This is a genomic window from Pseudomonas sp. P1_A1, assembly GCF_056406935.1.
Genome location: NZ_JBFTZE010000026.1, coordinates 1 through 83,601, shown reverse-complemented (window position 1 = coordinate 83,601; position 83,601 = coordinate 1). Strand labels below are relative to the sequence as shown.

Sequence of the window (83,601 nt, the reverse complement as noted above, 5' to 3'; positions counted from 1 at the left end):
AAGAGAGAAGGGCTATCTGCCATGAAGGATATGGTTATAAAAAATATTTTATAAATATTTTTTGGGAATTAGCTTAGTGATTTTAAATATTCAATTTAGGAATAAATAAATTATTATTTATTTCTTTTGATGTTGTGGCAGGAGGCGCACCTTAATGCCCTGCACATCCAGTGCGAATAGCCACTGTGCTGATGGAGTTGCCCGGTGAGGAGTTGCTGGCGCAATCACAAGTGATCGAAGAGTTGCCGGGAATGGAATTGAAAGTGTCCCTTGAAAGAACCACCGCTGCGCCGCTGCCCCGCGACGTTTTCCTCGAACGTTCGGCGACTGCTTGATAACGCTTGAGCAGTCGCCTTCGGGCTAAAGCGCCTTGCCGAAGCGGAATGAGGCGCCATAAGCCGAGCCAGGTAAATGGCTACTGCCATCTTCCCTTAACCTGGACCTGAAGGTACCGCTTTGCGGCTGGGTTCTGTAGAGACCGCGCTTCTGTAATTCGGGAATGATCAACTCCACGAAATCTTCGAGTGTGCCAGGGCTGATCAACGGATTGATCATGTAGCCACTGGTGCCGGAAATGCGTGCGTGTTCTTCGATCCGGTCGGCTACCTGTTGTGGAGTGCCCACCAGAATCAGGTCGCTGCCGCGGGTGACCTTGGCAAAACGTTGCTTCACATCCCCGGCGGTCAACGGCTTACCACTGCCATCGGGGTGCATGACATAGGACGTCAGCCCTTCGGTGTGGGTCGACAATGCATCGCTGTCGGCATAGCGACTGATATCGATACCTGTGTCGCCTGCATAACTGACCAGTTGCGCCTGAAGGTGGTAGTTGCTTTGCAACGCCTCATATTTGCGCTGGGCTTCAATTTCGGTTTTGGCGGTGACGATGCGCAATACAGTCAGGGACTTCACATCCTCACGCTGGCGACCGAGCGCCTGGGCCTTGGTCCATATGTCCTCCAGGCCCTGACGGATTTCCTGAGGGTTGGATTTGGCAATGAAGATCAGTTCAGCGTGCTTGGCGGCGAACTCGCGACCGCGACCCGACCAGCCGGCCTGGATCAGTAGCGGTGTGCGCTGCGGCGACGGTGAGGTGAGGTGCGGTCCGGCGACTCGATAGTGCTCGCCGACGTGGTTAATCGGCCGTACCCGATCACCCCGGGCATACAGCTGATGAGCTTTATCCGCGACCACCGCGTCATCGGCCCAACTGCCTTCCCACAGCTTGTACACCACATCGAGAAATTCTTCGGCGCGTTCGTAGCGGTCATCGTGTTTGATCATCTGTTCAAGGCCGAAGTTACGCGCGGCGCTGGACAGGTAAGAGGTCACGATGTTCCAGCCCACCCGGCCGTTGGTGAGGTGGTCCAGGGTGCTGAAGCGCCGAGCGTGGGTGAAGGGGTGTTCATAGCTGGTGGTGACCGTGACGCCGAACGCTAGGTTTTCGGTGACCGCGGCCAGGGCGGGAATGATCATCAGCGGGTCGTTGGCCGGAGCTTCTACGGCCCACTTCATCGCGGCATTGGCATTGCCGCCAAAGACGTCGTAGAAACCCAGCACGTCGCCGAAGAACAGCATGTCGAGGTTGGCTTGATCGGCGATGCGCGCCAGGTTCGACCAGTAGCCCAACGAGTTGATTGCCAGACGCTCGTCAGCCGGATGCGTCCAGAGGCTCGGCGCCCCTCCACATCCCACACTGGCTTGTTCGTAGAGTGCAAACAACAGAGGTTTTGGATCAGCCATCATGGCTCCTGAACAAATTTAAAGGGACGTTTCTGTATCAGCTCCAGCGCATAGATTGAAACGCACTATAAAAACAATATGTACTTCTTTAATGGAATAAGAGCCTTGTGTCAGGCTATATGGAACCTAAGCCTCAGGCGCCATCCTTACCGGGCTCGGCATTGATCAGAATGAATGGCTGCACTTCGAAATACCCTGCGATCTTTTGCTCTTGCTCTGCGCGCCCGAGGAGTCAGAACGCGTATTGCAGGCGGGTGTAGTAGTAACCGCCAGTGAAGCCGAAGGGTGAATAGCTGCCCCAGTTATCGCCGAACGAAGAGTTGCTTACGCCGATATGGTCGGGGTACTTGTCGAACAGGTTCTGTGCGCCGACGGCCACGGTCAGTTGTTTGTTGATCGCATACGCCACGTCGAGGTCGGTGATCCATTTGGCCGAATACTCGCGATCCAGGCTTGGATCGCTTGAGCTGTTGACCTCGGTGTAGGTGCCATAACGGGTCAGCCGCAGATTGACGTCGAAGTCGCTGATCGCCCAGTCGGCGGAGAAGATCATCTTGCTGCTGGGGGAGGTTTTGGTAATCAGCGCTCGCGATTGGCGTCCGAGCAACTGGAAGTTACTGCCCAGGGCAGTCAGTTGTGATGGTGTGTCGTTGACGCTGAGAATTTGCGTGTGGTTGTAGTTCAGCGCCGCGGTCCATCTCACCGAGCCGAACTGGTTCAGGTTCTGCCGGTAATTGCCGACCACATCGACCCCGGACGTTCGGGTGTTGGCGCCGTTGGTGAAGTACTGCGCGCCGGCGGTGGCGGGTACGCCGATGCTGTCGAGCAGGGCCGCGACGCCCGGTCCCTGGAAACGCTCGCTGAGCACCAGGCGATCGCGCAGGTTGATCACGTAGCCGTCCACGGTCAGGCTCAGGTCTTCGCTGGGAGTCAGGGCGAAACCGAGACTGAAGTTGGTCGAACGTTCGGGTTTCAACGACTCGGCCCCAAGGGCCTGGGCGCCGACCGAGTCCACAGGCAGAATCACGTAGTTGTAAGACTGGTAGACGCCATTGATGGTGTCGAACCCGGTCGAGCGCGCGGTGAATATCTGGTTGGCCAGCGACGGTGCGCGAAAGCCGTTGCTGATGGTGCCGCGCACCGAGAACACCGGGTTGAACTCATAACGGGTACTGAGTTTGCCACTGCGGGTGCCACCGACGCCTTCGTTGTAATGCTCGTAACGCGCGGCGACGCCGAGGTACCACTGTTCGACAGGGTAGAAACCCAGGTCGACGTAGCTGGCGACGCTGTTGCGGCTGACTTTCTGTGTGTCTTCAGGGGTGATGCCGTTGGTGACCTGAGCACCCGGGTCGGGGCGCTGCCCGGCGCGTGGATGGCCGGCGGGAAACACGTAGCCGCCATCGATATACGAGGCTTCGGAGCCGGCGCGGGTCTCATAGCTTTCACGCCGATGCTCGAAGCCGAAGGCAACATCCAGCGGCTTGGCCAGGCCGATTTCGTAGCTGTTTTTCAGGTCCAGGTTGCTGGTCAACTGGTCGGCGATGTAGATGCCGGAGGTGAACTTGTTCGGGGTGTTTTCACCCAGCGACGGGTTCTGGTTGTCGTAGGTACGTTGCTTGGCGTAGTTGCGCCCGTAGGTGCTGCTCAGGTCCCAGGCCCAGCCGCCGAAATCCTCGCCCTTGGCACCGAAGGCGGACTGAAAGTCGGTTTCGTTGATCAGCCAGTAAGGACTGTAACCGTCGGGATAGCCATTGGGGCCGGTGGTGATGGTGTTGCGCCCATTGGGCAAGCGGAAGTTCTGGCCGTCATTGTTCTCCCGGGTGGCCAGGGTCGAGAACGAATAAAGGGTGACGGCATCGTTCAGCGGCAGGTCGAGGTTGTAGGCGACATCGGCCAGTTGGCTGCGGGGCAAGCCGTAGCCTTTGTAGGTGTGGTGGCTGGCATCGGCCTCGCGCGGGTCGGGCGAACCGTCGGCCTGCGGATAGTAATGCGCACTGTAGCCATTGCTGCCGGCCTTGTTGTCGCGCTCCTGGTAGCGAGTGTCGAGCGAGACATTGAGCACACCGGCTTCGCCGACCTGAAAACCATAATTGAGCGCTTCCTGCGCGGTCCCGCGTTTACCATCGTAGCCTTGGCCGAGGGTGGTGTCGGAACTGCCGCCGGTGGTCTGCTTGAGGATGATGTTGATCACCCCGGAGATCGCATCCGAGCCGTACTGTGCCGCCGCGCCATCGCGCAGCACCTCGATGTGATCGATGGACGCCACCGGGATCAGGTCGAGATCGCTGGGCGCCGCGCCGCTGTTGATGCCGTTGATGTTCAGCGTGGCGCTGGTATGCCGGCGTTTGCCGTTGACCAGCACCAACACATGGGCCGCGGTCAGTCCCCGCAGGGTCGCCGAGCGAACCACGCCGCTGGCATCCCAACCAGCACGGTCGGGCAGGTTGAAGGAGGGGATGAATTTGCTCAGGGCCTCCAACAAACTCGGTTTGCCCACCGAACGCAATTGTTCTCCGGTTACCACATCGATCGGCGTCGGGCTGGTGGTGACGGTGCGTTCGACGGTGCCACGGTTACCCGTGACGACCACGGTGTCGAGGGTCGGTGAGGCGCTTTCGGCGGCCTCGATGTTGAATGAAGCCAGGCCGCAGGCAATCGACAGCGGCAGTAATAACGGACGGTAAGTCGGCGCCGTGCGGCGTGCTGGGCAGTTGAGCATCAACGTGGAACTCCGTGAATGTCGGATGATGGCCGTGTCACTTCTTGCGCGCGGCGACGGCTTCGATTTCGACCAGCCCGCCCGGCAACGGCAGGGCGACCACCTGCACGGCGGTGCGCGCCGGTTTGTTCGGTTGCGCGGTGCTGCCGAAGAACGGCGTATAGCCTTCCTGCAACCCGGCGAAATCGAGCTTGCCGCCCTTGGCCGGATCACCCACCAGGAACACCCGGAGTTGCACCACATCACCCAGGTCCAGGCCTTGGCTTTGCAGTACGCCTTTGAGCTTGTTGAGGATCGAGGTGGTCTGGGTTGCGGTGTCGCCATAGGCGGCGAAGGTATCCTTCGCTGCTTTTGGGTCATGCAGGTCGGCGAGCAGGCCACTGATGAACAGCAGGTCGGTTTGCGCCGGCACCGACACCGCCAGCGAAATCGGGAAGTTCGAGTTGGGCAGGGCGACGCGTTTGATCTCGTCGGCGTGGCTGCTGAGGGCGGTCGCGGTCATGAGGAGTCCTGTGAGCAAAGTCATGGTTTTCATCGGTCAGTCCTTTATTGGAGAAAGTCAGGCAGCAACGCCCGGTTGCTGGCGTTCGGCATGGCGGCCGATCAGGGAAACGATGCGTCGCGCCGAGTCGGCGGCGCTGTTCTGCCAGATGCCGACGCCACCATGGGCGAGGGCGTCGCTGGCCAGATACGTGCGGCCCTGGGGTTCGTTGAGGATCTGGTAAGCGCTCTCGCCGACCTCGTCATTGACGATCCACGGACCTTTGCTGAAGGGCACCTTGGCCCAGTTGATGGCCACCGGTTTTTGCAGTTTGGTGCTGTGTCCGGGGTGCAGCAGTTCGACCGCTTGCCGCGAGGAGGCGAACTGTTCGGCGAGGGATTTTTTGCTGAAGGCCTGGGCCGATTCGCTGGTGTTGTAGGCCGCGACCAGAATGCCCTGGGCACTGTTCAGCCGATCACTGGGGTACCACAAACCTTTGACTTCATGGTCCAGATACGACAATCCGCCGTAGATGTTGAAGTCGGTTTCCCAGAAGCGCGGTGACTGCCAGGCGACTTTGTTGGCCTGATCGCTTTGTGCGCTGAGAATCGCTTGCTTGAAGGGCGCACTGAAGTTGCTCGGTAGTTTGGCCAGCAACGGCAGGGGCACCGTGACGATGGCGTAATCGGCACTCAGCGTCTGGGCTGTGCCGGTCTTGCGGTTCCGGTAGGTGATGCGGCTGCCGTTTTCGGAGGTCTGAATATCGCTGACTTCGGCGTTGAAACGCACCGCATCCTTGAGCTTGTCGTAGAGCGCGTAGGGAATCCGGTCCATGCCGCCAACCGGTTGGAACATGGTCGAGGAAAACTCCGGGATTTCATCGAACACTAACGCACCCCAGAGCTTGGGGTTGAGCAGGGTCTGTAGCTCCAGCGGTGCACGGGTGATGCCGGTTTGATCGCCGGCACCGGGGATACGGGTGTAACCCGAGCGCACCGAACCTTTGTATTTGAAGTCGGCGTTGAGGTCGCCATAGACCTTGAGGAAGTTCAACAGTGCCTGACGGTCGTCGACGCTCAAGTCCTGGTCCAGGGCTTTGCGGCTGACGGTTCTCGCCAGCAGTTCCGATAGTTGCCCGCGAGTGTCGTTGACCGCCTGGCGCAATTGGAAGGCCGGTCGTTTCGGGTCCGGCAAGGCCAGTGCGTTGCGGCTGCTGTTGACCAGCACTTGCAGCTCCACGCCCAACTCGCGGCAGTAGCCGAGGATCGTTTGGTGATGGCTGGGAATGCGCGCGGGACCGGCGTTGAAAAAGTGCCCCTCATCGAAGTCGACGGTCTGGCTGACCCCGTCATCGAAATCGACTTTGGTGCCACGCCGCAGGGTCCAGTTGCGTCCGCCCACTCGCTCTCGGGCTTCGAGTATGGTCACGGTAAAGCCAGCCTTGCGCAGTTCATAGGCACTGACCAACCCGGAAATACCGGCGCCGACCACCACCACATGCTTGCCTTTGCCACTGCTGCCCAGTTGCAACGGGTTGAAGCTCGCCGCCACGGCCTGAGGTGTGAGCCCCAGCGCGCCGAGGGCGCCGACAGCAGCGGAATAGCCACCGACGGCGGCAATACGGGAAATCAGTTCTCTGCGGGTAAAAGCCATCGTGGTGCTCCTTGCGTTCAGGCGGTAAGGAATCCGGTGTTCGCGTTAGGGGTTAAAGGTCGTAGCGCACGGACAACAAGAGGGTTCGTGGGTCGTTGATGGAGTAGAAGCGGGCACCGCTGGAGGGCACGTAGCCGACCGATTGCGGGTAGGCGCGGTCGAGCAGGTTTTTCACCGCCAGCGTGGTGGTCCAGTGACCGTCGCCGGAGATGTAGCGGGTGTTGGCGTTCCAGAAGGTCTGCTGGGGGATTTCCTGGACGTCGTCGTTGAGCGCGTTGGCGTAGGACTTGGTCTGGAACTGGGCATCGGTGCCGGCCAGCCAGGTGCCGGGCAATCCGGCCGGGATGGTGTAGTTGATGCCGACGCTGGCGTTCCAGCGCGGCGAGAACACCAACTGTTTGCCGTTGGCATCGACACCGGCACCGCTGGCATTTTCAAAGTCGTCGTACTGGCTTTCCAGGTAGCCGACATTGGCGGTCAGTTGCAGGTCACGGGTCAGCGCGGTCAGGGTTTCCAGTTCTACGCCATAGGTGTGTGCCTGGCCGACGTTGGTCCTTAGGCTGACACCCAGCGCCGGGTCGTAGGCGTTGGTTTGCAAATCCTTGTAGTCGTTGTAGAACAGCGCGAGGTTGGCGCGCAGGCGCTGGTCGAAGAAGTCGCCCTTGAAGCCGGTTTCCCAGGTGGTCACGTCTTCCGGCGAGAACGCCTGCTCGGCGGCGGCCCGGGTCGGCGCGCGGTTGTCGTAGCCTCCGGCCTTGAACCCTTTGGCGACGTAGGCGTATTGATTGAGGTGCGGCGTCCAGGCGTATTCGAAGCCGAGTTTCGGGCTGGTGGACTGCCACGACTTGCTTGATTCTGCGGTGAAGTTGGTCCCGGTGATCTGCCGGTTGGTATTGATGGCGTAGTTGGTGTACTCGAAGTTTTTGTGCTCGCGGGTAAAGCGCAGGCCAGCGATCAGCGACAGCTGCGGCGTGATTTTGTAACTGCCCTGGCCGTACAACGCGTAGCTTTCAGTGTTGGTCGTGCTGTATTGGCCCTGGCCGATGACCCGGTTGCGTGCAACGGAATAGGTAAGGTTGTCGCGGTCCGCTTCGAACTTTTCGCGGTACAGGTACAGGCCGGTGCTGAAGCTGAATTTGTCGTAGTCGCCGTTGAGCTGGAATTCCTGGGTGGCGTAGTCCTGCCTGTAGGTGATCAGGTTTTGCTGGATCAGCGCCGCTTGGCCCGAGTTGTCGTAGTCCACCGGCTGGTTGAACGCCGAATAAGCGGTCACTGATTTGAAGTTCAGGTGGTCGTCAATGGCGTAGATAGCGCGCAGCACCGAGCTGCCTTGGTCGAGACGGTTCTTCGGGTCGAGGCTGCTGTAGCTCTTGAATTTGTCGAAGTGGCCGTTGGCATCAAACGGCGTGTAGCTAGTGGTGTCGCCACGGTCGAAGGTGCCGGCCAGGGTCAGTTGCACATCCCACGGCGAATCGATGGGGTTGAAGCGCAGCTTGCCGCGGTAGGACTGGATGTCGACGTTGTTCACATCCTCGCCACGGGTCGGGTTGGAGACGGTGCCGTCACGGGTCAGTCGAATCGCCGAAAAACTGCCGAACAGCGTGTTGTCCACCAGCGGACCACTGATCAGGAATCGGCCGTTCTGCGCGTTGTAATTGCCGGCGCCGAGCTCGAAGAAACCCCGGGTTTCCTGGGTCGGATCGCGGGTGATCACGCGGATCGCACCGGCGCTGCTGTTGCGCCCGTAGAGCGTGCCTTGCGGGCCACGCAACACTTCCACACGCTCGACGTCGTTGAAGTCGAGCATCGAGGAAATGGCCCGCGGGATGTACAGGTCATCGGCGTAGACCGCGACGGCGGATTCCTGGATCGGATCGGTTTCGCCGATGCCGCGTATCCCGTAGGTCTGGGCGCTGTAGGAGATCGACTGGCGGCTGAGGGTCAGGTTCGGCACTTGCCCGGAGAGGTCGCGGATGCTTTTGATCTGCTTGTCTTCAAGGGCTTTTTCGTCGAACGCGGAAATCGCCAGCGGGGTCTTTTGCAAGTCCTCGGTATGGTGTTCGGCGGTCACGGTGACCACGGGCAGGGCTCCCTCCCTGGCGGCTTCTTCGGCCTGGGCCGACAGTCCGAAAATCGCCAGCGACACGGCCAGCGGCAAACGGTTTGTACTGAAAATGTTGTGCATGGTGAGCCCCGGGTGTGTAAGTGCTGCGTTGGCGTCGTTATGTTTTTTCGGCAAAGCGTTGCCCGGGCCAGGGTCCGCAGGCCTTGGCGGTGGGGCGGCTTGAGCCGGTTTTCAGGTTTGGGTGTGGCGATTGACCGTGGGGTGGTGTCGGCCGGAAAAACGTACAGTTCCGTGGGCCTCCACCTGGTCAGGGGTCGGTGATGGTGGTAACAATATTTGTATAAATAGGCGCTGTAAAAGTCCGATTAGTTATAAGTTAATTATAAAAAACAGGAATTAAGTAGAAATATAAAATGCGTAAAACTGATGTAGTTTTTTGGCAGTTGAAACGCCATCGCGGGCAAGCCACGCTCCCACAGTTACTGCATAACCTGTGGGAGCGAGGCTTGCCCGCGATGAGGGTAGATCGGCTGGACTCAGTACCCGCGTTGTACGTTCGCCTGATTTTCCAACGCCAAACCGTTGAGATAACGCTCAAGATTGGCCAGGAAACTGTCAGCAATCTCATGCCGACTGTTGGTGGAAATCGCCGAGGTATGGGGTGACAAGCGCACCCGTGGATGGATGTACAACGGATGTCCGTCCGGCAGTGGCTCAGGCTCGGTGACATCCAGCGAAGCCAGGCCGATCGTTCCGCTGTCCAGTGCTTCAAGCAACGCCCCGTGATCCAGCAGACCACCACGGGCGATGTTGATCAGGTGCAGGCCGGGTTTGGCACTGGCGAGCACGGCGCGGTCGACGATATGCCGGGTCGCCTCGGTCAACGGCGCGGCCAACACCAGATGGTCGGAGCGGGCGAACAGTTCATGGATGTCGCGCACCGCCTGCACGCCTTCGACCTCGAACGGCGTCTGACTCTGCCGCAACGCCAGCACCTGGATACCCAATGCGTGGGCCTTGCCCGCCAGGCTGCGGCCGATGGCGCCGAAGCCGAGAATCCCCAGGGTGCTGCCCTTGAGCGGGGTCAGCGCGCTGAAGTTCCATTGCGAGTCGTGCACCCAAATCTCCGGCAGACGCTTGGCAGCGGCGAAGATCGCCGCCAGGGCGAATTCGGCGATGTTCTCGGCGGCGCTGCCCCGCGACGTGCTCACCGGCGGGCCGTTGAACAGCCATTGCGGATAGAAGTCGATGCCTGAAGACACCACCTGAATCCACCGCAGGCCATACGGCCAACCCGGTGGCGGCGTGTCCGGTGCCAGATAGCCGCGCACATTGATCGGCCGCGCCAGCAAGATGCTGACATCCGCCGGCAGGTCGCTGGGCACTCCGACCGGCACGCTGAGGACCTTGGCCCCCGGGTGTGTTTGCTCAAGGCGCTGGCGGATCACTTCGTTGAAGTCTTCATCCAGTTGGCTAGCGATAACGAGCTGGCTCATGGGCGCTCCTTTGGTTGGCGCTGAGCGAAGACCGCTTTACCGACGCCTTGTAGAACGGCGTCATTTTGAGGGGTGTGAACACGGCTGCACAGCACGTCGCGGTAATGCCGTTGCAGCGGATTGTGGCGTGACAGACCGGGATTGCCGGATGCCTCGATGGCCAGCTCGACGGCGCGGATGGCGTTGCCGGTGACCAGGTATTTCAGCTGCGCAGCATTGCTGGCCGGTGTGTGACCGTTCGCGGCAGCGTCAAGCAGGCTGCGGTTGGCGAACAGCAGGGTGTCGATGTGTCCGACGGCTTCCTGAAAGCGTGGCAGGGTCGAGAGCGCCGCCCCGAGGTTGGACGGCTTGCGTGTTTCCAGCCAGCCCACCAGCCAGTCGCGAGCTGCCTGGGCGACCCCGTCATAGACCGATGCCAGCAACACCGACATCCACAGGAATCCATCAGCATCGAGCTCGGGTTGTGGGGCACTCCAGCGACTGACGCTAACCGCGTAGTCCAGCGGCACCAGCACATTGTCGAACACCACTTCATGGCTGCAGGTGGCGCGCATGCCCAAGTGGTCCCAGTCTTCGATGATGCTGATGCCGGGGGTGTCCTTGTGCACCAGCCAGGCGCCGACCAGTGGGTCTTCATCGTTGCTGCGTGCCCAGACACTGAACCAGGTCAGGCCATGGCTGCCGGTGGAATAAATCTTTCTGCCGCTGATCCGCCAACCGGCGGCGGTGCGCCGGGCAATGGTCGCCGGCAGGCCACCGCGTGCTGGAGTGCCGAGATCGGGTTCGACCCGCAGGGCGTTGATCAATGCCCCCTGTTGGATCGCATCTTGCGCCACTTGCAGGCGCAGCGCTTCGGGCCAGTTTTTACTGTCCTGCAAGCGTGCGTGCTGGATGTACTGCATCACCAGGATCAGCGCCGTCGAGGGCTCACCTTTGGCAATTGCGCTGATTGCGTTGCGTGCCTGGGCCAGGCTCGCGCCACCGCCACCGAGTGCTTTGGGTACGGTCAGGGCGACCAGACCGTGCTCATGCAGCAGCTTGAAATTGTCATGGGGGAAGGCGCCGCTCTCGTCATAAACGTGGGCAGTGGCGCCGAGTTGTTGGCCGATGCTTTCCAGCAAAGCTTCGAAATTGGCCGCTTCGACCGATCGCAGTGGCGGAGCGTGTTGAGAAGAAAGACTCATAGGAATTCACTCATCAAAAGGTGAGAGCCGAAAGTGGTTCCACCGCCATCAACTGTGGTGTTTGGCGATTTGATTCATAACGGCAGCAGCTTGAAGTTCTTGTCCCACAACGGACTCACATCGAGCCGTTCGCTCAGCACGCCCGCATCGAAGAACAGGTCGGCGACTTCCTGTTGCGAGGCGATGGCCTGATCGTTCACTTCGATGATTTTGTAGGGTTGGCTGCGGCTGTTGTGCATGTCGAGAAACACCGCTTTGTCGACGCCCAGCAGTTGCGCCGATTTGGTCGCCCAGGGTTCGGGGTTGTTGTTGATCCATTCCAGTGTGCGCGCCTGTCGTTGCAGGTAATCCTGGATCGCTTGCTTGCGTAGCGGGTCTTCGAGTGCGGCGGGCCGGGCGGCGATCAAGTAGTTGCCGGACAGGTAACCCAGGGCGGTTTTCAATACCCGGGCGCCACTGCGGAATTTCGCCAACTGAATGAACACGCCGTAGATCACCCAGGCATCGAGCTGGCCACTCTGAAACGCCGTGAAACCGTCCTGCGGGGTGAGCGCCACCGCCGTGATGTCGTTCAGGGTCAGACCCTGCTCCTTCAGCGCCTTGATCAGAAAATAGTGCGAGGTGGTGGAGCGCACATAACCGACCCGCTTGCCGCGCAATTGGCCGACCGACTCGACTGTCGAGTCCTTGGGAATCAGGAACACCTGATTGTTCACATCGCCTTGCAGCACTGCGATCAATCGCGGCTGGCGATGGCTCTGGATCGAGAAGATCGGCGGGATCTCACTCATGTTGCCGAGGTCCAGGCTGCCCGAGGCCAGCGCTTCGACGATCAGGTTGCCACCCGCGAACTCCGAATATTCGACTTTGTAAGGCGTGGTGGCGGTGCCGGCGTCTTCGACGAAGTACGAGTCCTGGCCCCGGTAGGTGGCGACCCCCAGGGTCAGCTCCGAGAGGTTGGTGCTTTGGGCGAACGCGCGTGAGGCGAGTCCGAGCGACGACAACCCCAGCGCGCCGAGGGCGATGGAGCTGGCCGCCAGGAAGCCGCGCCGATTGAACTGTCCGTGAGTGTTCGGTTTCGTCATGGTCAGGCTCTCGTCAGATGGCCGCCAGCAGCGGGTTGAAGGATCCGCTCACTGCCGCGCGTTTTTCTTCAGCCTGCGCGTAACGGTTGACGGGCACTTGCAGGCCAAGGTTGTCGCGCAGGGTGTTGCCGCTGTACTCACTGCGAAACAGTCCGCGCTGTTGCAGCACCGGCACCACGAGTTCGGTGAAATACTGCAGACCGTCCGGCAGCAACGAATTGATGATGAAACCGTCGGCTGCACCGTCTTCAAACCACTTCTGAATGGCATCGGCGACTTGTTCGGGTGTACCGACGAAATCGCGCCGTGGCCGGGAGAAGCGCAGGGCCACTTCACGCAAGGTCAGGCCTTCGTCTTTGGCCAATTGTTTGATCCGGTCCGAACCACCTCTCTGGCTGTTGGAGCCCAGGTCGCCCAGCTCGGGGAACGGTGCGTCCAGCGGGTATTGGCTGAAGTCATGGTCATTGAACGGCCGGCCGAGCGCGACGATGGCATCTTCGATGCTCACCAGCTCCACCGCCTGTTGATAGCGGCTTTCAACTTCCGCTTCATCGCGGCCAACAATCGGACGGATGCCGGGCAGGATCGACAGCTTTTGTGCGTCGCGACCGAAGCCGTTGACGCGTTTTTTCAAGTCCTGGTAGTAGGCGCGCGCTTCGTCGAAGCCCTCGGGGCTGACGAAAATCGCATCGGAATTTTCGGCGGCGAAGTTACGGCCGTCCTCAGAAGTACCGGCCTGGAAAATCACCGGCTGACCTTGCTGCGAACGGGCGATGTTGAGCGGGCCTTTCACCGAGAAGAATTCACCCTTGTGTTCCAGGGCATGCAACTTGCCAGGGATGAAAAACTCACCGCTTTGTTTGTTGTAGGCGAAGGCGTCGTCCTCCCAGGAGTCCCACAAACCCTTGACCACCGCCACATGCTCCTTGGCGATGCGGTAGCGCACAGCGTGGGGCGGGTGCTCGGCCTTGCCGAAGTTGTCGGCGGTGCCGCTGAGCCACGACGTCACCACGTTCCACCCGGCGCGACCGCCGCTGATATGGTCCAAGGATGCAAACTGCCGGGCGACCTGGAACGGTTCGGTGTAGCTGACGGTGACGGTCGCCACCAAGCCGATGTGCCGGGTGGTCGCGGCCAGGGCCGAGAGGATGGTCAGCGGTTCGAAGCGGTTGAGGTAATGCGGGCTGGACTTCTCGTGGATGTGCAGGCTGTCGGCGATGAACACGAAGTCGAACTTCGCCGCTTCGGCCAATTGCGTTTGCTGTTTATAGAAGCCGAAATTCACACTGGCGTTGGCCAGAGCCTGCGGGTGGCGCCATTCGCCCCAGCCATGGCCGACGCCATGGACCATTGCACCGAGTTTCAGTTGACGTTGTTTGCTCATGGTTTCTACTCCTGAATCCGTCGCATCGTTAGCGCGATGCCTGGTTAAGTTGCGCACGCGGGGCGTTGAAGCTTTTATCGAAGCCTTGGGAGACATCGATGTGTTTAGTGAGAATGCCTTCCTGCTGATAGATATCCGCGGTGGTTTGCAGACCGCTGATGACCTGGTCGTCAATCGCTACCGGTTCTATGTGTGTGGCTTTGGCCACCGCCAGGTGCACCGCCAGCGGCAAGCCAGTGACTTGCGCCTGGGCGGCGGCAAACTCTTCGGGATGGGCGTTGGTCCAGCGGTAGGCACGATCGATGCGGGCAACGAAGTCGTCGAGTTGCTGGCGCTTGTCGGTGATGGCCTGGCGGGTGGCGGCCAGGTACAAGTGATTGGTCAGCAAGGTGTCGCCGCTGACCAGTACCTTGGCCTGACTTTGCGTGGTGGCAATGGTGGTGTAAGGGTCCCAGGTCGACCAAGCGTCGGCGCTGCCGTTATCCAGCAGAATGCGCGATTCGCTGGGCAGCAGGTAAATGAACTGCACGTCCTGGGTGCTCAGGCCGACATCGCGCAAAGCCTTGATCGCCAGGAAGTGACCGATGGAGCCGCGGGTGGTGACGATCCGCTTGCCCTTGAGGTCGCGGGCGTCGTTCAGCGGCGAGTCCTTGGGCGCGAGAATGGCCGTGGTGTAGCGGCCCTCGGCATGCACGATGCTGACGACTTTGAGCGGCGCGCCGGCCCCGAGGGCAAACACGTAGGGCGCATCGCCCAGACCTCCGATGTCCACCGCACCGGCATTCAGCGCCTCGCCCAACGGCGCGGCGGCGGGAAACTCGGAGAACTGGATTTCGTAGGGCACATTCTTCAGCTCGCCGGACACCTCCAGCAGTACCTTGAGCGTGGATTTCTGATTGGCCACCCGCAGCGGCTGCAGGTCGGCGGCTTGCGCCGTGGTCCCGAGGCTGAGGGCGACGGCCAGTAGTAGCGATTTGAAGGGCAGGGTGATGCGCATAACGGCATGCTCCAGGCGGGTCTTGCTGTTTCAGGGCACCTCCGCCTGGAGAAAGGGGTCGGTCCGAATTTAATGTCAGGTGGCTGATGTGCCCGCAAAAGGCACACGAGCCGGGGTGTTCAGATCACGAAAAAGCCGTGGGTACCGTCGCGGGCCAACTGGTCCACCAGCCCGAATTCCCAATCCAGATAAGCCTGCATCGCTTCACGCGGGTTATCGGTGCCCTCGTAAGGGCGGCGATAGCGGTCGATGCGCGGCGAAGCCAAGTGAGTTTCGCCGTGCTCCAGCGGCAGTTGCGCGGCGATCCAGCTGGCGGTGCCGTCGCGCAGTAGAAACACCGTTTTGCCGGTCAACGCTTCGACCTCGGCGACCGCCAGCCGCGCCAACTGGCTGCTGCCGCAGGTCAGTACATACCGCTGCGCCAGCGGCACCTTGGCCAGGGCCTCACGCAGTTGCCCGCGCAATGCCCACCACGCGCCGGGGATATGGCGCTTGACGTAGTTGCCGCTGCTGGTGAAATCCAGCACCACGCTGTCACCCTCGGCCAGCCATTGAGACAGGGTTTCAGCGCTGATTTCCTCGACCTGCGGCGGCGTGGGAACCGGCGCCTTCCACGCACCTTTTTCACTGAAGTGCGCAGGCTGCAAGTCATCCAGCACGTGCACCTCCCAACCCAATTGTGCGAGCCAGGAGGCCGACATGTTGGCGCGCACGCCATCATCGTCGACCAGCACCAGGCGCGCGCCGCGCACACTGGCGAAGTGGTCGGTTTCCTGTACCAGTTGGCCGCCGGGCGTGGAGCGGGAAGCGGGCAGGTGACCGGCCTCGAATTCTTCCGGGGTGCGTACGTCGAACAGGTAAGTGCTGCGGCTCGGTTCCTGTTGCCAGCGTTGCAGGTCGGCCAGGGTGGCACGGCCCACCAGCGCTTTGTCGGCGATGCGACGGGCATCGCGGGCGGCGATGTGTCGATTCTCTTCGCTGGTCGGCGCGAATCGGCGCGACTGGCCGTGTTCCAGGGTTTGACCGGCGAGGGTCCAGCCGATGGTGCCGTTGCGCAAGGCTGAAACCGGGTTGGCGATGCCGGCGTTGATCAGCGACTGCGTGCCGATAATGCTGCGAGTGCGTCCGGCGCAGTTGACGATGATGCGGGTCGCCGGATCCGGCGCCAGCTCCCGGGCACGCAGCACCAACTCCGCTCCCGGTACGCTGATGCCGGTGGGAATGCTCATGGTCTGGTACTCATCGAAGCGCCTGGCGTCGAGCACCACCACATCGGCCTCGTTGTCGAGCAATGCCTGGACCTCTTCCGCCGCCAAGGAAGGCGTATGACGCTGGCTCTCAACCAGTTCACCAAAGGCTTTGCTCGGCACATTGACGTCGATGAACAACTCGCCGCCATTGATGCGCCAACCTTCCAGGCCTCCCTTGAGCAGGCTGACATTGACATAGCCCAGATCCTGCAAGCGCTGCGTGGCGATGCTCGCCAGACCCTCGCCATTGTCGTAGACCGTCACCGGCGTATCTCGCCGAGGAATCCTCGAGAACACTTCAAGTTCGAGCTTGGACAGCGGAATGTTGGCAGCAAACAGTGGGTGCGCTTCGGCGAAGGGGGCTTCTTCGCGTACATCCACTAACGCCAGTTCTTCACGGTTCAGCAGCGCCTGGCGGATCTCGGCGTAGGAGCGGGTGAGTGCAGTGCTCATAAGGCTTGGCTCTCTTTGGACACATCCCAGATATTGGGGAGGAGGGTGTTGGAATAACCGGAGATGAACAGTTTCTCGCTGCCATCGGGCTGGTACACCGCGCGGCGCACGGCGCCGATGTTGGCGCCATAGACATGGATGCTGATGGAGACCTGATCGTTGTAGGCGTTGCTGACTTGATGAATGTCGCCGATCCGGGGCGATACGGCTTCGACCTGGCCCGGGAGCAGATGAACCCGGTTGCCCTCGGCCACCAGTGTGCCGTCGGCGTGTCGTTCGAACCCTTGCGAATACTCCGCGCCGCGCAACATGCCGATCAGCCCCCACACCCGATGGTCATGGATCGGCGTGCTTTGCCCCGGCCCCCAGACAAAACTGACGACACTGAAACGCTGCCGTGAGTCGGCATGCAGCAGGTATTGCTGATAGCGCTCCGGGTCTGGTCGGGCAAAGTCTTCAGGCAACCAGTCGTCATGGCAGACCAGTTGGGCGAGCAGTTTGCCGCCACGGTGCAGTAAATCGCCTTCGCGGGGGTTGCTGTCGATCAGTTCCGCCAGGGCACCTATGAATGCTCTGAGTCTCTCTGGGTGTCGGGCTTGGGTCATGGTGATTCCATCGTCCGTGTTGAAAAGTGATGTCATGATTTAAGCATAATGATTTTGCTTAATATGCTATTTTTTAATGATTAGGTTATAGCTGAAAGGAATTTAGAACCCTTGTGCATAGCGTTAGACGTTATCGATAGGCGCGCCGGGCTATCCAGATATCACCAATAGAACTATGCTTTTCAGACATCTTATTGACTGTTCTCTATGTGCGGGCCAAATGAAAATTGATGATATCGACGCCTTTGTCGAAGTGATCCGTTGCCAGTCCATCAGCCATGCCGCCGAGTCGCTGCAACTGACTCAACCCGCCATCACACGGCGTGTGCAGAACTTTGAGCAGGCGTTGGGCGTGGAGTTGTTCGACCGCAACACCAAGCCGCTCAAGCCCACGCTGATCGGCACGCGGGTGTACGAGCAGTGCCGTTTGATCCTGCGGGAAATGGATGCCTTGCGCGAACTGGTCGCCACCGACGCGCCGCCCACCGGGCTGTTGCGCCTGGGCGTTCCGCAAACCATCGGCGATGTGGTGCTGCTCGATGCACTCAAGCACCTGCGAATCGAATACCCCGAATTGCGCGCCCAGGTGGCCACGGGGTGGGGCAGTCAACTGGTCGGCAAAATCGAACGCGGTGAACTGGACGCGGCAGCTGCGCTGTTCCCGGCCGGGAAGATTTTCCCCGACAACATTGTCGGTGAGTCGATCGGCAAGATGGAACTGGTGGTGGTGTGCGCCCAGGCGCAATTGCCCAAGCGTCCGTGCAAACTCGCCGACGTTTACCAGAGCGGCTGGATTCTCAACCCTGATGGTTGCGGCTTCCGCGCCGGGCTGCAACGAACCCTGTCGGACCAGGGCCTGGCCCTGCGGGTGAACCTGGAAACGTTCGGTACCGAGTTGCAGCTGGGCCTGGTCGCCGATGGCCTGGGCCTTGGGCTGGTGCCGCGTCCATTGCTGGAGCGCAGTGCCCACCGCGAGCAATTGGCGGTGATGCCGCTCAAGGATTTCAAGCCGCTGATGGACCTGTGGCTGATCTATCCGCATTTTCTCGGCAACCTGCAAGGGCCGGTTGACGCCTTTGGCAAACTGGTTGCCGGGTCGCTGCAGAAGATCAAGAGCGCGGCGTGAGAGGGGGATTTATAATAAAAAAAAATAATAATTAGCTTAGACTAAAATGTGCTTTTTATTATTTTTTGCCTTCCCCTAGGCTTGCTGGAGATCCTTAAGGCCATCCAGGAAGTTTTGCCATGAGCAGCGTCAGCCCGTTATCCAGTGTCTCGAAAAATGTTCGCCAGCGCGTCAGCCCCGAAGAGTGGGAGGTGCGTGTGAAACTGGCCGCGGCCTATCGGCTGGCGGCCTTGTTCAAGTGGACTGATCACATCTACACGCACTTCTCCGCAAGGGTGCCGGGCCCCGACGAGCATTTCCTGATCAACGCCTTCGGCTTGTTGTTCGATGAAATCACCGCCTCCAACCTGGTCAAGGTCGACATCGATGGCACCCTCGTCGACGACCCGACCGGGCTCGGTATCAACTACGCCGGTTATGTGATCCACAGCGCCATTCACGGTGCGCGTCCAGACCTGCAAGCGGTCCTGCATACCCACACCCGCGACGGCATCGCCGTGTCCGCCCAGCGCGATGGCCTGCTGCCGATCTCTCAGCATTCCATTGGTTTTTCCGGGCGGGTGGCTTATCACGGTTATGAAGGCATTGCGCTGGACCTGGACGAGCGCGAACGGCTGGTGGCGGATCTGGGTGACAAGAGCGTGTTGATCCTGCGCAATCATGGGTTGTTGACGGCGGGCATCAGCGTCGAGCATGCGTTCCAGCAACTGCATGTGTTGGAGCGGGCCTGCACTATTCAGATCGCGGCACAGGCGGGTGGCAACGCCGAACTGATCTTCCCGCCGGCCGAAGTGGTGGCCAAGGTCGAGAAACAGGCCGAGGTGTTCAAAAGTGGTGACGGGCCGGGTGTTGCCCGGCACTGGAATGCGCTGATTCGGCAGTTGGAGCGCAGCGATACGGCTTATAAAGAGTGATACGAATCCACTTCAAAAGAGAGGGGCCTACCGCAAGGTAAGCCCCTTTTTTGTTTCGCAGAATCGGGGTGGTCAAGCCACTTTTTCCGCTGCTTGCCGTTCACGCTCGGCCACCAATTGGCGGGTCAGTGGGATCAGCCGCTTGCCGTAGTCGATGGCATCGTCGAGCGGGTCGAAGCCGCGAATCAGGAAGGTGGTGATGCCCAGGTCGTAATAGTCGAGCAGGGCTTCGGCGACCTGTTCCGCAGTGCCGACCAGCGACGTCGAATTACCTTGCGCGCCTAGCAGGCCGGCGATGCCGGTCCACAATCGCTTGTCCAGCCGCGAGCCCTGGGCCGCTGCCGCGAGCAGGCGCCGGGAGCCTTCGTTCGGTGGTTCGCGGCGGACAAAACCGTTCTGCTCAGCGAGGGCGGTAGCCTGTTGCAGGATGCGTTCGGCACGCTCCCAGGCTTGCGCTTCGGTGTCCGCCAGAATCGGTCGCAGCGACAGGCTGAAGCGGATGCTACGCCCGTGTTTGGCCGCTTCGGCACGCACCTGGTTCACCACTTCGCGCACCTGTTCGTAGGTTTCACCCCACAGTGCATAAACATCCGCATGCCTGCCCGCCACTGCGATGGCCGTTGCCGATGAGCCGCCGAAATACAGCGGAATGTGCGGTTGCTGCGGCGACTTCACCGCCGAATGCGCGCCCTCGACCTGGTAGTACGTGCCCTGATAGTCGAAGGGCTTTTCACTGGTCCATTCCTGGCGCAACACATCGAGGTATTCATCGGTGCGTGCGTAGCGTTCGTCCTTGCCGATGTAACTGCCGTCGGCCCGCAGTTCGCGGTCGTCGCCGCCGGTGATGATGTGCACCGCGGTGCGTCCGCCATTGAGCACATCAAGGGTGTTGAACTGCCGCGCGGCCAGGGTCGGCGCGGCGAAACCTGGCCGATGGGCGATCAGGAATTTCAGATTCTTGGTCACGCTGGCGGCATGCGAGGCAATCAGCGTGCTGTCCGGGCTGTTGGAGTGGAAGGCCACCAAGGCGCGGTCGAAACCGGCCTCGTCATGAGCGCGGGCGACTTTCTCCACGTACTCCGGTTGCAGGGTAGGGCCGCTGCGAGGGTGGATCTCTGAAGAATGATGACCGCCGATGTAACCGATGAATTCAATACTCATGATGAGTTCCTTGTCGTTGAACGGGTGTGATTAAAGCCTCCACCGGGCAAGGGGTCGGTCTGTGGTGTGGAAAGTAGGCGCAGCGGGACAGGGCTGTGAAATGCCGTTTTGTTCTAAGTTAATTATTAAATTAATTGATTACTTGTTATTTGATGTATCAGAGATCCGCATTTTATGTTGAGTCGGTGGCGCACCCTGCAAAGGGCCCGGGCTGAGCCGGTTTACTATGCAAATAATTTATCTGGCTGATCGGCTATCTGATTTTTAATCATATTAGGTTATTCCCAAAAAGAATTTCACTGAGGTTTTTTATGCGAATAGCATGAATCCGAAGCAGATGCATGGCGCCTCCAGCCATGTTCTTTATGAGGAAGGAAGCCTGATGACTGAAAAGACTTTCGATACGCCGAGCGCCAGTAGCTCGTTTTCCGTCAATAAGGCCGCTCGCCTCACTGGTGATAGCCGGGGTGCGTCAAGGTTGCTCCCCGACTGGTTGCGCAACTGGCGAACACCTGAGGCATTGCTGCGATTGATCAGCCCGATTGCGCTGCTGCTGTTGTGGGAACTGGCGTCGCAGTGGGGGCTGATTCCGCAACGGGTGATCGCCGCGCCGTCGCAGATTGGCGGCACGCTCTGGGCCATGATCACTTCCGGCGAGCTGGGCAAGCATCTGCTGGTATCCCTGCAGCGGGCGCTCGTGGGGCTGAGCATCGGCGTGAGCATCGGTGTCGTCGCGGCGCTGATTACCGGCCTGTCGAAGCGCGGCGAAGTGATCCTCGATTCACCGATGCAGATGCTGCGCACCATCCCTTCGCTGGCGCTGGTGCCGCTGTTCATTCTCTGGTTCGGTATCGGCGAGTTCACCAAGATTGCCCTGATCGTGACCGGTACCACCTTTCCGGTGTACCTGAACCTGTTCGCCGGCATTCGCAACATCGACCCCAAACTGATCGAGGCTGCCAACACTCTGGGCCTGAATCGTCGCGAGTTGATCTGGCATGTGATTCTGCCGGGCTCGTTGCCCTCATTCTTCGTCGGCCTGCGTTACTCCCTGGGAATTTCCTGGCTGGCCCTGGTGTTTGTCGAGCAAATCAACACCACCGCCGGCATTGGCTATCTGGCCAGTGATGCGCGGGATTTCATGCGCACCGATGTGATCGTGATCTGCCTGCTGATTTACAGCGTCCTCGGCCTGTTGATCGACGGACTGATTCGTACGCTGGAGCGTTTTGCCCTGGCCTGGCGCCCATCCTTTGTGAGGAACTGATATGTCGAGCATCGATCTTTTGGACGCGTCTAAAACCGCGCATTCAGCAGCACCCGTACAGCTGCGCAATGTGGTGCGCCAGTTTGGTCAACAGCGGGTCATCGACGGCCTGGACCTGGACATTGCCCCCGGCGAATTCGTCGCGCTGCTGGGGGCCAGCGGTTCGGGTAAGACCACTTTATTGCGCAGCCTGGCCGGACTCGACAGCATCGACAGCGGCCAGCTGCGGGTGCCCAAGGCGCGGGCGGCGGTGTTTCAGGAACCTCGGCTGATGCCCTGGAAGCGCGCCTGGAAGAACGTGATTCTCGGCCTGCACATCCCCGATGCCAAGGCGCGTGCGGTGCAGGCGCTGACCGAAGTGGGCCTGGCCCATCGCCTGGAAGCCTACCCGGCGACGCTCTCTGGTGGCGAAGCGCAGCGAGTGGCGCTGGCCCGCGGTCTGGTGCGCGAGCCCAAGCTGTTGCTGCTTGATGAACCGTTCGCCGCACTCGATGCCCTGACCCGGATTCGCATGCATCGGCTGATCATCGAGCTATGGCGCAAACACACGCCGGCCGTGCTGCTGGTGACCCACGACGTGGATGAAGCGATCCTGCTGGCCGATCGGGTCATCGTGCTGGCCAACGGCAAGATCGCCGAGCAATTGACCATAGACCTGCCGCGGGCCCGGGATACTGGTCAGGAAGGTTTTCAGCAAATCCGCGCGCGTTTGTTGAGCCTGTTGGGGGTTGAAGCGAACGAGCCAGCGATTCAAGCGGCCGGCGCTGTACCAGCAGTGTCGACTGGCAACGTCCGGCGTTTTGCTCATGGCTGATTTTTTGATAAAGGAATTTTTTGCCATGCCAGGACGCATCTGGAAAACCACGGCTGTGCTGTTGTCTGGCGCCGCGCTGTTGCTCGGCGGTTGCGGTGAGACCGTCGAGACAAAGTCCTCATCGGCGGCCCAGTCAGATTTGTCCGGCGTGACGCTGGTGCTGGGCGATCAGGCCAAGGGCTTGCGCACGGTGGTCGAGGCGGCGAATGCGCTGGAGGGCATCGACTACAAGGTGCAGTGGGCCAACTTCCAGGGCGCCGCGCCGCTGTTCGAAGCCCTGCGCGCCGGCGCTGTCGATCTGGGGCCGGCCGGTGATACCCCGGTGCTCGCGGCGGCGACTGGCGGCACGCCGTTGCGGATTGTCGCGGTACGGCGCAGTCAATCGAGAGGGATCGCGATTCTGGTTCCACCGGATTCAACGATTCGCAGCGTTGCGGATTTGAAAGGTCGCAACGTGGTGGTGTCGTCGGCCCGAGGCAGCATTTCCCAGTACCTGCTGATTCGCGCGCTGGCCAATGCCGGGGTCGATGAGAAAGACGTCAACGTCGGCTTCGTCTTGCCGACCGACGCCTTGCCGGCGTTCAACGCCGGGAAAATCGAAGCCTGGGCTACGTTCGGGGTGTATCAGGCATTCGCCGAGCAGAAGGGCGCGCGGGTGCTGATCAGTGGCGAAGGCATCAACACCGGGCTGACGTTTATCACCGCCTCCGATGAAGTGCTGACCGACCCGCTCAAACGCAAGGCACTGAGTGATGTATTGCAGCGCTTCGCCAAGGCGTTCGAATGGGCGCAGCGCAATCCCGACGAGTACGCTCGGGTGTTCGCCAAGGTCAACGACATTCCCCTTGAAGTCTCGCAGACGCTGCGCAGCTGGGGCGATGAGTCGCTGTTGCCGGTTGAACCGCGGGATGTTCAGGCCTTGCAGCAAGTCGATGACTTGTTCGTGGAAAAGAAGATCTTTCCCCATCGTGTTGATGTGGAAAAACTCACCGATACGGCGGTGTTTTCCGCTGCGCCACTGACAGTCACGCAATCGGAACCGTCGCGGTAGTCCGGGTTCTACCTGAAGATTTACAGGAGTCTATCAATGGGCAATGTCCAGAATGCCGCCAGTGCCCTAGAGGTGTTCCGGCACCCACTACCCGGCGGTGAACTGCTCGATCTTGGCCGGGTCTTCCGGGAACCCTTGGCGCTGTCGCGGCAGCTCAGCACGCCCAGGCACGTGTTGAGTCGCCGCGAAGCGGTCTTGCTGGGGGTGTTCGCGTTGGTGTTGCATGGCGCGGTGATTGTCTGGGTCAACCAGACCCCGCCGCCGCAACTGCCGGTGGTGCCGCCTGAGATTCCGCCGATGACCATCGAGTTCTCGCAGCCGGCGCCTCCCGTTGTGGTGCCGCCACCTCCTGAGCCGATACCGCAGCCGGTGGTCGAACCGCCACCTGTGGAGGACGAACTGGCCGTGAAGCCGCCACCGCCCAAGCCGATTCCCAAGCCCAAGCCGGTGGTGAAACCGATGCCCAAACCTGCCGCCAAACCGGTGGAACAGCCGCCGGCACCGCCCGCGCTACCACAACCGGTCGCGGCTCCGACGCCATCGGCACCGCCAGCCCTGAAACCGGTGACCCCTGCCTCGGCCAGTGCCGCGTACCTGAAGAACCCAGCACCGGAATACCCGTCGCTGGCGATGCGTCGCGGCTGGGAAGGCACGGTGTTGTTGCGTGTGCACGTCCTGGCCAGTGGCAAGCCCGGTGAAATCCAGATCCAGAAAAGCAGCGGCCGCGACCAACTCGATGACGCGGCACTGGCGGCGGTCAAGCGCTGGAGTTTCGTCCCGGCCAAGCAGGGTGATGTCGCCCAGGAGGGCTGGGTCAGCGTGCCCATCGATTTCAAAATCAAGTAACGCAACCTGTCGACGTATACCGCGGGCCACCTGACAAAAGGCGCATCGCTACAACCGATTTAATGCCTTGTTGGAGAGCCTGACCATGAACCTGATCGCATCCCCTTTCGAATCCATCGAACACACTGTCATCTGGCTGTTGATCCTCTTTTCCGTCGCCACCTGGGGCCTGGCCTTGCTCAAGGGCGTGCAGTTCACCCGTCTCAAGACCCAGGATCGCAAATTCCATAAACACTTCTGGGCCGCTTCCAGTCTCGATTCCGCCGCTGAATTGGCCCATGGCCAACCGGGCGCTGCGGCTCGCGTGGCACTGGCCGGTTATGCCGCGATCCAGGTGCCAGAGGGCGCACAAGCTGCCGACTTGAGCCAGGCAATCAATCATCAGGACCGTCTCGAGCGCGCCTTGCGCCAGCAGATCGTGCGCGAACGTCGCTCGCTGGAAAGCGGACTGGCGATCCTCGCCAGCATTGGCAGTACGTCGCCCTTTATCGGCTTGTTCGGGACAGTCTGGGGCATCATGTCGGCGTTGAAAGGCATCAGTGCGGCGGGCTCGGCGAGCCTGGAAACCGTGGCTGGGCCGATCGGCGCGGCACTGGTTGCGACGGGCGTAGGTATCGCCGTCGCAGTGCCGGCGGTGCTGGTCTACAACTACTTCCTGCGTCGCCTGAAACTGACCGTCGCCGACCTCGACGACTTTGCCCACGACTTCTACAGCCTGGCGCAGAAAAACGCGTTCCGCGTTCTGCTGCACCCGGTGCTGAGCAAGTCCGGCGCGACCGTCGCCGGACAGCAAGTCAAGGAGGCCTCCTGAAATGGCCTTCTCCACACAAGACAGCGATGAAGTGCTCAGCGAGATCAACGTTACGCCACTGGTGGACGTGATGCTGGTGCTGCTGGTGGTATTTATCGTCACCGCGCCACTGCTGACGAACGCGATCCCGATCAACCTGCCGAAGACCGAATCGGTGGCGCCGGTGGAACAGAAAGACCCGCTGGTGGTGAGCATCGATGACAAAGGCAAGGTGTTCATCAACAAGGACGAGATTCAGGCGGATCTGCTCGAGTTCAACCTACAAGCGGCCAAAGCGAAAAATCCCGACGTGCGCGTGCAACTGCAGGCGGACAACGGGGTGAATTATGGCGAAGTAGCGCGGGCGATGGCCTCGATCGAGCGGGCGGGGATTACCAAGTTGTCGGTGATTACGGCGAAATAAGTTTCGGGTTTATTGCATTGGATGTGTGGCGGCGAATTATGGGGGAGGCCGCGTTTGGCGAGCAATCTCCGCTAGCTGTTAGTAAGCGGGCGGTGAATCCATCTTGCTTTTTTATCGTCGTGAGTTCGAAGCTCCGGAGGTAGCCAACAGCGCCTTCCTCAGTCGCGACAAAACGGCTTAAGAAAATCGGTAGTGTGGCAGGGAACGACCTATGAAGGCCGTCCCCATGCCGATTGTGGCGCAAACCACTTGAGGTCGGTGCTCTCCCGTATTTTCGCCGGTCGACTACGAGCTTCTTCGGTCAGCTCAAACACCTCTAGTTATCGATTAAAGCGCTCGACCAATGAGTACTGAGTATTGGCCGTCCGGGTCAATTCCTTGCTTAACTCTGCCGAATGATGGGCCTGCTCTGATGTCTGATCTGCCAGGTGCGCGATGGTGGTGATATTACGGCTGATTTCCTCTGCAACGGCGGTTTGCTCTTCAGTGGCCGCTGCAATTTGGGTTGTCATATCAGTGATGTTGGCGACCGCTTCACTGATACCTACCAATGCTTTGTCTGCCTCAAGCACCCACGTCACACCTTCTTCGGCCTGACGGCGACCACTTTCCATCGTTTGCACGGCGTTATCGGAAGACATCTGGAGCTTGGTTATCAGGCCATGGATTTGCGTCGTGGATTCAGAGGTGCGCTGCGCCAACTGACGCACCTCGTCCGCCACCACGGCGAAGCCTCGACCCATATCACCAGCGCGGGCAGCTTCGATCGCGGCATTCAGGGCCAGTAGGTTGGTTTGATCGGCAATGCCTTTGATGACATCGACCACGGTTCCGATTTCACTGCTGTCCTTGGCCAACTGCGCGACCGTCTGCCCGGTTTCGCCAACCACTGCGGACAGTCGCTGGATCGCTTCGCGGGTATCTCGGGCCACATCGCGTCCGCGTCCGGTCAGCAAGTTAGCTTCTTGGGAGGCGTCAGCGGTGCGTTGGACATGGCTGGCGACTTCTTGTGTGGTCGCCGCCATCTGATTGACCGCTGCGGACACTTGTTCGGTCTCGACACGCTGGCGATCAAGACCCCGTGAGCTGTCGGCGGCCAATACGTCGGACCTCCCGGCTAGTCCGCTGAGTTGCTCCGCGGTGTCCTGCAGACGTGTAAGACAGGTCTTCAGGCGCGCGGCCTGGCTCACAAAGGCGGTTTCCAGGCGTGCCTGAGGGCCGCACTCGTCGCTGTACATTTTCGCGATCAGTTGATCGGAGGTGGAGGGTTCAGCCATCTGTAACAAGCGCAATGTCCCCTGCTTTTGCCAGCGCGTGACGATCAGTCCGAGCGGTGCAGAGACAGCTGCGGTGATGGCAATGGCCACGAAGGTGTTGAGTAAGACACCACTCAAAGCCCCCGCCAAGCCCATAACCAGGAATGGCAGCCAGCCAAGCAGGGCCGGTTGCCACTTGTCACGCACGGGGATGGCCGCCTTGCCCTGACTGATGCGCTTGTAGAGGGCTTCGGCGCGGTGAACTTGTTCGGCAGTGGGTTTGACCCTGACCGATTCATAGCCAACCACTTGGCTGCCTTCGAAAATCGGTGTGACGTAGGCATTGACCCAGTAATGGTCACCGTTTCTGGAGCGGTTTTTGACAATGCCCATCCAGGGGTTGCCTTGCTTAAGAGCGCCCCACATATGGGCGAATACGGCAGGAGGCACATCGGGATGGCGGACGATATTTTGCGGTGCGCCAATCAGGTCGGCTCTGTCGAAGCCACTGATTTCTACGAAGGCGTCATTGCAGTAAGTGATGACTCCTCGAGCATCTGTTGTCGAGATGAGTTTCTGTTGAGGTGCAAGCGCGACCTCACGTTGCGTAACGGGTTGGTTGTTCCTCATTCCTGCAGCTCCCTGGGTCCGGTAAAAAGCCATCGGCAGACGCCAGAAAAATGTGAGTGATTTTTTTTAAAATTATATTTAACAACAATGAGTTACATCAATTTTGCTCATTGGAAACCGGGTCCGGATTAGATTTTTTTCAGGTCCGTCCTCGACATCCAGGTTTACGCAAGGTTGTAGGAATGGCCTTGTCTGGATTACTTGATTGACGTCAACCGCCTGTGTCGGCCTGCGCTGTATTCTGCGCTGAAACCGACTGTTGGTAGCGCAACAGCGGATGATGGCGTCTAGTGCACGCCAAACCTCTCTGATTCTTTGAGGAAGGGAGATTGGCTGCGACGCAGTCAGACGATAAAAAAAACAGGGAAATATCTGGATGCCTCTCCGGATATTTCCCTGTTGCTCAATGTTTGGAATGGCTATCGATAAACCTCTCGTAATACATCTGGAACTGCTCGATCTTCTGATCGTTGAACCAGGTTTTAATCGCGTCGACCATGGGCGGAGGACCGCACAGATAGATGTCGAATGGGTTGGCTTCGAAGGACTGACGGTCGAAGTGGTCAGGAATCCACCCGGTTTTACCTTGCCAATCCACGGAGGGTTTTGAAACCACAAGGTGATAGTCGAAGTCGGCGATTCGTTCGCGATAATCAGCCAGGCGTTGAGTTTCGCACAGGTCATTGTCCTGTGTGACGCCATAGAACAGTTGGATCGGGTGCCCGCAGCCACCTTTCTCTGCAATGTTATCAAGCATCCCGAGGAAGGCCGACAGGCCGGTTCCTCCTGCCACCAGTACGAGAGGTTTGGTTACCTGACGTAGATAGAAGCTCCCCAATGGGGCCTCGAGCTCGAGTACTTGACCGGGGCGGCAATGCTCACGGATGAAGTTGCTCATCACGCCATCAGGCAAGAGCCTGATGAGAAACTGCAACTGGTTGGTGGGGTTGGGGCGGTTGGCGAATGAGTAGGAGCGCCACTCACTGGTGCCCGGTACATGCAGTCGAGCGTATTGCCCCGGAAGAAAGTCCAATTGCTGCTGGTGGCCGCAAGCGTCCAGATGAAGGATCGCCGTGGTGGCCGAAACCTGCTCCACACCGGTAATCACCGCTTGCAACAACTGGGTGGCCCCAGCGTTGCACAAGCTCGAATCGAAGTCGAAATAGAACGACGCATCCGATTGCACGCGGGTCTGGCAAGAGAGCATTTTGCGTTGCGCCAGATCCTGCTCGGAAAGGGCCTCTTCATCGACGTAGTCTTGAGTGAATTGGCCTGATTCGCAGCGACCCTGGCAAGTGCCACAGACACCTTCGCGACAGTCCAGCGGGATGTTCACGCCATTGCGTAGCGCGGCGTCGAGCAGCAGTTCGTTGGGCTTGACCTCGAAGAACGAGGTCTTGCCATCTGCGAAGCTGAAAGCGACTTTATGGTTCATGACAGCGTGCCCCACAGTTCACAGGTGATAGAAATCAAGCACTGAGTTGATCGTGTCGTTGAGCAGCACGATGTGCTTGCGGGTGATCTTCCAGCTGTCTGCGTCCGCTTTGAGGTGGTAGGTCACATGGCCGTAGAACTGCTCGGACAGCCCTTGCCGGGTGTAGAGCGTGACCCAGGCGGCCTTGACTTCAAGCAAGCCGTTATCGATCTCCTTGATTCGCACATTGCTGATTTGATGCAAGGTGCGCGGCATCGGGTTTGAAGCTGCCGACTTGCCTGTGCGCAGACGAAATACCCGGTCTTCCAGACCGGAGCGGTTCGAGTAGTAAATCAGCGACATGCCGCGCTTGGGATCGGTGGTGTACACATGCTCCGACTCCCATTGCGGCAGGTGGAATTCGCTCTGTTCATCAAACAGGGCGATGTAGGCGTCCCAATCCTGCTGATCACACAGCTCGGCTTTGCGGTAGAGGAATTGTTCGACGGAATGTTGTAGTGCGCTCATTTCACACCTCCTTCAACTTCAGGGCTTTTTGTGCAAGACCTTGCAGAAGGAAGCGCTGCCAGGATCCGTGCTGATTGATGTAGAGCCCCTCATGCGTGAACTCGGTGCCGGTCAGTACCGGGTTGATGCCCAGAACCTCGCTGTTCGGGGTGGGGCCTTCGACCCATTTCTCACTGCCGCGGGATACTTCGTTCCAGCGCTCGAGGCGGGCCTGGAATCCGCGTTGGGCTTCGCGAAACTCCACCAGGTCGTCGGGAGTGCCCATGCCTGAAACGTTGAAGAAGTCCTCGAACTGGCGGATCCGGTTTTCCCGATCTGCGTCGGACTCACCCTTGACGCCGATGCACTGGCTGGTGATCTCGGTCTTGTTCCAGGCCACTGGGCGCACGATACGCAGCTGCGAGCTGATCTGATCCATGAAGAACAGGCTTGGGTAGATGTTGAGATTGCGTAGACGATGCATCATCCACTCGGCTTGTTGCTGGCCGTATTCCTTCACCAGGCGCGGCATCACGCTGGCATAACCGGCGCGTACAGTCGGGTTGGGCATGTCGCTGAACAAGAGGCTGTGGCCATTCTTGAACGAGAACCAGCCGTCGTCGGTTTCGGCATCGCCGGCGCCCAACTTGCTGTAGTCCAGCGTGTCGGAACCGCCGCCCTTGCCCGCGTTGACTTGCTGGCGATGCTGCACCGTGGAGACGTAGTTGTAGTGCACGGTGCTGACGTGATAACCATCCAGGCCGTTTTCGTGCTGCAGTTTCCAGTTGCCGTCATAGCTATAGGTCGACTTGCCGGGCAGTACTTCCAGCTCGCCGGTCGGAGACTGCGCGACCATCATGTCGAAGAACACTTTGGCATCGCCGAGGTAGTCCTCCAGCGAGTCGCTGCCATTGACGTCCAGGCTGATAAAGACGAAACCCTTGTAGCTCTCGATCCGGGCCTTCTTCAGGCCGCGTGTTGCTTTGTCGAAACCCTCCGGGTATTCACCTGGGGCCTTGACCTTGACCAGGCGGCCGTCACTTTTGTAACACCAGGCGTGGAACGGACAGGTAAAGGTAGATTGGTTGCCTTTGCTGACGCGAGTCAGGGTCGCGCCCCGGTGCTGGCAAGCGTTGATCAGCGCATGGAGCTGATTGCTCCCATCGCGGGTGATGATCATCGGCTGACGACCTGCACGCATCGTCAGGAAATCATTGGGATTGGCGATTTCGCTCTCGTGGCAGGCGTAGATCCAGTTCTTCTCGAAGATCAGTTCCATCTCCAGGTCGAACAGTTCCGGCTCTGTGAACATGTCACGGGCGACGCGGTAAATACCTTCGGCCGGCCGAAAATCCAGGCAACCCTGAATGTAATCTTGCCACTGCGCAATGCTTCTAGTGCTGTTCATCAGGTACACCCTTTTTGTAGTTTTAGGCACGACCCGATTGAAAGCCTTTCTGTGCGGTGGATCTATCCGGATTCGAGGCGATATCTATCCGTTTCTGAGGGGGCGGGGGGGCGCTTTTCGTGAGGCCTGTCAGGCGAGGGTGTTTTAACATTTGCGGTCCCCACGAGCTCAAGGCCTCGTACCCACAACGCCTTCATTTTCAACATGCCGGAAACATCAGCTGCAGGTGCCGGGGGATCGGGCACCCGCGTGATGTCGGCTTACTTCGATCCTCTACCGATCTGCCAGACGTAGGGAGGTTCGGTGCCGTTGATTTCCCAATCGCCGATGATGCGTTCCTTGTAGATCAGCGGGTTGTGTGAGGCCGCGGTGCGCGCGTTGCGCCAGTGCCGATCGAGGGCCTTGCCGGTGCTGGTGGCCGAGGCGCTGAGGGCGTTGAACAGATCACTGGTGGCGCGCAGCACCAGGTCGGCGACCACCACTTGGGCCTGGGCCGATTCCAGTTCGGCAGCGATGTTGGCCTCGCGTTCGGCGACGTCGTCATGGGCGAAGCGGCTTTCGTACGCCACCTGCAAGGCGGCCGCCGCGCGCAGGGTGGTGGCGTGTGCGGCGTAGACCTGCGCCGACGCCTTGCCCACCACTTGCTGCACCTGAACGTCCTGGCTGACGTGACTGGCATTGCCGGTGCTGAAGATGCGCGTGCGCTTGCGCACTTCTTCCGTGATGTCGTGCACCGCGGCACGGCCGGCACCGGTCTGAACCGCCAACAGTACCAGTTGGTAGAAGGCCGTCTGGTACTTGAAGCGGGTGGCGAAGTCCAGCAGGTTCTCGGGCTCCACCACCGCGTCCTTGAACACCGAGGTACCGCTGCCGGTGGTGCGCTGGCCAAAACCATCCCAATCGTCGCTCTGGGTGATGCCCGGTTGCTGTACACGAACGGCGGCAATCACGTCGGCGCCGGTGTCATCGCGCTGGGCATAGAGGTCGATCCAGTCGGCGAAGATGCTGCCGGTGCTGTAGTACTTGGTGCCGTTGACCACCCAGTGTTCACCCAGGCGCGAGACACGGGTGCCGACCTGGCCGATCTTCACGCTGCCGACTTCGGTCCAGGCGTTGCCCACCAGGTCACCCTCGACAAAACGCTTGAACCAGGTGTCCTGCGGCGCGTCGGCCTGCGCATTGAGGCGGTCTTCGACAAAGGCAAAGTGACCGCGCAACGCCTGCGGCAGGTTGGAATCGGCTGCGGCCAGTTCGATCAGCAACTCAAACAACTGGGGCAGGGAAGCGCCGGCGCCACCGTACTGCACTGGCACGCGCACGGCGCCAAAGCCAGCTTCCTTCAGCCACTTCACTTGTTCAAAGGGCAGGCTGCGGCTTTGCTCGCGTTCCAGTGCGCCGGCGGCGATGCGTGCAAAGATCGGCCGGAAGCGCTCGGCCAGGGCCTGGTATTCGGTATCGCTGGAGAAGGGACGTGGCAGGTGTTGTTGCTGGACAGTCATGGTGTTGCTCCTTATGGAAGGCAAGAGAAGCAACAGAGCAGTCGATCTGTTGCGTACTGCAGTCAGTGCACAGGTCGTGCCTGGCACTGCAAAGGCCATTTTAGCGGGCGCGTGGGGGTGTTGACGAAGCTTGCGCCTGTCGCCTGCCGGGTAAACTTGCTGAAGCACTGACCGCCCGGCAACAGTGGCCGAGACGTGCTGTGTTGCGCGGACCCGGAGGCAACTGTTGGGCGCGCAACAGTTGATCATCAGCCTGTCCGGTAGGCGACACCGCATAAGTCCGAAAAAAATAAATAACTGTTTGATTAATTTAGGTTTATTGAAGTGGCACGGTTGCTGCCTTAGTCCTTGTGCAGGTGCCGTGATGGCTTCCGCCATCATGAGGACGGGCAATGAGCAACACACTGAACGTGGTCGCAATGGAGTACATGCAATGAGCCAGGACAACATCAAGTTTGCTTACTGGGTTCCCAACGTCAGCGGCGGCCTTGTGGTCAGTAAGATCGAACAGCGCACCAGCTGGGACATCGATTACAACCGCAAGCTGGCGCAAATCGCCGAAAAGGCCGGCTTCGAATACGCCTTGTCACAGATCCGCTTTACCGCCGGTTATGGCGCCGAAAACCAACACGAGTCGGTGACCATCAGCCACGCACTGTTGGCCGCCACCGAGAAGCTCAAGGTGATCGCGGCGATCCTGCCTGGCCCTTGGAGTCCGGTGCTGGCGGCCAAGCAGCTGGCCACGATCGACCAGTTCACCAACGGTCGGGTGGCAGTGAATATCGTGTCGGGCTGGTTCAAGGGCGAATTCCGGGCCATTGGCGAGCCGTGGCTGGACCACGATGAGCGCTATCGTCGCTCGGAAGAGTTCATCCAGGCGCTGAAGGGCATCTGGACCCAGGACAACTTCAGTTTTCACGGCGACTTCTACCGCTTCCATGACTACACCCTCAAACCCAAGCCACTGCAGCAACCGCACCCGGAAATCTTCCAGGGTGGCAGCTCGCGCGCGGCGCGGGACATGGCTTCGCGGGTTTCCGATTGGTACTTCACCAACGGCAACAGCATCGAAGGCATCAAGGCCCAGGTCGACGACATTCGGGCCAAGGCCGCGATCAATGGTCACTCGGTGAAAGTCGGGGTGAACGCTTTCGTCATTGCCCGCGAAACCGAGGCTGAAGCCCGCGCGGTATTGCAGGAGATTATCGCCAAGGCCGATCCGGAGGCCGTCAATGGTTTTGGCAGCGAGGCGAAGAACGCCGGTGCCTCTAGCCCGGAAGGCGAAGGCAACTGGGCCAAGTCCACCTTCGAAGACCTGGTGCAGTACAACGATGGCTTCAAGACCAACCTGATCGGCACGCCGCTGCAGATTGCCGAACGTATCGTCGCACTCAAGGCTGTGGGGGTGGATCTGGTGCTCAGTGGCTTCCTGCACTTTCAGGAGGAAGTGGAGTACTTCGGCCGCAAGGTGTTGCCGCTGGTGCGTGAGCTGGAGCGCGAGGCGGTGGCGACCAAGGCTGCGGCACTGGCGTAAGGGACGGGAAAGGTCATGCCTACATTTCGATTCAATTCGCAGGTACCGTGATCACATAGCGCTGGCATCAGTTTCGTGTTCGTCTGCAAATGCCATGAGCACCTCCAGATCGAGCACATCCAACTTTATCCGAGCGATAAAAGCGGAGAAGGCCAGGTTGGCGGCGAGTAGACGCAGATCGGAGGCCCAGGCCGGTAGATGGATCGGGCTCTGGAGCCAGCCGGACTCGAAAAGTGGAGCCAAGCGTACGGTATCACCCAGACTGAGGCGCCCCGCAAACAAATGGCCCACCAATTCCGGCCGGTTGTCGCGGATCGCGATGCGCAACAAGGTATGGACGCCGAGCAAACCGGTCAGGTAAACGGCATCCTTGGTAAACGCCGAACCGCCATGCAGGTCGGCGCCACGGAAAACCCGTTGGGTTGAACGGAAGGACTCCTCTTGCGACTGACCGGCAGCCAGAAAACCTTCGAATACCTGGATGAAATCGGCGCCATCCAGCGCCTGCTGGACCGCAAGCACGCGCAGGGCAAGGCGCCGCAAGCGGTTGATATCCATGCTGCCGGTGAACAGTTCTGCCAGGGTGGCAATACCTTCCTGAGTCTGAGTCGTGCGTGGCGCCCCCAGTCCCAGGCTTTTGAGGTTGGGTTGGTGCGCGCCGTTTTGTGCCGTGGCGACATGCACGAAGGCCTCGTGGTGCAATAACTGATTCTTGTCCAGTTCCGAGAACAGAGCGCTGGCACGCAGGCGTATGCGGCTCGTACCGGCGATGGCCTTGGCGGCCAGGGTCGGGTCCAGAATGACCGTGATCCGGCCCGCGCCGAAGAAACGGTCCAGTTCCGGCTGCATCCAGGCGGCGAAGGCCTCGGCCGGGATCTCGGCCTGACTCGGCGGAATCCGGGCACCGCCCAGAAGGGCGTCGGTGGTCTTGAGGAAGAAATTGGCCGCGTCCAGCATGCTCAGGTTCTGGCTCTGATAATAGAAATCCGGGCGCCGGTACAGCGCTGACGAGTATTGAGTAAAGGCGGGAGTTCCGATGGCACCCAGCATGCGTCCAGCCGTGGCATAGCTACGCGCTGTCATGGCGAGGTAGTTCCCGGCCGGATGCCCCTCATCGCAACGGCTGATAAAGGCTTCCAGGGCGGCGATGYCGGCGCTGTGCTCGCGCGGGCGCAATTCGACTCTGGGCAATTCTGCTTTCCCGCCGCGCCATTGCGCCAGGAAGACTTCCTCGACTCCATCCGGCCAAGACAGGGCATCCAGCACGCGGATCTTGCGGGCCAAACCGGGCAGAGCGGCATCGAGTTCAGACAGGGAAGCGGCGCTCATGGAGATCCCCTTGAGAGACGAGGTTCATTGGAAACAGCTTAGTCGTCGCCGACGTATTGCGTTGTGACTGATCAAGGGACCTGCTGTCGGCAGGGGCATCGTTCCTGTTTCACCCCAACGCCCGCCGTCGGCGTCGCGAAACGCTGATAGCGCAGCGTTGCGAGGTGGATGGCAAGGTGGCTTATCGTTTCGACATACGTATTCAGGGGGAGGGTGAAACGGTGTTCTTCGATTTTTAAATCCGCTTCGTGCCGAGCCCGCGAGTTCAACGAGCCAAGCATGCAGACAACAAAAAGCCGCTGCCACCCTCACAGGGTGGCAACGGCTTTCAGGTGTTACGGGTTACTTGCTATCAGGCAGCGCGTAAGCGATCACATAATCGCCGCGATCGGGTGACTGACGCGCACCACCCGCGGTGATGACAATGTACTGCTTGCCTGTTTTCGGTGACACATACGTCATCGGGCCACCCTGGCTGCCCACGGGTAGCCGGGCTTTCCAGGCCTCTTCTCCGTTGGCGGAATTGAAGGCGCGCAGGTAGTAGTCCTGTGTACCGGCGATGAACACCAGGCCGCCCTGGGTGGAGAGCGTACCGCCCAGCGTCGGCATGCCGATCGGCAACGGCAGATGCATCTTGATACCCAATGGGCCAGTGTCCTGGACGGTGCCGACCGGCACTTGCCACGCGACTTTTTGGGTTTTCATGTCGATCGCGGTCAGTGTGCCAAAGGGCGGTGCCTGACAAGGGATGCCGGCAACCGACAGGAAGCGGTTCTTGTTCACTGCATACGGGGTGCCTTTGAGCGGTACCGCGCCCATGCCGGTGTTCAGTGCTTCACCACCGGAAGAGGCCTTGGCATCTTTCTGCGCCGCAATCATCTGGATCCACAGGCCCAGACGCATGTCGTTGACGAAGATAAAACCGTGTACCGGGTCAGTCGAGATGCCGCCCCAGTTCATCCCTCCCAGCGAACCCGGAAAGCTCAGCGAGATATCGGTGCCTGGTGCAGTGTACAGCCCGTCGTAACGCATTTTCTTGAACGAGATACGGCAGAGCAGTTGATCGAACGGCGTTGCCCCCCACATGTCCGACTCGGTCAGGGTTTGCGCGCCGATCGCTGGCATGCCCACCGATTTCGGCTGAGTCAGCGAGTAAGGTTCGTTCGGGATGTTCGAGGTTTTGACCGGAACCTCTTCAACCTTGGTCAGCGGTTTGCCGGTGGCGCGGTCAAGCACGAAGATCTGGCCGGCTTTGGTGCCGATCACTACGGCGGGCACCTTGCTGCCGTCGGCTTTGGTGAAGTCGATCAGACTTGGCTGCATGGGCAGGTCGAAGTCCCACAGGTCGTTGTGGACGGTTTGGTAGACCCACTTTTCTTCGCCGGTTGTTGCGTTCAGTGCAAGAACGGAAGCGCCATACTTGTGGTTCAGTGCCGTACGCTCCACGCCGTAGATGTCGGTGGACGAACTGCCCATCGGCAAGAACACGGTGTTCATCGCCGGGTCGTAGGACATCGGTGCCCAACTGTTGGGCGTGCTGCGCACGTAGGTGCTGCCGGCCGCCGGAGCCTGCTTGTCTTCGGGGTTGCCCGGGTCGAATGCCCAGCGCATCTCGCCGGTGACGACGTCGAAACCACGGATCACGCCACCTGGCATGTCGGTCTGGACGTTGTCGGCGACACGGCCGCCGACGACCACGGTGGTCCCGGCCATCAGCGGTGCCGATGACAGCTGGTAATAGGAATCAGGGACGTCGCCAAGACCTGCTTTCAGATCAACCTGGCCGTTGTTACCGAAGCCCTGGCAGAAGGCCCCTGTATCGGCGTCCACTGCAATCAGGCGCGCATCGATGGTGTTGGTCAGCAGGCGGCGCTGGCAGTTGGCGCCGGCCGGTATCGACACGGGTTTGACAGGTGTGCTGCCGTCAGCAGGCTGGGCGAGCGCGGCGGTAGCGTCGAAGTAGGCGATACCGCGGCAACGTTGCCAAACACGGGTCTTGGCGTTGATCTCGTTCTTCCACAGCTGTTTACCGGTATCGGCATCCAGTGCGATGAGGTTGTTGTGCGGGGTGCAGATGAACACCTTGTCGCCAACCTGCAACGGTGTCATCTGATCTTCGGCGCCATTGCCGTCGCTGATCGCGATGTCCCCGGTATTGTAGGTCCATGCCGGCACCAGCTTCGAGACGTTGCTACGGTTGATCTGGTCCAGCGCGGCGAAGCGGCCGCCACCTTCGTCGTTACCGTAGTGTTCCCAGTTTTTCTGGGCCTTGGCAGGGTCGACCTTGGTCAGGCCTGGGCCGTCACCGGTCGGCGAAACAGGGGCATGGGGAACGAACATACCGGCACCACCTGCAACGATGGCGACTGCCAGCACACCGCTCAGAGCGTAGCCACTGCGCCCGCTGGCCAGGCTATTGGCCTTGCGCAGGTGGGGGTAGACCAATGCCACCAACAGGCTCAGCACGCCCAGGGCGAACAAGCGAGAGATCAGTGGCCAGAAGTTCAGTCCGACATCGGCCAGCGCCCAAATCACGGTCAGCACCATCACCGTCGCGAACAGCCAGGCACCCTGCAGACGCTGCTTGAAGAGCAGTACCGCAGAGACGATCAAACCGAAACCGGCGAGCAGGAAGTACCAGCTGCCACCCAGTGTGGCGAGGTAGCCACCTCCGGTTGCGAAKAATAATCCAAATGCCAGCACGCCGAAGGCGACGACCCAGATGGGCCAGCGACTGACGGATGCCGAAGGTCGAGACTTAGTCATGTTGCATGATCCTACTGACGCATGAACGTTTGTGGGGAGGGTTAAGAGTCGTGAAGGCAAGTCTGAAAATAGTTGTTAACTATTTGGTTAATTGCGCAAAGATATCAAAAAAAGCGAGCCCTGCGACAAATTGTCATTTACCGGAAAGGAGAAACACTGTTGCGCAGATAGTAACAATCGAGAGAAATGCCCCTGAACACACGGGGCGAGCTGGCGAAGATTGCCTTCAGCCGGATGTCATTGGCCTACCGCAAAGAGCGATAGGCAATGGGGTCGACGTACGCCGATTGCAGGTCTCGCTCCGGGATCTCCCAGATGATTTGCTTTGGCGGCGTTTCTTTGGAAGCCGGGTCGTTGAGGTAGCTGTTTGCAGCGCCAGAGAACGCTCCACCGTCTTTGGCGAAGTTACCCACGGGGGCGCCCAGTGCCTGCTGCAGAAACCCTGCGAAGTTGGAGTTGCGTGAGAATGAAGTGCCGATGAGCGCGGTGTTGGGGAGGTCGGCATCGCCAAAAAGGTCTGCCTCAGTGTCAGGGTTGGCGGCTGACGCAACGGGAAGTTCGTGGGTGCTGGTTTGGGCGACCATGTCGGGTGCGGGTTGCCATTTGAGCGGCAGCCAGTCGATGCCCGCCAGATGGACCAGATCGCCAGGTCGAACCGCGAGCGGGGCATGACGTTCATTGAACGACCTGCTTGGCGTGGCGCTGATGCCCAGGGTCTTCAGGCGCTGTGTGATGGCCTCGGCCGCCGCTTTCGCGCCGGATTCGCTCCAGTGCGTATCGGTGCGCAACCAGGCACTGGCCCCCAGTGGCGTCAGTGCAGCGGTGAGATCCAGATTCGACACGCCGCCCGCATCCAGCTTCGAGGTCCAGGCCTGGATGCGTCCTTCGAGAACGGCTGGGCGGTGCAGTGCGCAACGCTGCTCGGAAGCGATCCGGCTCTTGTCTGGAACGATGACCACCAACAGGCTGATGCCACGTTGGGAGAGCTGCTGCTTCAGGTCAATCACGGCCTGGGCTTTGGCATCGGCATTGCGCTGCGCTTGATGATTGACCTTGAGCTCATCGGCCAAAAACAACCAGCCAGGACAACCTGAGCGAACCCTCGGCCCGGTGTCGTTCAGGAGCAGCCAACTGACTCCGCGCTCCAGCTCGGCGAAGGTCGTGGGGAGGTGAGCGTTCGACAGTTCCTTGGCGAGTCGATGTGTGATATCGCCGTCAAGAATCTGCGAGATCAGCACATCACCGGGTAACAGTGAGATATGCCCTGAAACGATCAGACGGCCAGAGGACAGCAGTCCGACGAACAGGAATATCAGCAGCGCCACGCCTGCCAACCGACTGCTGCGTATCGCCAAATCATCTGGCTGAGTGGGGAGCGGGGGGAGCTTTAGGGTTGTCATCAGAATTGGAAGTACAGGAAGGGTACGGTTTCGCGACTGGCGATCAGTGCGAACGACAGCATGAAACCGGCGATGGGCCAAAGGGCGGTGGTGTGGAGCAATAGGCCGCCCAGTCGTTTCTCACAGTAAGGGTGCAACAACGGTGCAACGACACCGAACACCCCCAGCAAACCCGCAAGGCCGTGTACCGGGCGTAGGGTCGCGGACAGTTCGTCACCGAGGGCGATGCCTTGCAGCCCGAACTGTCCGGCATACAGGCTCAGCGCGCTGTGAAAGTCGGGGGCGCGGAACAGTGTCCAGGCCAGGCAGACGAACAGCAGGGTCAGCCCATGGGAAAACACTGGCTGTAACGGGGGCAGGGTAGAGCTGTTCCAGACACGATTCACACACAACGCAATGCCATGGGCGCTGCCCCACAGCAGATAATTCCAGCTATCGCCACCGTGCCAGAGGCCGGCGATGGCCATGATCAGGAACAGGTTGCGATAAGTTTTCCAGGTGCCGTTGCGATTGCCACCCAGCGAAATATAAAGATAGTCACGTAACCAGCTGGACAGCGACAGATGCCAGCGACGCCAGAAGTCCTGGATGCTGTTGGCCAGATACGGACGGTTGAAGTTCTCGGGAAAGTGGAAGCCCAGCATCAATCCAAGACCAATGGCCATGGCGCTGTAGCCGGCGAAGTCGAAGAACAGTTGCAAGGAGTAGGCGAGGCAACCGATCCAGGCGTCATAGAAACTTGGGTTCTGCACATTGAACGCCACGTCGACCACCGGCGACAGGGTGTCGGCCACCAGGACCTTCATGCTCATCCCGATCATGAACCGGCGTGCGCCCAGCGAGAAATTCCGCAGGTTGAAGTGACGCTGATTCAGCTCACGTCGAACCCAGTCATAGCGAATGATGGGACCGGCGACCGAATGGCCGAACATCGAAATATAGGTGGCGTAATTAATGAAGCTGCGTTCGACCGGCACGGTGCGGCGGTGTACATCCACCAGATAGGAAATCGCCTGCAATACGATAAACGATAGCCCGGCCGGCATGATGACCCGCTGCCAGTCCAGCGGCATGGCGCCAGACCAGGCAAGGGCATCGATCAACGTACCGGCGACGATGTTGGCGTACTTGTACCAGCACAGCACCGCCGTGTTGAGCACGATCAATGTCACGAGCAGCCGCACGCGGCCCTTGTCTTTTTCCCGCAAGGCGTCAATCAGCAAGCCGCCGGCCCACGCCGTGATCGTCAGCACCACATGCACTGCGAGGAACCGAGGGCTCAACCAGCCATAGAACAGCCAGCTGCCGATCAGTAACGTGACGTTGCGCCAGGCGGCTGGGCACACTGCATAGCTGCACAAGAACAGCGGCAGGAACAACGTCAGAAACTCGAGAGAGGCAAAAACCATGGTGGTGGCGCGATCCGATCAGTGGGCCAGGACGTCAGTCGCGAGCAACAGGTGCGGGCCATTTGCGCCAGGTAGCAGCACAACGCTGTAGCGCTCGCCGGCCTTGAGCTGGCCCAGGTCAAGTGGGGCGCCGACGTTGGTTTGGGCGCAGACCAGTTGAACCGACAGACTGACCGGGTTGATCGCTCGGCGTTGCACGCTGCCGTCGGCCACCTCCTTGAACAGGTCGGTGTTTTTCCCCGCAGCACGCAAACCGGCCTGGGCGCACGCTGGATCGGCGCTGATAAACGCCAACGAAGCTCTCAGACTATTGAAGTCGTCGGGTTGCTCTCGGATGACGACTTGGCGGATGCCTTGAGCGCTGTCTGGCAAAGCGATCACACTGGCGAATTCCCCTGCTGCCACCTGGATGTCCAGTGGCTGGCTTTTGCCGTTGCGTTCCAGGGTGCCCTTGATCGGCTGGTTGGCGGGCACGGGCAGGTAGTCGGACACGGCATTCGCTCCCTCGAGTCTGAGGCTGGCCCGCGAGCCTTCGGCCAGCAGTTGCAAGGGGCGGTCGGCGGCGTTGATAAAGCGCAAGAAGGCCGAGTCCTGATCGGGGCCCGTCGGGTACAGGGCAATGTCGGCGGCCTGGGCGTGCAGGCTCAGCATCAAGGGCGCGAACAGCGCCCAGCCACATGCGGATCGAGTCATTTGCCGGCTCCTGTGCTGCTGACGGTGTCGGCGGGCAACTTGGCCAACGCACCACCAATCGCAGTGCCCCAGGCTTGATAACCGGCGACGGTGAAGTGCTGCCCATCGGTGGTGATCCACTGCCCGGGTTTGGAGAACGTCAGCGAATCGATGTAGGTGCAAGGCGCCACGTTCGCGGCCAAAAACTGCGACATCAACTGGGTGCGGGCATCATTCTTCTGATACATGCCACCGGCTTTGCCCCAGGCCGGGCCCACCCAGGCGCAACGGGTCCCGGTGGCCGCGATGGCCTTGGCCAGGCCGGTGACGCTTTGCCATGCCCAGGCCTTCGGAAACACGGGCTTGTCATAGGACGCCATGGTGTCGCCGATAACCAGTACCACCAGGTCGGGCTTGTCGGCGGCGATCAGGTCCTGGATCGGTGTGGTGGTGGCGTCACGGCCCTTGATCACCATCTTGTCGTTGCCTTTGCGCTCGGCACCGCAGTCGACCTTTTTACGGATCAGCCAGTCGCCAGCGCTGGCGCCACAGGCACCGATGGAGTGAACCAGAGCGCCTTGGCGAGTCAGGTTGTCGTGCAGCGGCTCCAGCAAGTGGTCCGCGAGGCTCATATGACTCTCCCCAAGAACAAGGAGAGTCAGGCCGGCAAGGGCAGAAGTGGGCATCGAAAACTCCAGAATGATCAGTTGGAATAAGGCGAGGTGTACGGGCTGACCGGCAGGCTCATGGGGCCGCTGATGTCCTCGAACAGGTAACGCAAAGACAGGGCACCGCTGAATTGTTGGTAGTCGTGGGCGTTGTCCAGGCCCAGATTGGCGCCCAGCAGGAAGTTCGAAGCGACCTTGTATTCAGCTGCCGCGGCGACGCTGTAGCCGATCCCGGTTTTGTTTTGCCCGGCATAACGCAGGCCCGAGGTCGCCTGCAGGGCTTTGTCGGTCGGGAAATAGTCGACACTGTCTTGCTCGAAATGCTGCACGCCGACCGAGCCCTTGACTTGATACGTCAAGCGCCCGGTGCGTTGTGCCCAGGTCACCGGTACGCCCAGGGCGAAGAACGTCTGCGGACTGAAATAGCCGCCGTGGCCATAGGTGAAATAGTCCTGATTGTTCGCGTACCTAATGCCGGTCATGCTCAGGCCGAGGGTCAGCTTGCTGTCCGTTGCATTTTGCAGGTACCAGTAGACACCGCTGCCCAGTTCACTGCGGCTGTTGGATTCGACATGGTTGCCCAATAGCTGGTGCCAGGAGGCGTAGCCATAGGCGCCGACTTCGCTGTCGTCATAGCTCAACTGGCCGCGCCCGCCGTTGGCGGTCACACCGCCCCAGGACTGGCCGCTGCGTTTGTCCGTGGTGCCGGCAAACGAGGTGACGCTATCAGTCACCGGACGCCGGGAAACGCTCACCCCGTAGCGGACATTAGAGGAGTCGCTTATGGGGCGATCAACGCTGATGCCGCCCGTGGCGGTGGTGTATTTGAAACCGAGCGGGGTGGTGCCGAGATCGGCCTTGAGCCCATCCGCGGGCCGTTGAATAGCGACGGAAAGACCGACACCCTCGGCTTTTTGCGAGCCGGCGCCTTCGCTCTGCGCACCGCTACCGAAGCGCTGCAGTGCCTCGCCGCTGGCACTGCCGGCGTTCAGCGAGACCGGTGTCACGCGCAGGGCGACGCGGCTTTCATCCAGCGGGATATTGATTTCCAGCGGCGTTTCAATATCGGTCAGTTTGCTCAACCCCGACTCACTGTTGTTGCTGCGAATGCTCACGCCCTGGGTGACGTAGGCACTGCGCTCCTGAAGGATTTTATTCAGCGCCAGTTGTGCGGGGCTGATGTCTTCACTCACCAGTGCTGCGCGCGGCAGCTGCGACTCGAATGGATTGCTCGCCTGCTGGGGCCTTGGCAGGGCGTCGATGCCAAAAGGGGAGGTAGACCTCACGCGGCCCGGCATTTCCTGAGCCGGTGGCGGGATCGCTGCCAGCAAGGTGTCGCGACTGACCTCGCTACGTGGCCCCGACACCCCCGCAAAAGGGTTGGGTGCCACCGTCGACCCGGCCAGTTGGCCGCTCTGGTTTCTGCGTTTCTCGCTCTGTTCGATGGCCACTGCCTTGCGCAGCAGATCGGTCGCCGTGCCGGTCTTGCCCATGTTCTGATAGAGGCGTGCGGCCTCGGTCAGCGTTTGAGGGTTACCGGATTCGGTCTTGAGCAGCTGTTGCAGTGCCTGTTCGGCAAAGCCTGTGTCATGTGCCAACACCGCCGCGTCGGCGGCACCCAACAGCAGTTGCGGGTCGTTTGGCTGACGTTGTAACAGCGGTTTGTAGAGTTCGAGGGCTTTTGCCGTGTCGCCGTTGGCCGAATACATTCGCGCCAGCGCCGCGACGGCGGCGCTGTCACCGGGACGTTGCGCCAGTGCGGGCGCCAGCGTGTCATAAGCGCTGGCCAGATTGCCTTGTTCGCGTAGATGGTCAGCCTGGCGGATGCGATAGAGATGGAGCAGGTCGTCGAAACGCTTGCGAGTCGGTGCGTTCAAGGGCTTGTTCTGAAGGTCRCGCAGAATCTCGTTGACCTGTGCGTCTTCCCCGGACTCAAGCAGGACCGCCGCGTATTGCAGGATGAAGTCCGCCGAGGGCGCAGCGGTGTGTTGCAATTGGCCGCGCATGAGGGCCAGCGCTCGGGTTGGCTCGCCGATCTCGACATAGGCCGAGGCCAGGCTCGCCGTGCGATCTGGGCTGTTGTTGGCCATCGGCTGAATACGATCGAGCAAGGTCAGGGCTTCCTGACGCTGTCCGCGCTTGCCCAACCCGATCGCCTGGCTGAGTTGCAGGTTGAGGCTGACATCAGCGGCCAGTGCTTCCATGTCCGGGGTGCGCTGGTCGGGGCGCAAGCGTCCCAAGGTTGCCTGGGCGGCTTTCCACTCATCCATCTGGACCGACAGCAAAGCGCTGACGTAAAGCGCATCGGCATTGTCGGGGTGGGCCTGGAGCATGGTGTTGATCAGGTCCCGAGCCTTTTGCGGTTCGCCCATTGCCAGGTTCAGGCGGGCCAGGGCGAAACGTGTCCAGATGTTGTCCGGTTCGTAGCGCAGCGCGTCTTGCAAGGCGTTGCGCGCAGCGGGCAGGTCGTTGCGTTGTTCGGCGAGGGCGGCCAGTTGCGTCGCGCGCAAGGCTTGCAGGCGTGCGGACTGGCCGGTCTTTGCCTGTCCGGTGGCTGGCAGGCTGTTGATCAGTTGCAGGGCTTCATCGTTCTTGCCGCTCTTGAGCAGCACATTGACCAACCCTTCCTGTGCTTGAGGATCGTCGCGGCGCAGATTCAAAATCTGCCGATAGTTGCGCTGAGCCTCATCGAACTGGCCCGCGCTGGCCTGGATATCCGCCAGGGCGAGGCGAGCATCCATCCCGTTTGGATTCAGCCGCAGCGCCTGGTTTACCAAGGCCTGTGCCTGGGCCGTCTGGCTTTTGGTCTGGGCGTCGCGGGCCTGCTGCAACGCAGACCAATAGCGCACTTCGTTCAGCGCCACTTGCCAGCGGCTGCCGTCGCGTTGGCGCGTGGCCTGGCCCAGGAGTTTTTCCGCTTCGGCCAGTCGCTGTTGTTGTTGACGAATAACCCCAAGACCGCCCAGTGCGTCAGCATCATCGGGCTGGGTTTTCAAGCGTGCTTGAAACGCCTGTTCGGCGGTGGCCTGGTCGCCTGCTTTGAGCGCCTTCAGGCCGCGCGCGACTTCGGCGGGCGGTTGCCATTCCTTGCTGGCCGTCGTTGCCGGCTGTTGCTTGCCCTTGTTCATCTGCGCGCGGATTTCCACGTCATCCGGATGCGTCTTGAGGTACGCCTCGAACAACGGTACTTGTGCCGGATTGGGCGGACCGATCCAGGTCAGTGCCAGGCGCCAGCTTTCGTCGGCATCACCGGCAATGTCGCTGCGCTGGGTCAGCGCGGCCAGGGCACGAATGCCCTCGGCACGGCTGTCTTCATGGCGGACCAGATGCTTGGCGTAAAACAGCGCGACGATCGAGTCGTTGGGCATCTCACGTTGCAGGCGCTGGAATCCGCTGCGTGCTTCAGCCCAGTCAGCCTGATTGAAGGCAAGGTTGTTGTAATACTCGAGGCCGATCGTACCTTGAGGTGGGCGGCCATCGAACAGCGAGCGAAACACGGCGGTCGCCTTGTCACGCTCACCGGCATCGACGAGGCGCCGAGCCTCTTCCAGGCGCTGCTGGTTCTGCGGTTGGGCCACGCCGATGTCCTGCGCCAATTGCAGAGCCTGTCGAGGCGTTGGCTGGATGGCTTGCAAGCGGGCGAGGTATTGCTGCGCTTGTTGTGGCTTGCCCTGTTGCACGCCGATCAAGCCCAGGCCATAGAGTGCGTCAACCTGGACCGGGTCCAGCAGCAGGACTTTCTGCCAGACTTCCGCAGCGCGTTGAGGGTTGTTGTGCGACTGCCAGTAATGCCCTTGCTCGACGAGTAACGTCTGTGGCGTCGGACTTTGAGCGTGTGCAGCAGCCGTCCATGCGCTCATGACGGCGATGGCTAGCGTGCGGTGGTGCGCGTGCATGCGGTCTCCCAGGAGAGTTTCAGCGTTCCGTCTTCCCGGAATCGGTAATGTTTATCTGCCCAGCCGAGCGCGAACAGGCTAAGCATGAAGTTGTAGTAACGTGGCGGACTGGCGTCGGTATCAGGCCTGGCCAGCGCCTCTTGCAAGGCGAGTTCCACGCGCTGTCGTTGTTGATCGGCCAACCGGGGATGCCCCTTGGCCTCAAGGTAGGGAATCAGTGCAGCCCAGAATCCGAACGGGCTTTGACCTTGAACACTGCCGTGGAGAATCCGGACTGTTTCCGGGGGGGAACCCGTCGCGACAGTGCTGCGAGCCATGCCGTCCAGCCGTTTGAGCAGGAGCGCTGCCAGCGGTTCGGAGGTGTCACTCATGCCCAGCCAGAGGTACGCGCGAATGGCATCGTAGCTGCCCGTGTCGCCGTTGATCGTGTCGCTGACGAAGACACCCGATTGCGCTGAAGTGCCTTGATAACCGACCCAGTCAGCGACAAAACCGTGGTGGCTTGATTGGGCAATCATCGTCGCGGTGTTGTTGGCAATCGCTTGCCAGGGCCCGTTGGGAGCTGCCTTGGCCAGCCGCCGTAACAGTGGCAGTGGCAGGTAGCTGGGGTTCAGGCGCCAGAGAGCATCCGGCAGGACGAAGCCCTGTGGTCCAGGCAATACCATCGGACCCAGCCCGGGCAGCGTGACGACCAATTGCGCTTCGATCGTCGCCATCAGGTGCAGGGCATCCTGGCGATAGTCCGGCCGATGCCACAGGCGTGCGGCTTCGAGCAGGGCGTAGGCGATCCACAGGTCGGCGTCGGCAGCTGAATTGGCGTCTTGCAGGCGCCACTGACCGTCCGTGCCTTGCCCCCATAACCAGCCCGGCAGGCGTGTGGCGGTGGCGGAGCCTGCGAGGTTGGCTGATGTCCAGCGCCAGAGTTTGTCAAAGCGTGGCTGATCGTTGCCGATCAGTGCGAAGAGCATGCCGTAGGACTGCCCTTCAGAGGTGCTGTGATTATTCTCCAGGCTCGATTCCAGAACCCGGCCGTCGGCCTGGACGAAGCGCGTTGCATAGGTTTGCCACAGTGGCCAGGCGGGCAACTCACAGGGAGTTGTAGCGGCTATCGCAGGCACCGGCAGGGCGAGCGCAAGCACAACGCTCAACCTGCGCGCGTTACCGCGCAGGTACTGGCGAAGTGAAACAGCCCGGCTGCTCATGGACGACACAGGCATGCGCAGCTCATTGGCCAAGACGACGTTTGGCCCGTAAGCGCAGGGCCAGGTAAGTCATCGAAGAAAGCAGCAGGACCCCGAGGAGTGTGAACAGCATGAGCGCCATTACGTTTTGCGAGAGGTACCACTGCAGATAGCGCAATGGCCCCAGGCTCCCGACGTAGTAGTCCTGTTCGGCGACCAGCGATTTGACATGCTTGCCCTTGACCACCACCAGACTGCCTTGCAACTCGCGGGCGTTTTCTTCGCTGCTGAGCAGGGCGTTGGTCACGTCGGCCAAACCGTTGGGTCTTGCGCTGGCGATAAACACCACACTGCGCCCACTCTTGAGCGGCGATTCGAATCCAGTCAGATAAGCACTGCCGTCGTCAGCGCTGAACCTGAAGCTGCTGCGCGCTTCACGCAGATTGGTTTTCGTATCCGGGCTGATCCAGTTGCGCAGACGCAAGGGCAGGTCAGACAGTTCAAAGTACTGCGCAGCAGCTTCGTCCTTGGCCGGCAGCAGGCTTTGCCATTGCTCCAGCAGCGGCTGATTGTTGCCCGAGGCGAGCACCAGCAAATCCCGGTCGCGTTGCTCGGCCACCTGATCGGCGTGGACCACCTTTACGCCGGTGGCCGGATAACCGGTGGAGTCGCCGAAGCGGCCCAGAACAGTCAGATAGGCGCTCAGATCGGCCGGGCCTGGCTCGTTGGGCAGGATCACCGATGTTTCAGAAAGGTCGGCCATGCGGGTGAACGGGAAGCCGCTGTCCTTGAACACCCCGAGGTTGGGCATGGCCATGAAATGTTCGTATTGGCTGAGATCCAGGGTCGAGTCCGGGTCGATCACACCGCGCATGTTGTCGATGATGATGTCGCGGCAGTCGCCCTGTTTGATGTAGTCATACATAAAGCGAAATTGCAGGCGTGATTGCAGCGCTACGGAATTGAGCGGCAACAGCATGCGCGACGTGCGGGCCAGGCTGTCGTCGGTTTTGAGCATCGCCAGCAGGCTGTCGCTGTTGCCGAGTTTCTCGATCGAAGGCAGATCGATCGACTTGATGAAGGTATCGTTGAAGTTGACCAGCAACGAGGAATTGGTGGAGACCGGCTGCGGCGTATAGCGGTATTTCAGGTCAAGTTGTGCGCCGGGCTCACGCCAGTTGAACAGGTCGGGTGGCAAGCGCAGCGCAACCGTCATTTGTCCCGGGTTGTAACCCGACACATTGAGTTCTGCGGGCTTGGCCAGTTCACCCAGGCGAACCGGGCGGTCGGAGGGCAGCCAGTTAGGTGCGTCGTAGGGGCGGCGTGGCTTGAGCGAGTCGATCCGGTCGATCTCCACGCTCTGCCCGGAAAAGGCTGAGCCACCGAGGGCCAGCGCTGTCGCAGCGACCTTGAGATCGGCGCCATCGCGCCCGGAGACGATCAACAGTTTGCCCTGAGCATCATTCGGGTTGCTCACCAGTGTCAATGTCGGCCCTGTGGCCTCTTTGATCGGTAAGCCACTCAAGGCCGTTGATTCGTTGCCGCTGACAAACACCACGGCATTGCCTTTGGCCGGCAGGCTGGTGAGGCTGGCGGGGAAGGTTGCGCCGCGGTAGCTGGCCAGGGCGCCAAACCAGGACGACAGGATACCGGCGGCCTCAAGCTCAGGGCCGCCCGGGCGCGCAGTGAACACGAAGGGCAGCTTCAGGGGCGAAGCGTCTCGACGATCGAACAAGGGCAGAGGCAGAGCGGACAGGTCGTTGGGCTGTTTAATCGAGGACACCTGGAGGCTCAGCTGGCTCTCGTTGCCGATCTTGGCCCACAGGCTGGAGTGCAGAGGGTCTTCACATTGCATCGTGTAGTGACCGATGAACTGCAGGCTGAGCCGGTTGAATTCGGTGATGGTCTGCGGCGGAATCTGCACGGTCCGGGTCTGCAATTTACCGGCCTCTTCCTTCGGGAGGGGCAGGCTGGCGGCCACTTGATCGTTGATCAGCACGTTGATTTGCGAAAGGTCGGCCAGCAGCGCCGGTGAATAGCTGTACTGCAGCGTGACCTGCGCAGCCGTGACGACTTCGTCGGCGCGCACATTGAAATTCACACTGTCGGTAGCCTCCACGCCTTTAAGGTTCATCGAATAGCCTTTGCCCAGCTCCTTGAGGGTGCGGGTATAGCTGTTGCTCGGGGCATCGGTCCCGGGCAACGATGCGACCGGCATCACCGCCGGCTCTGTGGCGCTGATTGGGGTGGTAGCACTCAACGCCCAGTCGCTCCAGCCCACTAGTGAGCAGGCGAGCAGCATGAGTGAGCGACGAGGAGGAAAGGTCCGGCGAGTGGAAGGCTTCAAGATCGTTGCGTGTCCGCGGTGGGGTCGATGGGTGATGGAGTGGCCGGGCGTTTGCGCAGCAGCGCCTGGCTGTCCTTTAGGGTGGCGACGAACAAGCGCAGGATGGCGCGCAAGCCAATGCTGCTGACCTCGCGCAACGCTGACATTGGCGCGTCGAGGCGGCCGTTGCCCCACGTGTTGGCCCAGGTGTCGGCCCGTGAAAAGGTCAGTCGCACCAGCTCACTTTGCTGGCGCAGGGTCAAACCCTCGAATTTCACGCCTGCCACGTTGTCGTTGCTGAAGATCGTTGTTGCGGGAAAGAGGCTTGAGGGAGGTGTGCGCAGAATGCACAGCCGCAGCTTCTCTTTGGCGCTGAGCTGAACCTGCGGTGGCAGTACCAGACCCACGCCGTTTTGTGAGAAATCCCGGGTTATGCAATCGAACGATGTGCCGTCTTCGCGATAGACGCGCACGGGCAGATCCGCGGGCACCCTGGGCTCGTTGCGCACTTGAGAGGACTCAGTGGCCACCGCCACGGCGGTGCTGACGATGATGATGTTGTACAGGGTCCAGACCAGGTTGATCAGCAGGGTAGTGACCTCGGCCGAATCACTCCCGACCAGTTTCACCACGCCGATCGCCAGACCGATCATGTTCAAGGTCAGCAGGACGATGTAAGGCCGCGCGAGCTTCCAGTTGAAATAGTCCTTTTCGACGGTGCCGCCCTTGTCGGTTACGTTGAATTTGCCCAGCGAAGGGCTGATCAGGGCCAGCAGTACCGGTCGCATGATGTGCCAGGCCAACACCGACTCATACACTTCGTTCCAGAAGGAATGGCGGAAGCGCCCCTGGATGCTGGAGTTGGTCAGGCTGGAATGGAAAATATGCGGCAGTACATAGACCGTGACCATCAACGCCGAGGCATGGAAAATCTGCGCGTCGAAAAACAGGTAGGCCAATGGTGCGGTCAAGAACACCAGACGGGGCAGGCTGTAGAAAAAATGCATCATGGCGTTGAGGTAGCAGATGCGCTGCCCCAGGTTCAGTCCTTTGCCAAACAAGGGATTGTCGGTCCGAAAAATCTGCACCATGCCCCGCGCCCAGCGTATGCGCTGGCTGATGTGTCGGGAAAGGCTTTCGGTGGCCAGTCCCGCCGCTTGTGGAATGGCGAGGTAGGCGGTGTTGAAACCACGGCGATTGAGCTTGAGTGCCGTGTGCGCATCTTCGGTCACGGTCTCGGTGGCGATGCCGCCGACTTCCAGCAAGTGAGTCCGCCGGATGACCGCGCAGGAGCCACAGAAGAATGCCGCGTTCCACAAGTCGTTGCCGTCCTGCACCAGGCCGTAGAACAGCTCACCTTCATTGGGTACCGAGCGAAAGGTATCGAGGTTTTTTTCGAACGGATCGGGTGAGTAGAAAAAGTGCGGCGTTTGCAGCAATGCCAGGTTCGGGTCCTTTAAAAACCAGCCCATGGTGATTTGCAGGAAGGAGCGGGTGGGCACGTGGTCGGCGTCGAATACGGCAATGAACTCGCCATCGGTGACTTTGAGTGCCTCGTTGAGGTTGCCGGCCTTGGCATGTTGATTGTTGTCGCGGGTGATGTAGGTGACACCAATCTTCTGACAGAAAGCCTTGAATTCCTCCCTGCGTCCGTCATCGAGCACGTGCACCCGCAGTTTGCCCTCGGGCCAGTCGATGGCCTGAGCCGCGAGTACCACCAGTTTGACGATACCCAATGCTTCGTTATAGGTGGGAATGAACACATCCACCGTCGGCCATTGCGCGGGTGGCTGCTGCAGAAACTGCGGTTTACGTTGCAACGGCCAGGCGGTCTGTACATAGCCGAAGACCAGGACGAGCAAGGCATACAGTTCGGCCAACACCAGCCCGTAACCAAATACGGCATCCTGCCAGTTGTCGAAGTCCAGGGTATCGGACAGGCGCCAGTACATGTAACGCAACGAAGCGATCAGCGAGAGGGTGATCAGGGTCAGGATCGCCAGACGCCCGGTTTGCTTGCGGATGATCAGGCTGGCGGCAAAACAGACGGTGGCAAACGCGGCCTGGGAATACAGATTCTGCGGTGCAGTGAGGATACCCAGCACCAGCAATGCTGCAATCAGCCCGCCTGAGATTTTCAGGCCCAGGCGCCAACGCAGGGGCCATTGACTGAAGCGATCCTGGAAGCTATCCAGCAGCCTCTGCAACCACCAAGTCTTTGCAGGTAGCTGATTCAGCTGGACGGTCATGGCGTGCCCTGCTGGCTGGAAGCATCCGCGAACAGCAGGGCATGGACCGCGCCTGATAGCGACAGAATGTCCTGACAGCCAATGCTCTCAGGTGCGTACTGCAGCAGGTCCCGACCATAGGCCAGCGACTCGTTGAACTGGTGATCGAGGCGAATTGTCCCGATCAGGTTTGCGCCGAGCCGTCGCTGAAACAGCACGCCCATGTCCCTGCTGAACGCACGGGAGTCATCCCGTTGGTTGAGCACATACCGCTGCCGCTGAGCGCGTCGCGGGCTGGTTTCCAGCCACTGGGTCATGGTGTCCAGTGCCAGGTAGGAGGCCGCGTCGGCCACCGTCATCACCAGCACCAGATCGGCGGCGTCGAGTGCCTGTTGCGAATAGACGGTCGCGCCCGAAGGCGTGTCCAGGATCACGGTATCGTTTTCGCTGAGGTTCATTGACGCCAGGTGCTGATTCAACCAGTCAGCATCTTCAAGCAGCATCTGCCTGAGCAATCGGCGATCATTCAGCTCGCCAGTGCCGAAGGGCAGGCACTCACTGTCGCTAAAGCCCGGCAGACGATGAGCGTTCCAGTCGGCGTCCTGCTCTTTGAGCTGGATCAGCCCGGGAGCCGGCCTGGTGATACCCAAGTGGCTGGACAGCGCGTTCTGAGGGTCCAGATCAATCGCGATGACTCGCCCTCCAGGGTGCCGAAGGGTTTTCGCGAGGCCAGCGGCGACGGTGCTTTTACCCACCCCACCATTCGCTGAAACGATGGCAATGACCTTCGCCTTCGTCCGCTTGTGAATCGTTTCTGGCAGACCGTCTCGGCGAACCTGGTTGAGTTCTCGCAACAGGTCGCTCAAACGCTGACGGTCACCCGTAGCAGAACTCGCAAGTGGTTCGGTCAGGGGAGGGGGCTTGGGCGATGGTGGCGAGGGGACAGTATTTTTCACCGGTTCGACCGGCGGTTCTGGCTCAGCCACCGCAGGTATGACCGGGTCGTCTTTGAAATCTTTATAGTTCGGTTGTATTTCCTGGTAAGTCTCTGCATTTGCGCCAAAACGTGTAAAGAGTTTCGTAATGTCATCTACATATTTCATGCGTTGTACCAGGAATGAAATAACTTAGAAACTCAGCATTCCATTAACTTAACAAAGTTGATGCGTCGTCTAGGCGTTGGCAGAGTGCCATTAATTTAGGGTTTCCATGTAGGTGTGTCAATAATTGTTATAAAAAGTCAGCGAGTCAGGTTGGTGTTTGTCCAAGTATTATTTGTGTGTTGTGATATTTGTAGAAAGTGTGGATGTTAAAGTGCGCCAAAATAATAACTGTCCAATGAGGTGTGGTGCGGTAACAGGTAATAAGTGCATTTGTCGGAAGAAATAATTTCCGAATATTCCTGTTTTAGGGATAAAAGAAATCTCTTCGATTTCAATGGGGCGGAGTGTGAGTCGCGTTTTTCGCTAAAGTTATTGTTCTATTGGCTTTCGTTGAAGCTTGTGAAAATTGAAAAGAGCAACATCGGTCTCTTTTTTATGGTTACCAAGTTTCACCACTGCTAGCACAAATGTATCTCTGTGTATCCAGACCGCATGCCGATACGGAGTGTTTCTTTTATGGGCGGTTGGTGACACATCCGGGATACCTGATCGGCGTCAAATGAACTCCATCGAGACAGCACAAGGCGTCTCACAGGATCACTCAACGTCTGGAGATATCGACATGAACTGGAAGAACCTCAGCATCACTTCAATGTTTGCCGTGCTCAGCCTTGGCGCGGTAGCGGCCAACGCCCAAGACAGCACAGTTGCTCAAGATTGCGATCTAGGCAGTTGATACAAAGTTGTGCAGGAGTACAGAACCACGACTTCGCCTTCTCGCGATTCGCTCAATAGTTCAACCACCCAAGGAGTTTCCAATGAAAAAAGTAATGGCCGCTCTGGCCTGCACCGTTAGCCTGATCATCGGCGCCAACGCGTCGGCGCAAACTGAAAAGCCTACTGTCGTTCTGGTGCACGGCGCCTTTGCCGATGCTTCGAGTTGGAATGGCGTGGTGAAGATCCTCGAAAAAGATGGATACCCTGTTGTGGCCGCCGCCAATCCATTGCGCAGTGTGAAGAGCGATGGCGCTGCTGTTTCTGCGTTGCTCGATGGCATCAAGTCGCCTGTTGTGCTGGTCGGCCACTCCTACGGTGGCAACGTCATCAGCGAAGCGGCCAACGACCATGCCAATGTAAAGGCACTTGTTTACGTCGCCGCCTTCGCGCCCGAGGCGGGCGAAACGGTCGCCGGGCTAGCCGGAAAATTCCCGGGGAGTACCCTCGGCCCAACCCTCGCAGCGCCTGTCGCACTGGCTGATGGCGGCAAGGATTTGTACATCCAGCAGGACAAGTTTCACGATCAGTTCGCCGCTGACGTCCCCGCCGCGCAGGCGGCATTGATGGCGGCGACTCAGCGCCCGGTCACCGAAGCGGCGCTGAACGAACAGTCAGGTACACCCGCCTGGAAGCACATTCCGTCCTGGTACATCTATGGCGACAAGGACAAGAACATTCCACCGCAGGCCATGGAATTCATGGCCAAGCGAGCCGAGGCCAAGGTGGTGAAAGTCGTTAAAGGGGCTTCCCATGTCGTGATGGTTTCAAACCCGGAGCCGGTAGCCCGGCTGATTGAAAAAGCGGCTGCGGCGATGTGATTCCTGCGCTTGTGAAGTGTAGGTAGGCAGAGGGTCAAGTATCGAATCAAGGCATCAAGTGAGGAACTCATTTGTGCCTTGATCGATTTTTGAACGGGTGGTCGTCAGTAAGTTAATCAGCCGGTGAGCCTCTGCGCCGAAGCATTTCACCGGCTTGCCGTAGCGACGCCTCGCAAGGCGCCGATCTGTTTAACCCCTTAGAACCAATAATGCAGGCCGAGCATTAATGACTGGGCGCTGTAGTCAGTACGCACATCGCCTTGGGGCAGGCCCTGAATGTCACCGAAGTGCGCATCGCGAGTCTTGAGGTATCGATAATCCAGGGACATGGACCATTGTTCGGTGAGTTCGTAACCTACCCCGGCGCCGAGTTGATAGGCCGATACGGTGTCGCGATGAGTGTTGCCGAACTGGACGCCACCGGCTTCCAGGCCACTGACCGTCAGCGTGGTGTAACCCAGGCCGCCGCCGATGTAAGGGGTGAACCGACTGAAGGGGGCTGGCAGGTTCAAGACGTCATACCAGAGGTTGGCCATCACGCTGGTGGCTTCCTCTTCGCCTTTGCCGTCGATGCTCCCGCCGCCTTCGTAGACCCGGTTATTGAACTGGGTCAGGGTGTTTTTGCGGTAGCTGAGTTCCACTTCAGGTCTGAGCCCGATGGGGAATCGCCAACCCAATGCCAGTCCGGTGGCGTAGCCGGAGTGTAGCGGTTGGTTGAATTCCATCTCGACGAAGTCGAGGTTGTTCTGGTTAAGGTCCTGCGGAGCCACCCAGTTCAGACCACCCATGACACTGACGTAGGGGCCGAGCGTGTCGGCGGAACTGGACTCGGGGGCGATAAAGCCCATGCCAATGACGCCCATCACGAGATACTGAGGTTTTTTAAATAGGTTCATGCTCGGTCCGAAGTGTGCCGTTATCGATAAGTAAGCGGGGGGTGTTCGGGAGTGAGCGTTCAACACGCTCCCTCCCGGGATATTTCATACACGGTGCAAATGCGTTCCAGGTTTTTCGAGCCCTGGGGTACCGATGGCATTCGCTCGTTGTTCAGCCAACGTGCACAAGTTGCGCAGTGCGGTGGTCATTGCCGCGGTCAGCATTTTGCGTAGCAGCCCGCGGTATAAAAAACTCAAGGGGCCAGAGATCTTCGCGCTATGGATGACCTGGGTTTCATTCGGGGAAAGCCTGCGCATCTGGTGATCGAACTCAAGGTCGATCCAAAGCAGTCTTGCCGTATTCCGATAGCTTTCATGCAGCTTCACTGCTTCCAGTTTCAGCGGCATGTTCAGGCCATTTTTGAGGACGCATTTGCCTCGCGTTCCAGGTTGAAACGGGCCATTGAGTTCACACTGGCGAACGTCGGTATCCCATAGCGGCGCTTCTGAAAAATTGCTCCAGATATTCCAGATTTCAGCACGCGGCGATTTGACTATGACTTGCACTTTGACATCGTTCACGGCGACACCTTGATTGTTGGGGGCACGGTCATGCGGGAGAGTGGGATCAATTGAGTGCCTCAGGCAGCGGGTGCGGATTGACTCAGCACCTGAGCTGTAATGCTGGCTTGACCGATTTTTTCGCCCCGGTTGAACAGGTCGATATAGATGCGGTTGGTTTTGAACGGCTGCTGTGCGTCAAAACCCGCTTGCGGTGCCAATGACAGCGGACTGTTCCTGGGGATTGGCCGATCCAGGGTGAAACTCAAGGCCAGCAGGTTCATCGGGGTGTTGAGTGGAATCCGCAGATGGCTGTGGGCAATCTGCATGTAGCACTGGCGGGCAACTTCGAGGAAATACACCATCGAATAGTGCTCGGGGTCGCCCTCCTGGAAGAAGTGCTCATCCGGCAGTTTGAGCGTGTCCACGCTCAAACCCTGGGCGATGCCGCTCATGTCACTGACGATGACGTTTTCTTCCCTGGCCTTGTGCAGCAAGGCCTTGTCGCGGCAGCGAGTGGCCGTGAACTCGCCGGCGGGCGATTTCTCGAACGCCGAGCTGTAGGCCATCCCAAGGACGCAGGTGCACATCAGCTTTCCGGCTTGCATGACCTTGGCATTGAACACCTGGGAGTCTTTGTCCTGTTCCAGATGCAGATCGATCACACCCTCCTTTTGTACGTATTGCTGGAACTTGATATTCAGGGTTTTGACATACGCGACTCGCCCACTCAGTGGCGGCATGGCGAGTTCAATCAGTTGCAACACGCCCTCAAGCAATAGAATGCCGGGGATGTGATCAAGAGGGTGATCGAAGAAATAAGGGTGCGCTTCATTCACCACGAGCTGGGCGTGCAGTGACTGAGCGCCGTGCTGGACGTTGGCGATCACGATGTTTTCCGGGGAACGTTGCCAGTGCGCCGGGCGCTGGACTTCAGTGCCACGGTGCAGGGCGAAAAGACTCTCCATGGCGCGAACCCGGACACGCAGCCCTGAGAGCAGGGTGTTGGTCAGCATGTCGCTGAGTTGCAACACATCGACGCCGTCGTTTTGCGGTTCGCGGACAAGGCTGACAGGACGGGCAGGCGGGATCACCGTCTGCAGTTCATGGTGGGCCGAGTGAGCAAAACGCAGGGTAAAGGGATGCTTGATGGCAGGAGCGAGTTCGGCCACCGTGCTCCATTCCCGAAGCTTTTCAGTAAACAACCACATCACTGCCTTGCCGGCTTCGCGAACCTCGATCACCGTGTGAGCCGATGCACTTAACATCACCGCCAGCAGGGTTTCGATGCCGCTGGCTTCGGCCAGGAAGCCGGTAATCTCTTGCAGGGATCCGCGTGCATGGGTTGCATCAGGTTGCAGCTCGCAGACTTCAATGTTCTGGTATTGATTGCGCTCTTTGCCCAGCAGTTGGCAAGCCTCTTCCAGTGAGTTCGCGGCATGGGCGAGGACCGCTGCGCGGATCACCAGTAAAGGTTTGTCGCTGGCGTCTGGTTGATAGGGACGCAGCGCAATCAGCCCCAGTCCTTCACCTTGCACCGTCGCTGAATGTCGGGCGCGCTCGATCTCGATTTCACCGCTGATAAAGCGCCCTGCACCGAGCAACAGCGTGGTTATGCCGTTCTTGAACCATTGCTGCGATGCCAGCAAGGTTTGCCAGAACAGACCCGGGGTGCCGACCAGTGTTTGATGGAAACCCTTGAAGTCAAAAATTTGCGTCGGGTAGCCGGACAACATGTTCGGCAACATGGTTGCCACGTCCGCTACCTCCACGCCCGGTGGCGTGCCTTGAGCCTGGGAGTAGAAGGTGTGAGCGCTGCTGTACGCATTGCTGAAGCGTTCCCCGCCCATGTTGCAGCACATGACCATCGCCGTGCCGGGTGAGCCGGCCACACCCGGCAGGCGTCGCAGCAAATGATTGACGCGATCGGTGATCAACAGCTTGAACGGATCGACATGGGCCAGAGGTTTGGGACCCATGCCGAAACCGTCGATATCAATGACGCGATCCTGCGCCAGGAATTGGCCCAGTAACGGCTGACCTGGGGCAGGGGTGTAATCAACGAAACGCCCATAAGGGAAACTGACTGATGGCGCTGCCGGCCGATCGAGCTGTTGCTTGAATGACTGCAACGAGCCGTGACTGCCGATCGCTGCTTCAGCCTCGACAATCGCAAGGTCCAGCATTAACACGCCGGGGTTGGCTTGAGGGGCGACAGGGCGGTTGTCGGGAATATATTCATCCACTACCAGATGCGCATTGGCGCCGCCAAAGCCAAAGCTCGAGATGCCTATACGGATCGCTGACTGCCGGTCCGCGAGGGGCTGTATCTGCCTTGTGGCCAGTCGCAGGCTGGTCTCGTCGACTTTTGCGCTGGTACGGTAGTCGGGCTGAGGTGGAATCCCTTTGTGACGCAAGATCATCAGCGCCTTGGCGAGCGAAGCGCCTCCAGCGGCGGCCAGTGGGTGGCCAATGACGGACTTGATCGAACCGATGGTGATTTTTTTGCCGTCTGTGCAGTGGGGGGCGAAGAAGCTGTTCAACGAGTCCAGCTCTGTCGCATCACCCAGCGGAGTACCGGTGCCATGGGTTTCGATGTAGTCCACGTCGTTGGGATCCAGACCGATATAGGCACGCTGGTAAGCCGTGTACTGCGCCTGTTTGCCAGGCGCAAACACTGAACCTTCGGCGCCATCGGCGGACATTCCCAATGCCCGTAAAACACCCAGGGGACGGCGCTGCGCAATCAGGGCCTGCGATACAGGTTCGACCAAAAAGGCGACTGCACATTCGCCCGGCACAATACCGTCAGCGTCCTGGCCGAACGCCTGCATTTGGGCCCGGGCGGAAAAGGCGGTCAACTGCGAGAAGCCCAGAAACAGCGCCGGTGGCAGCACGGTGTTCAGTGCCATGACAATCGCGTTATCCGCCTGTCCGCTATTGACCAGGGCCTGAGCCATGTCGATTGCATAGGGGAACGAACTGCAGGCGGTGTCGACCGATAACGCCGGGCCACCGAAGGCAAAAGCCGCAGCCAGTTCAGCCACTTGTTCACCCGGCGTGTAGCCCTGTGGTGCTTCGGTTTTTCCGGACATGCCTGTGACGAAATAACTCTCATCACTCCAAGACGTCGCGACCACCAATGCGGTGCGTTCCTTGATCAGTGTCGAGCCTTGTCCGGCAAGCTGGTTGAGGAGCGTCTGCAGTACCTTCTTGCCGATGGCGACCTGCCGTCCTTCATGCCGTGAAGGGATTGATGCGTCATCGGTCAGGCAAAAAGCACTGTCCAGGTAAACACGATCCTTTTCACCTGTCTTTGCTGAATAGATTGACGCCTTATCCAGTTCCCAGCGTGTCAGCATCGAATTGATAGGCGCTATCTGTCCTTGCGAGAGCAAGTGCCAGAGCGCATCCGTTGACGGTGCCCCGGGAAACTCGCCGGCCATTGCGCTGAAGCAAAAGTCGCCCTCTGTTGTTACCGCGCCATTCATACCCTGTCTCCTGATTGCCAAAATGCTGGGTGATCTGTCCGATCACCCGGATTCCATGCCATTTTTTTACATCGGCTCAGTGCTTCAGCTCAGTCGTGCCAGAAGCGACAAGGCGTCCTGCGGCGTACGACGCGACATCAGTGCTTCACCGGCAAACTCGCTGGCAGAGCACTGTTGCGCCATTGATTGGCAGAGTGCTTCTCGGGCAAAACCGTTAAGCCCCAACTGTGCAAAGGGCGTCTCAATGTCGATCGACTGTGGCGCGTCCGGGATCAGGGGGGACAGGGAGTTGAAAAGCAGGTTGCTTGCTTGCCCTTGGGTGTCCGTTGTGGCAGGTGCTTGCACTTCAGTGGCGGGTGTTGATGTCGACTCGGGGGCAGCCAGGGCGGCTTTAATCAGGGCGATTGTTGCCTGCGGATACTTGGCGTTGGCCAGCTCAGTGCTGTTGGCCTTGAGTTGCGGCCACAATGCGACGACCGACTCCAGGAAGTCCAGCTGCACGAGGGAGTCCAGGCCCAGGCTTTCATAGCTTTGTTTTTGGTCGATCTGGTCAACCGTAAAACCGGTGATATTCGCCAGTTGTTCCAGTACCCATGCTTCGACATCCACGGCAGGTGCCTGCGGATCGGCTTCAAGCCGCGCCAGCAAAGCGGTAGGAGTGGGGGCATCAAAGAGCTGCGAGGTGAGCTCTTTCTTTTCCGGGAAGTGCTGGACCAGGGATTCGAAAATATCGACCATGCCGAGAGAGTCGATACCCAGGCTTTCGAAACTTTGATCGAAGTCGATTTGTTCCTTTTTGAATCCTGTGACCGAACTTATTTCGGCGCGCAACCATTGCCCGTAGTTGAGTGCAGGCGCTTGTTCCGCAGCAGGTGTCGATTCCAGTACTACCGGGCTCGAGTGTACGGGCTCCAGCACCGCAAGGTTTTTATTGACGGGGGCTTCAATCCCATTGGCATAAACGCCCTCGAGGACTTGTTGATGAGCATTGAAGTAATGCGCGGTGACGGATTCGGCCTGCTCCAGCAAACGCATCAATATTGATTCTTTTGCGATATTAGACTCGCACAGTGAATCAATGATTTTTTCTGAAAGAGAGAAATAGCTGTTGGCTATTTTTCCATTGGACACGATGAATTCCTGCACAACATCGTTGAGTTGGAAGCGCATGAGGTTCTCCTAACCAAAGTCGGTATATGTTTTCTACAAACAAGAAATAAAAAGTCTTGGCCCAGGGTTGGGCCTTGGTGAATCAATGAACCAGGTTGGCAGTAGCCATATAGCGACTTAAAGTTGGAGTTCCACTGCGTCGATCTCGGAAGATGTTGTTTTTCTGGCTCCTTTGAGCAGCCCGGATCTTACGTTCAGATAAGTGAAGAGGGTTATTGCATCGGCCCCCTGGAAAGCGATGTAGCCGTCAGGACGAATCAGCATCAACGTGCCCGCTTTGGCATGGTAACGCTTGTGCAGCCGCCAATCGGGGTCCAGCAACGTCGAGTGCCAGGAAGGCAGTTCGGCGCTGCTCAGGGCATCAATAACGCAATAAGCCTTGATGCCCGGGTAGTCCTTCTCCACCGACTCGGCCAGCGAGTAATAGCCCGGCAACAAAGGCGAAAACTGATCGGCTGCGCTGAAGATCAACAGCGTGAACGTTCCGTGGAACAAGTCGATCAAGCGTTTTGGCGGCATACCTTGCAGTTGCCACAACTCGACATCGGGTGCCAGTTGTCCGGCGCGAGGCACCGACGTCTGGAATTCAGGTTTCTTGCCTTTTTTATCCCAATTCATGCGCTGCTTTTTCGTCAGCGATTCCTGGATGTAATCACTCTTGCCGTAGTGGTACTGATGACCGGAAATCATCGACGGCAGTTTGCGCTGAACCTTGCGCCTGTTGCTTATCAGTGGCAGAACATTGTCGCGCAGCCAAACGAGGGCGCGATGCTTGACGGTAATCAGTCCGGTCAGTCGGTGTGCCGTGTTCTCGACTTCCAGGGCCACCGGGTAGCGCTCTTCGTTGTAGCTCTCCAGCAACGATGGATCAGCCAGGCCCTGATCGACATAGGCCATTTTCCACGCCAGGTTATAGGCCTCGGAAACCCCCAGGTTCATCCATTGGCCACCGATCGGGCTGCCGATATGAGCCGAGTCGCCCACCAGAAACACAGAGCCCTGCTGCAACGACTGCACGCGGCGATGTTGGAAAGAGGCGATGGTGGTCGATGAAATATTGGACAGCGTCATCTTTTGCCCGCGTCCTTCGCACAACCGCTGAAAGTTCTCCAGGCTCAAGGAAGGGCGTTCACCTTCTGGCGGCAGGTTGTAGGGCATCTCGATGAAAAGTCGATAACGGGATTGAGCGCTGATCGGCGCGACCGCGACATAACCGTCCTGTGCACCCAGGAAGAAAGCGCCTTCGTCCTTACTTCCAGACCACTCGATATCGGCATCGGCGAGCATGAAAAAGCGGTCGTAGGACGATCCTTCGAAGGTCATATCAAGACGTTTTCTGATGTTGCTGCGAGCACCGTCACACGCGACCACCCAGCGGCTGGAAAAGGATTCGGCGCTGCCGTCCGCATGATGAAGCGTCATCTGCACTGAGCCCGGCTGGTTTTCTATATCGACCAGCTCGGTGTTCCATTCAACATCTGCTCCCAACTTGTTCAGTCGCTCAAGCAGAATCTTCTCTGTCTGTGGCTGTGGCAGGCTGAGGAGCAGGGGGTAGGTGGCGTCCAGGTAGGAGAAGTTGTAGTTCAGCACCCGTTTGGCGTTCGATTGCACCGAAAACTGGTTGATAGTGAATCCGTCGCTGATGGCCTGATCGGCAACTCCCAGATCTCGGAAAATTTCCAGGGTTCTGGAATGGATGGCCATCGCTTTGGTAGCGGTCGAGGGACCGGCATTCTTTTCAATAATGCGAAAAGAGACGCCCCACTTCTTCAGCATGATTGCCAGGGACAGGCCAATCGGGCCGGCGCCTACGATCATGACTGTCGGGGTATTACCGGGTTGGCTGAAGTGCTTGGGGGCCAAAGTGCTCAGAGTGTTCATCGGTTAGTACCAGTTTCTGTAGAAGGGAGAGTTGGCAATGCCGAGCAGGGCATCGTCACCGGATGAATCCCCGTAGGCATAAATGTAAAAGTCATCAAGATTGCTCAGGCAGCCCTTGAGCCGTGTGACTTTCTCTCTCTCAACACAGTTGGTACCTGATATTCCTCCGGTCAGTTTGTTCTTCGCCGTCGCCAGGCGAGTGCCGCAGACATAGTCAAAGCCCGCTGCCTGACCCCAGGGAATCAGGTAGTTTTCCGGCGAGTTGCTGACCAGCGCAGTGACATGCCCCATGGACTGGTGCCATTGCAGCCGGCGCAGGGCCTCGGGCCTGAGCCAGAGCGGTAGCAGCTCGCTGATGAAATACTTGGCATGCTCGCGCTCTTGCTCAACGGACAGACCGCCCAGATAACAGGCAATGAATGCCAGTCGAGCTTGCATCAACGGCGTGATGCCAACGATCACGCTGAGCATTTTCGGCAGCAGGGGAATGATCCTGAGCCAGAATGATCGGGTTCCCACGATATAACGCATGTAGCGCCAGAACGTATGTCTGTCGGTCAATGTGCCGTCAAAGTCAAACACGGCCAGTACCGGTTGTGTGCCATTAGCTTGCATGAATCTCTTCCTTGAGAGAGATGATCTCGATGGTTTTGGGCAACTTGAAGCCCGAGAGGTAGCGCGAGAGCAGGGTAGAGACAGCGCTCTGGGTCAGGTCGCCGCTCCCTTCAACGCACAGGTGCAGTACGTTGACCTCCTTGTTGTCCGGGACGATGTAAGCTTTCGCGCGCACCACGTCCGGGTGCTTCAGGGCAATGGATTCGATTTCAGTCAGGTCGACCATTTGCGCTTTGATCTTCGAGATTCGCAGGCGTTGGCAATAGAAGAACACATGCCCGTCGTCGTCCCGCCAGACCAGATCACCCGTATGTAGCCAACCATCACGGAAGAACCGGGCATTGGCGTCCTCTGCATCGTTATAGCCGTCAATCACCATCGAGCCGCGAATCAGCAGTTCGCCAATGCGTCCAGGTGCGACATCCCGCCCTTCGGCATCGACGACCCGTAGTTCTACGCCTCTGATCGGTTGTCCCATGGCGCCGCGATGGACCTTGCCAATCGAGCTCTGGACAATCACCGGCATGCTCTCGGTCAATCCATAGCCTTGCAGCACCGGATTGCACCCCAGCAGCCTTCCCAGTTTCTCGGCTTCGTCTGCGGGTAAATGGCTGCCACCCGAATAAATCATCAGGTGAGGGTGCAACGGCAACAGCGCGCCCTTGCGTTTGGCCAGTCGTGTATTGAAGTAGCGAATGACGTCGGGCACCAGGCAGGCAAAGGTGACCTTATGCTGGGACAAGACTTCGGCCAGATCCCTGTTGAGCAGGGTGTTAGTCATTAACAGTGTGGCGCCCACGCTCAAGGGGAAAACCATCATCACCGACAGGCCGAAGATGGCATACAGCGGCAGCGTTACCAGATGAACGGAGCCGACACCTTGAAGATGAAACTGCTCATGCAGCCCATCACTCGATTGCGTCAGGTCAAGGTAGCGGTGAGAAACGGCCAGCGGTTTGCCGATACCCCGGTAGGTGAACTGTACCGAGACAATCGGGTTGCCTTCGGGCAGTAACAACGGCTCGGTCTGTCGGGGAAGCCGAGAGTCTGCCGTTGCGTTGTCGGGCAGGGGCGATGACGGCTCGCCTGCGGCGTTCAACACCAAGGAGTGCTGGACGCCGTAGACAGGCTGAAATGTCTCGCTATGCTGCTCGAACAGCGTTTCGGTGGTCACTACCAGCGTCGGCCTGGCGATGCTGATGACGCTGTTCATTTCGAATGGCGTCAGTTTGTAGTTGAGAATGACCGGAACCGCACCGCGACCGATGATCGCCAAATAGTAAGCGATGAATTCCACCCCATTGGGTAGAACAAGCGCTACTTTGTCGCCAGGCAGTACATTTAATGCTGAGAGTGCACCATTGCACTCTTCAGCCTTTATACGCAACTCACGGTAAGTGACGGTATCTTCTTCCGCGTCCAGATTCCTGATGGCAATGTGCTCGGGGAACGACTCTGAAAAACCGACGAACCGATGCAGAAAACCTTCTTTAGATGAAAGGCTTTTCATTTACCAACCTCTCTCAATCCTTGAATTTATGGTTAGACAAAAAAGTACTACAGAGGCAGGCTATATATAAAATGTTTCAATTAAGCATCAATGTAATTATTTTTCCGATACCAATCCAAGGTGTCGGTCAATGTTTCCGCCACGGGGCGGAACTTGCACTCCAATTCTTTTAGGCTTTTGTTGTGGCTGAAATGGGTGCGCCCTTGCTCTTGCTCCATGAGTTTGACAGTGGAGGTACTGATGAGCACCGGCTTTTTCGTGATTCGGTAATAACCTTCATAGATCAAGGCAATTATACGTAGCATGAACAGTGGCACTTTGCGCTCCGGCGCTTTTACGCCGCTGACGCTGGAGAGCGCCTGGAAAATGCTTTTCATGTCCATGTGATTGCCGGCTGCCAGGTAGCGTTCTCCGGATCGGCCGCGTGTGATTGCCGCGAGTTGATGCTCTGCTACATCCCTGGCGTCGACAACGGAAAAACTTCCAGGCAGTACGCCGGGCAATTTCTGTCCGACAAAATCGAGCAGGAACTGTCCTGATGAGGTAGGGCCGATGTCCCCAGGGCCAAACATCCAGCCTGGCAATACCATGGCAACGAACATGTCCGGGTGCCGCGCCAGGAATTCCTGAACTTTCTGTTCAGACAATATTTTACTCAGGTAGTAATCGTCAGCCTCCGATTCACTGCGAGACATTGTTTCATCGATCACCTGATCTTTATCGCCCTTCAAGACGGCAATGGAGGAGGTGTGGACTGCACGACGAATGCCTGCGGCATAAGCGGCCTGCAACAGGCGCTCGGTTCCGGTCACATTAGTGTCATACAGTTTCTGCCAGTGCTTTCCGCCTTTGTAACTATCGCGGAAATAGGCGGCTGTATGAAACAAGGCATCACAGCCTTGCAAGGCATGGCTGAAGGCATCGACATTGAGCATGTCGCCTTCGACAAATTCGACAGGCAGATTGCCGAACTGCTTCTTGGCTTTTTCGACGGAGCGGACCAGTGCTTTTACTTTGATATTTCGCTTTAAAAGCGCATGAACCACGTTATTACCGAGCAGGCCTGTAGCGCCTGTAACAAAGGCATATTCCATTAAAATCCAGCTCCTGTGGGGTAACCTGCTACTGCATTGAGATTGATGTCACCACGCTCGATGCTTTGATCAGGCAGGGGGCGTCAACGGCGGCAAGTAAAAACCATTCGGTATCTGGAAATCAAGCGGTATTTAACAGTCGCCGCAAGGTCGATGCCCTTGGACCCGACCTGAAACACGAAAAATACTGCGGTTTAGAGCCTTGTCTACAGCAGGCATTCACCTGGATCGAGTGGATCAAGGCCATCGCAAGACATTTTCGCCGTCCGTCGCCTGCCTTCTGGGGGGAGTCAAAAGACACCTTTGCAGACTCGATTCGGTAGGGGCATGCGTCCGGCTGGATACCAAGGTGCCTGAACGTGCTGGGCTCAATACATGGCATTTACATGGCACTCGTTAAAAGTTTAAACGCAAAATGATTAAGAGGGCTTAGTATAAGATATGATAGTTAAAACAGGTTTGCGCAGTGAGTGGCAGATCCGTTGCATCCAGTTACAAATAGAATTGTTTGGCCAAAGGAGCCTAAGGCGTGATTAAAAAGAGATTAGGTCGAGAAGAAAGTCAGCAAGTAACAAGGGACAAGTTATTCGATACCGCCACAGACCTTATGGTGAGAAAAGGTTTTCACGCCACCAGTGTCAACGCTATTTCCGAGGAGGCCGGTTTTTCGAAGGGTGCCTTCTTTTCAAACTTTACAAGTAAGTCGGACTTGCTTCTGCAGTTAACTCAGAGATTCAAGGGGGTTGAGATCGATCGATTGAGTGTCACCTTGACTTCAGGGTATTCATCGGAAGAACTGACTCATGGGTTGAATGCCTATATTGACACGCTTAAAAATAATACCAGTTGCGCGATTCTTGATGCTGAGTTGCAACTGATCGCCTTGCGTGATGAAGAGTTCTCAACGCATTACTACGATCTGCATCAGGAAAATAGTGAAGCCTTGGGTAAGTTGATCACCATTATATTTAATCATGCAGGCAAGAAGCCTCCTTTGGCGAATGCCGCTCTTGCAAGGACCTTCACCGCTTTGTCGGAAGGTTTGATACTGCAAGGGCATAAAGATCCGGCCTCTGAAATAAAACTGGTGTTGAACTCGCTTATCCAGACAGCAGAGCCCTTATAGAACGCTGCCATTCTTGTGATACATACGATATTCGCATGTCCGGGGCTCAGACCTCGGGCAGGATGCGAGCTGCCATGCCCATCTTTAGCGCCCACAATAAGGTCTGCGCAGTAGCGCTCAGTGATTCTGGAACGCTTTCAATCCTCGCTGTACGGCGGGCCTGGCTTCGATCGCGTCGAACCAGTGTGATAAGCGTGAAAGCACTGCCCAATCCAGCCGATCACGAAATGATGCCGCAATGGTGAAAGCAGAGATGTCCGCCATGGAGAACTGATCTCCGGCCATAAAGTCGTCGGTAAGAAACCGTTCTGCATAGACGAGTTGTTCAATGACGCGTTGATCGATAACTGTGGCCGCATCATTAAATCCTGCCTGGCGCAGGAAAAATGCGGCATGACTGGGCCCGATGACGTCCGTTACGAAAAAGAAATAACGATCAAACACCCGGTCGCGTTTTGGTCCACGATGCGCTGGTGCGAGCCGACCCGGAGCTTTTGCATCAGCGAATTGAATGATTGCGTTCGATTGGTTAATGACCAGCGGGGGTGTCGATGTAGGGTCGACCAGGGTTGGGACTTTGCCTGCCGGATTAAGCGCCAGGTACGACAAGTCGCGTTGCTCATTCGCCTGTAAATTCAGTCTTCGTGCGGTGTAGGGGATACCTGCTTCTTCCAGGGCTATTGCAGCCCTCAGACTGTTGCCGGTAGGAGCGCCATACAGCTCTATTTTCGGGCTCATCAGACACTCCCTGAAAATGAATGGATGATTATTGGATGCTACGTGAAAAGCGGCATACGCGCCTGTCTACAAGGAGTACGCACAACGTTTCGCGCCAGTTAACGAGCCCGCTTAGGTATGCCCATTCGACGAACATGGGCAAGTAGAATGTGAACGCCGCTCAGCACTAATGTGACTTGTGATGGTCAATAAACCCCGCGCGACCGTCAGCGGTCGTACTGCCCGGCGTCGACCGGATCCGCATCGGCATTTTGATCAAGGACAGTGAAAGCATGCTCACCGCAATATAATCCGCAACCGCCTCCACCTGGTTCCGTGAATCGGGATTCGCCGTACGTTTACCCCTCAATCCAATTCGAAGATTTAAAGCATGCACCTACGCAAAATTGCAGTTGGGCTGTCGGCCCTTGTTTTGCTCTCGACCGGGGCACAAGCCCGCAGTCTGCTGGATCTTATCAAGCCCCCCAGCCACCATCAGGAACAGGCGTCCCACTCGGGCTCGATCAGCCAGAGCGCGGCCCTGGAGCTCTATTCAAACAAACAGAAACAGGCATCATTTGATGGCTGCGCGGATCTGTTCCCGGCCGCGAAACCGATCAACATGGGCACTGTGCCTGCCACAATGAAACCCTTGGCCCTGTGTTCCGATAACTTCGCGGTGCTGTACTCGCAAACCAGCAAGACGCCGCTGGTAGTGGTCGAACGCCTTAATGCCGCCCAGCTGCAGGATGCCAAAGGGGAGGAGCGCACCAACCAGTTCTATCCGGACCCACGCATCCCCAAGAGTGGACGGGCAGAGTTGAGCGACTACCGTAGCCAACATCCGGCCGTGGACCGTGGCCATCAATCCCCGGCGGCCGATGCACCGAACCCCAATGCAATGGCTCAATCCTTCGCGCTGTCGAACATGGTGCCGCAAGACCCAACCAACAACCGGAAGATCTGGAGCAAGGTCGAGTCCGATGTCAGAAAGTTTGCCAAACGAGCCGATGGCAATGTTTTTGTCTTTACCGGCCCGCTCTTTGATTCAGGCCACGGCACCGTCGGCGACAACAAGGTCTGGGTGCCGACGCGCCTGTTCAAACTGGTTTACGACGCATCGTCCAAGCGTGCCTGGGCTTACGTACTGCCCAACGCTGAAACCCGCATCGAGAAACCGATGGACTATGACGCTTTCGTGAAGAGTACCGGGCTCAACTTGCTGGGAAATCTACCGGTAACAGGTTCCGTGGGGCGCTCTTGATGGCTTGATGAATTGCACCCCAAAGTCTGCTCCAGCGATGGTCAGCGTGACGCGCGAACCCGTACGCACGCCGACTGAACGTATTGCGCTGATCATCCCCGTTGCTCAGCCACCAGCAGCAACGACTGCGGCACCGGACTTTGCGGGTGCTGCGGCTCCTGCAGCGCGGCCAGCCGAAAACCGGCCATGTCCAGAGCATTGAGCCAACTGGACAACGTTCGGAAGTACCACGGCATGGATTGCCACTGCCCCTTGAACCCGGCAAAGGTCTCTTCTCGCCAACCGTCCTGATAGTCGCCTGCCGCCGCGGTCCACGGGTGCAGCGTCTGGATCACCAGTGCGCCGCCGGGGGCGAGCAGGGCGTTCATGGCGGCGAGCAGGGGGATGATGTCCTGCTGCAACAGGGCGAAGTTGGCGCAAATCAGGTTGTAGTGGCTGCCGATGTCCACTTTCGCCTCCACCAACGCTTCATAGCTCGCCAAATGCACCGGCGAAGAGCCCGCCGCCCGCGCTGCCTCGACCAGCGTCGCATCGCCATCCACACCGACCACCTCGATGCTCCGTTCAGCCAGCGCGCGCAACAGCCAACCCTCGCCGCAGCCCAGGTCGAGCACACGCTCGGGTTGACGACCCAGTATCGCCAGCAGGATGGCCTGGTCGGTGACTGTGAGGCGGCTTTCGATGGCGCCGGTGCGGATAGCCTCGATCCAGGATTGGGCGTTGTGGTGCCAGCTCTGGAGGAGGATGGATTCGGGGGCGGGCATTTTGATGTCCAGAGTAATGGGGTGGATGGAAGGATAGGACAAGTGCGGGGCCTTGTTGGGGAAAGAGCTGAACCGGGGCAATTGCAGGGATAAAACTCGTGTGCCTTTGACGGTCCGTCGATTGCTACGCACAGACGTTCGGCATGATCTAAGCTCCTCAAGGTATGACTTTCCGAGCAGGGGTTTCCATGCGAAACACACCTGAAAACAGTCTGAAAATAGCGTTGAAAGCCTGTAGAGACAGCTTTGTTTCTGTTGGCTTTTTCAGCTTTTTCATCAACGCGCTGATGCTCGTTCCTACCTTCTATATGCTTCAGGTGTATGGACGAGTGGTCACCAGCGGAAGTCTGACCACCCTGGCCATGTTGACGCTGATCATGACCGGACTGGTGGTCACGCTCGGCGCCCTGGAATGGGTCCGTTCGCGCATCATGGTTCGGGTCAGTACCCGGCTGGATGTGTTGCTGGGGCGCCAGGTCTATAAGGCCAGTTTCAAACGGGCGCTGGAAAGTGGCGGCATGGATGCCTCGGCCCAGCCGCTCAACGACTTGACGGGCTTGAGACAGTTTCTCTCCGGTAATGGATTGTTCGCCTTTTTCGATGCGCCCTGGTTACCTATCTATATCGCTGTGATGTTCATGTTCCATCCCTGGTATGGCTGGGTAGCGGTGGGCAGTGCGTTGTTATTGTTATTGCTCGCGTTTATCAATGAGAGGTTGACGGGGCCGACACTTGCCCAGGCTAACAAGGAACATATTGGCGCGACGCTCCACACCACGAAAAATCTGCGCAACGCTGAAGTCATCGAGTCCATGGGCATGCTTGAAACCCTGATGGACCGTTGGGGGCGTCGCCAGAGAAATGTCCTGTTGCTGCAGTCCGGGGCGAGCGACAGAGGTGGCATCATCAGTACGCTTTCCAGGTCCTTCCGGATCCTGGTGCAATCGCTGATCCTTGGTCTGGGGGCGTACCTGACCGTGGACCACCAGGTGGGGGCAGGCATGGTATTTGCCGGGTCCGTGCTGCTAGGGCGCGCCTTGGCCCCCATCGATCTGATCATCGGCAGCTGGAAGGGCTTTATTGCAGCCCGCTCGCAGTACCGCCGTCTCAACGAGATCCTCGACAAACAACAGGCTCAGCCCGAGCGTATGTCATTGCCTGCGCCTAAGGGGCATGTGCAGGTGGAGAGTTTAGTCGTCGCGGCACCTGGCTCGAAAACCCCGATCATCAACAACATAAGTTTTAACGTACCTGCCGGCTCCGTTGTCGGAATCATCGGTCCAAGTGCCGCGGGCAAGTCCACCCTGGCCAGGGCACTGATGGGGGTATGGGCGCCGCAGCATGGGGTGGTCCGGCTCGATGGCGCGGACATCAGCGCGTGGGACAAACATGAACTTGGGCCGTACATAGGTTACTTGCCCCAGGACATTGAGTTATTCGAAGGCAGCATCAGTGAGAACATTGCCCGTTTCACCGAGGTCGATTCCGAGAAAGTCATTCTGGCGGCCAAGACTGCCGGCGTTCACGAAATGATTCTGCTGCTGCCCGATGGCTATGACACCGTCATTGGTAGTGGTGGCGTCATGCTATCGGGAGGGCAGCGCCAACGCGTAGGCCTGGCCCGCGCCCTGTATGGCAACCCGCGGCTGATTATCCTCGACGAGCCCAATTCCAATCTCGACGAAGTAGGTGATCGCGCCCTGGCGGCGGCCATCCAGCAGCTCAAACTGACAGGGGCAACCCTTTTTGTGATTACCCACCGAACCAACATCGTGTCCCAACTTGACCGGCTGATGGTGATGATCAGTGGCACCGTCAGTCACTATGGGCCACGCGAGCAAGTGCTGGCCGAACTCAACGCGCAGCAGGCGCAAAGGCACGCCACGCAAACAGGCGCAAGCGTGGCTTCGGTTACTACTCGCAAGGGTGATGCCGATGGACCGTACGATGCTCAGTCGTCAAATGGATAATTTCGCCGACCTGGCGGTATCTGATCGAAAGATCCGTCGCCTGGGTTTTGGCATTGTATTGATGACCTTCGGGGTGTTCGGCACCTGGGCGGCGATCGCGCCGCTCGATGGCGCTGCTTACGCGCCTGGCGTGGTCACCGTGCAGGCTTACCGGAAAACGGTACAACACCTCGAAGGTGGCATCGTCAAAGAGGTGCTGGTCCATGACGGTGACATCGTCAAGCAAGATGATCCGCTGATTGTTCTCGATGATGCCCAGCTGCGAGCCGAATACGAGATGACCCGAGGCCAGCTCATTGCCGCCAGAGCCATGGAGGCAAGACTCAAGGCTGAGCGGGACAATCTGCCGGTGATTGACTTTGGCGTCATGACCGATCCCGACAGTCTGCGAGGTGCCGAAGCCCGCCAGGGCGAGACCCAGGTATTCAATGCACGACGGGGGTCACGGCTGGGCCAGATATCGGTGCTGCAAGAGCGCATTGGTCAGTTGAACCAACAGATCAAGGGGCTGGAGGCGATGATCGGGGTCAAGGGCCAACTGAATAAATCCTACAGCGGTGAAATCGTTGAATTGACCGACATGTTGTCGCAAGGGTTCGTCGACAAACAACGTCTGCTTGAGCAGCAGCGCAAGCTTGAAATGGTCAAGTCCGAATTGGCCGACCACCGTTCCACCATCACCAGGACTCGCCTGCAGATCAACGAAACACAGCTGCAGATTCTACAAGTCGATAAAGACTTCAATGCCGACGTCGCCAAACAATTGGCCGAGGTTCAGACCAAAATCTACGACCTGCAAGAGAGAGCTTCCGCCTTGGAGGACCGGCTCAGCCATATCATCATCCGCGCACCCGAGGCGGGTATGGTGATTGGCATGACGGTGCATACGATTGGTGGAGTTGTGCGCCCGGCGACGCCGCTGCTGGACATTGTTCCATCGGTTTCCGAACTGGTCATAGAGGCCCAGGTGGCACCGGTCGATATCGACCGCATCGCAATCGGCAAGCGTGCCGATATTCGTTTCGGTGCGTTCAAAAGCTCGACCACGCCGGTGATCGAAGGCGAGGTCAGCAGCGTATCGGCTGATCGGCTGACCAACGAAAAGACCGGTGCGGGCTATTACCTGGCGCGGGTTCGGGTAACCGAAGCCGGTGCGCGTACCTTGGGTGAGCGCAAGTTATTGCCGGGGATGCCGGCGGACGTGCTGATCATCACCGGGGAACGCACGCTGTTGCATTACTTGATGCAGCCGGCCCGCGATGTCATGTCTCAATCAATGATCGAGGAATGATCATGCGAGCGTCGACAGTTCTGCTGGGCGGGGCGTTCATGTTTGCAGCAGGTGCCGTTCTGGCGCAAACCACCGAAGCAAAGCCGACCGGGGTCAATGCCTCGACGTATTCCACGGATCTCATGCAGTTGTATCGCGAGGCCCGGCTGGAAGACCCGCGGGTATTGGCCTCGTATGCGCAAGCGAAGGCGGGCCAAGAACATCAGCGCGAGGCCCTGGGCTCGCTGTTACCACAGGTGTCGCTCAACGCCGGGCAGAACCGGATTCATCAGGAGAGCGACCTGGTGCAGCGCAGTTACGATAGCGAAATCTACAGCCTGGTGCTGCGTCAGTACCTCTACAACAAGGCCGCGTGGGAGAACTACCAAAAATTCAAAAGCCTGGCCAAGCAATCCGAGTCGCAAGCGCAGGAGGCCCAGGCCGAGGCCACCGTGGACTTGGCCCAGCGTTACTTCGCCGCGTTGGCGGCTGAGGATGAACTGGAGTTGGTAAAGACGGAGCGTCAAACCACGCAAAAGAGTCTGGACAGAGTCAATGCGTTGTACGAAAAGCAGCTGGCAATGATTACCGATCAGCTCGACCTCAAGGCTCGGGTCGATTTGCTGGCGGCGCAGGAACTGGATGCCCGGAACCAGGCCAGTATCACGCGCGAGGCACTGGCGGAGATCGTCGGTCGGCCGGTCAAGGAGAAGCTCAACCGGATTCGCGATGACGTGCAACTACAGGTGTCGGCGCAGAGTCTTGAATCGTGGGTCCGCGAGGGGATAGCGCAAAACCCGGCGCTCAAGGCCAATCAAAGTGGCGTCGAAGCAGCAGGCGCTGCGTTGCGCAGCGGCAAGGGCGGACACTATCCAACCGTGAGCCTTACGCTGAGCGCGCAGCAGACCAACGAGGGCTACAACAACTCCCTGGCGCCCCGTACCGACAGTTATGTCGCGGGTATTGGCGTGCAAGTGCCGATATACAGCGGTGGTTCAACCTCGGCGCGGGTGCGTGGGCTCTATCAGGATCAGATTGTGGCAGAGCAGCAACTGGAATCGGTCCAGCGCCAGGTGGTCAAGGAGATCACCACCGCTTATCTGACCGCCAACTCCAGCGCAGAAAAGATCAGTGCGAGCCGGCATGCCCTGGCCTCGGCACAGTTGTCCAGAGTGGCGGCAGAGAAAGGACTCAGTTACGGAATGGTCAATGCCGTCGATGTACTGACCAGCGTACGCAACGAATTCCGGGCTCGTCGAGATCTGCTCAAGACGCAATACGACTTCGTCACCAATGTCTTCACGCTCAATCGCTGGGCGGGAAAACCGCCTGTCGAGGGTGTCGAAAACGTTAATGCCTGGTTGGGCCCGGGCAGCTCCAGCCAAAGCCTCACATCCCCCTGATCCTGCCAGCAATACCGATTTTGTATTCCGGCCTGACTGGACGCTGCCAGGCTGGTTTTTCAATGCGTGCTCGACAGATTTAGACGTTAAATTGACGCCATTATTACCTCTATACTTGCTTGTACACCATTCGTCGGTTAATTGACGATTTGGTCGGGGTCAGACTTCGGTTTCGAGTCGCCAAGTTCGAAGCTATTACATTGATTTTAAAGAGTTTTATATCTATTTTGAGCGTCTCCCGTGCTATCCGTATAAGGCTGAGTCGACGACTGGCAGATGGGCGGGCCGGCAGCGCGCTGTGCTGGCCTAGACTCAGTTGAGCGGCTGGCAGTAGCACATCATTATGCGCAAGCCATTGATGATTATTCCTAGTTATGTCGTTTCGATGGCTTTGCCCGGCGAGTTGCTGATCCAGAAAGGCCAGCGGGTGTAAGGCCATAGTCCATCTTTCAAGGGAGTCAGGAAAGTAATGACGGCCCAAAGAAATCCAATACGCGTGATGCTGATTGATTGTCGTCCCCTCGTGCTCATGGGTCTTCAAGACGTGATCAATGCCCGAAAGCCTCAGATGGAAGTGAGCGGCCAGGCCACCACCTATACCAACGCGCTGGACCTTGCCGATCAGTTGCGTCCCGATGTCATTTTTTTCAGTTTCTTTCCGGATGCGCTGAACCCTCTGTCGGTCATCACCGGACTTGCCCGTAGCGCCGAAATGAAAGTGCTGGTGCTCAAGGGCCTGTACGAAACCGTCCCCGTTGCCCAGGCGATAAAAGCGGGTGCACGCGGCATCGTGCTGGCAGAAGACACGACGGAATCGATCATCCGGGCCATCATCGCGGTCCACTATCGCGACATCGGACTGAATAGATCCTGGGCCGTTGGGCTTTCCGGCTATGCTGCGACCGGGCATATGCCCTTGAAACGCAATTCGGAGCAGGCGAAACAGGCGCAGCTGACGCTGCGCGAGAGGGAACTGATTCGCGCCATCGTGGGGGATCCGTCCGCCAAATACATGTGCATCGCCGGGCGCCTGGGCATCAGTGAACACACCGTGCATAACCACCTCAGCAACATCTATCAAAAGCTTCATCTCGTTAATCGCATCGACTTGCTGATGTACGCGCAGAAGCATGGGCTCACCAACAACAACGAAGACCCGCCTGAGTCCACTCGGGCGCAATCGGACTGATCGGACCGACGGGGGCGCGCCTCGGTACGGCGCGGGCAGCCATTGGGCAGGGGACAAACGTGTTCTTGTACGCCCGGTAATCTCGTCAATAGCTTCTACCCGACCCCAAACACCCTGGACCCATCGTTTTGCTGTGCAGCAGCGTCAGAGGCTGTGTGCGGCGTTGGTGCGCCTGGTGTCAAAGGCTTTGCATCCCCTGAGCCCGGGAAGCTCGTCTGGCCTCGTTGGCTCAGGAACGAAGCGACCCAAATGAAAACGGCCTGGCCCCTTGTGGGAGCCAGGCCGTTTGCCCTCAGTGATGTTCAGACAATGTCAGTGCTTGCGATGTGGGTCACACCGACCAATTCGATGATGGTGGTAATGCCATTGCCGTCGGCATCAAATGCCAGGTAGCCGTCGCCTCCAACGACGCCGAAGTAGTATTTCGTCGTGCCGTCCAGCGCGGTATCGGCGGCGGCGGTGAACGCCGCCAGGTTGGTGGCTGGTGCCGGCACTTCGGTAAAGTTCGTCACCGAACCCGCCACTGTGAAGTCCAGCTTGTCAGTGCCAGTGGCAAAGCCGCCATCGACGACAGTCAAGACCGTGGAGAGCAGCCCGTCGACGTCGGTATCGGCGATCACGAACGTGTTCACCCCCGTTGAGGCCGTCACGCGGTTGTCGCCAACAATCGTTACGTCCAGGGTTTGCGTGGCCGTTGTGTCAGCGTCGGCATCCGTCAGCGCCACATCGAAGGTCAGGTGGGCGTCCGGTGTAGTCGTGGACACGAAGCCGATGTTGACGATCTTGATGGGTTCGTTATTGCCCTCCGTGGTGTCGCCGCCGAAAGCTGTCAGGCTGGAACTGAGCGTTGCGCCCTCAATCCCCGGAGTCGCGGGATTGTCGATGGCCCCATTGAGCTGGTACCCGCTTCCGCTTGTGTTTTGGGTCGATGTCACCACTTGCGCGCCCTGGATCGAGTAGTGCTCTGTGCCGAAGTTGTAGTCATTGCTCTCGAAGACCACGATGCCGTTCTGTGCCTTGGCCACGAAGCCGTAGGTGGGCACACTGTCATTGAGAACGTCGTCGTTACCGACGGAGTTCCCAACAATGAAGGTCCGATTGATGGTTGCCCCGGAAACATCATCAACCAGCTTCAATACCACTACCATGTCTTTACCGGCGCCAATACCGGCTTGTGTGAACTCGATAAAGATCGCCTTGCTCGTGGCCCTGTCCAGGGCAGAATCGGTGTGCCCTTTCGGATTTGCCTTGTAAAAGTCCAGATCAATCACCTCGTCCGATTGGAGTGTGTCGCTGGCAGCGCCAATCGAATCCGATGAGACCGTGACATACCGTCGATCATTCGAGAACAAGCCTGTGCTGGAGTCATAAGCGAAGGTTTGCGGCGTCCCATTATTCACGCCGAATCCTTCGAACTGCACAAAGAAGTTGCTGGCAAGCGTCATTACCGAGACCGGTGGATTCGATCCAACGGGCGTGTCTGAGTTGAACGCATAGCCCTGAAGGGGGTTTCCAGGCGTCGAGGTGTTCAGGATGCTGAAGCTCTGAATTTCCTGATCCAGTTTCAAGGTATAGGTGTCAGCCACCTTGTCAAAGATCAGCGTGCCGGTGGCGTTGCTGGTCGCTCCCTGCGCCGGATTGTTGGACACGTAGGTGAAGCCCACGTTGAACGTCGCCTGGCTATCAGTCTCCGAGACCCAACTCACCGATTTGTTGGTGATGGCGTTCGTACCGACCGTGACGCCCGTGAGGGCCACGGACAGGAAGTCGGAGTTCGACGCGCTGTAAGGTGTCGCGTGGGTGTCCGCGCCAATCGAGTAACCGAAGACACCCGTTCCACCGTGATCCGTCACAAGCGACCCGTTGCTGCTGTTCGCATAGATCAGGTTCGACTTGGTCGTCACGATCGGCGTGTCGTCGTCGACGGTGATGACCAGCTTGTCGGCCGCGGCCGTCACCGTGTCGCTGTCCTTGTCGGTGGCTTGCAGCAGCGTGCCCAGGTTGATGGTGATGTCGTTCTCGTCGTTGCCAGCCGCGTGATCCAGCTGCTTGAGCAGCGTGAAGGTGTAGGCACCCGCTGCGGTGAGGCTGAACGTGAACACGTCGGCACCGGCTACGCCGGCCTTGGCGGTGAGCGTGTTGCCTGCGACGCTGTACACCAGCGCCACCCCGCCCGAGCTCAGCGCCGGCAAGCCGCTGGTGACACTCGACAAGGCATAGGTCAGCGGCGTATCGGCGCCGGACTGGAAGATGCCGGTCACGCTGCCGCTGGCCGTGGTCGCCTGGCCAGCCACGTCGCCCGTACCACCGGCGATGCCATTGGTCAGGCCGTCCTCGTCAACGGTTCCCGTCACGGCGGTCCCGGTCGCCGTCGGCGTGTCGTCGTCGACAGTGATGACCAGCTTCTCGGCCGCGGCCGTCACCGTGTCACCGTCCTTGTCGGTGGCTTGCAGCAGCGAGCCCAGATTAATGGTGATGTCGTTCTCGTTGTTGCCTGCCGCGTGATCCAGCGGCTTGAGCAGCGTAAAGGTGTAGGCACCCGCTGCGGTGAGGCTGAACGTGAACACATCGGCACCGGCTACGCCGGCCTTGGCGGTGAGCGTGTCGCCCGAGACGCTGTACACCAGCGCCACCCCGCCAGAGCTCAGCGCCGGCAAGCCGCTGGTGTCACTCGACAAGGCATAGGTCAGCGGCGTATCGGCGCCGGACTGGAAGATGCCCGTCACGCTGCCGCTGGCCGTGGTCGCCTCGCCAGCCACGTCGCCCACACCACCGGCAATGCCATTGGTCAGGCCGTCCTCGTCGACGGTTCCCGTCACCGCGGTCCCAGTCGCCGTCGGCGTGTCGTCGTCGACGGTAATGACCAGCTTCTCGGCCGCGGCCGTCACCGTGTCACCGTCCTTGTCGGTGGCTTTCAGCAGTGAACCCAAGTTGATGGTGATGTCGTTCTCGTCATTGCCTGTCGCGTGATCCAGCGGCTTGAGCAGCGTGAAGGTGTAGGCGCCCGCCGCGGTGAGGCTGAAGGTGAACACATCGGTCGTGCCGGCCTTGGCGGTGAGCGTGTTGCCCACGACGCTGTACACCAGCGCTACTCCACCGGAGCTCAGCGCCAGCAAGCCGCTGGTGTCACTCGACAAGGCATAGGTCAGTGGCGTGTCGACACCGGACTGGAAGATGCCGGTCACGCTGCCGCTGGCGGTGGTCGCCTCGCCAGTCACGTCGCCCACACCACCGGCAATGCCATTGGTCAGGCCGTCCTCGTCGACGGTTCCCGTTACAGCGGTCCCGGCTGCTGCCGGCCCGTCGTCTTCGAAGATCATCTGGGAGCCGATTTCGGCTTTCGTAATAGAGGCTTGGAACAGGTGGAGGCCATCGATATCAAAGTCGGCGTGGGCATTGCCCTTGGCGTTGAGAGCCGCCCCGTTCTCGATGAGCACACGGTTGTGAACCGCCGTTGTGGTGTATTCAATCTGGTAGCCGGCCAAAATTCCGGTGATGGTTGCAACCCCATTAACAATGGTGATGCCAATGGCCGGATCATCCTCCTGTCCGGGGGCTGAATTGTCGATCACCGTCCCGGCGCTGTTGAGGACGCGAACATTGACGATGTCAACCTTCGTATCATTCCCATATCCGTCGATGAATTGCGTGCCAGATTCAACAGCGGTGCTGAATGCGCTGATTTTTACGACAGCACTCTTGCCGCTTTGCAACTGCACGACGTCGAAGCTGACCGTATTCACGTTGACGACGCCGGTAAAGTCGGCGTTGGCTTCGACATCTGCTTCATTCTGATCCAGGTTGGGAATGGTCACATTCTGCCTGGCACCCGAGACGAACGAAAAACGAATGCCTTCCTGTTCCGTAATCATCTGGTTGTTGGTGCCGAAGGTGGTCGGCCCACCTGCCTGGCTGGTATTGATCGTGTCGCCAGTATTTATACTGACGCCAGTTGACTGATTCGCCGGATCCTTGCCGGTGGCAATGATGGCGGGATCCGTGATCCGCACGACACCATTGACCGTTTCAGTTGCCGGGGTCGCTGTCGTGAACATCAGGAAGAGGTTCTGACCGGAGGGCGCATTCTCGAGACTGAATTCCAGGTTCTGACTGGCTCCGATGAAAACCACACCCGACAGATCGACCGGATCATCGGGGTTTGTAGCAACTGGATTGCTGAGCGGTTGGTACTCCACGGTCCAGATCTTGCCGCCCGTAACCGGCGATCCGGTTTCTTCAATATAGGCAGCGAACACGATCGCGCCACCTGCCCCAGCTCGGCCCACAAGGATATTGTTGTTCACCGTATCGGTATAGAGAAGGATGCTGGTGCCATCGAGGGTATCCAGTCCGCTGTCCACGCCATTGAGTGGCGCGCCATTGCTGCCAACGAAGCTGACATCGGTAGCGCTTGTTGCGCCGCTGATGGTGAACGCATCACTGCCGGTGTTCCCCACGGCACCGGTATAACCACTCAAGGCCGCATCCATTGCGGTACCTGCCCCAAGGGCGGTCAAACGGGTAGAGAAGGCCGAGGGCAGGGGTGTCGCCGTGTCGTTGTCGTTAGCGTCTTCCGCAGCGCCTTGCGTGGCGGTGGCGTTCTGCAACCCGGTCGTTTCGTCCAGCGTAACGTCCACGCCGGTGGACACGACGCTCAGAGTGCTAATAGTCATGACTTTTCCTGTGCAGTTGCGGTCATCGAGGCCTGACCGTTGGACCGTTGATCTTGGCCGCAACTATGGCAAGGCGCCGGGGTACTGCACATCGACCGATACTCCCAGACGGGGTGGGAGTTTCAGACTACCTGGGAGGGGGAAACGGGATGAGGACGCGAGGGCGCGCCGCCGCCTATTCCGTTTGGGGCATGTCGCCTGCGATCCGTGCGAATCTCATATCAGAACTGCAAAAAACAATGCGAGGGTGGCTTTCACCACCCTCGCATTGTTTTACGCGCGCGCTGCCTCAGGCGCTGCCATGGACAATGTCGGTATTCAGTAGATCAACCCCGACCAAGGTGATGGTCGTGATTTGTCCGCCCGTTTCGGCAACCGTCACGATGCTGTCCGCGCCGCTGTTGTCGATCGACTGGACAACGGAGCTCTGGTCGCCATTGAGCACCAGCGTGTCGCGCAGGCCTGCGCTCGCATCGAAGCCGGTGACCTGGTACTTGTTCTGGGTGAATGACAAATCGACGTTGAAGGCATCCCGCTCACCGCTCGTGCCCACCAGTGTGAAGTCGAAGGTGGTACCCAAGTCGTTGGCGAACAGGTTGGCGTCGAACGTACTCGTCGCCGAGTCCCCATCCTTGTCCGTCAGCGTCGCGTTGAACGCCAGCTTGACATCGCTGGCCAGGCTCTCGGTCTCATGAGTGAACTCGATCACCGGGATCTTGATCTCGCCTCGGCCCATCGTGAGCTGAACAGCGTCGATCAGCTTCGTGCCCTGCTGCTGAATGACGAAGGACACCTGTCCGCCGGCCTCCGGCGTCAAGGTGTTCACCTCGATCAGGTTCGAGAACGTGCCATCGTCATAGTAGGCCCTGTAGTACAGGTCCTCGGTCGCCGTGTTGTAACCCCCCACGGAGTTGTCGATGAACACCTTCACGCTCGTCAGCAGGCTTTCCGGATTGATCACGAAGCTTTCATCGGCATTGCTGATGGCCGCCAGGTTGTCTCCCTGGAGAAGGTTATTGGCGACGCCGATGCCCGCCGTGCTGACGTTCAGGGCCGCCGGGTCGATGTACGACGGCAGCGGGTTGGTCTGTAGCTGGGCTTCGGTGGGGTCGGGGGCCCCGAGCCCGATGCCGGTCAGGATGTCCGCGGTTGACGCAAGCGGCTTCGCGGAAAAGAACACAATCTCTTCGGATGCCGAAGGAATGGTTGGGTTATTCGTCTCCGGAATCAGCAATGTGCGCACCGGATCCGGGCCGCCGGCAGTGAGCGAGCCGTCGGCACTGCTGAGCACGATCTGCGAGCTGAAGCCTTGCACCAGGTCCAGTGCATAGGTGCCATTGGCATAGGCGGTTAGCGTGTAGTCAACGGTGGTATTCGCGGTGGCGGCGTTGTTGTCGAAATCACCGGTCAACGTGCCTGCGAAGTGGAACGCGCCGTTGACGTCCGGTGAGGGCGATTGCTCGGTGAGCGTGCCCGTCCCGGTCGTGGTCGTGTTGTCTGGCCGGACGAGGGTGAATTGGTTATTCACCAACGAAATATCCAGACCGGTCGCCCCCAGTCCGTCGGCTCCGGTTGAATGATCCCAGTATCCCTGTTGTGGAAGGATGCTACCGGTTCCGATCAGGTTGCCAAAGGCGAGTGATGGACCGTCGTCCTTGAACACCAGGTTCTGGCCGATGTTGAGGGTCGCATGGGCACTGTCGCCGTCCTTGTCGGTGATTGTTGCGGTCAGGGTCACCAGATTGTCCGAGGTCAGCGTCTTCGAATCATCCGGATTGGTTGGGTCGGGATGCACCACCGCGCGGAGTTGGTCGAGGGTGACGTCGCCATTAGCGGCCACGCTAGCCGTGAACACCAGCAGGTTGGTGATGGCCGTGCGGCCTTCGACTACGCCGCCGTTGAGCGACAGGTTGACCGCCTCACCGGTGGCGGTATCCGTCAGTCCGGAGCCTCCGGCCACCACGCCCAGCGCATAGGTCAGCGTACCGGCACCGTCGGCGCCAAACGCCGAGGTGAAGTTCGCCGCGAAGTTCTGGGTGTCGTCGGTCGTCAGTACCGTTTCGTCAACCGTCAGGGTTGGCTCCGTGCCGGTGGTGCTGATGCTTGGCCCGTCATCCTTGAACACCAGGTTTTGGCCGATGTTGAGGGTCGCATGGGCACTGTCGCCGTCCTTGTCGGTGATGGTTGCCGTCAGGGTCACCAGATTGTCCGAGGTCAGCGTCTTCGAATCATCCGGATTGGTTGGGTCTGGATGCACTATGGCTCGTTGCTGGTCGAGAGTGACGTCACCGTTGGCGGCCACACTGACGGTGAACACCAGCAGGTTGGTGATGGCCGTGCGGCCTTCGACCACGGTGCCATTGAGCGACAGGTTGACCGCTTCACCAGTGGCGGTATCCGTCAGCCCGGAGCCGCCCGCTACAACACCCAGTGCATAGGTCAGCGTGCCAGCCCCATCGGCGCCAAATGCCGAACTGAAGTTGGCGGTAAAGCTCTGGGTGTCGTTGGTCGCCAGCACCGTTTCGTCCACTGTCAGCGTTGGCTCCGTGCCGATGGTGCTGATGCTTGGCCCGTCGTCCTTGAACACCAGGTTCTGGCCGATGTTCAGCGTCGCATGGGCACTGTCGCCGTCCTTGTCGGTGATGGTGGCGGTCAGCGTTACCAGGTTGTCCGAGGTCAGGCTCGTCGAATCATCCGGGTTGGTCGCATCGGGATGCACCACGGCGCGGATCTGGTCGAGGGTGACATCACCATTGGCGGCGACGCTGACGGTGAATACCAGATCGTTGCTAATCGCCGTGCGGCCTTCCACAACTGTACCGTTAAGCGACAAATTCACCGCTTGGCCGGTAGCGGTATCGGTCAGCCCGGAACCGCCCGCGACCACGCCCAGCGCATAGGTCAGCGTACCCGCACCGTCAGCGCCAAATGCCGAGCTGAAGTTGGCGGTAAAACTCTGGGTGGCGTTGGTGGCCAGTACTGTTTCGTCGACCGTTAGGACTGGCTCCGTGCCGGTGGTGCTGATGCTTGGCCCGTCATCCTTGAACACCAGGTTTTGGCCGATGTTCAGCGTGGTATGAGCGCTGTCGCCATCCTTGTCGGTGATAGTGGCGGTCAGGGTCACCAGATTGTCCGAGGTCAGACTCGTCGAATCATCCGGATTGGTTGGGTCTGGATGCACCACGGCCCGTTGCTGGTCGAGGGTGACATCACCATTAGCGGCGACGCTGACCGTGAACACCAGCAGGTTGGTGGTGGCCGTGCGGCCTTCGACCACTGTGCCGTTGAGCGACAGATTGACGGCCTCACCGGTCGCCGTGTCGGTCAGTCCGGAGGCACCGGCTACCACGCCCAGCGCATAGGTCTGCGTGCCGGCCCCGTCAGCGCCAAACGCCGAGCTGAAGTTAGCGGCGAAGCTCTGGGTGGCGTCGGTGGTCAGTACTGTTTCGTCGACCGTCAGCGTTGGCTCCGTGCCGGTGCTGCTGATGCTTGGCCCGTCATCCTTGAACACCAGGTTTTGGCCGATGTTCAGCGTGGTATGAGCGCTGTCGCCATCCTTGTCGGTGATAGTGGCGGTCAGGGTCACCAGATTGTCCGAGGTCAGACTCGTCGAATCATCCGGATTGGTTGGGTCTGGATGCACCACGGCCCGTTGCTGGTCGAGGGTGACATCACCATTAGCGGCGACGCTGACCG

Annotated in this window: 58 protein-coding genes and 2 pseudogenes; 18 read left to right on the top strand and 42 right to left on the bottom strand. The window is 59.1% G+C overall.

Features of this window, described 5'->3' with window-relative positions:
- The first annotated feature begins 170 nt into the window (after window positions 1–170).
- Complete coding sequence (locus AC1D2Q_RS27550) at window positions 171–335, top strand: hypothetical protein (RefSeq protein ID WP_477815276.1); 165 nt, start codon at window positions 171–173, stop codon at window positions 333–335.
- 25 nt (window positions 336–360) lie between these two features.
- Here the strand turns inward: AC1D2Q_RS27550 and AC1D2Q_RS27545 are convergent, their stop codons facing one another.
- The 12 genes from AC1D2Q_RS27545 to AC1D2Q_RS27490 form a co-directional block, all read right to left on the bottom strand.
- Complete coding sequence (locus AC1D2Q_RS27545; RefSeq protein WP_477815275.1) at window positions 361–1,743, bottom strand: LLM class flavin-dependent oxidoreductase; 1,383 nt, start codon at window positions 1,741–1,743, stop codon at window positions 361–363.
- 232 nt (window positions 1,744–1,975) lie between these two features.
- On the bottom strand, window positions 1,976–4,465 hold the full coding sequence (locus AC1D2Q_RS27540) for a TonB-dependent receptor plug domain-containing protein (protein WP_477815274.1): 2,490 nt from the start codon (window positions 4,463–4,465) through the stop codon (window positions 1,976–1,978).
- 37 nt (window positions 4,466–4,502) lie between these two features.
- Entirely contained in the window at window positions 4,503–5,000 is a 498-nt protein-coding gene (locus AC1D2Q_RS27535; RefSeq protein WP_477815273.1) for a RidA family protein, read from the bottom strand.
- Between the two features lie 24 nt (window positions 5,001–5,024).
- Window positions 5,025–6,599 carry a flavin monoamine oxidase family protein gene (locus tag AC1D2Q_RS27530; RefSeq protein WP_477815272.1) on the bottom strand — a complete coding sequence of 525 codons (1,575 nt, stop codon included), beginning with the start codon at window positions 6,597–6,599 and terminating at the stop codon, window positions 5,025–5,027.
- 52 nt (window positions 6,600–6,651) lie between these two features.
- Complete coding sequence (locus AC1D2Q_RS27525) at window positions 6,652–8,784, bottom strand: TonB-dependent receptor (protein WP_477815271.1); 2,133 nt, start codon at window positions 8,782–8,784, stop codon at window positions 6,652–6,654.
- 416 nt (window positions 8,785–9,200) lie between these two features.
- On the bottom strand, window positions 9,201–10,160 hold the full coding sequence (locus AC1D2Q_RS27520) for a D-isomer specific 2-hydroxyacid dehydrogenase family protein (protein ID WP_477815270.1): 960 nt from the start codon (window positions 10,158–10,160) through the stop codon (window positions 9,201–9,203).
- Window positions 10,157–11,344, bottom strand: a complete 1,188-nt coding sequence (locus AC1D2Q_RS27515) for an acyl-CoA dehydrogenase family protein (RefSeq protein ID WP_477815269.1) — start codon at window positions 11,342–11,344, stop codon at window positions 10,157–10,159. The genes AC1D2Q_RS27520 and AC1D2Q_RS27515 overlap by 4 nt, the downstream gene beginning before the upstream one ends.
- Window positions 11,345–11,418: 74 nt before the next feature.
- Window positions 11,419–12,429, bottom strand: coding sequence for an ABC transporter substrate-binding protein (locus AC1D2Q_RS27510; RefSeq protein ID WP_477815268.1), 1,011 nt, complete (start codon window positions 12,427–12,429; stop codon window positions 11,419–11,421).
- 13 nt (window positions 12,430–12,442) lie between these two features.
- Window positions 12,443–13,813, bottom strand: coding sequence for an LLM class flavin-dependent oxidoreductase (locus AC1D2Q_RS27505; RefSeq protein ID WP_477815267.1), 1,371 nt, complete (start codon window positions 13,811–13,813; stop codon window positions 12,443–12,445).
- 28 nt (window positions 13,814–13,841) lie between these two features.
- On the bottom strand, window positions 13,842–14,810 hold the full coding sequence (locus tag AC1D2Q_RS27500) for an ABC transporter substrate-binding protein (RefSeq protein WP_477815266.1): 969 nt from the start codon (window positions 14,808–14,810) through the stop codon (window positions 13,842–13,844).
- 119 nt (window positions 14,811–14,929) lie between these two features.
- Complete coding sequence (locus AC1D2Q_RS27495) at window positions 14,930–16,513, bottom strand: rhodanese homology domain-containing protein (protein WP_477815265.1); 1,584 nt, start codon at window positions 16,511–16,513, stop codon at window positions 14,930–14,932.
- On the bottom strand, window positions 16,510–17,118 hold the full coding sequence (locus AC1D2Q_RS27490; RefSeq protein ID WP_477815264.1) for a cysteine dioxygenase family protein: 609 nt from the start codon (window positions 17,116–17,118) through the stop codon (window positions 16,510–16,512). Before AC1D2Q_RS27490 ends, AC1D2Q_RS27495 begins: the two co-directional genes overlap by 4 nt.
- 220 nt (window positions 17,119–17,338) lie before the next feature.
- Between AC1D2Q_RS27490 and AC1D2Q_RS27485 the strand changes: the two genes are divergently transcribed.
- A complete protein-coding gene (locus tag AC1D2Q_RS27485) occupies window positions 17,339–18,244 on the top strand; it encodes a LysR family transcriptional regulator (protein WP_019578558.1) in 906 nt (301 codons plus the stop codon).
- 119 nt (window positions 18,245–18,363) lie between these two features.
- Complete coding sequence (locus AC1D2Q_RS27480; protein ID WP_019578559.1) at window positions 18,364–19,158, top strand: class II aldolase/adducin family protein; 795 nt, start codon at window positions 18,364–18,366, stop codon at window positions 19,156–19,158.
- Between the two features lie 72 nt (window positions 19,159–19,230).
- Here the strand turns inward: AC1D2Q_RS27480 and AC1D2Q_RS27475 are convergent, their stop codons facing one another.
- Window positions 19,231–20,319: an LLM class flavin-dependent oxidoreductase gene (locus tag AC1D2Q_RS27475; RefSeq protein WP_477815263.1), complete on the bottom strand. Its 1,089-nt coding sequence runs from the start codon at window positions 20,317–20,319 to the stop codon at window positions 19,231–19,233.
- 382 nt (window positions 20,320–20,701) lie between these two features.
- On the opposite strand from AC1D2Q_RS27475, the gene AC1D2Q_RS27470 reads away from it, so the two are divergent.
- The 6 genes from AC1D2Q_RS27470 to AC1D2Q_RS27445 all read left to right on the top strand — a co-directional run bounded on the left by AC1D2Q_RS27470 (window position 20,702) and on the right by AC1D2Q_RS27445 (window position 25,511).
- Window positions 20,702–21,586 (top strand): ABC transporter permease, encoded by an 885-nt coding sequence (locus AC1D2Q_RS27470; protein WP_096480384.1) that lies wholly within the window; start codon window positions 20,702–20,704, stop codon window positions 21,584–21,586.
- A 1-nt stretch (window position 21,587) separates the two neighbouring features.
- Window positions 21,588–22,400 (top strand): ABC transporter ATP-binding protein, encoded by an 813-nt coding sequence (locus tag AC1D2Q_RS27465; protein ID WP_019578562.1) that lies wholly within the window; start codon window positions 21,588–21,590, stop codon window positions 22,398–22,400.
- Window positions 22,401–22,425: 25 nt separating this feature from the next.
- Window positions 22,426–23,451, top strand: coding sequence for an ABC transporter substrate-binding protein (locus tag AC1D2Q_RS27460; RefSeq protein ID WP_477815262.1), 1,026 nt, complete (start codon window positions 22,426–22,428; stop codon window positions 23,449–23,451).
- Between the two features lie 36 nt (window positions 23,452–23,487).
- Complete coding sequence (locus tag AC1D2Q_RS27455) at window positions 23,488–24,297, top strand: energy transducer TonB (protein WP_477815261.1); 810 nt, start codon at window positions 23,488–23,490, stop codon at window positions 24,295–24,297.
- An 85-nt stretch (window positions 24,298–24,382) separates the two neighbouring features.
- Window positions 24,383–25,108, top strand: coding sequence for a MotA/TolQ/ExbB proton channel family protein (locus AC1D2Q_RS27450; RefSeq protein ID WP_019649103.1), 726 nt, complete (start codon window positions 24,383–24,385; stop codon window positions 25,106–25,108).
- Window position 25,109: 1 nt separating this feature from the next.
- On the top strand, window positions 25,110–25,511 hold the full coding sequence (locus tag AC1D2Q_RS27445) for an ExbD/TolR family protein (RefSeq protein WP_019578566.1): 402 nt from the start codon (window positions 25,110–25,112) through the stop codon (window positions 25,509–25,511).
- A 320-nt stretch (window positions 25,512–25,831) separates the two neighbouring features.
- Here AC1D2Q_RS27445 and AC1D2Q_RS27440 read toward each other — a convergent pair whose 3' ends face one another.
- From AC1D2Q_RS27440 to AC1D2Q_RS27415, 6 genes and pseudogenes are all read right to left on the bottom strand, one after another.
- Window positions 25,832–26,905, bottom strand: a complete 1,074-nt coding sequence (locus AC1D2Q_RS27440; RefSeq protein ID WP_477815277.1) for a methyl-accepting chemotaxis protein — start codon at window positions 26,903–26,905, stop codon at window positions 25,832–25,834.
- A 219-nt stretch (window positions 26,906–27,124) separates the two neighbouring features.
- Window positions 27,125–27,397: pseudogene (locus AC1D2Q_RS27435) on the bottom strand (PAS domain-containing protein); the annotation flags it as partial.
- A gap of 403 nt (window positions 27,398–27,800) precedes the next feature.
- Complete coding sequence (gene antC / locus AC1D2Q_RS27430; protein WP_477815260.1) at window positions 27,801–28,832, bottom strand: anthranilate 1,2-dioxygenase electron transfer component AntC; 1,032 nt, start codon at window positions 28,830–28,832, stop codon at window positions 27,801–27,803.
- Window positions 28,833–28,850: 18 nt separating this feature from the next.
- Entirely contained in the window at window positions 28,851–29,339 is a 489-nt protein-coding gene (antB, locus tag AC1D2Q_RS27425; RefSeq protein ID WP_018927825.1) for an anthranilate 1,2-dioxygenase small subunit, read from the bottom strand.
- Window position 29,340: 1 nt separating this feature from the next.
- Window positions 29,341–30,726, bottom strand: a complete 1,386-nt coding sequence (gene antA, locus AC1D2Q_RS27420) for an anthranilate 1,2-dioxygenase large subunit (RefSeq protein ID WP_477815259.1) — start codon at window positions 30,724–30,726, stop codon at window positions 29,341–29,343.
- A gap of 260 nt (window positions 30,727–30,986) precedes the next feature.
- On the bottom strand, window positions 30,987–32,225 hold the full coding sequence (locus AC1D2Q_RS27415) for an acyl-CoA dehydrogenase family protein (protein ID WP_477815258.1): 1,239 nt from the start codon (window positions 32,223–32,225) through the stop codon (window positions 30,987–30,989).
- Between the two features lie 433 nt (window positions 32,226–32,658).
- Here AC1D2Q_RS27415 and sfnG point away from each other — a divergent pair, with 433 nt between their 5' ends.
- Complete coding sequence (gene sfnG / locus AC1D2Q_RS27410; protein WP_477815257.1) at window positions 32,659–33,759, top strand: dimethylsulfone monooxygenase SfnG; 1,101 nt, start codon at window positions 32,659–32,661, stop codon at window positions 33,757–33,759.
- Between the two features lie 51 nt (window positions 33,760–33,810).
- Here sfnG and AC1D2Q_RS27405 read toward each other — a convergent pair whose 3' ends face one another.
- Window positions 33,811–35,088: a flavohemoglobin expression-modulating QEGLA motif protein gene (locus tag AC1D2Q_RS27405; protein WP_477815256.1), complete on the bottom strand. Its 1,278-nt coding sequence runs from the start codon at window positions 35,086–35,088 to the stop codon at window positions 33,811–33,813.
- A gap of 131 nt (window positions 35,089–35,219) precedes the next feature.
- Between AC1D2Q_RS27405 and AC1D2Q_RS27400 the strand changes: the two are divergent.
- Window positions 35,220–35,327 (top strand): annotated as a pseudogene (locus tag AC1D2Q_RS27400) (protocatechuate 3,4-dioxygenase subunit alpha); the annotation flags it as partial.
- Window positions 35,328–35,430: 103 nt separating this feature from the next.
- Here the strand turns inward: AC1D2Q_RS27400 and AC1D2Q_RS27395 are convergent.
- The 10 genes from AC1D2Q_RS27395 to bcsQ form a co-directional block, all read right to left on the bottom strand.
- A complete protein-coding gene (locus AC1D2Q_RS27395) occupies window positions 35,431–37,854 on the bottom strand; it encodes a glucose/quinate/shikimate family membrane-bound PQQ-dependent dehydrogenase (RefSeq protein ID WP_477815255.1) in 2,424 nt (807 codons plus the stop codon).
- Window positions 37,855–38,099: 245 nt separating this feature from the next.
- On the bottom strand, window positions 38,100–39,254 hold the full coding sequence (locus tag AC1D2Q_RS27390) for an alginate O-acetyltransferase AlgX-related protein (protein WP_477815254.1): 1,155 nt from the start codon (window positions 39,252–39,254) through the stop codon (window positions 38,100–38,102).
- Window positions 39,254–40,663 carry an MBOAT family O-acyltransferase gene (locus AC1D2Q_RS27385; protein ID WP_477815253.1) on the bottom strand — a complete coding sequence of 470 codons (1,410 nt, stop codon included), beginning with the start codon at window positions 40,661–40,663 and terminating at the stop codon, window positions 39,254–39,256. Before AC1D2Q_RS27385 ends, AC1D2Q_RS27390 begins: the two co-directional genes overlap by 1 nt.
- An 18-nt stretch (window positions 40,664–40,681) precedes the next feature.
- Window positions 40,682–41,356 carry an alginate O-acetyltransferase AlgF gene (locus tag AC1D2Q_RS27380; RefSeq protein WP_477815252.1) on the bottom strand — a complete coding sequence of 225 codons (675 nt, stop codon included), beginning with the start codon at window positions 41,354–41,356 and terminating at the stop codon, window positions 40,682–40,684.
- Window positions 41,353–42,021, bottom strand: a complete 669-nt coding sequence (locus AC1D2Q_RS27375) for an SGNH/GDSL hydrolase family protein (protein ID WP_477815251.1) — start codon at window positions 42,019–42,021, stop codon at window positions 41,353–41,355. The genes AC1D2Q_RS27380 and AC1D2Q_RS27375 overlap by 4 nt, the downstream gene beginning before the upstream one ends.
- A gap of 17 nt (window positions 42,022–42,038) precedes the next feature.
- Window positions 42,039–45,899 carry a cellulose biosynthesis protein BcsC gene (locus tag AC1D2Q_RS27370; RefSeq protein ID WP_477815250.1) on the bottom strand — a complete coding sequence of 1,287 codons (3,861 nt, stop codon included), beginning with the start codon at window positions 45,897–45,899 and terminating at the stop codon, window positions 42,039–42,041.
- Window positions 45,875–47,116 carry a cellulose synthase complex periplasmic endoglucanase BcsZ gene (gene bcsZ / locus AC1D2Q_RS27365; protein ID WP_477815249.1) on the bottom strand — a complete coding sequence of 414 codons (1,242 nt, stop codon included), beginning with the start codon at window positions 47,114–47,116 and terminating at the stop codon, window positions 45,875–45,877. Before bcsZ ends, AC1D2Q_RS27370 begins: the two co-directional genes overlap by 25 nt.
- A 7-nt stretch (window positions 47,117–47,123) precedes the next feature.
- Complete coding sequence (gene bcsB / locus AC1D2Q_RS27360) at window positions 47,124–49,427, bottom strand: cellulose biosynthesis cyclic di-GMP-binding regulatory protein BcsB (RefSeq protein WP_477815248.1); 2,304 nt, start codon at window positions 49,425–49,427, stop codon at window positions 47,124–47,126.
- Entirely contained in the window at window positions 49,424–51,655 is a 2,232-nt protein-coding gene (gene bcsA / locus AC1D2Q_RS27355) for a UDP-forming cellulose synthase catalytic subunit (RefSeq protein WP_477815247.1), read from the bottom strand. Before bcsA ends, bcsB begins: the two co-directional genes overlap by 4 nt.
- Window positions 51,652–52,737 carry a cellulose biosynthesis protein BcsQ gene (bcsQ, locus tag AC1D2Q_RS27350; RefSeq protein WP_477815246.1) on the bottom strand — a complete coding sequence of 362 codons (1,086 nt, stop codon included), beginning with the start codon at window positions 52,735–52,737 and terminating at the stop codon, window positions 51,652–51,654. Before bcsQ ends, bcsA begins: the two co-directional genes overlap by 4 nt.
- Before the next feature lie 818 nt (window positions 52,738–53,555).
- On the opposite strand from bcsQ, the gene AC1D2Q_RS27345 reads away from it, so the two are divergent.
- Window positions 53,556–54,332, top strand: coding sequence for an alpha/beta fold hydrolase (locus AC1D2Q_RS27345; protein WP_138867391.1), 777 nt, complete (start codon window positions 53,556–53,558; stop codon window positions 54,330–54,332).
- Window positions 54,333–54,529: 197 nt separating this feature from the next.
- On the opposite strand, the gene AC1D2Q_RS27340 is transcribed toward AC1D2Q_RS27345, so the two are convergent.
- The 8 genes from AC1D2Q_RS27340 to AC1D2Q_RS27305 all read right to left on the bottom strand — a co-directional run bounded on the left by AC1D2Q_RS27340 (window position 54,530) and on the right by AC1D2Q_RS27305 (window position 65,529).
- Complete coding sequence (locus AC1D2Q_RS27340; protein ID WP_477815245.1) at window positions 54,530–55,228, bottom strand: outer membrane protein; 699 nt, start codon at window positions 55,226–55,228, stop codon at window positions 54,530–54,532.
- Between the two features lie 84 nt (window positions 55,229–55,312).
- A complete protein-coding gene (locus tag AC1D2Q_RS27335) occupies window positions 55,313–55,789 on the bottom strand; it encodes an SRPBCC family protein (protein ID WP_477815244.1) in 477 nt (158 codons plus the stop codon).
- A 59-nt stretch (window positions 55,790–55,848) separates the two neighbouring features.
- Entirely contained in the window at window positions 55,849–59,259 is a 3,411-nt protein-coding gene (locus AC1D2Q_RS27330; RefSeq protein WP_477815243.1) for a beta-ketoacyl synthase N-terminal-like domain-containing protein, read from the bottom strand.
- A gap of 84 nt (window positions 59,260–59,343) precedes the next feature.
- Window positions 59,344–60,429, bottom strand: coding sequence for an acyl carrier protein (locus AC1D2Q_RS27325; RefSeq protein ID WP_477815242.1), 1,086 nt, complete (start codon window positions 60,427–60,429; stop codon window positions 59,344–59,346).
- 117 nt (window positions 60,430–60,546) lie between these two features.
- Complete coding sequence (locus tag AC1D2Q_RS27320; RefSeq protein WP_258673841.1) at window positions 60,547–62,310, bottom strand: FAD-dependent monooxygenase; 1,764 nt, start codon at window positions 62,308–62,310, stop codon at window positions 60,547–60,549.
- A gap of 3 nt (window positions 62,311–62,313) precedes the next feature.
- Complete coding sequence (locus tag AC1D2Q_RS27315) at window positions 62,314–62,925, bottom strand: HAD-IB family hydrolase (protein ID WP_018927948.1); 612 nt, start codon at window positions 62,923–62,925, stop codon at window positions 62,314–62,316.
- A complete protein-coding gene (locus AC1D2Q_RS27310; RefSeq protein ID WP_477815241.1) occupies window positions 62,915–64,435 on the bottom strand; it encodes a class I adenylate-forming enzyme family protein in 1,521 nt (506 codons plus the stop codon). The genes AC1D2Q_RS27315 and AC1D2Q_RS27310 overlap by 11 nt, the downstream gene beginning before the upstream one ends.
- A gap of 80 nt (window positions 64,436–64,515) precedes the next feature.
- A complete protein-coding gene (locus AC1D2Q_RS27305; RefSeq protein WP_477815240.1) occupies window positions 64,516–65,529 on the bottom strand; it encodes an SDR family oxidoreductase in 1,014 nt (337 codons plus the stop codon).
- 529 nt (window positions 65,530–66,058) lie between these two features.
- Between AC1D2Q_RS27305 and AC1D2Q_RS27300 the strand changes: the two genes are divergently transcribed.
- A complete protein-coding gene (locus tag AC1D2Q_RS27300) occupies window positions 66,059–66,655 on the top strand; it encodes a TetR/AcrR family transcriptional regulator (RefSeq protein WP_477815239.1) in 597 nt (198 codons plus the stop codon).
- A gap of 117 nt (window positions 66,656–66,772) precedes the next feature.
- Here AC1D2Q_RS27300 and AC1D2Q_RS27295 read toward each other — a convergent pair whose 3' ends face one another.
- Complete coding sequence (locus AC1D2Q_RS27295; protein WP_477815238.1) at window positions 66,773–67,393, bottom strand: glutathione S-transferase family protein; 621 nt, start codon at window positions 67,391–67,393, stop codon at window positions 66,773–66,775.
- Window positions 67,394–67,763: 370 nt separating this feature from the next.
- Here AC1D2Q_RS27295 and AC1D2Q_RS27290 point away from each other — a divergent pair, with 370 nt between their 5' ends.
- Entirely contained in the window at window positions 67,764–68,636 is an 873-nt protein-coding gene (locus AC1D2Q_RS27290) for a DNA/RNA non-specific endonuclease (RefSeq protein WP_477815237.1), read from the top strand.
- A 92-nt stretch (window positions 68,637–68,728) separates the two neighbouring features.
- Here the strand turns inward: AC1D2Q_RS27290 and AC1D2Q_RS27285 are convergent, their stop codons facing one another.
- Window positions 68,729–69,400 (bottom strand): class I SAM-dependent methyltransferase, encoded by a 672-nt coding sequence (locus tag AC1D2Q_RS27285; protein WP_477815236.1) that lies wholly within the window; start codon window positions 69,398–69,400, stop codon window positions 68,729–68,731.
- 188 nt (window positions 69,401–69,588) lie between these two features.
- Here AC1D2Q_RS27285 and AC1D2Q_RS27280 point away from each other — a divergent pair, with 188 nt between their 5' ends.
- From AC1D2Q_RS27280 to AC1D2Q_RS27265, 4 genes are all read left to right on the top strand, one after another.
- A complete protein-coding gene (locus AC1D2Q_RS27280) occupies window positions 69,589–71,370 on the top strand; it encodes a type I secretion system permease/ATPase (RefSeq protein ID WP_477815235.1) in 1,782 nt (593 codons plus the stop codon).
- Complete coding sequence (locus tag AC1D2Q_RS27275; RefSeq protein WP_477815234.1) at window positions 71,348–72,661, top strand: HlyD family type I secretion periplasmic adaptor subunit; 1,314 nt, start codon at window positions 71,348–71,350, stop codon at window positions 72,659–72,661. Before AC1D2Q_RS27280 ends, AC1D2Q_RS27275 begins: the two co-directional genes overlap by 23 nt.
- A 2-nt stretch (window positions 72,662–72,663) precedes the next feature.
- Entirely contained in the window at window positions 72,664–74,043 is a 1,380-nt protein-coding gene (locus tag AC1D2Q_RS27270; protein WP_477815233.1) for a TolC family outer membrane protein, read from the top strand.
- Window positions 74,044–74,512: 469 nt separating this feature from the next.
- Entirely contained in the window at window positions 74,513–75,232 is a 720-nt protein-coding gene (locus tag AC1D2Q_RS27265) for a response regulator transcription factor (protein ID WP_477815232.1), read from the top strand.
- A 302-nt stretch (window positions 75,233–75,534) separates the two neighbouring features.
- Here the strand turns inward: AC1D2Q_RS27265 and AC1D2Q_RS27260 are convergent, their stop codons facing one another.
- Window positions 75,535–79,905, bottom strand: coding sequence for a T1SS-143 repeat domain-containing protein (locus AC1D2Q_RS27260; protein ID WP_477815231.1), 4,371 nt, complete (start codon window positions 79,903–79,905; stop codon window positions 75,535–75,537).
- 289 nt (window positions 79,906–80,194) lie between these two features.
- A partial coding sequence (locus tag AC1D2Q_RS27255) for a DUF5801 repeats-in-toxin domain-containing protein (protein WP_477815230.1) occupies window positions 80,195–83,601 on the bottom strand: 3,407 nt, incomplete at its 5' end.

Coding starts and splice junctions, on each gene's coding strand:
- AC1D2Q_RS27545 (WP_477815275.1), bottom strand. CDS start 1,743: ATGGCTGATCCAAAACCTCTGTTGTTTGCACTCTACGAACAAGCCAGT.
- AC1D2Q_RS27540 (WP_477815274.1), bottom strand. CDS start 4,465: ATGCTCAACTGCCCAGCACGCCGCACGGCGCCGACTTACCGTCCGTTA.
- AC1D2Q_RS27535 (WP_477815273.1), bottom strand. CDS start 5,000: ATGAAAACCATGACTTTGCTCACAGGACTCCTCATGACCGCGACCGCC.
- AC1D2Q_RS27530 (WP_477815272.1), bottom strand. CDS start 6,599: ATGGCTTTTACCCGCAGAGAACTGATTTCCCGTATTGCCGCCGTCGGT.
- AC1D2Q_RS27525 (WP_477815271.1), bottom strand. CDS start 8,784: ATGCACAACATTTTCAGTACAAACCGTTTGCCGCTGGCCGTGTCGCTG.
- AC1D2Q_RS27520 (WP_477815270.1), bottom strand. CDS start 10,160: ATGAGCCAGCTCGTTATCGCTAGCCAACTGGATGAAGACTTCAACGAA.
- AC1D2Q_RS27515 (WP_477815269.1), bottom strand. CDS start 11,344: ATGAGTCTTTCTTCTCAACACGCTCCGCCACTGCGATCGGTCGAAGCG.
- AC1D2Q_RS27510 (WP_477815268.1), bottom strand. CDS start 12,429: ATGACGAAACCGAACACTCACGGACAGTTCAATCGGCGCGGCTTCCTG.
- AC1D2Q_RS27505 (WP_477815267.1), bottom strand. CDS start 13,813: ATGAGCAAACAACGTCAACTGAAACTCGGTGCAATGGTCCATGGCGTC.
- AC1D2Q_RS27500 (WP_477815266.1), bottom strand. CDS start 14,810: ATGCGCATCACCCTGCCCTTCAAATCGCTACTACTGGCCGTCGCCCTC.
- AC1D2Q_RS27495 (WP_477815265.1), bottom strand. CDS start 16,513: ATGAGCACTGCACTCACCCGCTCCTACGCCGAGATCCGCCAGGCGCTG.
- AC1D2Q_RS27490 (WP_477815264.1), bottom strand. CDS start 17,118: ATGACCCAAGCCCGACACCCAGAGAGACTCAGAGCATTCATAGGTGCC.
- AC1D2Q_RS27485 (WP_019578558.1), top strand. CDS start 17,339: ATGAAAATTGATGATATCGACGCCTTTGTCGAAGTGATCCGTTGCCAG.
- AC1D2Q_RS27480 (WP_019578559.1), top strand. CDS start 18,364: ATGAGCAGCGTCAGCCCGTTATCCAGTGTCTCGAAAAATGTTCGCCAG.
- AC1D2Q_RS27475 (WP_477815263.1), bottom strand. CDS start 20,319: ATGAGTATTGAATTCATCGGTTACATCGGCGGTCATCATTCTTCAGAG.
- AC1D2Q_RS27470 (WP_096480384.1), top strand. CDS start 20,702: ATGACTGAAAAGACTTTCGATACGCCGAGCGCCAGTAGCTCGTTTTCC.
- AC1D2Q_RS27465 (WP_019578562.1), top strand. CDS start 21,588: ATGTCGAGCATCGATCTTTTGGACGCGTCTAAAACCGCGCATTCAGCA.
- AC1D2Q_RS27460 (WP_477815262.1), top strand. CDS start 22,426: ATGCCAGGACGCATCTGGAAAACCACGGCTGTGCTGTTGTCTGGCGCC.
- AC1D2Q_RS27455 (WP_477815261.1), top strand. CDS start 23,488: ATGGGCAATGTCCAGAATGCCGCCAGTGCCCTAGAGGTGTTCCGGCAC.
- AC1D2Q_RS27450 (WP_019649103.1), top strand. CDS start 24,383: ATGAACCTGATCGCATCCCCTTTCGAATCCATCGAACACACTGTCATC.
- AC1D2Q_RS27445 (WP_019578566.1), top strand. CDS start 25,110: ATGGCCTTCTCCACACAAGACAGCGATGAAGTGCTCAGCGAGATCAAC.
- antC (WP_477815260.1), bottom strand. CDS start 28,832: ATGAACCATAAAGTCGCTTTCAGCTTCGCAGATGGCAAGACCTCGTTC.
- antB (WP_018927825.1), bottom strand. CDS start 29,339: ATGAGCGCACTACAACATTCCGTCGAACAATTCCTCTACCGCAAAGCC.
- antA (WP_477815259.1), bottom strand. CDS start 30,726: ATGAACAGCACTAGAAGCATTGCGCAGTGGCAAGATTACATTCAGGGT.
- AC1D2Q_RS27415 (WP_477815258.1), bottom strand. CDS start 32,225: ATGACTGTCCAGCAACAACACCTGCCACGTCCCTTCTCCAGCGATACC.
- sfnG (WP_477815257.1), top strand. CDS start 32,659: ATGAGCCAGGACAACATCAAGTTTGCTTACTGGGTTCCCAACGTCAGC.
- AC1D2Q_RS27390 (WP_477815254.1), bottom strand. CDS start 39,254: ATGACAACCCTAAAGCTCCCCCCGCTCCCCACTCAGCCAGATGATTTG.
- AC1D2Q_RS27385 (WP_477815253.1), bottom strand. CDS start 40,663: ATGGTTTTTGCCTCTCTCGAGTTTCTGACGTTGTTCCTGCCGCTGTTC.
- AC1D2Q_RS27380 (WP_477815252.1), bottom strand. CDS start 41,356: ATGACTCGATCCGCATGTGGCTGGGCGCTGTTCGCGCCCTTGATGCTG.
- AC1D2Q_RS27375 (WP_477815251.1), bottom strand. CDS start 42,021: ATGCCCACTTCTGCCCTTGCCGGCCTGACTCTCCTTGTTCTTGGGGAG.
- bcsZ (WP_477815249.1), bottom strand. CDS start 47,116: ATGCCTGTGTCGTCCATGAGCAGCCGGGCTGTTTCACTTCGCCAGTAC.
- bcsA (WP_477815247.1), bottom strand. CDS start 51,655: ATGACCGTCCAGCTGAATCAGCTACCTGCAAAGACTTGGTGGTTGCAG.
- bcsQ (WP_477815246.1), bottom strand. CDS start 52,737: ATGAAATATGTAGATGACATTACGAAACTCTTTACACGTTTTGGCGCA.
- AC1D2Q_RS27345 (WP_138867391.1), top strand. CDS start 53,556: ATGAAAAAAGTAATGGCCGCTCTGGCCTGCACCGTTAGCCTGATCATC.
- AC1D2Q_RS27340 (WP_477815245.1), bottom strand. CDS start 55,228: ATGAACCTATTTAAAAAACCTCAGTATCTCGTGATGGGCGTCATTGGC.
- AC1D2Q_RS27330 (WP_477815243.1), bottom strand. CDS start 59,259: ATGAATGGCGCGGTAACAACAGAGGGCGACTTTTGCTTCAGCGCAATG.
- AC1D2Q_RS27325 (WP_477815242.1), bottom strand. CDS start 60,429: ATGCGCTTCCAACTCAACGATGTTGTGCAGGAATTCATCGTGTCCAAT.
- AC1D2Q_RS27320 (WP_258673841.1), bottom strand. CDS start 62,310: ATGAACACTCTGAGCACTTTGGCCCCCAAGCACTTCAGCCAACCCGGT.
- AC1D2Q_RS27315 (WP_018927948.1), bottom strand. CDS start 62,925: ATGCAAGCTAATGGCACACAACCGGTACTGGCCGTGTTTGACTTTGAC.
- AC1D2Q_RS27310 (WP_477815241.1), bottom strand. CDS start 64,435: ATGAAAAGCCTTTCATCTAAAGAAGGTTTTCTGCATCGGTTCGTCGGT.
- AC1D2Q_RS27305 (WP_477815240.1), bottom strand. CDS start 65,529: ATGGAATATGCCTTTGTTACAGGCGCTACAGGCCTGCTCGGTAATAAC.
- AC1D2Q_RS27295 (WP_477815238.1), bottom strand. CDS start 67,393: ATGAGCCCGAAAATAGAGCTGTATGGCGCTCCTACCGGCAACAGTCTG.
- AC1D2Q_RS27290 (WP_477815237.1), top strand. CDS start 67,764: ATGCACCTACGCAAAATTGCAGTTGGGCTGTCGGCCCTTGTTTTGCTC.
- AC1D2Q_RS27285 (WP_477815236.1), bottom strand. CDS start 69,400: ATGCCCGCCCCCGAATCCATCCTCCTCCAGAGCTGGCACCACAACGCC.
- AC1D2Q_RS27280 (WP_477815235.1), top strand. CDS start 69,589: ATGCGAAACACACCTGAAAACAGTCTGAAAATAGCGTTGAAAGCCTGT.
- AC1D2Q_RS27275 (WP_477815234.1), top strand. CDS start 71,348: ATGCTCAGTCGTCAAATGGATAATTTCGCCGACCTGGCGGTATCTGAT.
- AC1D2Q_RS27270 (WP_477815233.1), top strand. CDS start 72,664: ATGCGAGCGTCGACAGTTCTGCTGGGCGGGGCGTTCATGTTTGCAGCA.
- AC1D2Q_RS27265 (WP_477815232.1), top strand. CDS start 74,513: ATGACGGCCCAAAGAAATCCAATACGCGTGATGCTGATTGATTGTCGT.
- AC1D2Q_RS27260 (WP_477815231.1), bottom strand. CDS start 79,905: ATGACTATTAGCACTCTGAGCGTCGTGTCCACCGGCGTGGACGTTACG.